Annotated in this window: 108 protein-coding genes, 2 pseudogenes and 1 other annotated feature (2 of these 111 only partly in view); of the genes and pseudogenes, 54 read left to right on the top strand and 56 right to left on the bottom strand. The window is 56.0% G+C overall.

Annotation, left to right across the window (positions count from 1 at the left end; translation table 11 throughout):
* Together AC6I8I_RS10270 and cls are read right to left on the bottom strand one after the other, a co-directional pair.
* Positions 1–298, bottom strand: the 5' portion of a protein-coding gene (locus AC6I8I_RS10270; protein ID WP_031374578.1) for an HI1450 family dsDNA-mimic protein. 26 nt of this gene lie to the left of the window's left edge; only the first 298 of its 324 coding nucleotides appear in the window; its start codon is at positions 296–298; its stop codon lies off the left edge, out of view.
* Between the two features lie 46 nt (positions 299–344).
* Positions 345–1,805, bottom strand: a complete 1,461-nt coding sequence (gene cls, locus AC6I8I_RS10265; protein ID WP_497820209.1) for a cardiolipin synthase — start codon at positions 1,803–1,805, stop codon at positions 345–347.
* 158 nt (positions 1,806–1,963) lie between these two features.
* Between cls and AC6I8I_RS10260 the strand changes: the two genes are divergently transcribed.
* Positions 1,964–2,137, top strand: coding sequence for a YciY family protein (locus tag AC6I8I_RS10260; RefSeq protein ID WP_089561442.1), 174 nt, complete (start codon positions 1,964–1,966; stop codon positions 2,135–2,137).
* A gap of 90 nt (positions 2,138–2,227) precedes the next feature.
* Here AC6I8I_RS10260 and AC6I8I_RS10255 read toward each other — a convergent pair whose 3' ends face one another.
* Entirely contained in the window at positions 2,228–2,548 is a 321-nt protein-coding gene (locus AC6I8I_RS10255) for a hypothetical protein (RefSeq protein WP_497827804.1), read from the bottom strand.
* Positions 2,549–2,915: 367 nt separating this feature from the next.
* Here AC6I8I_RS10255 and ycgZ point away from each other — a divergent pair, with 367 nt between their 5' ends.
* Both ycgZ and AC6I8I_RS10245 read left to right on the top strand, forming a co-directional pair.
* A complete protein-coding gene (gene ycgZ, locus AC6I8I_RS10250; protein ID WP_312057141.1) occupies positions 2,916–3,158 on the top strand; it encodes a regulatory protein YcgZ in 243 nt (80 codons plus the stop codon).
* A gap of 804 nt (positions 3,159–3,962) precedes the next feature.
* The gene (locus AC6I8I_RS10245) at positions 3,963–4,448 is read left to right on the top strand and encodes an anti-virulence regulator CigR family protein (protein ID WP_312757134.1); all 486 of its coding nucleotides are present in this window, start codon (positions 3,963–3,965) and stop codon (positions 4,446–4,448) included.
* Positions 4,449–4,557: 109 nt separating this feature from the next.
* Here the strand turns inward: AC6I8I_RS10245 and AC6I8I_RS10240 are convergent, their stop codons facing one another.
* Positions 4,558–4,746 carry a hypothetical protein gene (locus tag AC6I8I_RS10240; RefSeq protein ID WP_312757133.1) on the bottom strand — a complete coding sequence of 63 codons (189 nt, stop codon included), beginning with the start codon at positions 4,744–4,746 and terminating at the stop codon, positions 4,558–4,560.
* 72 nt (positions 4,747–4,818) lie between these two features.
* A complete protein-coding gene (locus AC6I8I_RS10235) occupies positions 4,819–5,115 on the bottom strand; it encodes a YciI family protein (RefSeq protein WP_031374572.1) in 297 nt (98 codons plus the stop codon).
* Between the two features lie 201 nt (positions 5,116–5,316).
* Between AC6I8I_RS10235 and tonB the strand changes: the two genes are divergently transcribed.
* Positions 5,317–6,072, top strand: coding sequence for a TonB system transport protein TonB (gene tonB, locus AC6I8I_RS10230; protein WP_312057145.1), 756 nt, complete (start codon positions 5,317–5,319; stop codon positions 6,070–6,072).
* Between the two features lie 47 nt (positions 6,073–6,119).
* On the opposite strand, the gene yciA is transcribed toward tonB, so the two are convergent.
* Genes yciA through AC6I8I_RS10210 form a run of 4 tightly spaced genes read right to left on the bottom strand, consistent with a single transcriptional unit; the run spans position 6,120 to position 8,376 of the window.
* Complete coding sequence (gene yciA, locus AC6I8I_RS10225) at positions 6,120–6,542, bottom strand: acyl-CoA thioester hydrolase YciA (RefSeq protein WP_312057146.1); 423 nt, start codon at positions 6,540–6,542, stop codon at positions 6,120–6,122.
* Between the two features lie 59 nt (positions 6,543–6,601).
* Positions 6,602–7,141, bottom strand: a complete 540-nt coding sequence (locus tag AC6I8I_RS10220) for a septation protein A (RefSeq protein ID WP_312057148.1) — start codon at positions 7,139–7,141, stop codon at positions 6,602–6,604.
* A gap of 56 nt (positions 7,142–7,197) precedes the next feature.
* Positions 7,198–7,932: a YciC family protein gene (locus AC6I8I_RS10215; protein WP_031374569.1), complete on the bottom strand. Its 735-nt coding sequence runs from the start codon at positions 7,930–7,932 to the stop codon at positions 7,198–7,200.
* 27 nt (positions 7,933–7,959) lie between these two features.
* Positions 7,960–8,376 carry a YkgJ family cysteine cluster protein gene (locus AC6I8I_RS10210; RefSeq protein ID WP_497827803.1) on the bottom strand — a complete coding sequence of 139 codons (417 nt, stop codon included), beginning with the start codon at positions 8,374–8,376 and terminating at the stop codon, positions 7,960–7,962.
* Positions 8,377–8,629: 253 nt separating this feature from the next.
* On the opposite strand from AC6I8I_RS10210, the gene ompW reads away from it, so the two are divergent.
* Positions 8,630–9,262, top strand: coding sequence for an outer membrane protein OmpW (gene ompW, locus AC6I8I_RS10205; protein ID WP_312057151.1), 633 nt, complete (start codon positions 8,630–8,632; stop codon positions 9,260–9,262).
* 50 nt (positions 9,263–9,312) lie between these two features.
* Here the strand turns inward: ompW and AC6I8I_RS10200 are convergent, their stop codons facing one another.
* The 6 genes and pseudogenes from AC6I8I_RS10200 to AC6I8I_RS10175 form a co-directional block, all read right to left on the bottom strand.
* Complete coding sequence (locus AC6I8I_RS10200; RefSeq protein ID WP_031374566.1) at positions 9,313–9,627, bottom strand: BON domain-containing protein; 315 nt, start codon at positions 9,625–9,627, stop codon at positions 9,313–9,315.
* A gap of 149 nt (positions 9,628–9,776) precedes the next feature.
* Entirely contained in the window at positions 9,777–10,580 is an 804-nt protein-coding gene (gene trpA / locus AC6I8I_RS10195) for a tryptophan synthase subunit alpha (RefSeq protein WP_312054432.1), read from the bottom strand.
* Positions 10,580–11,770, bottom strand: a complete 1,191-nt coding sequence (gene trpB, locus AC6I8I_RS10190) for a tryptophan synthase subunit beta (RefSeq protein WP_312054433.1) — start codon at positions 11,768–11,770, stop codon at positions 10,580–10,582. The genes trpA and trpB overlap by 1 nt, the downstream gene beginning before the upstream one ends.
* Before the next feature lie 45 nt (positions 11,771–11,815).
* On the bottom strand, positions 11,816–13,177 hold the full coding sequence (trpCF, locus tag AC6I8I_RS10185) for a bifunctional indole-3-glycerol-phosphate synthase TrpC/phosphoribosylanthranilate isomerase TrpF (RefSeq protein WP_497820204.1): 1,362 nt from the start codon (positions 13,175–13,177) through the stop codon (positions 11,816–11,818).
* Positions 13,178–13,179: 2 nt separating this feature from the next.
* A pseudogene (gene trpD, locus AC6I8I_RS10180) lies at positions 13,180–14,774 on the bottom strand (bifunctional anthranilate synthase glutamate amidotransferase component TrpG/anthranilate phosphoribosyltransferase TrpD).
* Positions 14,774–16,336, bottom strand: a complete 1,563-nt coding sequence (locus tag AC6I8I_RS10175) for an anthranilate synthase component 1 (RefSeq protein ID WP_312757122.1) — start codon at positions 16,334–16,336, stop codon at positions 14,774–14,776. Before AC6I8I_RS10175 ends, trpD begins: the two are co-directional and overlap by 1 nt.
* Positions 16,337–16,359: 23 nt before the next feature.
* Positions 16,360–16,464: a sequence feature (Trp leader region), on the bottom strand.
* Between the two features lie 154 nt (positions 16,465–16,618).
* Here AC6I8I_RS10175 and rnm point away from each other — a divergent pair.
* Both rnm and AC6I8I_RS10165 read left to right on the top strand, forming a co-directional pair.
* Positions 16,619–17,503: an RNase RNM gene (gene rnm, locus AC6I8I_RS10170; RefSeq protein ID WP_312757120.1), complete on the top strand. Its 885-nt coding sequence runs from the start codon at positions 16,619–16,621 to the stop codon at positions 17,501–17,503.
* A gap of 12 nt (positions 17,504–17,515) precedes the next feature.
* Entirely contained in the window at positions 17,516–18,136 is a 621-nt protein-coding gene (locus AC6I8I_RS10165) for an L-threonylcarbamoyladenylate synthase (RefSeq protein WP_031374560.1), read from the top strand.
* A 10-nt stretch (positions 18,137–18,146) separates the two neighbouring features.
* On the opposite strand, the gene AC6I8I_RS10160 is transcribed toward AC6I8I_RS10165, so the two are convergent.
* The gene (locus AC6I8I_RS10160; RefSeq protein ID WP_312757118.1) at positions 18,147–18,794 is read right to left on the bottom strand and encodes a serine protease; all 648 of its coding nucleotides are present in this window, start codon (positions 18,792–18,794) and stop codon (positions 18,147–18,149) included.
* A gap of 778 nt (positions 18,795–19,572) precedes the next feature.
* Here AC6I8I_RS10160 and rluB point away from each other — a divergent pair.
* On the top strand, positions 19,573–20,454 hold the full coding sequence (gene rluB, locus AC6I8I_RS10155) for a 23S rRNA pseudouridine(2605) synthase RluB (RefSeq protein WP_031374558.1): 882 nt from the start codon (positions 19,573–19,575) through the stop codon (positions 20,452–20,454).
* A gap of 49 nt (positions 20,455–20,503) precedes the next feature.
* On the opposite strand, the gene cobO is transcribed toward rluB, so the two are convergent.
* A complete protein-coding gene (gene cobO / locus AC6I8I_RS10150; protein WP_312054442.1) occupies positions 20,504–21,094 on the bottom strand; it encodes a cob(I)yrinic acid a,c-diamide adenosyltransferase in 591 nt (196 codons plus the stop codon).
* Positions 21,094–21,855: a YciK family oxidoreductase gene (locus AC6I8I_RS10145; protein WP_031374556.1), complete on the bottom strand. Its 762-nt coding sequence runs from the start codon at positions 21,853–21,855 to the stop codon at positions 21,094–21,096. The genes cobO and AC6I8I_RS10145 overlap by 1 nt, the downstream gene beginning before the upstream one ends.
* A gap of 174 nt (positions 21,856–22,029) precedes the next feature.
* Between AC6I8I_RS10145 and sohB the strand changes: the two genes are divergently transcribed.
* Positions 22,030–23,076: a protease SohB gene (sohB, locus tag AC6I8I_RS10140; protein WP_312054444.1), complete on the top strand. Its 1,047-nt coding sequence runs from the start codon at positions 22,030–22,032 to the stop codon at positions 23,074–23,076.
* Between the two features lie 44 nt (positions 23,077–23,120).
* Here the strand turns inward: sohB and AC6I8I_RS10135 are convergent, their stop codons facing one another.
* Entirely contained in the window at positions 23,121–23,369 is a 249-nt protein-coding gene (locus AC6I8I_RS10135; protein WP_031374554.1) for a DUF2498 family protein, read from the bottom strand.
* A gap of 371 nt (positions 23,370–23,740) precedes the next feature.
* On the opposite strand from AC6I8I_RS10135, the gene topA reads away from it, so the two are divergent.
* The 5 genes from topA to acnA all read left to right on the top strand — a co-directional run bounded on the left by topA (position 23,741) and on the right by acnA (position 31,447).
* Positions 23,741–26,338, top strand: coding sequence for a type I DNA topoisomerase (gene topA, locus AC6I8I_RS10130; protein WP_312054447.1), 2,598 nt, complete (start codon positions 23,741–23,743; stop codon positions 26,336–26,338).
* 189 nt (positions 26,339–26,527) lie between these two features.
* On the top strand, positions 26,528–27,502 hold the full coding sequence (gene cysB / locus AC6I8I_RS10125; RefSeq protein ID WP_009089966.1) for an HTH-type transcriptional regulator CysB: 975 nt from the start codon (positions 26,528–26,530) through the stop codon (positions 27,500–27,502).
* Positions 27,503–27,997: 495 nt separating this feature from the next.
* Entirely contained in the window at positions 27,998–28,156 is a 159-nt protein-coding gene (locus AC6I8I_RS10120; protein WP_071778593.1) for a YmiA family putative membrane protein, read from the top strand.
* Between the two features lie 4 nt (positions 28,157–28,160).
* A complete protein-coding gene (locus tag AC6I8I_RS10115; RefSeq protein WP_072050978.1) occupies positions 28,161–28,340 on the top strand; it encodes a YciX family protein in 180 nt (59 codons plus the stop codon).
* Positions 28,341–28,765: 425 nt separating this feature from the next.
* Entirely contained in the window at positions 28,766–31,447 is a 2,682-nt protein-coding gene (gene acnA / locus AC6I8I_RS10110; RefSeq protein ID WP_312757113.1) for an aconitate hydratase AcnA, read from the top strand.
* Between the two features lie 31 nt (positions 31,448–31,478).
* Here the strand turns inward: acnA and ribA are convergent, their stop codons facing one another.
* A complete protein-coding gene (gene ribA, locus AC6I8I_RS10105) occupies positions 31,479–32,072 on the bottom strand; it encodes a GTP cyclohydrolase II (RefSeq protein WP_497827802.1) in 594 nt (197 codons plus the stop codon).
* A 227-nt stretch (positions 32,073–32,299) separates the two neighbouring features.
* On the opposite strand from ribA, the gene pgpB reads away from it, so the two are divergent.
* From pgpB to yciH, 5 genes are all read left to right on the top strand, one after another.
* Positions 32,300–33,058 carry a phosphatidylglycerophosphatase B gene (gene pgpB / locus AC6I8I_RS10100; protein ID WP_312757111.1) on the top strand — a complete coding sequence of 253 codons (759 nt, stop codon included), beginning with the start codon at positions 32,300–32,302 and terminating at the stop codon, positions 33,056–33,058.
* A 134-nt stretch (positions 33,059–33,192) separates the two neighbouring features.
* A complete protein-coding gene (locus AC6I8I_RS10095; protein WP_312054452.1) occupies positions 33,193–33,501 on the top strand; it encodes a LapA family protein in 309 nt (102 codons plus the stop codon).
* Between the two features lie 6 nt (positions 33,502–33,507).
* Positions 33,508–34,677, top strand: a complete 1,170-nt coding sequence (gene lapB / locus AC6I8I_RS10090) for a lipopolysaccharide assembly protein LapB (RefSeq protein WP_312054453.1) — start codon at positions 33,508–33,510, stop codon at positions 34,675–34,677.
* Between the two features lie 198 nt (positions 34,678–34,875).
* Positions 34,876–35,595, top strand: a complete 720-nt coding sequence (gene pyrF / locus AC6I8I_RS10085) for an orotidine-5'-phosphate decarboxylase (protein WP_497827801.1) — start codon at positions 34,876–34,878, stop codon at positions 35,593–35,595.
* Positions 35,595–35,918 carry a stress response translation initiation inhibitor YciH gene (yciH, locus tag AC6I8I_RS10080; RefSeq protein WP_031374547.1) on the top strand — a complete coding sequence of 108 codons (324 nt, stop codon included), beginning with the start codon at positions 35,595–35,597 and terminating at the stop codon, positions 35,916–35,918. The genes pyrF and yciH overlap by 1 nt, the downstream gene beginning before the upstream one ends.
* 78 nt (positions 35,919–35,996) lie before the next feature.
* Here yciH and osmB read toward each other — a convergent pair whose 3' ends face one another.
* Positions 35,997–36,212, bottom strand: a complete 216-nt coding sequence (gene osmB, locus AC6I8I_RS10075; RefSeq protein WP_312054457.1) for an osmotically-inducible lipoprotein OsmB — start codon at positions 36,210–36,212, stop codon at positions 35,997–35,999.
* Positions 36,213–36,562: 350 nt separating this feature from the next.
* On the opposite strand from osmB, the gene araD reads away from it, so the two are divergent.
* The 3 genes from araD (at position 36,563) to AC6I8I_RS10060 (ending at position 39,474) form a co-directional block, all read left to right on the top strand.
* On the top strand, positions 36,563–37,261 hold the full coding sequence (gene araD / locus AC6I8I_RS10070) for an L-ribulose-5-phosphate 4-epimerase (RefSeq protein ID WP_312757108.1): 699 nt from the start codon (positions 36,563–36,565) through the stop codon (positions 37,259–37,261).
* 218 nt (positions 37,262–37,479) lie between these two features.
* Positions 37,480–38,463 carry a 2-keto-3-deoxygluconate transporter gene (kdgT, locus tag AC6I8I_RS10065; RefSeq protein WP_312054460.1) on the top strand — a complete coding sequence of 328 codons (984 nt, stop codon included), beginning with the start codon at positions 37,480–37,482 and terminating at the stop codon, positions 38,461–38,463.
* Between the two features lie 144 nt (positions 38,464–38,607).
* Positions 38,608–39,474 (top strand): crotonase/enoyl-CoA hydratase family protein, encoded by an 867-nt coding sequence (locus tag AC6I8I_RS10060; RefSeq protein WP_031374543.1) that lies wholly within the window; start codon positions 38,608–38,610, stop codon positions 39,472–39,474.
* 12 nt (positions 39,475–39,486) lie between these two features.
* On the opposite strand, the gene pdeR is transcribed toward AC6I8I_RS10060, so the two are convergent.
* The 5 genes from pdeR to AC6I8I_RS10035 form a co-directional block, all read right to left on the bottom strand.
* Positions 39,487–41,472 carry a cyclic di-GMP phosphodiesterase gene (pdeR, locus tag AC6I8I_RS10055; protein ID WP_312054463.1) on the bottom strand — a complete coding sequence of 662 codons (1,986 nt, stop codon included), beginning with the start codon at positions 41,470–41,472 and terminating at the stop codon, positions 39,487–39,489.
* Positions 41,473–41,631: 159 nt separating this feature from the next.
* Positions 41,632–41,922 (bottom strand): YbdD/YjiX family protein, encoded by a 291-nt coding sequence (locus tag AC6I8I_RS10050; protein ID WP_312054464.1) that lies wholly within the window; start codon positions 41,920–41,922, stop codon positions 41,632–41,634.
* The gene (locus AC6I8I_RS10045; RefSeq protein ID WP_069728524.1) at positions 41,915–43,984 is read right to left on the bottom strand and encodes a carbon starvation CstA family protein; all 2,070 of its coding nucleotides are present in this window, start codon (positions 43,982–43,984) and stop codon (positions 41,915–41,917) included. The genes AC6I8I_RS10050 and AC6I8I_RS10045 overlap by 8 nt, the downstream gene beginning before the upstream one ends.
* Before the next feature lie 186 nt (positions 43,985–44,170).
* The gene (locus AC6I8I_RS10040) at positions 44,171–46,105 is read right to left on the bottom strand and encodes an exoribonuclease II (RefSeq protein ID WP_497827800.1); all 1,935 of its coding nucleotides are present in this window, start codon (positions 46,103–46,105) and stop codon (positions 44,171–44,173) included.
* A 113-nt stretch (positions 46,106–46,218) separates the two neighbouring features.
* Positions 46,219–48,522: an FdhF/YdeP family oxidoreductase gene (locus tag AC6I8I_RS10035; RefSeq protein WP_312054466.1), complete on the bottom strand. Its 2,304-nt coding sequence runs from the start codon at positions 48,520–48,522 to the stop codon at positions 46,219–46,221.
* Positions 48,523–48,784: 262 nt separating this feature from the next.
* On the opposite strand from AC6I8I_RS10035, the gene AC6I8I_RS10030 reads away from it, so the two are divergent.
* The 4 genes from AC6I8I_RS10030 (at position 48,785) to AC6I8I_RS10015 (ending at position 54,118) form a co-directional block, all read left to right on the top strand.
* A complete protein-coding gene (locus AC6I8I_RS10030) occupies positions 48,785–50,371 on the top strand; it encodes a PTS transporter subunit EIIC (RefSeq protein ID WP_497827799.1) in 1,587 nt (528 codons plus the stop codon).
* Positions 50,372–50,549: 178 nt separating this feature from the next.
* Positions 50,550–52,094 (top strand): methyl-accepting chemotaxis protein, encoded by a 1,545-nt coding sequence (locus tag AC6I8I_RS10025; RefSeq protein ID WP_312054470.1) that lies wholly within the window; start codon positions 50,550–50,552, stop codon positions 52,092–52,094.
* Between the two features lie 231 nt (positions 52,095–52,325).
* Positions 52,326–53,054, top strand: coding sequence for a YoaK family protein (locus tag AC6I8I_RS10020; protein WP_497827798.1), 729 nt, complete (start codon positions 52,326–52,328; stop codon positions 53,052–53,054).
* 167 nt (positions 53,055–53,221) lie between these two features.
* Complete coding sequence (locus AC6I8I_RS10015) at positions 53,222–54,118, top strand: LysR family transcriptional regulator (RefSeq protein ID WP_497828651.1); 897 nt, start codon at positions 53,222–53,224, stop codon at positions 54,116–54,118.
* Positions 54,119–54,123: 5 nt separating this feature from the next.
* Here the strand turns inward: AC6I8I_RS10015 and AC6I8I_RS10010 are convergent, their stop codons facing one another.
* The 7 genes from AC6I8I_RS10010 to sapA form a co-directional block, all read right to left on the bottom strand.
* On the bottom strand, positions 54,124–55,230 hold the full coding sequence (locus AC6I8I_RS10010) for a CMD domain-containing protein (RefSeq protein ID WP_497828628.1): 1,107 nt from the start codon (positions 55,228–55,230) through the stop codon (positions 54,124–54,126).
* Between the two features lie 217 nt (positions 55,231–55,447).
* Positions 55,448–56,236 (bottom strand): enoyl-ACP reductase FabI, encoded by a 789-nt coding sequence (fabI, locus tag AC6I8I_RS10005; protein ID WP_312054475.1) that lies wholly within the window; start codon positions 56,234–56,236, stop codon positions 55,448–55,450.
* Positions 56,237–56,378: 142 nt separating this feature from the next.
* On the bottom strand, positions 56,379–57,182 hold the full coding sequence (gene sapF, locus AC6I8I_RS10000; RefSeq protein ID WP_031377775.1) for a putrescine export ABC transporter ATP-binding protein SapF: 804 nt from the start codon (positions 57,180–57,182) through the stop codon (positions 56,379–56,381).
* A gap of 1 nt (position 57,183) precedes the next feature.
* Positions 57,184–58,179, bottom strand: coding sequence for a putrescine export ABC transporter ATP-binding protein SapD (sapD, locus tag AC6I8I_RS09995; protein ID WP_031377774.1), 996 nt, complete (start codon positions 58,177–58,179; stop codon positions 57,184–57,186).
* Positions 58,180–59,070 (bottom strand): putrescine export ABC transporter permease SapC, encoded by an 891-nt coding sequence (sapC, locus tag AC6I8I_RS09990; RefSeq protein WP_497828627.1) that lies wholly within the window; start codon positions 59,068–59,070, stop codon positions 58,180–58,182.
* A complete protein-coding gene (gene sapB / locus AC6I8I_RS09985) occupies positions 59,057–60,022 on the bottom strand; it encodes a putrescine export ABC transporter permease SapB (protein ID WP_312054479.1) in 966 nt (321 codons plus the stop codon). Before sapB ends, sapC begins: the two co-directional genes overlap by 14 nt.
* Positions 60,023–61,645 carry an ABC transporter substrate-binding protein SapA gene (gene sapA, locus AC6I8I_RS09980; RefSeq protein WP_312054481.1) on the bottom strand — a complete coding sequence of 541 codons (1,623 nt, stop codon included), beginning with the start codon at positions 61,643–61,645 and terminating at the stop codon, positions 60,023–60,025.
* Between the two features lie 171 nt (positions 61,646–61,816).
* Between sapA and AC6I8I_RS09975 the strand changes: the two genes are divergently transcribed.
* The 3 genes and pseudogenes from AC6I8I_RS09975 to AC6I8I_RS09965 all read left to right on the top strand — a co-directional run bounded on the left by AC6I8I_RS09975 (position 61,817) and on the right by AC6I8I_RS09965 (position 63,228).
* Positions 61,817–61,972, top strand: a complete 156-nt coding sequence (locus AC6I8I_RS09975) for a hypothetical protein (RefSeq protein ID WP_312054483.1) — start codon at positions 61,817–61,819, stop codon at positions 61,970–61,972.
* Between the two features lie 328 nt (positions 61,973–62,300).
* A pseudogene (locus tag AC6I8I_RS09970) lies at positions 62,301–62,456 on the top strand (bacteriophage antitermination protein Q); the annotation flags it as partial.
* 466 nt (positions 62,457–62,922) lie between these two features.
* Positions 62,923–63,228 carry a colicin E1 family microcin immunity protein gene (locus tag AC6I8I_RS09965; protein WP_497828626.1) on the top strand — a complete coding sequence of 102 codons (306 nt, stop codon included), beginning with the start codon at positions 62,923–62,925 and terminating at the stop codon, positions 63,226–63,228.
* A 34-nt stretch (positions 63,229–63,262) separates the two neighbouring features.
* Here the strand turns inward: AC6I8I_RS09965 and AC6I8I_RS09960 are convergent, their stop codons facing one another.
* Both AC6I8I_RS09960 and pspF read right to left on the bottom strand, forming a co-directional pair.
* Positions 63,263–63,598, bottom strand: a complete 336-nt coding sequence (locus AC6I8I_RS09960; protein WP_497828650.1) for a colicin-like pore-forming protein — start codon at positions 63,596–63,598, stop codon at positions 63,263–63,265.
* Between the two features lie 526 nt (positions 63,599–64,124).
* Entirely contained in the window at positions 64,125–65,126 is a 1,002-nt protein-coding gene (gene pspF / locus AC6I8I_RS09955; protein WP_312054487.1) for a phage shock protein operon transcriptional activator, read from the bottom strand.
* Positions 65,127–65,290: 164 nt separating this feature from the next.
* On the opposite strand from pspF, the gene pspA reads away from it, so the two are divergent.
* From pspA to AC6I8I_RS09925, 6 genes are read left to right on the top strand one after another with little or no spacing between them, the layout of a single operon-like run.
* Positions 65,291–65,956, top strand: a complete 666-nt coding sequence (gene pspA / locus AC6I8I_RS09950) for a phage shock protein PspA (protein ID WP_069728377.1) — start codon at positions 65,291–65,293, stop codon at positions 65,954–65,956.
* A gap of 35 nt (positions 65,957–65,991) precedes the next feature.
* Entirely contained in the window at positions 65,992–66,219 is a 228-nt protein-coding gene (gene pspB, locus AC6I8I_RS09945) for an envelope stress response membrane protein PspB (protein ID WP_312054491.1), read from the top strand.
* Entirely contained in the window at positions 66,216–66,566 is a 351-nt protein-coding gene (gene pspC, locus AC6I8I_RS09940) for an envelope stress response membrane protein PspC (protein ID WP_312054493.1), read from the top strand. Before pspB ends, pspC begins: the two co-directional genes overlap by 4 nt.
* Before the next feature lie 54 nt (positions 66,567–66,620).
* Positions 66,621–66,869: a phage shock protein PspD gene (gene pspD / locus AC6I8I_RS09935; protein WP_312054495.1), complete on the top strand. Its 249-nt coding sequence runs from the start codon at positions 66,621–66,623 to the stop codon at positions 66,867–66,869.
* Positions 66,850–68,247, top strand: a complete 1,398-nt coding sequence (locus tag AC6I8I_RS09930) for a YcjX family GTP-binding protein (RefSeq protein WP_312054497.1) — start codon at positions 66,850–66,852, stop codon at positions 68,245–68,247. The genes pspD and AC6I8I_RS09930 overlap by 20 nt, the downstream gene beginning before the upstream one ends.
* Positions 68,244–69,305, top strand: coding sequence for a YcjF family protein (locus AC6I8I_RS09925; protein WP_312054499.1), 1,062 nt, complete (start codon positions 68,244–68,246; stop codon positions 69,303–69,305). Before AC6I8I_RS09930 ends, AC6I8I_RS09925 begins: the two co-directional genes overlap by 4 nt.
* 50 nt (positions 69,306–69,355) lie before the next feature.
* Here the strand turns inward: AC6I8I_RS09925 and AC6I8I_RS09920 are convergent, their stop codons facing one another.
* The 3 genes from AC6I8I_RS09920 to AC6I8I_RS09910 are packed head-to-tail and all read right to left on the bottom strand — an operon-like array spanning position 69,356 to position 72,128.
* Positions 69,356–70,774, bottom strand: a complete 1,419-nt coding sequence (locus AC6I8I_RS09920; protein ID WP_312054501.1) for a glucosyltransferase domain-containing protein — start codon at positions 70,772–70,774, stop codon at positions 69,356–69,358.
* Positions 70,775–70,827: 53 nt separating this feature from the next.
* Entirely contained in the window at positions 70,828–71,772 is a 945-nt protein-coding gene (locus tag AC6I8I_RS09915) for a glycosyltransferase family 2 protein (protein WP_312054503.1), read from the bottom strand.
* A complete protein-coding gene (locus AC6I8I_RS09910; RefSeq protein ID WP_312054505.1) occupies positions 71,769–72,128 on the bottom strand; it encodes a GtrA family protein in 360 nt (119 codons plus the stop codon). Before AC6I8I_RS09910 ends, AC6I8I_RS09915 begins: the two co-directional genes overlap by 4 nt.
* 230 nt (positions 72,129–72,358) lie before the next feature.
* On the opposite strand from AC6I8I_RS09910, the gene tyrR reads away from it, so the two are divergent.
* A complete protein-coding gene (tyrR, locus tag AC6I8I_RS09905; RefSeq protein ID WP_312054506.1) occupies positions 72,359–73,924 on the top strand; it encodes a transcriptional regulator TyrR in 1,566 nt (521 codons plus the stop codon).
* Positions 73,925–73,976: 52 nt separating this feature from the next.
* Here the strand turns inward: tyrR and tpx are convergent, their stop codons facing one another.
* Entirely contained in the window at positions 73,977–74,480 is a 504-nt protein-coding gene (tpx, locus tag AC6I8I_RS09900) for a thiol peroxidase (protein ID WP_312054508.1), read from the bottom strand.
* A gap of 155 nt (positions 74,481–74,635) precedes the next feature.
* Between tpx and ycjG the strand changes: the two genes are divergently transcribed.
* A complete protein-coding gene (gene ycjG / locus AC6I8I_RS09895; RefSeq protein WP_312054510.1) occupies positions 74,636–75,619 on the top strand; it encodes an L-Ala-D/L-Glu epimerase in 984 nt (327 codons plus the stop codon).
* Here the strand turns inward: ycjG and mpaA are convergent.
* Entirely contained in the window at positions 75,594–76,301 is a 708-nt protein-coding gene (mpaA, locus tag AC6I8I_RS09890; protein ID WP_312054511.1) for a murein tripeptide amidase MpaA, read from the bottom strand. The two genes, ycjG and mpaA, sit on opposite strands and share 26 nt — an antisense overlap.
* 155 nt (positions 76,302–76,456) lie before the next feature.
* Between mpaA and AC6I8I_RS09885 the strand changes: the two genes are divergently transcribed.
* From AC6I8I_RS09885 to ynaL, 3 genes are all read left to right on the top strand, one after another.
* On the top strand, positions 76,457–78,076 hold the full coding sequence (locus tag AC6I8I_RS09885) for a peptide ABC transporter substrate-binding protein (RefSeq protein ID WP_312054711.1): 1,620 nt from the start codon (positions 76,457–76,459) through the stop codon (positions 78,074–78,076).
* A 118-nt stretch (positions 78,077–78,194) separates the two neighbouring features.
* Positions 78,195–79,178, top strand: a complete 984-nt coding sequence (gene zntB, locus AC6I8I_RS09880; RefSeq protein ID WP_312054512.1) for a zinc transporter ZntB — start codon at positions 78,195–78,197, stop codon at positions 79,176–79,178.
* 311 nt (positions 79,179–79,489) lie between these two features.
* The gene (ynaL, locus tag AC6I8I_RS09875) at positions 79,490–79,636 is read left to right on the top strand and encodes a proline-rich small protein YnaL (RefSeq protein ID WP_162836816.1); all 147 of its coding nucleotides are present in this window, start codon (positions 79,490–79,492) and stop codon (positions 79,634–79,636) included.
* A 49-nt stretch (positions 79,637–79,685) separates the two neighbouring features.
* On the opposite strand, the gene ttcA is transcribed toward ynaL, so the two are convergent.
* Both ttcA and AC6I8I_RS09865 read right to left on the bottom strand, forming a co-directional pair.
* On the bottom strand, positions 79,686–80,606 hold the full coding sequence (ttcA, locus tag AC6I8I_RS09870; protein ID WP_312054514.1) for a tRNA 2-thiocytidine(32) synthetase TtcA: 921 nt from the start codon (positions 80,604–80,606) through the stop codon (positions 79,686–79,688).
* Positions 80,607–80,755: 149 nt separating this feature from the next.
* Positions 80,756–81,412, bottom strand: a complete 657-nt coding sequence (locus tag AC6I8I_RS09865; RefSeq protein ID WP_312054516.1) for an MgtC/SapB family protein — start codon at positions 81,410–81,412, stop codon at positions 80,756–80,758.
* A 184-nt stretch (positions 81,413–81,596) separates the two neighbouring features.
* Here AC6I8I_RS09865 and AC6I8I_RS09860 point away from each other — a divergent pair, with 184 nt between their 5' ends.
* A complete protein-coding gene (locus AC6I8I_RS09860) occupies positions 81,597–81,872 on the top strand; it encodes a putative hemolysin (RefSeq protein ID WP_312054518.1) in 276 nt (91 codons plus the stop codon).
* Positions 81,873–81,924: 52 nt separating this feature from the next.
* On the opposite strand, the gene AC6I8I_RS09855 is transcribed toward AC6I8I_RS09860, so the two are convergent.
* Positions 81,925–82,917 carry a 2-hydroxyacid dehydrogenase gene (locus AC6I8I_RS09855; RefSeq protein WP_312054520.1) on the bottom strand — a complete coding sequence of 331 codons (993 nt, stop codon included), beginning with the start codon at positions 82,915–82,917 and terminating at the stop codon, positions 81,925–81,927.
* A 147-nt stretch (positions 82,918–83,064) separates the two neighbouring features.
* Between AC6I8I_RS09855 and AC6I8I_RS09850 the strand changes: the two genes are divergently transcribed.
* The 3 genes from AC6I8I_RS09850 to AC6I8I_RS09840 are packed head-to-tail and all read left to right on the top strand — an operon-like array spanning position 83,065 to position 86,215.
* On the top strand, positions 83,065–85,695 hold the full coding sequence (locus AC6I8I_RS09850; RefSeq protein ID WP_312054522.1) for a YdbH family protein: 2,631 nt from the start codon (positions 83,065–83,067) through the stop codon (positions 85,693–85,695).
* The gene (locus AC6I8I_RS09845) at positions 85,692–85,880 is read left to right on the top strand and encodes a YnbE family lipoprotein (RefSeq protein WP_031376780.1); all 189 of its coding nucleotides are present in this window, start codon (positions 85,692–85,694) and stop codon (positions 85,878–85,880) included. Before AC6I8I_RS09850 ends, AC6I8I_RS09845 begins: the two co-directional genes overlap by 4 nt.
* An 11-nt stretch (positions 85,881–85,891) precedes the next feature.
* Entirely contained in the window at positions 85,892–86,215 is a 324-nt protein-coding gene (locus tag AC6I8I_RS09840; RefSeq protein WP_312054524.1) for a YdbL family probable chaperone protein, read from the top strand.
* A gap of 56 nt (positions 86,216–86,271) precedes the next feature.
* Here the strand turns inward: AC6I8I_RS09840 and azoR are convergent, their stop codons facing one another.
* A complete protein-coding gene (gene azoR / locus AC6I8I_RS09835; protein WP_312054526.1) occupies positions 86,272–86,871 on the bottom strand; it encodes an FMN-dependent NADH-azoreductase in 600 nt (199 codons plus the stop codon).
* Positions 86,872–87,127: 256 nt separating this feature from the next.
* Between azoR and hrpA the strand changes: the two genes are divergently transcribed.
* Entirely contained in the window at positions 87,128–91,030 is a 3,903-nt protein-coding gene (gene hrpA, locus AC6I8I_RS09830; protein WP_312054527.1) for an ATP-dependent RNA helicase HrpA, read from the top strand.
* A gap of 61 nt (positions 91,031–91,091) precedes the next feature.
* Here hrpA and AC6I8I_RS09825 read toward each other — a convergent pair whose 3' ends face one another.
* The 6 genes from AC6I8I_RS09825 to rstA form a co-directional block, all read right to left on the bottom strand.
* Positions 91,092–91,901, bottom strand: coding sequence for a trypsin-like serine peptidase (locus AC6I8I_RS09825; RefSeq protein WP_312054528.1), 810 nt, complete (start codon positions 91,899–91,901; stop codon positions 91,092–91,094).
* Between the two features lie 114 nt (positions 91,902–92,015).
* Positions 92,016–92,096 carry a small membrane protein YdgU gene (ydgU, locus tag AC6I8I_RS09820; RefSeq protein WP_456152378.1) on the bottom strand — a complete coding sequence of 27 codons (81 nt, stop codon included), beginning with the start codon at positions 92,094–92,096 and terminating at the stop codon, positions 92,016–92,018.
* A gap of 82 nt (positions 92,097–92,178) precedes the next feature.
* Positions 92,179–92,661, bottom strand: a complete 483-nt coding sequence (asr, locus tag AC6I8I_RS09815) for an acid resistance repetitive basic protein Asr (protein WP_312054530.1) — start codon at positions 92,659–92,661, stop codon at positions 92,179–92,181.
* 157 nt (positions 92,662–92,818) lie between these two features.
* Entirely contained in the window at positions 92,819–94,306 is a 1,488-nt protein-coding gene (locus tag AC6I8I_RS09810; RefSeq protein WP_312054532.1) for a carboxypeptidase M32, read from the bottom strand.
* 19 nt (positions 94,307–94,325) lie between these two features.
* Positions 94,326–95,627 (bottom strand): two-component system sensor histidine kinase RstB, encoded by a 1,302-nt coding sequence (rstB, locus tag AC6I8I_RS09805; RefSeq protein ID WP_312054534.1) that lies wholly within the window; start codon positions 95,625–95,627, stop codon positions 94,326–94,328.
* On the bottom strand, positions 95,624–96,349 hold the full coding sequence (gene rstA / locus AC6I8I_RS09800; protein ID WP_312054535.1) for a two-component system response regulator RstA: 726 nt from the start codon (positions 96,347–96,349) through the stop codon (positions 95,624–95,626). The genes rstB and rstA overlap by 4 nt, the downstream gene beginning before the upstream one ends.
* Positions 96,350–96,526: 177 nt before the next feature.
* Here rstA and AC6I8I_RS09795 point away from each other — a divergent pair, with 177 nt between their 5' ends.
* Positions 96,527–96,940 carry a hypothetical protein gene (locus AC6I8I_RS09795; RefSeq protein ID WP_312757051.1) on the top strand — a complete coding sequence of 138 codons (414 nt, stop codon included), beginning with the start codon at positions 96,527–96,529 and terminating at the stop codon, positions 96,938–96,940.
* Here the strand turns inward: AC6I8I_RS09795 and AC6I8I_RS09790 are convergent.
* Together AC6I8I_RS09790 and ydgH are read right to left on the bottom strand one after the other, a co-directional pair.
* On the bottom strand, positions 96,937–98,328 hold the full coding sequence (locus tag AC6I8I_RS09790) for a basic amino acid/polyamine antiporter (protein WP_497828625.1): 1,392 nt from the start codon (positions 98,326–98,328) through the stop codon (positions 96,937–96,939). The two genes, AC6I8I_RS09795 and AC6I8I_RS09790, sit on opposite strands and share 4 nt — an antisense overlap.
* A gap of 205 nt (positions 98,329–98,533) precedes the next feature.
* The gene (gene ydgH, locus AC6I8I_RS09785) at positions 98,534–99,487 is read right to left on the bottom strand and encodes a DUF1471 family protein YdgH (RefSeq protein WP_312054538.1); all 954 of its coding nucleotides are present in this window, start codon (positions 99,485–99,487) and stop codon (positions 98,534–98,536) included.
* A 542-nt stretch (positions 99,488–100,029) separates the two neighbouring features.
* Between ydgH and pntA the strand changes: the two genes are divergently transcribed.
* Together pntA and pntB are read left to right on the top strand one after the other, a co-directional pair.
* Positions 100,030–101,562, top strand: coding sequence for a Re/Si-specific NAD(P)(+) transhydrogenase subunit alpha (pntA, locus tag AC6I8I_RS09780; protein WP_497828624.1), 1,533 nt, complete (start codon positions 100,030–100,032; stop codon positions 101,560–101,562).
* A 3-nt stretch (positions 101,563–101,565) separates the two neighbouring features.
* Positions 101,566–102,954 (top strand): Re/Si-specific NAD(P)(+) transhydrogenase subunit beta, encoded by a 1,389-nt coding sequence (gene pntB, locus AC6I8I_RS09775; RefSeq protein WP_497828623.1) that lies wholly within the window; start codon positions 101,566–101,568, stop codon positions 102,952–102,954.
* 45 nt (positions 102,955–102,999) lie between these two features.
* Here the strand turns inward: pntB and uspE are convergent, their stop codons facing one another.
* Together uspE and fnr are read right to left on the bottom strand one after the other, a co-directional pair.
* On the bottom strand, positions 103,000–103,956 hold the full coding sequence (gene uspE / locus AC6I8I_RS09770; RefSeq protein ID WP_312054542.1) for a universal stress protein UspE: 957 nt from the start codon (positions 103,954–103,956) through the stop codon (positions 103,000–103,002).
* Between the two features lie 117 nt (positions 103,957–104,073).
* Positions 104,074–104,826 (bottom strand): fumarate/nitrate reduction transcriptional regulator Fnr, encoded by a 753-nt coding sequence (gene fnr / locus AC6I8I_RS09765; protein WP_009090088.1) that lies wholly within the window; start codon positions 104,824–104,826, stop codon positions 104,074–104,076.
* 313 nt (positions 104,827–105,139) lie between these two features.
* Between fnr and smrA the strand changes: the two genes are divergently transcribed.
* Complete coding sequence (gene smrA, locus AC6I8I_RS09760) at positions 105,140–105,706, top strand: DNA endonuclease SmrA (protein WP_312054543.1); 567 nt, start codon at positions 105,140–105,142, stop codon at positions 105,704–105,706.
* On the opposite strand, the gene AC6I8I_RS09755 is transcribed toward smrA, so the two are convergent.
* Positions 105,703–106,623 carry a LysR substrate-binding domain-containing protein gene (locus AC6I8I_RS09755; protein ID WP_312054545.1) on the bottom strand — a complete coding sequence of 307 codons (921 nt, stop codon included), beginning with the start codon at positions 106,621–106,623 and terminating at the stop codon, positions 105,703–105,705. The two genes, smrA and AC6I8I_RS09755, sit on opposite strands and share 4 nt — an antisense overlap.
* A 323-nt stretch (positions 106,624–106,946) precedes the next feature.
* On the opposite strand from AC6I8I_RS09755, the gene AC6I8I_RS09750 reads away from it, so the two are divergent.
* The 4 genes from AC6I8I_RS09750 to AC6I8I_RS09735 all read left to right on the top strand — a co-directional run bounded on the left by AC6I8I_RS09750 (position 106,947) and on the right by AC6I8I_RS09735 (position 113,590).
* Positions 106,947–108,281, top strand: coding sequence for an MFS transporter (locus AC6I8I_RS09750; RefSeq protein ID WP_312054547.1), 1,335 nt, complete (start codon positions 106,947–106,949; stop codon positions 108,279–108,281).
* A gap of 67 nt (positions 108,282–108,348) precedes the next feature.
* Positions 108,349–109,731, top strand: coding sequence for a 2-oxoadipate dioxygenase/decarboxylase HglS (gene hglS / locus AC6I8I_RS09745; protein ID WP_497828622.1), 1,383 nt, complete (start codon positions 108,349–108,351; stop codon positions 109,729–109,731).
* Between the two features lie 467 nt (positions 109,732–110,198).
* Positions 110,199–111,719 (top strand): carboxylesterase/lipase family protein, encoded by a 1,521-nt coding sequence (locus AC6I8I_RS09740; protein ID WP_312757038.1) that lies wholly within the window; start codon positions 110,199–110,201, stop codon positions 111,717–111,719.
* A gap of 203 nt (positions 111,720–111,922) precedes the next feature.
* Positions 111,923–113,590: a methyl-accepting chemotaxis protein gene (locus AC6I8I_RS09735; RefSeq protein ID WP_497828621.1), complete on the top strand. Its 1,668-nt coding sequence runs from the start codon at positions 111,923–111,925 to the stop codon at positions 113,588–113,590.
* Here the strand turns inward: AC6I8I_RS09735 and AC6I8I_RS09730 are convergent.
* The gene (locus AC6I8I_RS09730; protein ID WP_497828620.1) at positions 113,548–114,429 is read right to left on the bottom strand and encodes a LysR family transcriptional regulator; all 882 of its coding nucleotides are present in this window, start codon (positions 114,427–114,429) and stop codon (positions 113,548–113,550) included. The two genes, AC6I8I_RS09735 and AC6I8I_RS09730, sit on opposite strands and share 43 nt — an antisense overlap.
* 125 nt (positions 114,430–114,554) lie before the next feature.
* On the opposite strand from AC6I8I_RS09730, the gene AC6I8I_RS09725 reads away from it, so the two are divergent.
* Positions 114,555–115,343: the 5' portion of a methionine aminotransferase gene (locus AC6I8I_RS09725; RefSeq protein ID WP_312757031.1), read on the top strand. The gene runs 378 nt beyond the window's last position; the window shows 789 of its 1,167 coding nt (coding positions 1–789); its start codon is at positions 114,555–114,557; its stop codon lies off the right edge, out of view.

The following is a 115,343-nucleotide window of genomic DNA, read 5'->3' as shown; positions in this document are numbered from 1 at the left end:
GCTTGTGGTCTTTTTCACGGCACAGCAGGACGCGTGCAAAGACGTCGGTAATCGGTTCACCATCCGCTTCACCCAGCCCAATCACCACTTCCGCGAAAAAGTCAGGATTCAGATCGAAATCAACATGTTCCTGCCAGTCATCAGAAGGATCGAACAGCTCGGCGCCGCCGCGTTCTTCGAACTGCAGATTAAAAAGGATGATGTCTGCCGGATCGAGATTATCGCCTGCCAGCTCAAGAAAAATATCGTAAGCCTGTTCCAGCGTTTCGTCTTCAGTAAGGCGATTATTTAAATCCATGGTCTGTCCTGTCTGCCCTGCGGGCGTTTACACAATTTGGCTCGTTTTACAGTAAAGGGCTAAAGAAGTAAAACAGTCGTTCGACGATGCGTTGCCACCAGGCACGTTTTGACCAGCGCTTACCGTCCAGCAGGCGTGAGCGGGCAATATAGTCATCCTGCACGCAGGCCAGATCGCTGCCAAATCCGGCATCGTCTACCACCAGTGTAATCTCAAAATTGAGCCACAGGCTGCGCATATCAAGATTTACCGTGCCGACCAGGCTGAGCTGTCCATCAACCAGAACGCTTTTGGTATGCAGCAGACCATCTTCAAACTGGTAAATTTTAACGCCCGCCTCCAGCAGCTCACTGAAAAACGCCCGGCTGGCCCAGCCCACCAGCAGGGAGTCGTTATGGCGCGGGACAATAATGCTGACATTCACGCCGCGCTGCGCCGCGGTGCAGATGGCATGCAGCAGATCGTCGCTTGGCACGAAGTAGGGCGTGGTCATGATCAGCTGTTCACGGGCGGAATAGACCGCCGTCAGCAGCGCCTGATGGATCATATCTTCCGGAAAGCCAGGACCCGAGGCGATAACCTGCACCGTGTGGCCGCTCTCCTGCTCAAACGGCATGATATTGCGGTCGGGCGGCGGCGGCAGAATACGTTTACCGGTTTCAATCTCCCAGTCGCAGCTGAAGACAATCCCCATCGCGGTGGCCACCGGACCTTCCATCCGCGCCATCAGATCGATCCATTGTCCGACCCCGGCGTTCTGTTTGAAGAAGCGCGGATCCACCAGATTCATGCTGCCGGTGTAGGCAATATAGTTATCGATTAACACGATTTTTCGGTGCTGACGCAGATCCATCCGGCGCAGGAAAACGCGCAGCAGGCTGACCTGCAACGCTTCCACCACATCAATACCGGCATTGCGCATCATGCCCACCCACTGGCTGCGGAAGAAGGTGACGCTGCCGGCCGAGTCGAGCAGCAAACGGCAATGTACGCCGCGACGTGAGGCCGCCATCAGCGACTCTGCCACTTCATCCGCCAGTCCGCCAGGGTGCCAGATATAGAACACCATCTCGATGTTGTGACGCGCCAGCTGGATGTCGCGGATCAGCGCCTGCATCACATCATCCGAGCTGGTAAGCAGTTGCAGCTGGTTGCCTTTGACGCCGGCAATGCCCTGACGGTGATAACAAAGCTCGAACAGCGAGCGCGCAACGTCGCTGTGTTCAGTGGCAAAGATTTCACGGCACTGCTTCAGGTCGTTCAGCCAGCGCGCCGTTGATGGCCACATGGTGCGGGCGCGTTCGGCACGCCGTTTACCCAGGTGCAGTTCGCCAAAGGAGAGGTAGGCGATAATACCCACCAGCGGCAGAATATAGATAATCAGCAGCCAGGCCATCGCCGAAGTGACGGCGCGGCGCTTCATCAGTATTCGCAAGGTGACACCGGCGATCAGCAGCCAGTAGCCAAACAGCAGCATCCAACTGATCAGGGTGTAAAAAGTGGTCATTAAGTGGACATCCCGTTCGCGCTTTCGTCTGGCAAGTTTACGTGCTGTTGCGGGTCAGCGAAACCCCCTGGCCTGCGCCATCTGTTCAGATCAGATTTGGCATTGGCGATAAGATCTTTATAATACGTGCGCGTGAATTCGATGTCAGAGAGGAAGTAATGAGACGAAGCAGAAATGAAGTGGCGCGCTGGAGAATGTTACGTCAGGTGCACCGCCGCCGTTCACGCTGGCTGGAAGGGCAGTCACGCCGTTATAAGCGTATCCACAGTATTCGCCATCAGCTGGCGCAGCAGCAGCGTCGCTCCATTCTGTTTATTACGCAACAGTTGTAATCGCCGTCGCCGGTGCTGACGGTTCAGGCGGGCAACCGGGCAGCCGGCTGGGGAGAATCCCCGGCACCTTCCCGCCAGTCCGATGCCGGCTCAGGCTTCGAAAAAGCCCATCTCCGCCAGAAAGTGGCGCGCCTGCAGCTGCTCCTGTTGCGTCGCGCCGCGATCCTTCACTTCACACATCAGGCAATCGGCCGGGCTGCCCACGCCCATCGGACGTCGATAACCGGCACGGTCATACCATTCAAAAGACCACTTATCTGTTTTGCGATGATAATAAATGGTCAGCCAGGCAGAGCAATTTGCCGGGTAGCCGCTCAGCACTTCTGTTTTTGGATCGGCAATCGCCTGCATCCGCAATAACAGCTGATTGAACAGAGTTGAGGCGCCCTGAATATTATATGTTTTATGCATAATGAGCCTGCGACTGTGATGTAGCGTCCGTTCTGAACTTCGGAGTGTAATAAAGAAGTCATAAATGTAGACAGTGATGGATAATAATTCCTCTCCAGGATAAAAAAAATCCATCGCGCGTTTTTTACTGTCGGTGTCGCGCCACGCGAAGTCGGTTATGCGCTAACTGCGTGCGGACGACGCCTCTGGCGGACGCAGCCAACTCTGTACAACTTTACAATAACGCAAGTGACTGTTTGATAGTGATTTATTTCATTGGTTGCTGTTGCAGGGCAAATTATACCATAAATATCTGTACAACTTTATTAGAGTTGTATAGCTTTACTGCATCGGTTGAAAAATTAAACGAACTCTATGAGGGTTAACGATGCAAACCAACGTACGAATTCCGGCCTCCATTTCAGATATTTCGGCTTATCTTAGCAGTGCCGCTCTGCCGTCACAGCAGGCGATTCTGGGGTCAGTGGTAACCGAGATTATGCGTTCAGGACGCAGTCTCAATCGTAAGGCGATCTGTACCCGCTTGATTAGCCGCTTACAGGATGTGACCAGTGCGGAAGAAGAGCACCATTACCATGCCCTGATTAGCTTGCTGCTGGAACGCAATTAATGCGCCGGTGATAGCATTTGCGCTGTGGCTGGGGTTGCCCGCACGCTTATAGCACTCTGCACAGCGGACGTTTGCAGGGGAACAGGTGCTAAGAAAAGAGCACCGGAAAGTGCAGAAACAAGTTCAATAGAAAGTTCAGCAGAAAGTTCAGCTCACCACACTCCGATCGCTGGCGGGGAAGATACGCCACAGGCACCGCGCAAGCGGGTCGGCCATATTGACAAGGTGTCAGTGTTTTTGTAGAAATTAGCCATCTTTCGTGATCGTTTTTCGTTGTCCAATCATTCATCTCTCACGGAAGATCGAAGCCCTGCCAGACCGGCAGGGCTTTTGTTTTTCCCGCAACAATCCGCTCATGGTCAATCCAGTAAATAGATGCCCGCAACAATCGCGCTGACAGACATGATATGCAGCAATTCGGTCATGACGGCCTCTCCTGTTGTGTTGAACGGTCCTTTCAGTCAAGAACACGCTGGCTGATTGGTCAAAAAAATTTACATTTATACCGGTCAGGACGCGGTGGAGATGCCAGTCTTATTAAATAACATACTGTAAAATAGTAAAACCTGTCATTTATCGCTGCGGCTATTGTTTAGCAGGACTAAGCGTTGCTGGGTGGTTTACAGGCTACGCCAGCGGATTGTTCAGACGCCTGTCAGCAGGCGCGAAAACTGACGCTGCGCTAAACCGCTGAGAGTCGATGCAGATCGAAGATATTTGCAGCGTGCTTTTTAAGAGCATGCCAGATTGCTGCTTTTCAGATCCGGCTATAAATTGAGAAGAAATACCTTTGGGAGTCAGTCAATGAATAAGAAATCAAACGGTGGCGTCATCGCTTTGGCCTGCTGTCTGCTGTTCACCTCGCCAGTCTTACTGGCCAATCCGGGCAATGGCAATGGCAATGGCAATGGCAATGGTCATGGACATTCCGCCGACCATGGTGGTAAAGGTGAGGGCAAAAACGCTAAAGATCGTTCGTCTCAGGGTAAAAAGAAGCAGGGCGGCGATCCTTATCGGGCGGAATCCGAGATCGGCTATGCGTTCGCCCGCGATCTGGCCAGACAGCATGGGCTGACCGGTTATTCATCGCTGCCACCGGGTATTGCGAAGAATCTTGCGCGAGGTAAACCTTTGCCACCCGGTATTGCCAAACGGTCGGTGCCATCTTCCATGCTGGACAGCCTGCCCTATTATCCGGGTTATCAATGGAAGATTGTCGGGGATAACCTGGTGCTGATCGCGCTCAGTACTGCGGTGGTGACGGCAATTATCAATAACGTCTTCGATTAAGCTTAGCGGGCTTAATGAATTGATAAAAACGGCACCTTACCCGGTTGTGGGGCCGGGTTCAGCGGGCAGTTCAGGAAGGCGGTTTTTTTGAATTCTGCGGGCGAGAGGGCTAACCGGCCAGCCGCGCCTGCGCGGTCAACAGCAGGGTTACGTTCACCAGCTGCAGCGCCGCAGCCAGCACCACGCACATCACAATCAGCTGTTTTTTGTTACGCCAGCCGTGGGCCCGCCATAAATAGAGTGCGGCCCCAATCAGCGCCACGATCGGCACCAGCAGCGCCAGAATCATCACTTGCATCGTTACTTCACCCAAAACAAAAATGGCTTCCGTGCGCCGCACCGAAGCCATTTCTTAACCTGGTACGCGCGATCAGAAAACGCGTTTAAACGGTTTCACGGCGACCTGTTTGTAGACGCCAGCAGCAATATAGGGGTCATCTTCTGCCCACGACTGCGCCGCTTCTAATGACGGGAACTCGGCAATCACGGTAGAACCGGTGAAGCCCGCCACGCCCGGATCGTTGCTGTCGACAGCAGGCATCGGACCCGCAATAATCAGGCGTCCTTCTTCATGCAGTAGTTTCAGCCGAGCCAGATGAGCAGGGCGCACCGCGTTACGTTTTTCCAGTGAATCTGCGTTGTCTTCTGCATAAATGACGTAAAGCACTTGGGAGCTCCCATTAACTCTTCAGAATTTCGCAACACGTTAAGGGATTGCCGATCAGAGTGCAAATGAAACCTCTGACCACTTCGGTGCTCAGCATAATGGGCTAAAAAACGCTTTTCTTTCGGCTGGATGGCGGGAGTTATTGAAACTGATTGCTATTTGCATTTAAAATCGGCTCTTCATTCAATGACCGCGACCGTTATGACCACGCTGACTATGCCATTACCAAAACGCACGCCTGTCTCCATGTTATTGTCTGTCGCTTTACATGGTGCCGTAATTGCCGGAATTCTTTACGCCTCATTCCATCAGGTACTCGAAGTTCCTAAAGCGTCGCAGCCTATCAGCGTAACCATGGTCGCTCCTGAAGTTCAGCCTGAGCCGGCCCCGGCAGTGGTTGAGCCACCCGCCCCACAGCCAGAACCGCAGCCAGAACCTGAACCGGTGCCAGAACCTCAGCCGGCCCCGGAGCCACCGAAGCCCGAGCCGGTGCCCATTCCTAAGCCGGAACCGAAGCCCAAACCTAAGCCGAAGCCGGAACACAAGCGTGAGCAGCCTAAACGCGAAGTCAAACCGCGGCAGGAGAGCAAGCCGCAGGCCAATCCGTTTAAGCAGGAGGCACCGGCCACGCAGAACAAGCCAACCGCCGCGCCGAAGTCGACGCCAGCACCGAGTCAGACGGTGTCAAATGGGCCAAAAGCGCTGAGCGTCAGCAAGCCGGGCTATCCACCGCGAGCATTAGCATTACGCGTCGAAGGACGAGTGCGGGTGAAATTTGATGTGGACAGCGAAGGGCGGGTGGATAACATCCAGATACTCTCCGCCGAGCCGCGCAATATGTTTGAACGTACTGTCAAACAGGCAATGAAGCAGTGGCGTTACCAGAGCGGGCGTCCGGGGCAGGGTCTGACCATGAACGTTGTGTTTAAGCTCAGTGGCGGAGCCAGTATCGAATAGTAAACTGGCGGTCAGGTAACACCCTTGCCTGACCGCCAGTCGACCGGCTAATCGCTGGGTTGCTGATTGGCCCGTCCGGCAGGCAACGGACGTGAATTACCGTCATTGTCGACCGCGACGTAGATAAATACCGCTTCGGTCGCACAGTATGTCTGCCCAATCGGCTCTGACGACACCTTCTTGATCCACACCTCGACATTGATGGTCATGGAACTGTTGCCGGTGCGGATGCAGCGAGCGTGGCAACTGACCACATCACCCACCGCCACCGGTTTCATAAATGACATGCCATCAACCCGCACCGTAACCACCCGGCCTTCGGCAATCTCTTTGGCCAGGATCGCACCGCCCATATCCATCTGAGACATCAACCAGCCGCCAAAAATATCACCGTTGGCGTTGGTATCTGCTGGCATGGCTAACGTACGTAACACCATTTCGCCTTGCGGCAACTTATGTTTTTCGTCCATTGCTTTCATTCTTCTGCAGAGGATCGCTAAAAAATGCCCGGCAGGACCGGGCAGCGTAATTATTTTTGTTGTTGTTGCGGCATCTGTCGCCAGATGTAGAGCCCGCTGATCAGGGTAAACAGTAGGGTGAGGCCGGTCAGACCAAACACCTTAAAGTTAACCCAGAACGCCTGAGATAACCAAAAGGCGACATAGATATTGACCAGACCGCAGACCAGGAAAAACAGCGCCCAGGCGGTGTTCAGCCGACGCCAGATTGGGTCCGGCAGCTGTAACTCTTTGCCCAGCATGCTCTGGATCAGCGTTTGTTTCATAAACCACTGGCTGTAGAGCAGCGCCACGGCAAACAGGCTGTAGATCACCGTCACTTTCCACTTAATAAACTCATCGTTGTGGAAAACCAGCGTCAGCGTGCCAAATACCGCCACCAGCACAAAGGTGAAAATCGTCATCTTCTCCAGTTTACGGTAGAGCACCCAGCTGACGACTAATGCCAGACCGGTTGCGACAATCAACGCGCCAGAGGCAACAAAGATGTCGTACAGCTTGTAGAAAATGAAAAAAACTACCAAAGGGAGAAAGTCGAGTAACTGCTTCATAGTCATTCCAGTCAGAGCTGAATTGGGGACGGATGCGCCCGAAGGCGCATCAGCCATCAACGTAACAGCATATAAAGCCGATACAGATAGATAATTAACATGGCCGAAACCAGATTACCTGCAGCGGTAAAAATCACCGAGGAGACATTCATCGGCAGAACGGTCAGCGAGGAGAAAAACAGCATGACCACTACTTTCGCCAGCAGCCAGAGAATAATGGCTGGCGCGATCAATTTCACGTTCTTCCAGGCCATCCGCATGCTGGCGCGCATCGCAGCGAACACGCCGATCTTCTCGCTAGCCAGCATCACCGGTGCCAGTGACAGCAGGATAGTCAGCAGAATGCCGGGCACCACCAGAATCATAAAGCCGAGCTGCGCCACCAGCGTAATCAGGAAGGTCAGCAGTAACAGCTTCGGCAGTAACGGTGCCGCTGTGCCAATGGCACGCAGCGCACTGACCCGCTGGCCAGAAGAGACCATCGGTATCAGACACAACATCCCGCCGAGCAACAGCGTATTGCCGACCAGCGCGGCGAAGGTGCCCGCTGCAGAAGCGCGCAGCAACACCTGCTGCTGTTCAGGTGACATATTCTGCACCATCTCAAACAACGAACTGGCACTGTCGTCACCCTGCTGCAGGATCGCCATTTGATCGGCGCCTGGGGTCAGCACATGTACCAGCATTACGGTGATGAAAGCGGTCAACAGCGACATCAACAGTAAAGTAACCAGCTGATGGCGGGCAAAATTTCCAGTGTCACGGTATAACGAGCTTGCCGTGATAGACATGTACACTCCTTGGAGGAACCGGGTTAATTAACCCGGCGATTGTACATGTTCTGGCAGCTCGCGGGCACCCGCCGCGGCATAACTTTCTGTCATAACAGGTAAAGATGGGTGAAAAAGGGCGGGAAGACCGTAGCGGGCGCGGGCGCGATCGCAGGCTTCATTGGCGACGCCTTCTTCACCCGACATCGCAAATTCGCGACAGGGCGTCGGACGTTGTTGATAAATTCCACACGAGACGCAGCCACCAATCTCGCCCTGCAGGGCAACACAGCGTGGAGCGCGATCGTTAGTGCCGCGCATATTGCGCATAAGCAGGCTTAGCGGCTCGGTTAATTCAGTCGGCACCGGGCCGTCGGCATCATCGGCTTCAGCCCAGTAGAAAGAGACACGGAAATGGGCGCAGCAGGCGCCACAGCTGACACAAGGATTAGAAGTTTCGCTCATTTGATCACCCGCCACTCCTGAGGCATCGAACCAAAATCAACAATCTGGATCAGCAAAATAAGCCGGGCAAAATATTTCGGCAAGGGGATTTTTTCAGCAACGGCACTGGCTAAAATTGATCTACATCAACCCATTGTTTTTTAATTAATTTAATTCAGCCGGGCAGAGTGCAATTTTATGTAAATCACGTTAAATCTTTGCTAACAAAAAATTGATGACCTGAGAGTTTTTTCCCTTTAGCAAAGGAGTGACGATGAAACTGGCAAAATGCGCAATGTTACTGGCTCTGGCTCTACCCCAACTGGCGATGGCACATCAGGCGGGCGATTTTTTTATGCGCGCCGGCAGCGCCACGGTGCGGCCAACTGAAGGTTCCGACAACGTGCTCGGGATGGGCGAGTTCAGCGCCAGTAACGATACCCAGCTTGGACTAACCTTTACCTATATGGCGACCGATAATATCGGGGTCGAACTGCTGGCCGCCACGCCGTTCCGCCACAAAGTGGGGCTGGGTCCGACCGGTACGCTGGCGACGGTACGTCAGCTGCCGCCAACACTGATGGCACAATACTATTTCTTCGACAGCCAAAGCAAAGCGCGCCCGTATGTCGGGGTCGGTATCAACTACACCACCTTTTATGACGCTGACTTCAACCAGACCGGCCGTGATGCGGGTCTCAGCGATCTGAGCGTGAAAGATTCCTGGGGCGTAGCGGGACAGGTTGGTCTGGATTACCAGATTAACCGCGACTGGATGCTGAATGCGTCAGTGTGGTACATGGATATTGATACTGAAGTGAAGTTCAAGGCAGCGGGCGAGCAGCAGAATATCAATATGCGCATCGATCCCTGGGTTTTCTTTTTTGGCGCGGGTTACCGCTTCTGATGAGAAAAAGGCCGCTGTTAACGCGGCCTTTCTGTTAAGCACAGCAGCAATTATTTGATTTGCATATTGTTAACAACGGATTTCACGCCTGGCACGCTGCGCGTAACCTGCACCGCGCGATTGGCCATCTGTGGTGATGAGACAAAACCGCTCAGCTGAACTTTACCTTTAAAGGTTTCTACGTTGATTTCAGTCGATTTCAGCGAGTCATCTTTCAGCAGTTCACCTTTCACTTTGGTGGTCACCACGGTGTCGTCGATATAGCCACCGGTTCCCTCTTTGGTCGCGGTTGGCGCACAGGCGCTCAGTGTCAGCGCAACCACGCCCGCCATCAACGCACCCGCCAGCAGTTTAAATAATTTCATTGCTTTCTCTCCCTGTCACAAATTGGATGCGACGTTACCGTAACGGCGCTCTGACATTGTGGTGCAGATTTTGCAAAAAGGGCAAATGGCGGGATGTAAAAAATGGAAAGAAATCATGCCTTATCACCTGATAAGGCATGCTGGCAGAATTAACGGCTGGCGGCTTTGAGGCTGCTGACGAAATTTTTCAGTTCGCGCAGCATCACCTCCGGTTCGGCGTGATTTTTTTCAATGATTCGCACAATGGCGGAGCCAGAGATCGCACCGGCCGCGCCGGCCGCGATGGCTTCCTTCACCTGCGACGGTTCAGAGATACCGAATCCCTGCAGCGGCGGGGCCGCATTGTATTCCCGCAGCTTGTCGATCAGATGCTGCAGCGGCAGGCTGGCGCGGTTTTCAGCGCCGGTCACGCCAGCACGGGAGAGCAGGTAGGTATAACCGCGTCCGTGTGAGGCGATCTCCCGCAGCAGGGTATCACTGGCGTTCGGCGGGCAGATGAAAATCGGTGCGATACCATGACGCAGCGCCGCCTGACGGAACGGGGCAGACTCTTCTACCGGCACATCTGCCACCAGCACCGAATCGACACCGGCTTCAGCACAACGTGCGTAAAACGCATCCACGCCGTTGGTGAACACCAGATTGGCATACATCAGTAAACCGATTGGCAGATCCGGGTATTTGCGCCGGATGGTCGCCAGCATTTCAAAGCACTGGCTGGTGTTGGTGCCCGCCGCAAAGGCGCGCAGCGTCGCGTTCTGAATGGTCGGGCCATCGGCCAGCGGATCGGAGAAGGGGATGCCTAATTCCAGCGCATCTGCGCCGCCTTCCACCAGGGCGTCAATCACCTGCAGCGAGAGTTCCGGCGACGGATCGCCCAGCGTCACGAAAGGCACAAATGCGCCTTCGTTGCGGGCAGAGAGGCGTTTAAACAGTTGATCGTAACGTTCCATCAGATTTCTCCCTGCGCGGTCAGAATGTCGTGAACGGTGAAAATATCTTTATCGCCGCGGCCAGAAAGGTTAACCACCACCAGCTGCTCTTTCTCCGGCTCGGCCTGAATCATCTTCAGGGCGTACGCCAGCGCATGGGATGATTCCAGTGCCGGAATGATGCCTTCAGCACGGCACAGCTGTTTGAAGGCGGACAGCGCTTCGTTATCGGTAATCGAAACATATTCGGCGCGGCCAATGCTGTTGAGATGCGCATGCTGCGGTCCGACTGACGGAAAATCGAGGCCGGCAGAGATCGAGTAAGACTCTTCAATCTGCCCATCCTCAGTCTGCATCATCGGAGCTTTCATGCCGAAGTAGATACCAACGCGGCCATGCTTCAGCGGCGCGCCATGCTCGCCAGTTTCAATGCCGTGTCCCGCTGGCTCAACGCCAATCAGCTTAACGCTGCTTTCATCGATAAAGTCCGCGAACATGCCGATGGCGTTAGAGCCTCCGCCAACGCAGGCGATAATCGCGTCCGGCAGGCGACCCTCTTTTTCCAGAATCTGCTTTTTGGTCTCTTCGCCGATCATCCGCTGAAACTCACGCACGATGGTCGGGAACGGATGCGGGCCAGCCGCGGTGCCCAGCATATAGTGTGCAGTTTCATAGCTGCCAGACCAGTCGCGCAGCGCCTCGTTACAGGCATCCTTCAGCGTGGCTGATCCACTGTGTACCGGGATCACTTCGGCACCCATCAGACGCATACGGAATACGTTGGGAGACTGACGTTCAACGTCTTTGGCACCCATATAGATGCGGCACTTCATTCCCAGCAGCGCGCAGGCCAGCGCAGAGGCGACACCGTGCTGTCCGGCACCGGTTTCTGCGATAATTTCGTTCTTGCCCATGCGTTTAGCCAGCAGCGCCTGGCCCAGCACCTGATTGGTTTTGTGCGCGCCGCCGTGCAGCAGATCTTCGCGCTTCAGGTAGAGTCGGGTTTTGGTGCCTTTGGTCAGGTTCTTACACAGCGTCAGGGCGGTAGGACGACCGGCATAGTTCTTCAGCAGGTCCATGAATTCCGCCTGAAACTCAGGATCTTTCTGCGCGTCGACAAACGCCTCTTCCAGCTGGCGCAGCGCTGGCATCAGGATCTGCGGAACATACATTCCGCCAAATTCGCCAAAGTAGGGGTTCAGTAACGTCATTTTTAGCTTCCTTTTTCGGGCCCGCCGTAGAGCAGGCCAGGCAAATCAGTAGGCGCGCAGTGTCTGGAACACCGCCGCGATTTTACGGGCATCTTTGATACCGGGCGCGCTTTCCACCCCAGAGTTGAAATCGAGACCGGCACAGCCCAGCTGCGCCGCTTCAACACAGTTATCCGCGCTCAGGCCACCGGCCAGCAGCACGTCGTTCAGCGTCTGGCCCTGTAACAGTGACCAGTCAAAGCGCTGACCGGTTCCGCCGTCGCCATTATCAAACACGTAACGATCGATGTGCGGCCAGTTGCGCGCCGGTAACGCGCCTTCAACGCGCAGCGCTTTCCAGATCTCAACGCTGGCAGGCAGGGCCGCGCGCAGTTCGCTAACATAATCCGGGTTTTCATTGCCGTGCAGCTGAACGGCGGCGAGCGAAAGCGCGGTGGCTTTGGTGACAACGTCACTAACGGCGTTATTGCGGAACACGCCAACGTAACGCAACGGCGCGGCGGCCATCAGCGTACGGGCGGCTTCAGTTTCGATGTAACGCGGCGAACCTTCGGCAAAGATCAGCCCGCCGTAGAGGGCACCGGCTTCATAGGCGGCACGCGCGTCTTCCGCCCGGGTCAGGCCACAGACTTTATTGGCCCCCAGCGTCACCCGGCGCACCGCTGCGGTCAGGTCGGGTTCTTCCATCAGGGCGGAGCCGATCAGGAAGCCGTTGGCAAAGTGGCTCAGCTCTCGAATGTCTGCATAGCTGTTGATGCCCGATTCGCTGATCACCGTGACGCCGTGCGACAGGCGTGGGGCCAGCTGGCGGGTGCGGTTCAGATCGATCGACAGATCGCGCAGGTCGCGGTTATTGATCCCGACCACTCTGGCCTGCAGCGCAATGGCGCGCTCCAGCTCCTGCTCATTACTGACTTCGGTCAGGATGCCCATTTTCAGGCTGTGGGCGACGGCGGCCAGCTGACGATACTGCTCATCATCCAGCACCGACAGCATCAGCAGAATGGCGTCTGCCTGATAGTAACGTGCCAGATAGATCTGATACGGGTCGATGATAAAGTCTTTGCACAACACTGGCTGGGTGATAGCGGCACTGACGATCGGCAGAAAAGCAAAGTCGCCCTGAAAGTATTTTTCATCGGTCAGCACCGACACTGCCGAAGCGTAGTGACGATAAACCCCGGCAATCGCCGCCGGATCAAAATCGGCGCGGATAATCCCTTTCGAGGGCGATGCTTTCTTACACTCGAGGATAAACGCGGTGCGCGCACCCTGGAGCGCATCATAAAAATGACGGCTGGCAGGCTCAATGCTGTTCTGAAAGGTAGAAAGAGGCTGCTGCTGCTGACGCGCTGCAACCCAAATCGCTTTGTCCTGCACAATTTTTTCTAACACGGTACCTTGCATGGTTATCCTCTTGCTGCCAGAGCGACCACGCGCTCGTAAGCCTGTCCACTACGGATAGCGTTGAGCGCACGCTGTGCGTTTTCACGCAGATCTTCATGACCGAATACTTTAAGCAGCATCGCCACATTGACGGCGACCGCTTCCTCATGGGCCTGCTGGCCATTACCCTGGAGTAAAGCCGTGAGAATGTCACGATTTTCTTCCGGCGTGCCGCCAGCCAGCGCTTCCTTCGGATGGAAGCCAAAACCGAAGTCTTCCGGCGACAGCTGATAGCGGGTGATTTCCCCGTCACGCAGCTCTGCCACATGGGTCACGTCGTGCAGCGCCACTTCATCCATCCCGCCGCCATGTACTACCGCTGCACGCTGATAGCCCAGTACTTTCAGGGTCTGTGCAATCGGCATCACCAGCTCCGGGCTGTACACGCCAATCACCGCCAGCGGTGGTCGGGCCGGATTAATCAGCGGGCCAAGGACATTAAACAGCGTCCGGGTTTTTAGCTGCTGGCGCACCGGCATCGCGTGGCGGAATCCGGTGTGGTACTGCGGCGCAAACAGGAAGCAGACGTTGAGATCGTCCAGTGCCTGACGTGCCTGCGGAGCCGGCATATCCAGATTAATGCCAAACGCCGCCAGCAGATCGGAAGAACCGGACTTGCTGGAGACGCTGCGGTTACCGTGCTTGGCCACTTTCAGGCCGCAGGTTGCTGCGACAAACGCACTGGCAGTTGAAATGTTAATGCTGTTGCTGCCGTCACCGCCGGTTCCGACGATATCGGCAAAAGCATAGTCGGGACGCGGGAAGGGTTTGGCATCTTCCAGCAGTGCGGTAGCCGCACCGGCGATCTCTTCCGGCGTTTCGCCCCGGACTTTCATCGCAATCAGGGCTGCCGCCAGTTGGGTCGGCTCCAGCTGACCGGTAATAATCGCGCTGAACAGCTGATGACTCTCAGCCTGATTCAGCGTCTGCGCCTGGTAAAGTTTTTCCAGTGTCTGTTGCATAGTCATTCTCCCTGTTACTTCGCCAGCGCCCAGGCCAGCGTCTGCTCAAGCAGTCGCGCGCCCTGAGTGGTCAGAATGGATTCAGGATGGAACTGGAATCCGCATACCCGGTCAGTTTCGTGGCGAACCGCCATCACCATGCCGTTGTAGCTGGCATTGACGGTAAGTTCATCCGGCGTATTGCTGCCAACCAGTGAGTGATAGCGCGCTACCGGTAGCGGGTTGCTCAGGCCGGCAAACATCGCCTCGCCATCATGAACCACCGCGGAGGCTTTCCCGTGCAGGATCTCGCCAGCCTGACCGACGTGGCCGCCATATTCTTCCACAATCGCCTGATGGCCGAGGCAGATACCGATAATCGGTAACCGGCCGCGCATCGTACGCAGCAGTTCAGGCATGCAGCCGGCATCTTTCGGCGCGCCCGGGCCTGGCGACAGCATCAGCACCGGGTTCTCCATCTGCTGCAGCTGCTCAATTAACAGTGCCGCCGGCAGGTTATTGCGGTAGATCACCACGTTGTGACCAAAGGTCCGCAGTTGATCGACCAGGTTATAGGTAAATGAGTCGATGTTATCGAGCAGCAGAATATCGGCCATCAGAAGATCTCCTTGCAGTGATGGGCAGTTGCAATGGCGCGCAGCACCGCGCGGGCTTTATTGCGGCTCTCGTCGGCTTCCGCCTGCGGATTCGAGTCCAGAACCACACCGGCACCCGCCTGTACGGTTGCTACCCCGTCTTCTACATACGCAGAGCGGATAACGATGCAGGTATCCAGGTCGCCATTGGCGGTGAAATAGCCGACCGCACCACCGTAGCTGCCGCGGCGGGTGCCTTCAGCACCGGCGATCAGCTGCATGGCGCGTACTTTCGGCGCACCGCTCAGGGTGCCCATGTTCATGCAGGCGCGATAGGCGTGCAGCACATCAAGATCGGCGCGCAGGGTGCCGACCACGCGTGACACCAGATGCATCACAAACGAGTAGCGATCAACCTTGGTCAGATCGGCGACGTAGCGGCTGCCCGGCACGCAGATGCGCGCCAGATCGTTACGCGCCAGATCGACCAGCATCAGATGCTCTGCCAGCTCTTTATGGTCGGTGCGCATCTCCAGTTCAATCCGGCTGTCCAGGTCGCGATCCAGCGAACCGTCCGCTTGACGTCCGCGTGGACGGGTACCGGCAATCGGGTAGATCTCAATCTGACGTGAGCTGGCGTCATACTTCAGCGAACTTTCCGGTGAGGCACCAAACAGTGCGAAATCCTGGTCCTGCATAAAAAACATATACGGGCTGGGATTGCTGTTTTTCAGCGTGTCGTAGGCTGCCAGCGGCGAAGGGCATGGCAGTGAGAAGCGTCGTGAAGGCACCACCTGGAAGATTTCGCCGATGCGAATCGCCTGCTGCATGGTGCGCACCACCTCGCAATACTCTTCATCGCTCTGGCTGGTGGTCAGGGACATCTGCTCTACCGTCTGGACCGGCAGCGCCGGAGCCGGCTGCAGCATCTGGCCATGCAGTTGCTCAATCCGGCGTTGCAGACGCTGGAATTCATTGGTCGACGGGCAGAACAGGCTGGCCTGCAGTCGCGCGCTGCGGGTCTGGTGATCGATCACCAGCAGCGTTTCAGCCAGATAAAAACAGTAGTCCGGGCAGCGCTGCTGATTTTCCAGCGGCGGCAGGGTTTCGAAGCCCGCCACCAGATCGTAGGCAAACAGTCCGCCTAACAGCACGGCTTCACGCTCATCGGCAGGCGAATTGACCAGCTGGGGAATCAGACGCAGCGCGTCAAATACCGACAGCGCCTGCAGACGTGAATCCTCATCCTGCTGGCCGCTGTTCGGCGGGAAAGTCAGTTCGCGGCCATCGGGACGTACCTGATTTTCGACGGTGCCGGGCAGCGCGGCGTCCAGCAGCGGCAGCAGCGCACGGCCATTTTCTGACAGCGCCTGAATAGTCACCTGGTTGTCCAGCGCGCTGATACGCAGTGCGCTGTCGACAATCAACAGGCTTTTAAGATTCTTTTTGCTGTCGATATCGGCAGATTCGAGCAGCAGGGTTGCCGGACGTGCGCCGCATAACTGATGAAACACCGCGGCCGGATCTTCGCGATAAGGCGCGTTGCCGGTAATCAACTTCACTGTAGGTTTCGCAATTGGCATGATGATTTCTCTGAATTTCGCTCAAAAAAAAGCCCGCTCGGTGGCGGGCTCAGGTATCTGCACAGCGTTTACGCAAAATGTGCACGACCACGTCGCCCGTGTTCGGGAACATCGCGCCACCAACCGTTAAAATGCGTGATTACAACAGCCATGATTGAATACCCGTTACGTGTGAACTTGTGTACTAGTTAACGGGTTCAGGGCGGAAATGTCAATACACTTTTTCACCGACGGTTAAAATCGTTATCATGCTGGCCGGTTTAGTTTCCAGCAGGAGTTCTCTTGAGCGATATCGCCCGTTTCCCGGTTTATGATTTACACAGCCACACGCGGGCCTCGGATGGCTTGCTGACGCCGGCCGCGCTGGTACAGCGTGCGGTTGAGATGCGCGTAGGCGTACTGGCGATTACCGATCACGATAGCGTCGCGGGGGTGGATGAAGCCCGTCAAACGGTCATCGATCAGGCTTTACCGATCAAGGTGCTGGCGGGCGTTGAGGTTTCCACCCTGTGGGAAAATCACGAAATTCATATCGTGGGATTAAATATCGATATCCATCATCCGACGCTGGTCAGTTTTCTCGCCGGACAGCATGCCTGTCGGCAGGCGCGGGCGGAACAGATTGCCGAGCGGCTGGAGAAAGCCCGCATTCCGGGCGCGCTGGCTGGTGCACTGCGGCTGGCCGATGGCGGGGTGATCACCCGCGGCCACTTCGCGCGCTTCCTGATGGAGCAGGGCAAGGCGGATAATATGGCGCAGGTGTTCAAAAATTATCTGGCGCGTGGCAAAACCGGCTACGTGCCGCCACAATGGTGTACAATTGAACAAGCTATTGATGCGATTCATCATTCTGGCGGTTGCGCGGTGCTGGCGCACCCCGGGCGCTATGGCTTATCGGCGAAGTGGCTCAAGCGGCTGGTCGCTCATTTCCGCGAAGTCGGTGGTGATGCCATGGAGGTCGCCCAGTGTCAGCAGGCGCCGAATGAGCGTACGCAGCTGGCGCAATACGCCAGAGACAATGCGCTGGCCGCATCACAAGGTTCTGATTTTCATCAACCCTGCCCGTGGATTGAGCTGGGCCGCAAATTGTGGCTGCCCGCGGCGGTTGAGCCGGTCTGGGAACGCTTCCCGCAGCTGGCTCCCGGCGATTTATGCACGGAAAGGTGACACGAGGTTTCTATGAGTCAATTGTTTCACATCCACCCGGATAACCCGCAACCCCGTCTGATTAACCAGGCGGTGGATTACCTTAATAAAGGCAGCGTGATCGTCTATCCGACCGATTCCGGCTATGCGCTGGGCTGTCGGCTGGAAGAGAAGGGCGCGATGGAGCGTATCTGCCGCATTCGTCAGCTGGATGGGCACCATAATTTCACCCTGATGTGCCGGGATCTCTCTGAGCTTTCTGTTTATTCTCAGGTAGGAAATTCAGCCTTCCGTTTGCTGAAAAACAACACCCCGGGTAACTACACCTTTATTCTCAAGGCGACCAAAGAGGTTCCGCGTCGTCTGATGAATGACAAGCGGAAAACCATCGGGCTGCGCGTGCCGTCTAATCCGGTGGCGCTGGCGCTGCTGGAGGCGCTGAACCAGCCGATGATGTCGACCTCATTGATTCTGCCGGGGAACGACTTCACCGAGTCCGACCCGGAAGAGATCCAGCATAGCATCGGCAAGCTGGTTGATCTGATTATTGACGGCGGCACGCTGGGACAACAGCCAACCACGGTGGTCGATTTGACCACCGATTCGCCGGAAATTGTGCGCGAAGGCGTGGGCGATACCCGCCCGTTCCTGTAACCAGAGCGGTTCAGGCACCGCGTGTCGGTGTCTGGGCCAGATTGGCCTGCAACCAGTTCTTAAACTGGCCGTAAGGAATATAGAGTGAAACATCTTTCAGGATCACTTTTCCATTACGGCCATTTTTTATTGCATCAGAATAACCAACAATTACGCCACCCAGGGTTTCATCGTTGTTATACACTCCGCCGCCCGACATACCCTGAACCACGCCAGCATTAGATGCCATGGCTATGCACGGGCTTTTATTCCAGCCGTTACGAATAGCGGTACGGGCTAAATTAACTCCTGAGGATTCGACCGGCAGTGCGGAAATAAAACTGTAGCCGTACATTTTAACCGGATCGCCAATATCGCTGCTGCGGAATTGGGCTAATGTTTTGGCGTCATTTTTGTGGTAGATAATCGCCAGATCGCAATAGGGATGATAAGACTTCACGCGTTGGACGGCGGTTTTCGCGACGTGGGCAGCGGTCAGACTGTATTCTGGCGTCAGGGGGATACTGGTTCCAAGGGTACCAAGACCGAGGATCGTCGGAATGCCGGTCACGCTCATATCAACGTGCTGCATTGCGGTACGACTGTACTCGGTATGGCCCACGGAACACCCGGTCAACGCCAGCGCGGCAAGCGCTGGGCACAGAAAGAGGTTTCTCATGTTGGTATTCTTTTTCAGGCATGTCGTGAAAATCCCTGGTGAAGGCTTCTGACATGCAATCAAGGTTCATCACTGAACCGTATTAACGCAACAACTCCGGATGCGCCGGTTTATTGGATTAATGTAAAAACACTATTTTTGTTAATGAATCTTTAAAGTTTTATTTTTGTACGCGCGCCAATTATAACTGCGGGCACTGCGTTTATTGGTGCTTCAGCGTCAGAGTTTACACCGCCTATTGTTATGCACAATTAATTAAAACTAATATTAAGAAAATACCCCGAAAAATAAGGTGATAAACAAATCTGCAACAGAGTTACGCTGCAAATTTTTATTTAACACCGGGGTTGTGACGAATAAAAGCAACTAAACAGTATTTTATACTGCCTTGTTGAGAAAGGGTAGATGAAATACAGCAGGATGAAAGTGGTGGAAGTGTAAGATAGCGTGAATATTTTTATGGCTGACAGATTGCATCGGTGCAGGTCACAGTTCAGAAAATTTAAATGCCAGGCACTATAAAGTTTTTGGAAATCGCGTTTTATTCAGCATCTTTATTAATTATATCGCCCACGATGCACTGGCCGGTTTGTCTGGCTGAACGGCGGAAAAAGTCAGCCGGACCGGCTATCCTTAAATTGACTCCGAAAACCACAAAGCGCGTTACATCAGGGGTAAATGTCTGTATAATGGGCCAAACTTTTTAAGTTAACCTATTGATTTAAAAAGATTTTCCACCCTACCGTGACGCCTGGGAAGGCGACAAAGAGGAAGCTCAATGAGCGAGAAGTTACAGAAAGTTTTAGCGCGTGCCGGTCATGGCTCGCGTCGTGAAATCGAATCTATGATTGCCGCCGGCCGTGTCAGCGTCGATGGCAAAATTGCCACCCTCGGCGACCGCGTCGAAAGCAGCAAATCCCTGAAAATCCGTATTGATGGCCATCTGGTTTCCATCGCCGAGTCGGCGGCGGAAGTCTGCCGGGTGCTGGCCTATTACAAACCGGAAGGTGAGCTGTGTACGCGTAGCGACCCGGAAGGACGCCCGACGGTATTTGACCGACTGCCGCGCCTGCGTGGATCGCGCTGGATTGCAGTAGGTCGTCTGGATGTAAATACCTGCGGCCTGATGCTGTTCACCACCGACGGTGAACTGGCGAACCGTTTAATGCATCCGAGCCGTGAAGTAGAACGTGAATATGCAGTGCGGGTGTTTGGTCAGGTTGACGATGATAAAATTCGTCAGCTGAGTAAGGGCGTGCAGCTGGAAGATGGCCCGGCCGCCTTTAAAACCCTGCGTTTCGGCGGCGGTGAAGGGATCAACCAGTGGTACAACGTGACCCTGACCGAAGGCCGTAACCGTGAAGTGCGTCGTTTATGGGAAGCGGTCGGTGTGCAGGTGAGTCGTCTGATGCGCGTGCGCTACGGTGATATTACCCTGCCGAAAGGGCTGCCTCGCGGCGGCTGGACCGAACTGGACCTGCCGGCGGTTAACTACCTGCGCAACCTGGTCGGTATGGATGACGAGACGGTGACCAAGCTGGTGGTGGAGAAAGATCGCCGCCGTACCAAAGCGAACCAGATCCGCCGTGCGGTGAAGCGGCACAGTAAAGTGAGCAGCACCCCACGTCGTAATCCGGGTAGCAAACGCAACTCCGGCTAACCACGTCAATATCGCTAAAAACGCAGCCCCGGGCTGCGTTTTTTTTTGCCTACCAGTCGATTCCCTGCTGTGCCTGAATGCCGGCATCAAACGCATGCTTTACCGGCCGCATCTCGGTAACGGTATCAGCCATCTCCAGCAAGCTGCGGTGACAACCACGACCAGTGACGATCACGCTTTGCCGGGCCGGACGCTGACGCAGAGCATCAACCAGCTCCTCCAGCGGCAGATAATCCATGCTGATCATGTAAGTGATCTCATCCAGCACCACCAAATCCAGCGTCTCATCGGCCAGCATCCGTCTGGCGTGCTGCCAGACCGCCAGACAGGCCGCGGTGTCGGTTTCCCGATTCTGGGTTTCCCAGGTGAAACCGGTGGCCATCACCTGAAACTCAACGCCGTGCTGCTCGAGCAGGTTACGCTCACCGTTCGGCCAGTCGCCTTTAATAAACTGAATAGCGCCCGCTCGTTTACCGTGACCACAAGCGCGCAGGACGGTGCCAAAGGCGGCGGTGGTTTTGCCTTTGCCGTTGCCGGTAAACACCATCAGAATGCCGCGTACCTCATTGGCCGCGGCGATGCGTGCATCGACCTGCTCTTTTAACCGTTGCTGGCGTTGCTGATGGCGATCGTCGGCCATTATTCTGCTGCTCCCGGTTTCCTGCCTGGCTGAGCATCGAAACTGATACCGGTTTTACGACGGCTGTCGTCGCCCATTAAATAGAGGTAGAGCGGCATCAAATCAGCGGGAGTTTTCAGTTTATTCGCATCTTCCTGCGGAAACGCGCTGGCACGCATTTTTGTACGGGTGCCGCCAGGATTAATGCAGTTAACCCGCAGCGCATGATTTTTATACTCGTCAGCCAGCACCTGCATCATCCCTTCCGTGGCAAACTTGGAGACCGCATAGGCTCCCCAGCCGGCCCGGCCGGTGCGGCCGACGCTCGAGGTGGTAAACACCAGTGAACCGGATTCCGACTTCAGCAGCAGCGGTAACAGCGCCTGCGTCAGATAAAAGGTGGCATCGAGATTGATTTTCATTACCTGCTGCCAGATCTGCGGATCCAGTTCGGCCAGCGGCACAATCTCACCGAGAATCCCGGCGTTGTGCAGCACACCATCCAGGTGAGAAAACTGCTGCGCCAGTTGGTGTGCCAGCTGCTGGCAGCGTTCAGGTGTGGCTTCGGCCAGGTCAAACACCAGCGGGTGGGCGGGGCGTTTATTAAGTTGATTAATGGTCTGCCCGACCTGTTGCAGCTTGTCAGCATTGCGTCCCAGCAGGATCACTTCGGCGCCATAGCGGGCATAAGTCAGCGCCGCTTCACGACCAATCCCCTCTGATGCGCCGGTGACCAGGATGATGCGATGATTAAGCAGGTCGCTTTTCGGTTGATAATGCACGGTGGGATCCTCCAGCGAAAACAGCATGATTCCGCTTTATGCCTGAAATTACGAATTGGCGCAATCGTCAACCGGCACATTCTGTGCCAGCTGCCGGCATTTCAGGCGACGCATAGGGGCAAAACGGCTAAACTAGCCCATTGTCTCTAATTCTCTGTTTACTAAGGCGACACAATGGATCTTCTTTCGAGTTATGGACTGTTTTTAGCAAAAGTAGTGACGCTGGTGGTGGCGATCGCTGCAATTGTGCTGATTGTGATGAATGCCGCGTTGCGCAAACGGGGTCAGAGCGGTCAGCTGCGACTGACGCATCTGGGTGATGACTATCAACAGATGAAAGAGGACCTGCAGCTGGCGAAGATGAAACCGCAGGCGCAAAAAGTGTGGCTGAAAAATCATAAAAAATCGGAGAAGCTCAAAGCGAAGGCGGAAAAGCGGGCCGCGAAGCAGGGCGAAAACGAGGTGAATAAACCGACGCTTTACGTGCTGGACTTCAAAGGCAGTATGGATGCCAGTGAGGTCACCTCGCTGCGCGAAGAAGTGTCGGCGGTGCTGGCCGTCACCCAGCCGGGCGATGAAGTGCTGTTACGGCTTGAAAGTCCTGGCGGCGTGGTGCACGGCTATGGCCTGGCCGCATCCCAGCTGCAGCGCCTGCGCGATCGCGGGCTGCAGATTACCGCTGCGGTGGATAAAGTGGCGGCCAGTGGCGGCTATATGATGGCGTGTGTGGCCGATCGTATCGTGGCGGCACCGTTTTCAATTATCGGTTCAATTGGGGTGGTGGCGCAGGTCCCTAACTTCAATCGTCTGCTGAAGCGCAACGATATCGACGTGGAATTACATACTGCCGGACAGTACAAGCGCACCCTGACCCTGTTTGGCGAAAACACCGATGAGGGACGTGAAAAATTTCAGGAAGACCTGAACGAAACCCACCTGCTGTTTAAGCAGTTCGTTCATCAGATGCGTCCTTCACTCGACATCGATAAAGTGGCGACCGGCGAACACTGGTATGGCCGGCAGGCGCTGGATCTCGGTCTGATTGACGAAGTCGGCACCAGTGACGATCTGATTATCCGTCAGATGGATCGGTTCAACGTGCTGGGCGTGCATTACGCCCGTCGTCGTAAGATGATTGACCGTATGACACACAGTGCCGGATCGGTTGCCGAGCGCCTGCTGCTTAAGCTCTGGCAGCGTGGCGAAAAGCCGCTGCTTTAAGCGCTGACACGACATAACACAACCCGGCCTGTGCCGGGTTTTTTTTATTCCAGGTGGTAAAGCGGTGACAACACCACGGCAAGATGTTTGAACACGTTGAACACCGTGGTGGTTCTGGCGGTGGGCAACTCATCTGCATCAAGGAAAAACGGGCCGCGAAACACCAGCACGTCGCCTTGCTGAATCACCTCATCCGCCTGCATACCGGCAAAATAATCGTCATGCTGTTTGATTAACGCATTGGCTTTTTCCAGCAATTCCTGGCGTGAAATAGGTTGGGTTAATGTCTTCATTGTTTGCTCCTTTTTTGACAGCACCATAATCCTTTCTATATTACTTGCGTGTCGCATTGTGTGACAAATCGGCGTAACGGCGGAAAAATTGGCGGAAATTTAACCTGAGTGCTAATTAAGTTGCGTAACAGATTTTATCAGGTAGAGTGTGGGCGATTCCGATTTCAGGGATTTTGCACCGGGATGTGTGATTATTTCAGATGGAAAAAGCGCTTTTTATCATGCAGTTGCATATCGCCACGTCGTCTGATCTGAGATTGACCCCTCCGCCTTGAAATGTTAAACAGGCGCAGCAATATTGAACCCGATGGGTTTTTGGGCATCCAATCCTCTCCCGTTAAGCAGGATGTTTTCATTAGGTAAAGGTAAATATGGGTAAAGCACTCGTTATTGTTGAGTCCCCGGCAAAGGCCAAAACAATCAATAAATACCTCGGCAGTGACTACGTGGTTAAATCCAGCGTCGGTCATATCCGGGATCTGCCGACCAGTGGTTCAACCGCCAAGAAAAGTGCTGACGCCTCGACAGATAAAAAAGTCAAAAAAGTCAAAAAAGATGAGAAAGCAGCACTTGTCAGCCGGATGGGCGTTGACCCTTATCACGGTTGGGAAGCGGACTATCAAATCCTGCCTGGCAAAGAAAAAGTGGTTGCCGAGCTTAAGGCGCTAGCCGCCAGCGCTGACCACATCTATCTCGCAACCGACCTTGACCGCGAAGGGGAAGCTATTGCCTGGCACCTGCGGGAAGTGATCGGTGGCGACGATAAGCGTTTCAGCCGGGTGGTGTTTAACGAAATCACCAAAAATGCGATTCGTCAGGCGTTTGAAAAGCCAGGCGAACTGAACATTGACCGGGTTAACGCTCAGCAGGCGCGCCGCTTTATGGACCGCGTGGTGGGCTATATGGTGTCACCGCTGCTGTGGAAGAAAATCGCTCGTGGCCTCTCCGCCGGACGCGTGCAGTCGGTTGCGGTGCGGCTGGTGGTGGAGCGTGAGCGTGAAATTAAAGCGTTCGTGCCGGAAGAGTACTGGGAAGTTAACGCCGCGCTGACCACGCCGAAGGGCGACGAACTGTCGATGGACGTCACCCACAAAGGGGACAAGGCGTTCCGGCCGGTCAATCGCGACGAAACCTATGCCGCCGTTGCACTGCTGGAAAAAGCGCGCTACGAGATTGTCGATCGTGAAGATAAGCCGACCAGCAGCAAGCCGGGCGCGCCTTATATCACCTCGACGCTACAGCAGGCCGCCAGTACTCGCCTCGGCTTTGGCGTGAAGAAAACCATGATGATGGCGCAGCGCTTGTACGAAGCCGGTCACATTACCTATATGCGTACCGACTCGACCAACCTGAGTCAGGATGCGGTCGCTATGGCACGTGGTTACATTGAAAGCCAATTCGGCAAGAAATATCTGCCTGAAGCCGCCAACACTTACGCCAGCAAAGAGAATTCGCAGGAAGCGCACGAAGCGATTCGTCCTTCTGATGTGGAAGTGGTGGCGGAACAGTTAAAAGATATGGAAGCGGATGCGCAGAAACTTTATCAGCTGATCTGGCGTCAGTTTGTCGCCTGTCAGATGGTGCCAGCGCAGTACGACTCCAGCACCATTACCGCCACCGCCGGTGATTTTAAGCTTAAAGCCAAAGGCCGTACGCTGCGCTTCGACGGCTGGACTAAAGTGATGCCGGCGCTGCGTAAGAATGATGAAGATCGTACCTTGCCTGCGGTCAGCGTAGGTGATGTGCTGGATCTGCAACAGCTGCTGCCTGGCCAGCACTTCACCAAGCCACCGGCGCGCTTCAGCGAAGCTTCACTGGTGCGTGAGCTGGAAAAACGCGGTATTGGCCGTCCATCGACCTACGCTGCGATTACCTCGACCATTCAGGATCGCGGTTATGTGCGGGTTGAGAACCGCCGCTTCTATGCGGAAAAAATGGGTGAAATTGTCACCGATCGGCTGGAAGAGAATTTCCGTGAGCTGATGAACTACGATTTTACCGCGCATATGGAAAACAGCCTCGATCAGGTGGCTAACAACCAGGCGCAGTGGAAAGCGGTGCTGGATAACTTCTTCAGCGACTTTACTCAGCAGCTTGAGCGGGCAGAGAAAGACCCTGAAGAGGGCGGTATGCAGCCTAACCAGATGGTGCTGACCTCGATTGACTGCCCGACCTGTGGCCGCAAAATGGGGATTCGTACCGCCAGTACCGGGGTATTCCTCGGCTGTTCAGGCTATGCGTTACCGCCGAAAGAGCGTTGTAAGCAGACCATCAACCTGATTCCGGAAAACGAAGTTCTGAATATTCTGGAAGGGGATGATGCTGAAACCAACGCCCTGCGCGCCCGTCGTCGTTGCCAGAAGTGTGGCACCGCGATGGACAGCTATCTGATCGATAACGAACGTAAGCTGCACGTCTGTGGTAACAACCCGGAATGCGACGGCTACGAAATCGAACAGGGTGAGTTCCGCATTAAAGGTTATGATGGCCCGGTGGTTGAGTGCGAGAAGTGTGGTTCCGAGATGCACCTGAAAATGGGGCGCTTCGGCAAGTACATGGCCTGTACCAACGAAGAGTGTAAAAACACCCGTAAGATTCTGCGTAACGGTGAAGTAGCACCGCCGAAAGAAGATCCGGTCCCGCTGCCTGAACTGGCGTGCGAAAAGTCGGATGCCTACTTCGTGCTGCGCGACGGCGCTGCCGGGGTCTTTCTGGCGGCTAATACCTTCCCGAAATCGCGCGAAACCCGGGCGCCACTGGTTGAAGAGTTACAGCGCTTCAGCGACCGTCTGCCAGAGAAGCTGAAGTACCTGGCCGAGGCACCGGCTGCCGATCCGGAAGGCAATAAAACGCTGGTCCGTTTCAGCCGCAAAACCAAACAGCAGTACGTCTCCTCTGAAAAAGAGGGCAAAGCGACCGGCTGGTCCGCCTTCTATATTGATGGCAAATGGCAGGAAGCGAAGAAGTAATCCTATCAGGCCAGCGCTCGCTGGCCTTTTTCTGAGCCTTATATCAATCCGTTCTACATTCACCCTTAAAATGATATAGTTGTTATAGCATTTCCGACCTTTCCTGATGCATGGCTTTTCTTCACCCTGTTAAGGCGACAATACGTCAACCGGGGATGCGACTCTGTAACTTACCGGGATGGAACAGATATGAAATTACAGCAGTTGCGCTATATCGTCGAAGTGGTTAATCACAACCTTAATGTCTCTTCGACGGCGGAAGGACTCTACACCTCGCAGCCTGGCATCAGTAAACAGGTCCGGATGCTGGAAGATGAGCTGGGGGTACAGATTTTTGCCCGCAGCGGTAAACACCTGACTCAGGTGACGCCAGCCGGTGAAGAGATTATCCGCATTGCGCGTGAGGTGCTTTCCAAAGTAGATGCGATTAAATCGGTAGCCGGTGAACATACCTGGCCAGACAAAGGGTCGCTGTATGTGGCAACCACCCATACTCAGGCGCGCTATGCACTGCCAGGCGTAATTAAAGGCTTCATTGAGCGCTATCCGCGGGTATCGCTGCATATGCATCAGGGGTCGCCGACGCAAATTGCCGAAGCGGTGTCCAAGGGCAATGCGGACTTCGCCATTGCTACCGAAGCACTGCATCTGTACGACGATTTGATTATGTTGCCGTGCTATCACTGGAACCGGGCGATTGTGGTGACGGCCGACCATCCGCTGGCCGGAAAAGGGCAGGTGACGATTGAAGAGCTGGCTGAATACCCGCTGGTGACCTACACCTTTGGCTTTACCGGGCGGTCAGAGCTTGATACCGCGTTTAACCGTGCCGGATTAACGCCGCGCATTGTTTTCACCGCCACCGACGCTGACGTTATCAAAACTTACGTAAGATTAGGTCTTGGCGTTGGGGTGATTGCCAGCATGGCGGTCGATCCGGTCTCCGATCCTGACCTGATTCGTATCGAAGCGGCGGACATTTTCACCAACAGCACCACCAAAATAGGCTTCCGCCGCAGCACCTTCCTGCGCAGCTATATGTATGATTTTATCCAACGTTTTGCGCCGCACCTGACACGTGACGTGGTTGATACTGCGGTGGCGTTGCGTTCGAACGAAGATATTGAAGCCATGTTTAAGGACATTAAACTGCCGTTTAAATGAGCCTGATACGCATTAATGATGATAAAGGCTGCTCTGGGCGGCCTTTTTTTATTGCCAGATGTTAGCGCCAGATGAGAATCAAAAGTTTTTATTATTTTTTTGTAAATGAAACATCGATCACATGTTTTCGGTTTGGTCTTTCTTAAATGCGAATTACTACACATTTTTTGCCTTGCCGCTTTGCGGGACGCCAGGAATATTCCCATACTCCAGTTAAGACCTGATGAGAAGCCAGTTGAAATCAGGTTCTTTAATCTGCTCTTTAGTTTTGAATGGTCCTGAATGTAAATTAAGTCAAATTTATAATGTGATCGTTTAATTAAAAGTTTGTTCCACGGTTAATGATTTCTGACGTGATTAGGCCTTATTGATTAATAGCGTTAATCGTTTTACTCAATAAAAATAACTGGATTTTTGGCCTTAACGCGTTTAGGATTCGTCCTAAATCTTAATCGTTGTTATCAATCATTTTGTTGAGAGTGATTATCAAAAACTATGAATACACGACTGACTGTACAACCGGGTTTCCCGGCAAAAAGCACCAAGGTTGAGCGCACTGGCAACACCCGCCGCAAAGCCTGGCTGACCGTATTCGCTGCCTCAGCGCTGTTCTGGGTAGTTGTTGCTTTGATGATCTGGCGTATCTGGGGCTAAAGCCATGTGGGCAAATACACTCAGCCATAAACGTTCTTTGACTGCGCGTCAGCACAAGCCCGCTTCCTGTAAAGGGAAAGAGCCGCTTGCAAAGGACGAAAAAGTGTCTATCCCTGATTCCTGGGATTTGAGTGATAACCAGCGACACTTTATCGAGTCGTTCCTGGACCCTAAAACTAAATAACGCTGTTCGCTGTACCGTTTATTATTTTTACTGCTCTTTGCTCTTCTTTCCGGTTTCTCCGGCGGGCAGGTTAAAAGCCCAACTCCACACTCAGTAACACAAACGGGATTGATCCTTAACGGATGATCGCAGGCCTTTGTACGCCCAATTCAGGCGAAGGAGTGAACGCAATGAATATCATAAAAATGTCCTGGCTTAGCGCTTATGCCTTTAGCTTTGCGTTCTGGTCTGCGGCGGTGTGGATCACGCTCTGATTTGAATTAAATCACCTCTTTCTGATGCCTCGTCTCCGGACGGGGCATTTTCGTTTCGGCCGATTGTAGCAATTTGTGTTGTAATCAAAACGTTAACGAATTTGTGGTCTATCTTTAACATAAACCTTTAACTCTCTGAGGTTTAAAGACCACGATTATAAAGGAGGAGCTATGTCGTCTACCCTACGCGAGCAGAGTCAGGAAATACTGCAGGTCGACAATCAAAACTATCACATCTTCAGTCTTCCCCGCGCTGCTCAACACCTCGGTAACATTGATCGCTTACCCAAATCCCTGAAGGTTTTGCTGGAGAACCTGTTGCGCTGGCAGGATGGCGACTCCGTGACCGCGGAAGATATCCAGGCGCTGGTTGACTGGCAAAAAGATGCCCATGCCGATCGGGAAATCGCTTACCGTCCTGCGCGGGTACTCATGCAGGACTTTACCGGCGTGCCAGCGGTGGTTGACCTGGCGGCAATGCGCGAAGCCGTCAACCGGCTGGGCGGTGATGTCGCGAAGGTAAATCCCCTGTCGCCGGTTGATCTGGTGATTGACCACTCGGTCACCGTAGACCATTTCGGTGATGACGACGCGTTCGAAGAGAACGTCCGGCTGGAGATGGAGCGCAATCACGAACGTTACGTCTTTTTACGCTGGGGCCAGAAAGCCTTTGATAAATTCCGCGTGGTTCCGCCCGGCACCGGTATCTGCCACCAGGTTAACCTGGAGTACCTTGGCAAAGCGATCTGGCACGAAACCCTGAACGGCGAAGAGTATGCCTGGCCCGACACGCTGGTCGGGACTGATTCGCATACCACGATGATTAATGCGCTCGGCGTGCTGGGGTGGGGCGTTGGCGGCATTGAAGCGGAAGCGGCGATGCTCGGCCAGCCGGTCTCGATGCTGATTCCGGATGTAGTGGGCTTTAAACTCACTGGCAAATTACGTCCGGGGATCACCGCTACCGATCTGGTGCTGACGGTTACCCAGATGCTGCGTAAGCACGGCGTGGTAGGTAAATTCGTTGAGTTCTATGGCGACGGGCTGGCCGATTTGCCGCTGGCTGACCGCGCAACTATTGCGAATATGGCACCCGAATATGGTGCAACCTGTGGTTTCTTCCCGGTCGATGAAGTGACCCTGAGTTATATGACGCTGACCGGGCGTGATGCTGAACAGGTGGAGCTGGTTGAGGCTTATGCCAAAGCGCAAGGCCTGTGGCGCAACCCGGGCGATGAGCCACGCTTCACCAGTACCCTGGCGCTGGATATGAATGAAGTGGAATCGAGCCTCGCCGGACCTAAGCGCCCGCAGGACCGCGTTTCACTCGGTGACGTTCCCGCCGCCTTTGACGCTAGTAATGAACTGGAGGTCAACCACGCTCAGAAACCGCATAAAGCGGTCGACTATACCGACAGTGATACCGGACTGACCCACACCCTGACCGATGGCGCAGTGGTGATCAGCGCGATTACCTCTTGTACTAATACCTCCAACCCCAGCGTACTGATGGCCGCCGGACTGCTGGCGAAAAAAGCGGTTGAGCGGGGCCTGAAACGACAACCCTGGGTGAAAGCCTCGCTGGCTCCGGGTTCGAAGGTGGTATCCGACTATCTGGCGGTGGCGCAGCTCACCTCTTATCTGGATCAGCTCGGCTTTAATCTGGTCGGCTACGGCTGCACCACCTGTATCGGCAACTCCGGGCCGCTGAAAGATGAGATTGAATCGGCGATTAAGCAGGGCGATCTGACGGTTGGAGCGGTGCTTTCAGGTAACCGAAATTTTGAAGGCCGTATCCATCCGCTGATCAAAACCAACTGGCTGGCATCACCGCCGCTGGTGGTGGCTTACGCGCTGGCGGGCAACATGAAGATCAACCTGCAAACCGATCCGCTCGGCCACGATCGAAACGGCCAGCCGGTTTATCTGAAGGATATCTGGCCATCGCCAGAGGAGATCTCTACTGCGGTGCAGCAGGTCACCAGCGACATGTTCCACAAAGAGTACGCTGAGGTGTTTGACGGCACGCCAGAATGGCAGCAGATCAAGGTGAGCGAAGCCGCGACCTACGACTGGGACGAAGGCTCAACCTACATTCGCCTGTCGCCGTTCTTTGATGACATGGAGAAAGAGCCTAAGCCGGTGCAGGATATTCGCGGCGCGCGGGTGCTGGCGATACTGGGCGACTCGGTTACCACCGACCACATCTCCCCGGCCGGCAGTATCAAGGCTGAAAGTCCGGCGGGGCGTTATCTGCTGGCGCATGGGGTAGAGCGCAACGACTTCAACTCTTACGGTTCCCGTCGCGGTAACCACGAAGTGATGATGCGCGGTACCTTCGCCAATATCCGTATTCGCAATGAGATGGTGCCGGGCGTCGAGGGCGGCTACACCTGTCACTATCCGAGCGGCGAGCAATTGGCTATTTACGACGCAGCGATGAAGTATCAGGCGGAAGGTGTGCCGCTGGCGGTGATCGCCGGTAAAGAGTATGGATCGGGATCGAGTCGCGACTGGGCGGCGAAAGGTCCGCGCCTGCAGGGCGTGCGGGTGGTGATCGCCGAATCATTTGAACGTATTCACCGTTCGAATCTGATTGGTATGGGGATACTGCCGCTGGAATTCCCGCAGGGCGTAAGCCGTAAAACGCTGGGACTGACCGGGGAAGAGCAGATTGACGTCGAGAACCTGAGCGCGCTGACGCCGGGCTGTACGGTTAAAGTCACGCTGACCCGCGCCGATGGCAGTAAAGAGGAGCTGGATACGCGTTGCCGCATCGATACCGGCAACGAGCTGACCTATTACCGTAACGACGGCATCCTGCATTACGTGATCCGTAATATGCTGGACTAACAAAAAAGCCGGGGAAACCCGGCTTTTTCAATTATGGCTTCGGCAGTATGTGCCCCATCTTTTCCGCTTTGGTGTCCAGATAGTGCGCATTCTTAGGATTGCGACCCACTACCAGCGGCACCCGTTCAACAATGTTAATGCCGGCTTCGCTGAGGATTTCAACTTTGCGCGGATTGTTAGTCAGCAGCCGCACTTCATTGACGCCGAGCAATTTAAACATATCAGCGCACAGCGTGAAGTCGCGTTCATCGGCGGCAAAACCGAGTTGATGGTTCGCTTCTACTGTGTCGTAACCTTTATCCTGCAACGCGTAGGCGCGGATCTTATTCAGCAGGCCGATGTTGCGTCCTTCCTGACGATGATAGAGCAACGCGCCGCGACCCTCTTCAGCGATGGCATTCAACGCCGCTTCCAGCTGGAAGCCACAGTCGCAGCGCAGGCTGAATAGCGCATCGCCGGTCAGGCATTCGGAATGAACGCGCGCCAGTACCGGCTCGTTGTCATTAATATCGCCAAAGACCAGAGCAACATGGTCATGTCCGGTTGCCAATTCTTCGAAACCGACCATCAGGAAATCTCCCCATGGCGTGGGCAGTTTGGCTTCTGCCACCCGTTTAAGCTGCATGTGACTCTCCAGAACCTTCAGAGGATGCACTATCATCATGATAGCGCACAGGCCAGTGTGGCCTGACAAACGTGCAATATTGTGCCACAACCCAGCGGCGCGCTGGTAATCTGTCAGAACAATTGGTGTGATAAAGCACAATTATCTAATCTAAAGCGCTTATGTTATTCTTTTTTAAGCTAAAGTTATGCTGGTTTCGCTGTTTGTCACCGATATAAGGGAAAAGGATGTATAAAATTTCGCGTCGTACCACCTTCGGGATGTTACTGCTGTTAATTATGCCGATCGGCGTCTGGTTATCGGGCTGGCAATGGCAACCGGGTGAAAGCAACGCGATGCTGAAAGGCCTGTTCTGGATGACCGAAACGGTGACCAATCCATGGGGGATTGTGACCAGCGTGCTGCTGAGTGCCTGGGTATTATGGTGCCTGCGTTTTCGTCTCAAGCCGGCCATCCTGCTGTTGCTGATCATGAATGCCACTATTCTGGCCGGTCAGTACACCAAATCGTTCATTAAAGAGCAGGTGCAGGAGCCGCGTCCGTATGTGATCTGGCTTGAACAGCATCATGGACTGGACGACAAAGCGTTCTACCAACTGAAGCGCAAACAGCGTGGCGAAATGGTCACCGCGTTAATTGCCGATGAGAACCAGATTCCCGGCTGGCTGAAACGCCACTGGGCCTTCGAAACCGGTTTCGCCTTTCCGTCGGGCCACACCATGTTTGCCGCCAGCTGGGCCCTGCTGGCGATCGGTTTGCTGTGGCCACGTCGCCACTACAAAACGGTGGTTATCATCTTTCTCTGGGCGATGGGCGTCATGGGCAGTCGTCTGCTGCTGGGGATGCACTGGCCGCGCGATCTGGCCATGGCAACCGTGCTGTCGTGGCTGCTGGTCACCGTCGCGACCTGGCTGGCCCAGCGCGTCTGTGGTCCGCTAAGCCTGCCGCCAGCCGAGCAAAAAGAGGTGGCGCAGCGGGAACCCTGATTGTAATTCGCCATAAAGTCCCCATATTATTGATCGGGCTGGCGTAAAAGCGGGCCGTACGATGCTGCTGGGAGCAGCATTTTTGCCGGAGTTTTGGCATAATTCTACCTGACAACCTCACAACAGGATGCACTGTGAAATATTTGCTGATTTTTTTAGTGGTATTGGTCATTTTCATTATCTCCGTCACGTTAGGCGCGCACAACGACCAGGTTATTACCTTCAACTACCTGCTGGCGCAGGGTGAGTTCAGCATTTCGACCTTACTGGCAACCTTGTTTGGTGCGGGTTTCGTGCTCGGCTGGGTAATCTGCGGTCTGTTCTGGTTACGCACCCGCGTTTCGCTGGCCAATGCCAATCGAAAAATTAAGCGTATGCAGGCGCAGATTGAGCAGAGCACCGTGGTAGCGACAGCGCCATCCTCACCGGCTGGCCGGGAATAAACATCGATGCTTGAGCTGCTGTTTCTGTTACTGCCGGTTGCGGCTGCGTATGGCTGGTACATGGGCCGCCGCAGTGCGCAACAGGACAAGCAACAGGAAGCCAACCGTCTGTCACGCGAATATGTCGCTGGCGTCAACTTCCTGCTCTCCAATCAGCAGGATAAAGCGGTCGACCTGTTCCTCGATATGCTGAAAGAGGACAGTGGCACCGTTGAAGCTCACCTGACGCTGGGTAACCTGTTTCGCTCGCGCGGTGAAGTCGATCGCGCCATCCGCATCCATCAGGCGTTAATGGAAAGTGCCTCCCTCAGTTATGAACAGCGTCTGTTGGCGATCCAGCAGCTGGGCCGTGACTACATGGCGGCCGGGCTGTATGACCGCGCAGAGGATATGTTTAAGCAGCTGACGGATGAAACCGATTTCCGCATCGGTGCGCTGCAGCAGCTGTTGCTGATCCATCAGGCGACCAGCGACTGGCAGCAGGCGATTGACGTAGCTGAGCGGCTGGTCAAACTGGGCAAGGATAAGCAGAAAGGTGAAATCGCCCATTTCTACTGCGAACTGGCGCTTCAGGCGATGAGCAGTGACGACCTCGATCGCGCCATGAGCCTGCTGAAGAAAGGGGAGGCGGCCGATCGTCAGAGCGCACGCGTCTCGATTATGATGGGGCGTATTCTGATGGAAAAAGGCGACTACGCCAAAGCCGTCGGCCACCTGCAGCGGGTGCTGGATCAGGACAAAGAGCTGGTAAGCGAAACGCTGTCGATGCTCGAAACCTGCTTCCAGCGGCTCAATCAACCGGAAGCCTGGGCTGAATTCCTGCAACGCTGCGTTGAAGAGAATACCGGTGCTGCTGCCGAACTCTATCTGTCAGATATCCTTGAACAGCAGCAGGGGCCGGAAGCGGCGCAGAACTACATCAACCGCCAGCTTCAGCGCCATCCCACTATGCGGGTCTTCCATCGCCTGATGGATTTCCACCTGCACGAAGCGGAGGACGGCCGCGCCAAAGAGAGCCTGATGGTGCTGCGCGACATGGTCGGCGAGCAGATTCGCACCAAACCGCGCTATCGCTGCCAGAAGTGTGGCTTCACGGCTCATGCGCTTTACTGGCATTGCCCGTCGTGCCGCACCTGGTCATCAGTTAAGCCGATTCGGGGTCTTGACGGCCAGTAATGAGCGCGCCTTGCAGTGAGTTGCCAGCTCGGTTAATAGTTACAACATACTAAAGAGAGTTTACTACAATCCAGCACGGAGACAGTGCGCGCGAAGTCAGGCAGGGCGAGAATGGCGATTGTGATGACCCGAGGCCGCAGGTAGAATGCTTGCCGTTTGTCTATCGCGCCCGCGGGTGCCCACTGCAGAGGAAATGACATGTCTTCACCCCACACCGTGACCGCTTCGCCGATTCTGGTGGCACTTGATTATCATGACATCAACAGCGCGCTGCGCTTTGTCGATCAGATCGATCCGCGCAGCTGCCGGCTGAAAGTGGGCAAAGAGATGTTTACGCTGTTTGGCCCCTCGCTGGTCACCACGTTGCAGCAGCGCGGATTTGAGGTGTTTCTCGATCTTAAATTCCACGACATCCCCAACACCACCGCGCATGCGGTGGCCGCTGCTGCCGATTTAGGGGTATGGATGGTCAATGTCCACGCCAGCGGTGGGGCGCGCATGATGAACGCCGCCCGTGAAGCGCTGCTACCCTATGGTAAAGAGGCACCGCTGTTGATAGCCGTCACCGTGCTGACCAGTATGGATGAAGAGGATCTGAGAGGCCTCGGCATCACCCTCTCGCCGGCCGAACAGGCTGAACGACTGGCAAAGCTGACCCGCGAATGCGCCCTTGATGGGGTGGTCTGTTCGGCGCAGGAGGCGGTCCGCTTCAAACAGGTGATCGGTCAGGATTTTGCGCTGGTTACGCCGGGTATTCGTCCGGCGGGCAGTGATGCCGGCGATCAGCGTCGCATTATGACGCCGCTGCAGGCGAAACAGGCGGGGGTCGATTATATGGTTATCGGCCGTCCGATTACCCAATCTGCCGATCCGGCAGCGGCACTGCAGGCCATTCTGCACAGCCTGGAGGAGAAGTAATGGCAAATGATAATCCACTGGTGTATTCAACCGACAGCGGCCGCATCACGCAGCCTGAGCAAAAGGCTGAACGGCCAAAAGGTGATGGTATTGTCCGCATTCAGCGCCAGACCAGCGGGCGTAAAGGCAAAGGCGTCTGCCTGATTAGCGGTATCGATATGGATGATGCCGGGTTAACGCAGCTGGCGGCTGAGCTGAAAAAGAAATGCGGCTGTGGCGGCTCGCTGAAAGAGGGCGTGATTGAAATTCAGGGCGACAAACGCGACCTGCTGAAAACGCTGCTGGAAGCCAAAGGCATGAAGGTCAAACTGGCAGGCGGCTGAATAAAAAATCGGGCTACAGAAGTAGCCCGATTGACAGGTAGATGCTTAGCGTAGCCGATTATTATTTTAATACGGTCATTAATGGACCTGATGACCGATAATACCACCTACCGCAGCGCCGCCGACCGTGCCGAGCGCGCTACCGTTAGTCAGTACTGAACCCCCAATCGCACCCGCACCCGCGCCAATCGCGGTATTACGGTCGCGTTTAGACCAGTTAGAACAGCCGCTTAATGCGACAACTAATGTGGTAGCCAGTACAACTGCGGTGATTCGTTTCATTTTAATTGTCATAAACTTCTCCTTTAATGTGCTCACAGAGGCAACACCTTAAGTATAGCTCCGATATTTCCTCAACCCGCTTGTGCGCCCATTATTGCCGCTTCCCTGTCGGCATCGAAACAGGATTCACCATCGACACACTGTCTGTAGCGGGTGAGTGACAACGCCGGACCATCAGGACCACGCATTGCCTGAGGGAATTCTATGCATTCTGCGCCAATTACGAAGATAGACAATTCTGAAATTACGACACATTTTTGCATTCACAGCCATTTCCCTCTGCGTTTATAGCCATTTGCTCCATAACCTTTTTGCGTCGTAATCCGCAGAATTTAAGGACAATTGTCGGCAGGAGAAAAGGCATGCTGGAACAGCTTAAACAACAGGTTCTGGACGCGAATCTGGATCTACCTAAATACAACCTGGTGACTTTCACCTGGGGAAATGTCAGCGCGGTAGACCGCGAGCGGGGCTTACTGGTGATTAAACCCTCGGGCGTGCGTTATGAAGAGATGACGCGCGACGATATGGTGGTGGTTGAACTGGCGAGCGGCAAGGTGGTGGAAGGCGATAAACGTCCTTCGTCCGACACCGCCACCCATCGAGCACTCTATCTGGCCTGGCCTGAGGTCGGCGGTATCGTCCATACCCATTCCCGCCACGCGACCATCTGGGCGCAGGCAGGGCGAGCGATTCCCGCCTGGGGCACCACTCATGCCGATGATTTCTACGGCGAGATCCCCTGTACCCGGGCGATGCGCGATGACGAGATCCAGCAGCAGTATGAATGGAATACCGGTGAAGTGATTATTGAAACCTTTGCCCGGCGCGGCCTGTCACCTTCAGCGATACCGGCGGTGCTGGTTAATTCACACGGACCCTTTGCCTGGGGTAAAGATGCCCATGCGGCGGTGCACAGCGCGGTGGTGCTGGAAGAGGTAGCCTACATGGGGCTGTTCAGCCAGCAGCTGACGGCAAATCTGCCGCCGATTCAGCAAACCCTGCTTGACCTGCACTACCTGCGCAAGCATGGCGACAACGCCTGGTACGGGCAGAAATAATCGTCGGGACGCCTGCTGCGTCCCGTTTTTTTTAGCTCGGCTGCGACTGGTATGGCGATCGTGATCATACTTATCAAAACAATCAATCAATAAAAATAAAACACTGTTTCATTTTATCGAGGAGATCACTGTTTTCGTTACGCTCAGTCACTATTTTGCTTGCATCGCCTTCGGGCACTTTTCGCAGCTCCCACTGGCATAGCAAAGGTGACATCAATATGCATATCAAACGTGCAATAGACAAAATTCCTGGCGGCATGATGTTGATTCCGCTGTTTATCGGCGCGCTCTGTCATACCTTCTCTCCTGGTGCCGGAAAGTACTTTGGCTCTTTCACCAACGGCTTAATGACCGGCACCGTGCCGATTCTGGCAGTGTGGTTTTTCTGTATGGGGGCGTCGATCAAGCTAAGCGCCACCGGCACGGTGTTACGCAAGTCCGGCACGCTGGTGCTGACCAAAATTGCAGTGGCCTGGGTGGTGGCGGCTATTGCGTCGCGCGTAATGCCGGAGAACGGGGTTGAGGTCGGCATGTTTGCCGGTTTATCCACCCTGGCGCTGGTGGCGGCGATGGATATGACCAACGGCGGACTTTATGCCTCGATCATGCAGCAATACGGTTCCAAAGAGGAAGCGGGCGCATTTGTGCTGATGTCGCTTGAATCCGGTCCGCTGATGACCATGGTGATTCTCGGGACGGCAGGAATTGCGTCATTCGAGCCGCATGTGTTTGTCGGGGCGGTGCTGCCGTTTGTGGTGGGATTTGCATTAGGGAACCTTGATCCTGAACTGCGGGAATTCTTCGGCAAAGCGGTGCACACCCTGATCCCGTTCTTCGCATTTGCGCTGGGTAACACTATCAATCTGGCGGTGATCGTCGAAACCGGCCTGCTGGGCATCATGCTGGGCGTCGCGGTGATCATCATTACCGGCATCCCGCTGATTCTCACCGATCGACTGATTGGCGGCGGTGACGGCACGGCGGGCGTGGCCGCGTCCAGTACTGCCGGGGCTGCAGTAGCAACGCCGGTGTTGATTGCTGAAATGCTGCCGCAGTTTAAAGCGGTTGCGCCGGCGGCAACCGCGCTGGTGGCGACCTCGGTGATTGTCACCTCGGTGCTGGTGCCGATCATCACCGCCATTTATTCAAAACGCGTTAAGCGTATGCATGTCGCCATCGATCAACGCGCTGCCATCAAGTAACCCGCCTAATCAATCCCCGACAGGCCTGTCGGGGATCACTCTGGATTTTGTGTTGTAAATCAATCTCTCATTTGGTCTGGACTCACTCTGCATTACGCTGATGTGGCGTGTTAAGCGCATCAAATATAAACAGAGGATGAGACAATGACAGTTATTAACCAAGCAACGTGCAGATTATTTACCGAAGTCGGCAACACCACCCAGTTAGTCGCCTATTACGAGGAAGGACGACGCACCATGTGGATGATGTTGCGTGCTCAGCCGCGTCCCAGCTTCAACCACGAACTGATTGAGGAGATCATGAACCTGAGCTATGCCGCGCAGCGTTCCGGTTTGCCAATCGACTTCTGGGTGACGGGTTCGCTGGTGCCGCAGATGTTTAACGCCGGAGGTGACCTGCGCTTCTTTGTTGAGTGCATTCGCAATAACCGGCGCGAAGCGCTGCGGGCTTATGCCCGGGCCTGCGTTGACTGCATCCATTCAGCAGCTCGCGGCTTTGACACCGGCGCGGTCACGCTGGCGATGATTGAGGGCAGTGCTTTAGGCGGTGGCTTTGAAGCCGCGCTGGCGCACCACTTCATTCTGGCGCAGAACAACGCGCGGATGGGCTTCCCGGAAATTGCCTTTAACCTGTTCCCGGGCATGGGCGGCTATTCGCTGGTGGCACGTCGTGCCGGCATGAAGCTGGCCGAAGAGCTGATCTGTGAAGGGGAGTCGCACAGCGCGGAATGGTACGAAACACGCGGTCTGGTGGATAAAGTGTTTCAGCCAGGTGACAGCTATCGCGCCACCCGAACCTTTATCGATACCTTACGTCCGAAACTCAACGGCGTGCGGGCAATGCTGAAAGCGCGTCAGCGCGTGCTGCAATTGTCACGCGCTGAGCTGATGGACATTACCGAAGACTGGGTGGATTACGCCTTTACCATCGAACCCAAAGACATTGCTTATATGGAACGTCTGGTACAGTTACAAAACCGCCACAGCGCATCACTGCGTAAAGCGGGCTAGTAATTATCAGCGTTAAACGCGGGCAGGATGCTTAGCCAGCCAATGCCCAAATTGCTCCGCGGGCATTGGTTTTGCGTAGAGATAGCCCTGACGCCCGTCAACGCCACTTTTAAGGATAAACTTCTCTTCATCCCGGGTTTCAATACCCTCGGCAATCACCAGCAGGTCAAGCGCCTTGGCGACGGCGACGATGGCACGCACCAGCGATTGTGAAACCGGCTGCTTATTGATATTACGGATAAAACTTTGATCGAGCTTGATGGCGTTAATCGGGACCCGCGCCAGTTGTGACAGCGAAGAATAGCCGGTACCAAAGTCATCGAGATGCACCTGAGCCCCCAAATCCTGAAATTGTTTCATCAGCTTCAGCGCTTCGGTCTCATTTTCGATCAGGCAACTTTCGGTCAGCTCAATGTCGATTGGGCAATCGGTCAGACCGGCCTCGGTCAGCGCCTGTTTCAAATCGCTGTAGATACTTTGATCGATCAGCTGGCGGGCAGAGACGTTGACGGCCACCCGCAGATACACGCCGTCCTGACGCCAGGCGATAATTTGCTTCAGCACGTTAAGCATCACCCAGCGACCCAGCGGCACAATCAGACCAGACTCTTCGGCGTAGGGAATAAAGTCGCCCGGCGAGACCAGCCCGCGCTCCGGGGAAATCCAGCGAACCAGCGCTTCGGCGCTGCGCACTTTACCGTCGCTGTCGATCTTCGGCTGATAGTGAACAATCAGGTGATCCAGCTCGAGCGCTTTACGCAGGTTGGTGTCGAGCCACAGATACTCAAACACCCGCTGATTCATCTCAGCCGCAAACACGCAAAACTTGCCGCGGCCGTTCTCTTTCGCATGGTACATGGCGGTATCGGCGTTGCGGATCAGGCTTTCGCGATCTTCGCCATGCATCGGGGCGAGGGCGATACCGATCGAGCAGCCGCTGTAGACTTCAATCAGTCCGATGCGGAACGGCTGACGCAGCCGCTCGAGGATGCGGGAAGACATCGCCTCCAGTGCCGCCTGGCTGGTATGTTCGGCCAGCACTACAAATTCATCGCCGCCTAAACGACCCAGGGTCTGATCTTTGCCGAGACAGCTCAGGATCGCCAGCGACACCGCCTGCAGTAGCTGATCGCCAAACATATGACCGTAGGCGTCATTCACTTTCTTGAAATTGTCGAGATCGAGATAGACCACGCCGGTCTGATCGTCACCGGCCTGCTCCAGCGCCTGGCTCATTTGCTGATGAATCGCGTTGCGATTGGGTAATCCGGTCACCGTATCGGTGTTGGCCAGCACCCGCAGGCGTTCCTGGGCGCGGCGCTCCTCGGTTATGTCCGTGCCTGAACAGATGAGGAAAATTTCATTTTTGCCACTGCCGCTGTGAACGAACTTATTACGAAACAAGAACAGTCGCTGGCCTTTTCTGGTTTTCACCCAGCGCTCGACCTCATAGGAGTTACCATCCCGGAAGAAGCCGGCAATGTTACGTCGCGAGGCTGCGGCTTCCTGTTTGGTCATAAACAGCTGAAAGACATTCCGGCCTATCACCTCATGTTCATTCAGACCGGTATATTCTTCACTCAGGCGGTTAAAACGCTGGATGTTGCCACGCTGGTCGAGAATGACGATCACCGAATTGGCTTCGGAAACCACCTGTTCAGCGAATGAAAGGCCCAATGTCAAATCGCGCGCGACCGCGGCGGTATCGCCCCAGGCGGAGGCGGTTCCGGCCCATGAAGATTGGTTAACTTTGCGACCGACCAGATGCAGCGGAACCGCAACACCCTGTAACGGCAGCGTCAGATTAATACTTGAGGTAATGACCGGCATGGCCCGTATCATCGCAGCCTGGCCGGGGGTTAGCGGCAGGGCTATGTTGGTTAGTGACGACTCATCTTCGGCAAAATTCAGCGCATCGCTGTCCGCGGTCAGACGCCAATGAGGGCTGGTTGTACCAAACAAGGTGTACAACAACGTTTGCCCTTGTTCATCGGTCATGGAAACTTCCTCCGGGGAGTGCTCTGCAGGCGTTATCTCATTATTTTAGCAACAGTATTCATCATCCGACCTTAGTACAAGGCACAAACCAAATATATTTTGCTATCAAGATAAGAATGGCACAAAAAAGCCCCACTTCTGTGGGGCTTATTACGCTCATCAGCAGGGACATTTCCCCAGCTTACCGGCCTGGCTTGGGAAGCGGGCATCCAGGCAGTAACGGTGAAAATCGCGCTCATTCATTGGCGGCTGTTCAGGGTGATGCAGTCGCATATGCTGCAGGTATGTTTGATAATCCTGCACCCCGACCATTAAGCGAAAGCACTGTTGCAGGCCGCGCCACAGGGTCCGCCAGCGAAAGGGGGCCGCCTCGCGGGCCGCGACAAACTGGCAGTGATGAATCTGCCACTTGCCCTGCGGACGACGCACCGGATGAATCGCATCAGACATGACGCACCTCCTTATTACGCAGCGCGACCGTCGACTCATGCGTGGTCGGCAGGTTACTGCGCAGTGCCTTACGGATGACAAAGAAGGCGGCAATCAGCATTGTCACCGCCACCAGCATGAAGAAGCCGCACAGCGCCGCATTGATCTGGTTGCTGAAGACGATGGTCTGCATATCGGCCACGGTTTTCGCCGGGGCAATCAATACGCCTTCATCCAGCCCTTTACGGAACTTGCTGGCCTGAGCCAGAAAGCCGATTGACGGTTTTTCATGGAAAATTTTCTGCCATCCGGCGGTCATTGAGGTAATGAACAGCCAGATAGTTGGCAGGATGGTGACCCAGGCGTAGCGCTGCTTTTTCATTTTGAACAGCACCACGGTACCGAGGATCAGTGCCATTGACGCCAGCATCTGGTTGCCGATGCCAAACAGCGGCCACAGGGTGTTAATGCCGCCCAGCGGATCGACCACGCCCTGATAGACAAAGAAGCCCCAGCCCGCCACCGCGACTGTGGTACCGGCCATGTTACCGAGCCACGAGCGGTTATTTGCCAGCGAAGGCACCACGGTGCCGACCAGATCCTGCACCATAAAACGGCAGGCGCGGGTACCCGCATCCACCGCGGTCAGGATAAACAGCGCTTCAAACAGAATGGCGAAGTGATACCAGAACGCCATCATCGCCCGGCTGTTAAAAATGTCGGTAATGATGTGCGCCATCCCGACGGCAAAGGTTGGTGCGCCACCGGCACGCGACAGGATAGAGCCTTCACCCACATCGCGGGCAATGCCGCTCAGCATCTCTGGCGTCACCACAAAGCCCCAGCCGTTGATCACCTGTGAGGCGCTCTCAACGGTGGTGCCGATCAGCGCAGCCGGTGAGTTCATGGCGAAATAGACGCCTGGGTCCAGCACCGAGGCGCAAATCAGCGCCATGATCGCCACGAAAGACTCCATCAGCATCGCCCCGTAACCAATGAAGCGAATATGGCTTTCACGCTCCACCAGTTTCGGTGTGGTGCCGCTCGACACCAGCGCATGGAAGCCGGAGATGGCACCACAGGCAATAGTGATAAACAGGAATGGGAACATTGCGCCGGAGAAGACCGGGCCGCTGCCGTCGATAAATTTGGTCACCGCCGGCATTTTCATCTCAGGCATGGCAAACACGATGCCAATCGCCAGCCCGACAATCACGCCAATTTTGAGGAAGGTAGACAGGTAATCACGCGGAGCCAGCAGCAGCCAGACCGGCAGGACCGAGGCAATGAAGCCGTAAATCACCAGAACCCAGGTGAGCGAAGTACCTTTCAGGGTGAAAAACGGCCCCCAGTAAGGATGCTGCGCTACGTCGCCGCCATAGATAATCGCCGCCATCATCAGCACAAAGCCAATCAGCGACACTTCAGCGATTTTTCCGGGGCGGATAAAGCGCATGTAAACGCCCATAAACAGCGCGATAGGAATGGTGGCGGCGATGGTAAACAGTCCCCACGGGCTGTTGGCTAGCGCCTTAACCACCACCAGCGCCAGCGCCGACAGAATGATGATCATCACGCCAAGCGCGCCGAGCATGGTGACCACACCGGCAAAGGCACCCAGTTCCTGCCGTGCCATCTCGCCCAGCGAGCGGCCATCGCGGCGGGTAGAGATAAACAGGATCAGAAAGTCCTGTACCGCACCGGCCAGCATCACCCCGACCAGAATCCATATGGTGCCGGGCAGGAAGCCCATTTGTGCCGCCAGGATCGGCCCGACCAGCGGACCGGCACCGGCAATGGCCGCGAAGTGGTGACCAAACAGCACCCACTTGTTGGTTGGCACATAATCGAGACCGTCATTCAGCCGCTCGGCGGGTGTCAGGCGGCGATCATCCAGTTCAAAAATATTGCGGGCAATAAACAGGCTGTAGAAGCGATAGGCGATGCTGTAGCAGGCCACCGCCGCAATCACCAGCCAGACTGCGTTGACGTGTTCGCCGCGGCTGAGTGCCAGCATAGCGAAAGCGCCCGCGCCGATTAACGCCACCACTAACCAGATCGCGCCGGTTTTGACGTTTTTCATGACTAACTCCTTGTGAGGATCGAGAGAGATGCGATCGAAAACAACGAGTCAAACTTAATGTAATGGAATGTAAGTGAAAGTTAATCGAGGAAGAAGTGTGAAGCGGGGTACAAATTTAACATTTTTGCAAAGCAGAGGCGGTGGGAATGGACGGGATAACCAGGGTTATCCCGTCAGATTTCAGACTTAAACGGCGGGGCGAGCCACCACGCTACGGGTTTCCATCCGGACTTCCGCAATGGTGACATCGATAACGTCAGTGACACGGTAAACCACTTCGCCTTTGATCTGCACGGTGCCATTTTCCTGGCTGCAGACCAGTTCATCACGCACCGCGTGGATGAACGGGGCCGGGATAAACGCGACCGCACCGAACTCCAGCAGGCGCACCCGCATGCCGCCGCGCGACACGTCGATGATCTCCGCGCTAAAGCGACGGTCGGTTGCCGCGAACGGTGCCAGGTAGCGGGCATAGAGCCAGTCACCGACATCGCGCTCCGCCATGCGGTTGAGGCGACGACGTTCACTCATGGTGACGGTCAGCGCTTCATCCGGACGGGCGATCTGATCGCCACGAATGATCGCTTTCAGCAGGCGATGGTTGATCATATCGCCAAACTTACGGATCGGTGAGGTCCAGGTGGCGTAGGCTTCAAGGCCGAGACCAAAGTGCGGACCCGGCTCGGTGCTGATCTCAGCAAAGGTCTGGAAGCGACGGATGCGGCTGTCAAGGAACTGGGTCGGCTGGGCATCCAGCTCACGGCGCAGCACGCGGAAACCTTCCAGCGTGGTAATCGCCTGAGCATCGACGCTGATACCGTGGTTAGCCAGCACGGCGGCAGCCTGTTCGGCGTTGGTGCTATCGAAACCGGCATGCACGTTATAGATACCGAAACCGAGCGTATCACGCAGCACTTTAGCCGCGCAGACGTTAGCCAGAATCATCGACTCTTCAACGATACGATTGGCGATGCGGCGAGGCTCAGCCACGATCTCCAGTACTTCGCCTTTCTCACCCAGCAGGAAGCGGTAGTCAGGGCGATCTTTGAACACCAGCGCATGGGTCTGACGCCATTCGCTGCGTGCCAGACAGAGACGGTGCAGCAGACGGATTTGCTCAGCAATTGCCTCGCTTTCCGGCTGCCACTCACCGCTGTTTTCCAGCCAGTCAGACACCTCGTCATATGCCAGTTTGGCTTTGGACTCGATCCAGGCAGCAAAGAACTGTGGATCATCAGCCAGGCTGCCATCCGGGCTGACGGTGACGCGGCAGGCCAGCGCGGGACGACGCACATGCGGACGCAGCGAGCAGACGTCATCGGAAAGCTGACGCGGCAGCATCGGAATATTAAAGCCCGGCAGATAGTTGGTGAAGGCACGCTGCGCCGCCAGTTTATCCAGCTGACTACCTTCCGGCACGTAGGCGGTAGGATCGGCGATAGCCACGGTCAGGCGCAACGCGCCATCTTCCAGCGCTTCAACGTAGAGCGCATCATCCATATCTTCGGTGCTGGCACTGTCGATGGTGACAAAATCCAGCGCGGTCAGATCTTCACGCGTCAGATCTTCATCCAGCATTTCGCCAAAGCTGACATCAGGCGCTTCACGCTCAAGGTTATGACGCGACAGCGTCACCCACCATGGCGCGAGGTGATCGTCAGCTTTAACAATGAAATCGGTCAGTTCGGCATAAAAACCGCGATCGCCTTTCAGCGGATGGCGGCGCATCTCAGCGACGGCCCAGTCACCATTCTCAAACTCATGCGTCAGTCCACGCACCGGACGGCACTGAATGGCGTCCTTCAGCAGCGGATGATCCGGCACGATGGACAGGCGATCGTCTTTTTTCTGTACCCGGCCAACAAAGCGGCTCAGGAACGGCTCAACCAGCGTTTCTGGCTCAGCGCTTTCACGATCTTTATCGCTGTGGATCACGGCAACGATACGGTCACCGTGCATCACTTTCTTCATCTGCGGGGGCGGGATGAAGTAGCTTTTTTGTGCATCGACTTCCAGGAAGCCGAAGCCTTTTTCGGTGCCTTTAACGACGCCTTCAGCGCGAGGCGTTTGCGAGTGGAGCTTCTCTTTCAGCTGCGCGAGCAGCGGGTTATCCTGGAACATAATTTTTACGTTTCGTGGCCTATTAGCGGCTGACAGTTTTACGCGAATCGACGCCGCGCGGCAAGGCAAAAAGCCGGGCAAGCCGGCTTTTAAGGGGGCAGAACTGACCGCGATCAGGCAATGCGTTGGTCGGCCAGCGCCGATGACAGTTCAAGTTTAACCGGCACCGATTTCGAGGTCGGCGTACCGCTGCCATCGCCAAAGCTGTTCAGCGGCACCAGCGGGTTAGTTTCCGGATAATAGGCCGCCAGATTGCCGCGTGGAATATTGTACGGCACCAGCTTAAATCCGCTGACGCGGCGGGTGATGCCATCATTCCACAGGGTTTCAATATCGACATTCTGGCCTTCCGTGAAGCCTAAATCCGCCATGTCGTCCGGGTTGATAAACACCACTTCACGCTGACCAAACACCCCGCGATAACGGTCATCAAGGCCGTAAATGGTGGTGTTGTACTGGTCGTGTGAACGCAGGGTCTGCAGGGTGAATGGCACTTCCTGATCCAGATTCGGGAACAGCGAGGCCGGCAGCGCCGCAGCGCTGAACTCGGCTTTGCCACTGGCGGTATTGAAGCGCAGTTCCGCCGCTGCGTTACCAAGGTAAAAGCCGCCCGGGATATCGCATTTAGCGTTAAAGTCAGCAAAGCCTGGAATAGTGGCGGCGATGTGCTCGCGGATCAGGTTGTAATCGCCTGCCAGCGCCAGCCACTTCACTTTCTCATCACCCAGCACCGCATGGGCGATACCGGCCACAATCGCGGTTTCAGAACGCTGAGTCTCTGCCAGCGGAATACCAATCCCCTCAGAGGCGTGCACCATACTGAATGAATCTTCCACCGTGATGAACTGGTTGCCGGTGGCCTGACGGTCACGCTCGGTACGGCCCAGCGTCGGCAGGATTAACCCTTCGTGACCCGGCACCAGATGGCTGCGGTTCAGTTTGGTGCTGATGTGAACCGTCAGTCCACAGCGTGACAAGGCTTCCTCGGTGCGCGGCGAGTCCGGCGCAGCGGCGGCCAGGTTACCTCCCAGCGCGATCAGCACTTTCACTTCGTCACGCAGCATCGCATTCAGCGCTTCCACGGTGTTGTGACCGTGGGCGCGTGGCGGTTCAAAGTTGAAGTGGTTACCCAGCGCATCAAGAAACGCCGGCGACGGTTTTTCATCAATGCCCATGGTGCGGTTGCCCTGCACGTTACTGTGACCACGCACCGGGCACAGGCCTGCGCCTTTTTTGCCCAGCTGGCCGAACAGCAGCTGCAGGTTAGTGATTTCACGCACCGTATCAACCGAATGCTTATGCTGGGTAATGCCCATCGCCCAGGTGCAGATCACCCGGTCGGCACTCTGGTAAATCGCTGCGGCTTCGCGGATTTGCGCCTGGGTCAGCCCCGACTGCGCCACAATCTGCATCCAGTCGGTGTTATCAACCGCCTCAATATAGGCTTCAATGCCGTTGGTTTTGGCATTAATAAAGGTCTGATCGAACAGGCCGCTTTCACCGGCGGCCAGCCGGGCGCGATGCGTTTCCAGCAGGCATTTCACCATACCGCGCACCGCCGCCATATCGCCGCCGAGGTTAGGCTGGTAATAGGAGGAGCTGATGGTGCCCGCCATCGAGGTCACCACTTCCAGCGGTTTTTGCGGATCGGCAAAACGTTCCAGGCCGCGCTCACGCAGGGTATTAAACGTGACGATTTTCGCGCCGTGGTCGGCAGCATGACGCAGGCTGTGCAGCATGCGCGGATGGTTAGTGCCGGGGTTCTGACCGAAGACGAAAATGGCATCCGCATGGTCAAAGTCATCCAGACGAATGGTGCCTTTACCGACGCCGATACTGCGCTTCAGGCCGGTCCCGCTCGCTTCATGACACATGTTGGAGCAGTCAGGGAAGTTGTTGGTGCCCATCAGGCGGCCAAACAGTTGATAGAGCCACGACGCTTCATTACTGGCACGACCGGAAGTGTAGAGCTCCATCTGATCCGGGTTGTCCATCGCCTTAATGTGGCGGGCGATCAATGCAAACGCATCATCCCAGCTGATTGGCTCATAGTGGTCGGTTTCGGCGTTGTAGCGCAGCGGATGGGTCAGACGACCCTGATATTCGAGAAAATAGTCGCTCTGGGTATAGAGCGTAGTCACGCTGTGACGGGCAAAGAATTCACTGTCAACCACCCGGCGGGTCGCTTCCCAGGTCACCGCTTTGGCGCCGTTTTCGCAGAAGCTGAAGGTACTCTTATTGTCATCGCCCCAGGCACAGCCCGGACAGTCAAAACCGCGAGCTTTATTCATGCGCATCAGGTTGCGCATATTTTTCAGGGCCGCTTTGCTGTCAAGAACGAAACGCGTGGTGGCTTCCAGTGAACCCCAGCCGCCCGCAGCCGCGCGATAGGGTTTGATTTGGCGTTTAAATTTCATATTGAGTGCAGGCTTTTTTATAGTAGGAAGTATTGTAGATAGTTTGTTATCAGGTTATGGCCTGATGGTGAAGGGGAGTGTGCAATTATCATCAAATCTTGTCTAATTGATTGACTTAATGGTGCGATAGCTGGCGTTTATCATGCATCGGCCAGAATTGTGATGCTGCTCAAATTTTACCCGCCTGTAACCAGCCGATAACGGGAGTTCTTTTCACAACGCGCTAATACTTGCTGTTCACAACAGAAGAGGGCGCGACACGATGAAACAGCTGACCAGCCAGATTCATGCGTTCGGCAAAGCGTTAATGATGCCAATCTCGGTGATCGCCGCGGCGGGGATCTTTCTCGGTCTGGCGGCGGCAATGCAAAACCCGGCTGTCACCGGCGATGCCTTTGCACAGATGCAGGTGCCGCAGTTAATTATCGGCTTTATTCGCAAGGTGGCGGGGGCGCTGTTCGCGAACCTGCCGGTGTTCTTTGCGGTTGCTAGCGCCATCGGACTGGCAAAGGCGGAAAAACCGACCGCCGCCTTTGCCGCCGTTATCGGCTATATCGCTATGAACGTCGGCATTAACGCCACGCTGGCGGTCAAAGGCATCACGGCGGCCACCACCACGCCGCAGGCGTTACAGCAGGCCGGTCTGGATCAGACCAGCGCGATGATGACCTCCGCGGAATATATTGAGATGCTGGGTGTGTTCACCTACAACATGAGCGTGCTGGGCGGGGTGATTGCCGGGCTGGCGACGGTGGCGCTGCATAATCGCTTCTACACCCAGCAGTTGCCGACGGCGATCAGTTTCTTCGGCGGACGACGCTTTGTGCCGATCGTCACCGTGGTCTGTCTGCCACTGATTGGGGTGCTGCTGGCGATGATCTGGCCGACCATCGGCAACGGCATTGCGTGGATTGGCCAGATGATCGGCAAAAGCGGCCAGTACGGCGCTTTTCTGCTCGGAGCGTTTGAACGCATCCTGATCCCCACCGGTCTGCACCATATCCTCAATGAAACGGTGCGCTTTACGCCGATTGGCGGTATGGCAATAGTTGACGGCCAGACCATCGTCGGCGCGCTGAATATCTTCAACACCTCACTGACCCATCCGGGGCTGATCCCGGACGAAACGCTGCGCACCGCTACCCAGTTTCTGGCGCAGGGCAAAATTCCGGTAATGATGTTCGGCCTGCCAGCGGCCGCGCTGGCGATCTACCATACTGCGCGGCCCGAACATAAGCAGCGGGTCAAAGCGCTGGTGCTGGCCGGGGCGTTAACCTCATTCACCACCGGCATCACCGAGCCGCTGGAGTTCTGTTTTATCTTCGTTTCACCGGTGCTCTACCTGCTGCACGCGTTTCTCACCGGGCTGTCATTTATGCTGATGTCGATGCTGCATCTGATGATCGGCAACGTGCAGGGCGGGATTATCGATCTGGTGGTATTCGGCGTGCTGGGCGGCGCAAAAACCCACTGGTGGTGGACGCTGGTGCTGGGTGTGATTTATGCGCCTGTCTACTATTACGCCTTCCGCCTGGTGATCACCCGGATGAACGTTGAAACGCCGGGACGGGAAACGGATGATGAGAAACCGCAGCAGGTGTCGGGTGACGAACGCACCCAGGTGATCATCAGCGGGCTGGGCGGACAGGCCAATATCGAGGATGTCGATTGCTGCTTTACCCGGCTGCGGGTGCGGGTAAAAGATATGAAAGAGGTGGTCGATCAAACCCTGATGAGCACCGGTGCCAACGGCGTAAATCGGGTCAGCGACAACGACGTGCAGGTGATTTATGGCCCGCAGGTGGAGAAAATCGCCAATCAGGTGAAGATGGCGCTCGGCGTGGCGTAGCAGCCGCTGCGCCAATTACCGGTTTACAGCCCGATCTTATCGGGCTGTAACACGCTGTTTGTTCAGCTATTTACCCGACAGCCGTCTGACTTATTGTCACTATAAAAAGTCGTACCCTAATGGGGTTACTTTTCAGGCCGATATAGCTATTAATCCTTTTACACTTTGGAACGTTGCTATGTCGTTAAAAAAATCTTCTCTGCTGATCTTCTCTTTTCTGCTGGCGCTGTTTCTCACCAGCGTAGCCATCAGTACCTGGCTACTGATTCAGAGCAATCAGTCGTTAAATGCGGTTAACAAAGAGATCCGCGTGGTGTTGTCAGTTATCGACCCGATTAACCACAGCCGCACGCTGCGCGTGCGTCTGATGGAATACATGAAAGAGATTGAGGGCAGCGAGGCAAATAATCCGGCTGCCTTAGAGAGCGTAAGGACCGTTGCCGGCAAAGCTGATGCTGCCTTTAACGCCTACATGAACGCGCCACGCCTGCCGGGTGAAGACGCAGAGGCCGATGCTTATCGCCAGGCTTATCAGGCATACCGCCAGCAGGGGCTTCAGCCGCTGATTGAGGCCGCTGAAGCGCACGATCAGCAGCGGTTCAAAAACCAGATCGCTAACGTGGTGCGGCTGGATCGCCAGTATGAAATTATCCTCGATCGGGTACTGGCCCAGCATGAAGCCTATGCGAAAAAGCTCAACACCGATGCGCAAAGCCACTTCACCTCAGGCATCACGCTGCTGGCTATCTTTGGCATTCTGTTTTTTGCCATCATCATGGCGATCTATCTGTTCATGAAACGCTATGTGCTGTCACCGCTTAACGATGCGCAGGCGCACTGTAAGCTGATTGCTGCCGGTGTGCTTGATAGCGCGGTGCCGGTGAAAGCCGGTTCCCGTAGCGAAATCCAGCAGCTGATGGCCTCGCTGGAGCAGATGCGCAGCGCCCTGACCGCGATTATTCTGCAGGTGCGTGACTCCACCCGCTCGGTCTCTGGCGCGTCACAGGAGATCGCCGCCGGTAATATCGATCTCGCCTCGCGCACTGAACAACAGGCAGCGGCGCTGACTGAGACTGCCGCCAGCATGGAGCAGCTGGGCGCCACGGTAAAACAGAATACCGAAAACGTGTTTGAAGCCTGCCGCCTGACCAGTGAAGCGGTCAAAAATGCCGAAAGCGGTGAGAAAGTGTCGCAGGAAGTGGTGGTATCAATGGAGCTGATTAACGCCAGCTCGAAGAAGATTGAAGAGATCACTACCGTGATCGACAGCATCGCTTTCCAGACCAACATTCTGGCGCTGAATGCGGCGGTTGAAGCGGCCAGAGCCGGAGAACAGGGGCGCGGTTTTGCGGTGGTGGCAGGTGAGGTGCGTAATCTGGCCCAGCGCAGCGCCGTGGCGGCGAAAGAGATAGAAACGCTGATCGCTGAATCGGTGGCGATTATTCATGCCGGTTCCGATCAGGTCAGCCGCACCGGTGATGCCATGAACGCCATCATCTCCTCGGTCAGCCGGGTTAATCAGCTGATGGAGCATATCTCCACCGCATCAGACGAACAGAGTCGCGGCATCGGACAGATCGAACAGGCGGTGACTGAGATGGACAGCGTGACGCAGCAGAACGCCGCGCTGGTGCAGGAATCGGCCGCTGCCTCGGCTTCGCTTGAAGAGCAGGTGCGCTATCTGACGCAGTCGGTTTCCACCTTCCGCCTGTCAGCCAGCTAACCGGCAGAGCCGTGCTGGATGCAGGGCGGCACTGGCGCGGCGATACTCTCGCGGAGGTACTTTAGCAGCGGTAGTATGGCGGCGGTAATCGGACGGCGGCAAGCGAACGACAGATTCTGGCGGTTGGCTGAAGCGGCGCAGGGTAAATCTGTTTTGTCCGAACCGGTAACTTGTTTGCGATAAAAAATCGGCGGATTATACCCGCAATAATGACCCGGATTCGTAGGTTCCATGCTGATTACCACTGAGGATGCACGCAGCCACAGCGCCGATAGCCGACTGGCCTGCACCCTGGCCGCCGCCGCAGGCGCGCTAAATGCCGCCGCATTTGAGATTGTCGGCTTTTTCTCCGCTAACATGACCGGCAACGTCTCATCACTGTCCGATCATCTGGCAAAAGCCAATCTCGGCGCGGGGCTGTTTTTCCTGTCGGTCGTTTGTCTGTTCATTACCGGTTCGCTGATCTCAACGCTGGTGATTAATTCAGGCCGCCGCCGCAATATTCGCAGCATCTATGCGTTCGTCATTCTGGCCGAAGGCTTAGCGCTGGTTTTTCTCGGCGTGGCCGAACGCTTTTTCACTCCGGACTCGCCGGGGGTGGTGCTGATCATGAGCCTGAGTTTTTTGATGGGTTTGCAAAATGCGGTGGTGACGCGGATCTCAAATGCCCGGGTGCGCACCACGCACGTCTCCGGTACCGCCACCGATATCGGTATTGAGCTGGCGATGCTGTATGAGGTGTTACGGCGCAAAGTCTCACCTAAAGAGGCACCGCTTTATCTGGATCGTCTGCGGCTGCATGGCCTGACGCTGCTCTCATTTCTCGCTGGCGGCGTAGCGGGCATATGGCTGTATAAAGGGCTGGGATATGGTTTTTTGCTGCCGGTCGGGGTCGGGTTAATCGCGCTGGCGCTGAAGGCGATATTCAGGCCAGCGGCGGATCGAAAAGGCGCGGTGTAACCCGCTGATGGCTCGCCGACGCCGATGATAAATGCAATGCCAGAATGCACATTGCGGTTAACAATAAAACGCCGGATGGCGCTAAAATTAACCGTCATAAACGGGCTTAAGCCCGCAATCAAAAAAACATCGTTGATTCAACTTCAACCTGCTAACGGGTCATTAACATCGACATCAAACAATTAATTTACCTGTGTAATCTCGAACGCGAACGCCATTTTGGCCGGGCCGCCGAAGCCAGTTTTGTCACCCAGCCGACCCTGTCGATGCGCCTGAAAAATCTGGAGCGTGAGCTGGGCCTGTCGCTGATTAATCGCAGCAATAACTTTGCCGGTTTTACCCCGGAAGGCGATCGGGTGCTGGCGTGGGCGCGGGAAATCGTCTCGGTTTACCAGGGACTGAAGCTGGAAGTAGAGTCGCTGAAGCATGGGGTCAATGGCACCCTGCGACTCGGGGTGGTGCCACAGTGCAGCGTGGCGTTGCCGCTGCTGCTAAAGGCGGTGCAGGCGCGTTATCCGCAGCTTGATTACCGGATCGCGGTGCTGAGCGCCGACCAGCTGCTGGAGGCGCTTAACAGCCACACCGTGGATGTTGGCATCGGCTTTTTTGAGATGGCTACGCTGCGCGAACTCCATTTTCAGACGGCAATGCTGGCCGATCGTGGGGTCGAGGCGATCTTCCATCCCGATCATTTTCCCGATCTGGTCTCTGCTGTGCCGCTCACGCTCAGTGAACTGGCGCAGCAGCCGCTCTGCCTGGCCGAACAGACGCGTTACTTTCGCCGCTATCTCGACATGGCGTTTCGCGAAGCGTCGCTGGTGCCGCGGGTAATTGTCGAAAGTGCCTCGGTGATGCAGCTAATGCAGTGCGCGCAGGTCGGGCTGGGATTACTGGTCTCACCGGTCGGCCATTTGCTGCCTGCTTCCCTGCAGGGATTACAGCAGCGGCCGATTACGCTGCCGCCGATGGCGCGCGAAGCGGCGCTGGTGATTGCCGAACCGGGACGCGCGACGCCTCTGGCGCAGCATTTTTTCGACGAAGCGCGCGGGCAGTTACCGGTTTAACCGGCTTACTGCGCCTCGCCCAGCGCATAACAGAGACGGCTGTTCCAGTTACCGATCGCCACCGACTGAATCAGATCAAACAGGGCATCGGCTGACCAGCCTGCCTCCGCCAGCGGTTGCAGATGTGCGGCACTGAACCGCTCCGGCGCACGAGTCAGCTGGGCAGCCAGGGCGATAATTTGCCGCTGAATCTCAGGCGCTTCCGCCTCATCCACGCCCGCTATTAACGCCTCGACGCCTGACAGTTGCTGGAAAGCCCAGCGACTGCCAAGGATACGCGCAGCGGTCGCTTCGGCCAGCGGCTGACCAGCAGACAGCTGCTGACGCAGCATTACCCAGCCATACAATACCGGGGCATCATGCGCCAGCAACCACACCGCATCCTGCATGCCGGCCAGCGCCTGACTGCGGGTCACCGCCGCCAGCTGTTCGGCACTGGCGTAGCGCAGCTCCAGCGGTTTCAGCGCCGGACGCCAGACGGTTGGTTTGCCAAAGCCCGCCGCATCCGCATCTGGCGGCGGCGTAGTGCCGGGCAGCCAGCGTACCGGCTGGGCCTGCAGCGCCTGCAGTCCGGCGACCACTCGTGCCTGATAGCTGACAAAGCCGATCAGCTGATTGAGCGTCACGATGTCCGGCTCGGTCAGTCCCACCGCATCAAGCGCGGTAATGGCACTGGCGGTAATCAGCTCCGGCTGCATCGCCAGCTGACGAGCATACTGGGTAATCTGGGTCAGGCGGTTATTGCTCTCACGGGATGAATCCGGCCCCGGCAGGGGATTGAGGCGCGCCGAGTAGTGATTACACAGGCGCTGGACGCCCGCCACCTGGGCGACGGTCAGGGCGGTACTCAGGCGATCGTAAAGGGTCAGCGTGTGGGTCAGCGAGGTCACAACGCGGTCGGGGAACAGCAGCTGTGCCAGATCGCGCGCCGCCAGCAAGGCGGGCTGGTTAGCGCGTAACAGTGACGGCAGCTGATCGTTAACACATCCCAGCAGAAAACGGTCATCGATATCGGCGGCTTCAGGGACCAGCGGCGCGGCCTGCGAAGTACGTGGACTGGTCTGGCTCTCGTAAAACCAGTGGTTATGGCCCGGATAGCGGCGTTGTTCCATGATCAATCCTTTTGCAAAATTCTGGTTCGGCATGCAGGCGGCAGAATCTGAAAAAATGCATAAACCGAAGGGCAGACGTATCGTCGCCGAAGGCCAGGCCTGGGCAAAAGAATGATCGGTGATAATTAATAGCGTTACGGTATAACGAGAGGAAAATCAGGCAGGAAGGGGCGAGAGGCAGTAAAGAAGAGGGCGAGTCAGACTCGCCCTTGAGAACTTATTTCAGTTCCAGTTCATTCATTGCGGCGATGCTGAAGCCGCCATCAACGTGAACGATTTCACCGGTGATGCCGCCCGCCAGATCGGAGCAAAGGAAGGCGGCTGAGTTGCCGACATCTTCAATGGTGACGGTACGACGAATCGGGGTAACCGCTTCGCAGTGCGCCAGCATCTTACGGAAATCTTTAATGCCTGATGCCGCCAGTGTACGGATTGGACCAGCAGAAACGGCGTTCACACGGACGCCTTCCGGACCCATCGCATTGGCCATATAACGCACGTTAGCTTCCAGCGACGCTTTCGCCAGGCCCATCACGTTATAGTTCGGAATGGCGCGCTCAGCACCCAGGTAAGAGAGGGTCAGCAGCGCAGAGTGTGGATTCAGCATCGCACGGCACTCTTTGGCCATCGCAACGAAGCTGTAGGCACTGATGTCATGGGCGATTTTAAAGCCTTCGCGGGTTACGGCATTCACATAATCACCATCCAGCTGGTCGCCAGGGGCGAAGCCGATGGAGTGAACGAAACCGTCAAATTTCGGCCAGGTTTTTGCCAGTTCAGTGAACAGGGATTTGATGCTCTCATCTTCGGCTACGTCACACGGCAGAACGATGTCTGAACCCAAATCTTTAGCAAACTCTTCCACACGACCTTTTAATTTGTCGTTCTGGTAGGTGAAAGCCAGTTCTGCGCCCTGTTTGTGCATCGCCTGTGCAATACCGTAGGCGATGGAAAGTTTACTGGCAACGCCAGTAATCAGAATGCGCTTACCGGAAAGAAAACCCATAGCTGTAATCCTTATGGTCATTGTAGTTGGCGGTCGCAGTGTTTAAAAAGTAGGCGACCGACGTTGATCGACGTGCGGATTCTAGCACGTCTGTCAGAGATCAGGTAAATCAGCCCGCAATTTCCGGGATATGCAGCAATAATCAGTGCTCACGCCGCCAGGCTTCGGCGGTTAACGCCTCACCAAAGTGGCTGCTGATCAGCCGTCGGGTCAGATCGTGCAGCGGCGAGGCCAGCACATCGGCGGTGCCGCCGCGCTCCACCACTTCGCCCTGATGCATCACCAGCACCTGATCGCTGATGTGCTTCATCATACCCAGATGCTGGGTGACATATATGTAGGCGATGCCGTGTTTCTCCTGCAGCTCCAGCATCAGATTAACCAGCTGGGAGCGCATGGTCATGTCGAGCGAGGCCAGCGCCTCATCCGCCACAATCACTTTCGGTTGCAGGATCAGCGCACGCGCCAGACCCAGACGCTGTTTCTGGCCGGGTGCCAGCATATGCGGATAATAGCCGGCGTGATCGCGTAACAGCCCGACCTGACGCAGCGTGGCGATAATGCGCTTTTCGCGCGCCTCTGCCGTCAGATCGGTATTGAGCCGCAGCGGAAAATCAAGGATCTGACTGACCCGCTGACGCGGATTAAGCGAGGTCGAAGGGTCCTGAAAAATCATCCGGATGCGCTGACTGCGATAGCCGTAATCACCAAAGCTAAGCGGATGATCGTCAATCAGGATCTCGCCTTCGGTCGGCGCGACCATGCCGCTGAGCATTTTTGCCAGCGTCGACTTGCCGGAGCCGTTTTCGCCGATAATCGCCAGCGTTTGCCGTTCGCGCAGGGTAAAGCTGACCGATTTCACCGCTTCAACGTGCTGACGACGAAACAGGCCGGTGCGATAGCGGAAGGTTTTACTCAGGTTGCGCACTTCCAGCAGGGTTTCCATCTTACTGGCTCTCCATGTTCAGCGGGAAATGGCAGGCATACAGGTGCGATTTGCCGCCCGCCAGCCGTGGCGTTTCAACGCATTTGCGCTGCGCATAGGGACAGCGTGGCCCCAGCCGGCAGCCGATCGGCAAACTCTCCAGTGACGGAATTGCGCCCGACAGCGTATTCAGCCGGCTTTTATGCGGCAGGGCGCGGCCAAAGTCGGGCATGGCGCGGATCAGCGCCTGGGTATAAGGGTGATGCGGGGTGCTCATCAGATCGTCACTCTGGGCGGTCTCAACCGTCTGCCCGCAGTACATCACGTTAATCCGATTGGCCCATTGGCTCATGGTACGCAGGTCGTGACTGATCAGCAGAATCGTGGTGTTGTTATTCTGATTGAGACGACTCAGCAGACGGAAAATTTGCGCCTGAGTGGTCGGCTCCATGGCGTTAGTCGGCTCATCAGCAATCAGCAGGCGCGGCTGATTCGCCAGCGCGATGGCGATCATCACTTTCTGGCATTCACCTTCGGTCAGCTCATAAGGAAAGCTGCGCATGATATCTTTGTGATCTTTAATGCCGACGCGATGCAGCAGCTCTATGGCGCGGGTTTTGCGCCAGAACCAGAAGCGCTTCAGCCACGGGCCTTTATAGGTCCAGCGCGGGATCGCCTGCATCAGCTGACGGCCAATACTTTCTGACGGATCGAGACAGGACTGCGGCTCCTGAAAAATCATCGAGACGTTATGGCCAATGATGCGGCGGCGCTCGCGGGGTGACAGGCGCAGCAGATCGACATCATCAAAAACCATCCGGTCGGCGGTCACGCGCCAGTTATCTTTGGTCACGCCGCAGATCGCTTTTGCCACCAGGCTCTTGCCCGAACCTGACTCACCTACCAGGCCGCGAACTTCACCTTCGCTCAGGGTCAGATTAACGCGATCGACCGCTTTGACCGGCCCGTCGGCAGTCATAAATTCAATGGTGAGATTACGAATATCGAGTAACGGCATCTATTCCACTCCCGCTTCGACGGCGCGACGGAGGCCGTCACCGAGCAGGTTAACAATTAATACGCTGACCATCAGCGCCACGCCAGGCAGCATCACCGTCCACGGCGCGACATAGATCAGTTCAAGCGAATCACCCAGCATCGCACCCCATTCCGGCGAGGGCAGCTGTGCGCCCAGGTCGAGAAAGCCCAGCGCGGCAATGTCCAGAATCGCCATCGACAGGGCGCGGGTAATTTCACTGATTAATAATGGCAGAACGTTGGGCAGGATGGCGTAGCGCAGGATATTGCGGCTGCTGGCACCGTCCAGCCGCGCCGCGACCACATACTCTTTTTCCAGCTCATCATGCACCGCGCTGTAAATTTCGCGCACCAGTCGCGGCATCAGTGCCAGCCAGACCGCCAGCAACGCGTGCTCCAGCCTGGGTCCGAGAAACGCCACCACGATGATTGCCAGCAGCAGTGACGGAATCGAGAGCAGCGTATCCAGCACGTGACTCATCACCGCCGATCGCACGCCGTGGGTCATGCCGGCCAGAATACCCAGCACCAGCGCCCAGAATGTGGCAAACAGCGTCACCAGAATCGCTGAACCAACGGTCGGACCGGCACCGCTCAACAGGCGGCTCAGCACATCGCGGCCTAAATCGTCGGTGCCGAGGAAGAAAGAGACATCGCCATAGCGCGACCACGACGGCGGTAGCAACTGATAGCCGAGGAACTGCTGATCAATGCCGTAAGGCGCCATCAGCCCGCCAAAAATGCACAGCAACAGCAGCGCGCCGAAGCCGTACAGACCGACCATCGCCGGAGTATCGCCATAAAAATGGTGCCAGCTCTGACGAAAGGTGCTCGGCAGGCGTTTTTCGGCGTAGATATTATCGGAGGGCATACCATTCCTTATGTTTCAACGGATTCATCGCTGCGCCAATCACATCGGAGACGACGTTGACCAGAATCACCAGCCCGCCAATCACCATCACGCCGGCTGAGATCGCCGCATAATCCTGCTGGCGAATCGCATTGATCAACCAGCGGCCAAGGCCGGGCCAGTTGAAGACCATTTCAGTGATCATCGCCAGCGTCAGCATGGTTGAAAATTGCAGGCCAAGACGCGGGATCACCGGCGGTAAGGCGTTATGCAGCACGTGACGTCGGATCACCGTCAGTTGTGACAGTCCACGGGTGGCGGCGGCTTTAACATAATTTTTTTCCATCACCTCGCTGGTGCTGTTGCGCAGCAGGCGGATCACTTCGGTAGTCGGTGCCATCGCCAGTACCAGCACCGGCAAAATCAGGTGGGTCAGGGCGCTGATGATCATCTCGTGCCGCCACGGTGAGCGGCTAAGCCAGGCATCAATCAGCGCAAAGCCTGACACGTTTTGCACCGGATAGAGCAGATCGTGCCGTCCCGACACGGGCAGCCAGCCAAGCGTCAGCGAGAAAAACAGCGTGAGCAGCAGGGCCAGCCAGAAAATCGGCGCTGAAAAGCCGAGCAGCGCCAGCGCACTGATAGTCTTATCCTGCCACTTGTTGCGCATCACTCCGGCGCAGATGCCGAGCGGAATACCCACCAGCAGGGCAAACACAAAGGCCAGAATGCACAGCTCCATGGTGGCGGGAAAAACTTCGCGCAGCTGCAGGCCAATTTCCTGACCGTTGGTGCTGGAGACGCCGAAATCAAACTGCAGCATCCCTTTAAACCAGAACCACCAGGCGTCAGACAGGGCCGCGCCTTCCAGCGGCGCGTTGGGAGTAAAGTAACTGAGGCTGAAGCTAACCAGCGACAGCAAAAACAGCGTAATCAGCAGCAGCAGCAGGCGGCGCAAAATATAGATGATCACTTACTTTTCCTCAGCCTCTTCACGATAAACCCCGGCAAACGAGGCGTTGCCAAACGGACTCAGCACCAGCCCTTTAATGTCATGGCGAAACGCCTGCAGACGCAGCGACGATGCCAGCGGCAAGACCGGCAGCTCCTGAGCCAGAATTTGCTGCGCTTTGTCATAACTGTCGATGCGCCCCGACAGCTGCTGTGTCAGCAGAGCATTCTGCAACGTTTCATCAAAGGCCGGCGAGCACCAGTGCGCATAGTTAGTCTGAGAACGGATTGCCGCACAGCTGAGCAGCGGACGGAAGAAGCTGTCCGGATCGTTGCTGTCGGTCGCCCAGCCCGCCAGAGTCAGGTCGTGATTCATCGACATCAGCTGCGCCTCCTGAAAACGTCCCTCGACCGGCACAATGGTCAGGCGAACGCCCACCTGCGCCAGATCGGCCTGCAATAACTCGGCGGTTTTAAGCGGGCTGGGGTTCCACGACTGTGAGGCCGACGGCACCACCAGCCGCAGATGCAGGTCAGTCAGGCCCAGCGCTGCCAGCGCGGCACGAGACTTTTCAGGATCGTATTCGGTCACCCTGGCATCACTGTCATAAGCCCACGAGGCGCGCGGTAATATAGAGGCCGCGGTTTCAGCGGTGCCGTAATAAATCGACTCCATCAGCCGCTCGTTATTGATTGCCAGCGCCAGCGCATGCCGGACTTCGGGGCGATCGAGCGGCGGCTTGCGGGTATTAAACGCCAGATAGGCGATATTCATCCCGGGCCGCAGCGTCATTCGCAGGCGCGGATCATCGCGCAAAATACTGAGCTGACTGGCAGCCGGATAAGCCAGCACGTCGCACTCGCCGGTCAGCAGTTTCGACAAACGGCCGGTGCCGCCGGCGCCTAAATCGATCACCGCCTGCTGCAGACGCGGCACGCCTTTCCAGTAATGCGGATTGCGCGCCAGGCGAATGTACTGGCCGGTGCGATATTCACTCAGCTGGTAAGGGCCGGTGCCCACCGGCTGCCGATCCAGCTCTTCCTGGCGGCCCTCAGCCGTCAGTTGATCGGCGTACTCTTTAGACAGCACCGGCGCATAGTGGGTCGCCATGTGCCAGAGGAAGGAAGCGTCCGGACTGTTCAGCCGGAACTCAACCGTATTGTGATCCAGCTTTTTCACGCTCTGCACTGAATCGGCAAACTGCAGGCTATCGAAGTAGGGATAGTTTCCGCCGTTGACGTTATGCCACGGATGATGGCGATCGAACATCCGGGCGAAGCTGAACACCACATCATCTGCGTTCAGAGCGCGTGTCGGTTTGAACTGATTAGTCTGCTGGAACTGCACGCCGCTGCGCAGGTGAAAACGATAGGTCGCGCCATTGTCACGCACTTCCCAACTGGCGGCCAGATCGGGCTTCAGACGGTAGGTGTAGGGATCGACATCCAGCAGGCGATCGTACAGTTGTGCCGCCAGGGTATCGACGGTTAACCCGCTGCTGACCATTTGAGGATTGAAGGTGGTCAGCGTGCCGCTGACGCAATAGACAAAGCCGGTCTGGCGAATATCACCGGCGGGGGCCGACCACGCAGGCGAACTCAACACGCTGAGGCTGAACAACAGCGAACATATTAGTTTTGACATAGAACTCAACGATTTTGAGGCATTAGACAGAGTGTATCGCAAAGCGGGCGTTGTCCCAAAATCTGCGACGCTGCCCGGCCTGATATTCATTCAGCCTGCGGCAGAAAAAACGTACAGAGAGTGTGGTAATGAGAAATATTCTCAATTAGCACTTTACAGATGATAATAAGAATGATTATTATTCATCTGCACTTCGACGGTGGCTCTACCGAAGAAGAGCACGACATTGCTCACATTGCTTCCAGTATTGTTGCCCGCCTGATGGCGGGCTTTTTTTTGCCTGAAATGGTCAACGCGAAGCGGACGGCTGGCCGGATAAGCGCCTGAGACGGCAGGAATACACCCATGATGAATGACACCTGATAGATGCTGAGGGCGTACGATGCACGCTCAATGGCTGGGAACGTGAGGAAATTATTTCATGAGGGCGCAGGATCTGGAGTAAGCAGCCACCGAAATCAGTCGTGTGCTGTTTGATTACTCAGGGAAGACTAAACGGTAACTGGAGGCATTAAACAAGAATCCGCCGGCTGATAAAAAAACGGCTGTTATGCAATCCTCTCCATAGCGTTGAGCTGGACGATGGTAAGGGCGGCAAAGCAAGGTTAAGGCGGAGAATACCGCTGTTTACGCTTTAGAGACTCACAGTAGTTGCAAACCAATGTCGCCTGTAAGTAATGAGGTTTTCGCTGCGTTAACGTGGCGGCGCGCTGTTAATCAGTTTCCAGAGCATAAACAGGCCTGGCTACGAAATTGCCAGGGATATGATCTGGATTGTCGCCATCAGATCACCCTGTGTGAATACGTTTGAAGTAAATTTCAATCCGTTTACCTCCAGCATTAATCAGTAAAAAGCAGAATCGGCTTTAAACGCTGGTTTGGGTCGAAGTGCAGGAGGTTGCATGTTCGTAACGCGCTGCGCATTTTAGAAGTATGCCGATGTGTTACTGGCGTCAAGGCTGGGCGTATCGCGTTCAGGCGGGTCCCGAAATTATTTCCGTACTGGGATGCGTTGAAAGTGTTAGTTCGGAGGTGGGATGAAAGGGCGTTCAATGATGCCCAGGAAAATACATCATCGCCTGGATGACTGACTAAGAGGTTACAGTAAAATCAAATTACTGGCCGGATAAAAGTTAACGCTCATGATATTAATGAAAAGCTGAGGTTACTTTAACCTACATATGTATAATGGGAGCAGTACCTGAATTTAGGCGTGCACATCCATACGTAAAAATATTGCTTTCATGGAGCTAAAGACGATGAGAGTTAAATACTACATGATCAATTTACTTTTTGGAGTGGTTGGTGTTTTAGCGCTCGGAACAGGATGGTATGAAAACCCCGGTGACCCAAAAAACCAGCTCTGGATGATTTATACCGTAGTTTCCTGGTTGGCTTTTCCCTTTGCAAAGTTTGCTGTTGAGAGCATTGCCTTAAAGTTTACTGAAGAAGGTTTCTGGCATCGAGGTTTTTTTAAGGATGACATCGGGAAGAATGGTTTGGTAGCAATCTATTGGGTATTTTGCTTCTTTTTTGCGATACCTCTCTCATTGATATCAATCCCGTTTTTAAAAAAAGGCTGAAGGATCCCCAGCCTTTTACAACACCTTCGGGAATTTATATTCCTAAACGCCCATTGATTTTTTCCATAAGTTTCTCATTAACCAGCGACCCAACTAATGCCATGATCAAAGCAAAACCTATGATACCTAATGGCAAACCAAACATAGCTGAGAAGGCAAATGCAGTAACCGCGGTGGCAACCCTTCCAGCAGTAAGCGCTTCGATTTTGACTAATGCAGGACGCCAGTTATCGGTCTCAAAACTTTTTTTAACTTCCTGGAAAACACCATATGCGTCAGTTGCTTTACCGTAATACCCAAAAGCCTTGCTCATTTTAGAAAGCTGAGAGGCCATTCGAGCCATATCTACTGAATTTAATGCATTAACGATTGCAGCTCTATCTGCAGCACTGAATTTCGCCCCTGAATATGAACGATAGCGTTCATATCAACCGATACTGATGTAAACGAAATCGTATAGGGTGAAGTGGCCGCTTTTAAAGCAGCAGGGTATTCCTTGTCTGACTATTCGATAGATGAGACCGACTTTATAAAAGTCTCCACTGAGGGTGCCAGGAGCTTCAGAACTATGCTGAGTGAAATGACCACTCCCTATGATGAAGCCAGAAGCTTTTTTAAAGAGATAATGACACCGATTTGCATCAAAAATGTTTTAAAAACCCTGATTAAAGACCACTGAAATTTAGAGAGCTGGGTGACGTGGTGGTATTCGGGCGAGTTACCGCTACGGTGCTGTCAGTATATGAGTCGTAAACTCCTGCTATCTGACGTTAAAACCGGCCAAATCTGTTCTCCAAAATGCAATGGTATCTGGTGAGAAAACAATGCGTTATGAAGTATCTTAAAGATGCGAGCTCTGACCGGCCTTCCTCTGATAAGTCTTTGATTGTTAAGTTTTAATGTTCGTTTGTGATACCGTGCTTTTTCATCATGGCGCGGAGCTGGTGGTAGGTAACGCCCAATAACCCCGCGGCGCGGCGCTGATTGTATCGTGCCTGTTGCAGGCTGGTTTCCACCAGCTCTCGTTCCTGCTGATTTTGCCACTGACGCAGATCGAGCGGCAGCGCCGGCAGGTCGCCCTCGGGCGCGGGACGGCTCACCGGCAGGGTATCGACCGGCTCAGGCCGGCGAGCGAACGGATTAATAATCACGTTATCCAGCGGCTGCTCGCTGCTGTTGTGGCGATAAACCGACCGTTCCACCACATTCTTCAGCTCACGAACGTTGCCGGGCCAGTGGTAACTCAACAGCGTCTGCTGCGCCTGCGCGGTAAAGCCAGGGAACAACAGCAGGCCAAGTTCACGGCACATCTGGATAGCAAAATGCTCAGCCATCACCAGAATGTCGCTACGTCGTTCACGCAGTGGCGGCAGCTGAACCACGTCAAACGCCAGACGATCAAGCAGGTCGGCGCGGAATTTTCCGGCGGCCGCCAGGGCAGGCAGGTCTTCGTTGGTGGCGCAGACCAGCCGCACATTAACCTGCAATGAGTGATTACCGCCGACGCGCTCCAGCTGCCCATATTCGATTACCCGCAGCAGTTTTTCCTGAACCAGCATCGGTGCCGTCGCCAGCTCATCAAGAAACAGCGTGCCGCCATCCGCCCGTTCAAAGCGGCCCAGATGTCGCTTCTGAGCGCCGGTAAAGGCCCCGGCTTCATGGCCGAACAGCTCAGAATCGAGCAGGTTTTCATTCAGCGCGGCGCAGTTCAGCGAGATAAACGGCCCCTGCCAGCGGTCAGAAAGATAGTGTAAGCGGCTGGCGATCAGCTCTTTACCGGTACCGCGCTCGCCAATCACTAATACCGGTTTTTCCAGCGGAGCCAGCTTCGACACCTGCTCCAGCACCTCTAAAAAATTGTTGGACTCACCGAGAAGGTTGTCGTTGTTTCCTGCCATGATGAATTTCGCCACCCCTTAATCATTTTGACTATATTAGAACAAGCTAAAAGGGCTGTAAAATTTTAAATTTGCTTTAAATCAATGATTTATAAAATTGGCACGCATCTTGTATTAGCTATACAGCGCAACACGCCATGACACATTTAAAGAGGAACATCATTATGGGTATTTTTTCTCGTTTCGCCGACATCGTAAATGCCAACATCAATTCGCTGCTGGAGCGTGCGGAAGATCCGCAGAAACTGGTCCGTTTGATGATTCAGGAAATGGAAGACACCTTAGTTGAAGTCCGCTCAACCTCTGCACGGGCGCTGGCAGAAAAGAAACAGCTGACACGCCGGATTGAGCAGGCAGAGATTCAGCAGGCCGAATGGCAGGAAAAAGCCGAGCTGGCACTGCGTAAAGATAAAGACGATTTAGCCCGTTCAGCACTGATCGAAAAACAGAAACTGACTGACCTGATCGCCGCCCTGAAACAGGAAGTGAGCCAGGTAGAAGAGACGCTGGAACGCATGAAAGGCGAAATCAGCGAGCTGGAGAAAAAACTGAGCGAAACGCGGGCGCGTCAGCAGGCGTTAACCCTGCGTCATCAGGCGGCTTCCTCTTCACGTGACGTTCGTCGTCAGCTGGACAGCGGTAAAATTGATGAAGCGATGGCGCGTTTTGAATCGTTTGAACGCCGCATCGATCACATGGAAGCGGAAGCGGAAAGTCACGGTTTTGGCAAACCTAAAACGCTGGATCAGCAGTTCACCGATCTGAAAGCGGATGATGAAATCAGCCAGCAACTGAATGCGCTGAAAGCCAAAATGAACCGCAGTGAATAATTATCGACGTTGCGATGAGTGATTAAGGAGAGTCAATGAGCGCACTTTTTCTTGCCATACCGCTAACGATCTTCGTGTTGTTTGTGGCACCGATCTGGTTATGGCTGCATTACAGCAACAAACGCAACGGCGGCGCGGACCTGTCGCAAAGCGAAATCCAGCGCCTGCAGCGTGTTGCTCAGGATGCGCAGCGGATGCGCGAACGCATTGATGCGCTGGAGGCGATTCTGGACGCGGAACACCCTAACTGGAGGCAACCATGATGAAGGGCCGTAAGTTATGGCGTAAACCTGACGAAGGAAAATTGATGGGCGTCTGCGCAGGTCTGGCGGAGTATCTCGATATTCCGGTGCGGTTACTGCGCGTCATCATGGTGCTGTCACTGTTTTTCGGCCTGTTTATGTTTACCGTGGTCGCCTATTTCGTGCTCGGCTTTGTACTGGATGTCAAACCGGCCGATGCCGCTGAAACCCCGCGTCAGCCCAGCGCCAGTGAACTGCTGGACCAGTTAGAAAACGCACTGCAGCGCGATGAACGCAGCGTGCGCGATGTGGAACGCTACGTCACGTCTGAAACTTTTAGCGTGCGCAGCCGCTTCCGCCAGCTTTAATTCTGCTTATCCGGGCCTGTTACAGGCCCTTTCGCTGACCCTTCGGAGGTGTCGATGTCCTTCTCGCGATCCACTGCTTTTCGCCACCGCGCGGCACCCGCGTTGAAGTCGGCGGCTAAATTCATCATTATTAATGCTGTCACTTACGGTCCTGCTGGCGTCACCGGCTGGGCAGTGAAATCGGTAGCACGCCGTCCGTTACGTCTTTTACTGGCGATGGCGCTGGAGCCATTGCTGAAACGCGTAATGAATCGCGCGGTGTCGCGCTTCATCAGGGAGAAAGATGAAAAGACTGCAAACTGAATTTGCCGCGTTAATGAACCGCGGCGTCGACCGGCACCTGCGCCTGGCGGTTACCGGCTTAAGCCGCAGCGGAAAAACCGCGTTTATCACCTCGCTGGTTAATCAACTTCTGACGGTCCACAGCGGCGCACGATTGCCGCTGTTTTCCGTGGTGCGGGATGAGCGCCTGCTCGGGGTAAAGCGGGTACCGCAGCGCGATATGGGAACGGCGCGCTTTACGTACGATGAAGGGCTGGCGCAGCTTTACAGTACGCCACCCGCCTGGCCGACACCAACCCGCGGCGTCAGTGAAATGCGGCTGGCTCTGCGCTACCGGCCCAATGAATCATTGCTGCGGCATCTGAAAGAGACCGCCACGCTCTATCTGGAGATCGTGGATTATCCCGGTGAATGGCTGCTCGATCTGCCGATGCTGGCGCAGGATTACCTTGCCTGGTCACGGCAGATGAACGGGCTGCTGCAGGGCGATCGCGCAGAGTGGGCGACGCCGTGGCGCACCCTCTGTCAGCAACTCGACCCGCTCGCGCCCGCCGATGAAAACCGGTTGGCGGAAATTGCCGCAGCCTGGACCGATTATCTGCACCGCTGTAAGGCTGAAGGATTGCATTTCATCCAGCCGGGCCGGTTTGTCCTGCCTGGCGACATGGCGGGCGCACCGGCGCTGCAGTTTTTCCCGTGGCCGGTTACCGACGATCTGCAGCTCAGCAAACTCGCTCAGGCCGACAAAGGCAGCAACTTCAGCATGCTGCAGCAGCGGTTTAACTACTACTGCCAGCACGTGGTGAAAGGCTTCTATAAAAATCATTTCCTGCGCTTCGATCGCCAGATTGTACTGGTCGATTGCCTGCAGCCGCTCAACAGCGGACCACAAGCCTTCAATGATATGCGGCTGGCGCTGACGCAGCTGATGCAAAGCTTTCATTATGGTCAGCGGACGCTGTTCCGCCGGCTGTTTTCACCGGTTATCGATAAATTACTGTTTGCCGCCACCAAAGCGGACCATATCACCAGCGATCAGCACGGTAATATGGTGTCACTGTTGCAGCAGCTGGTGCAGGATGCCTGGCAGAACGCCGCATTTGAGGGGATCAGCATGGACTGCATCGGCCTGGCCTCGGTGCAGGCGACGCAGAGCGGGCTGGTGGATCACCGGGGTGAGAAGATCCCGGCGCTGCGTGGCAATCGGCTGAGTGATGGCGAACCGCTGACCGTCTATCCCGGTGAAGTGCCGCCGCGGCTGCCGGGCAATGCTTTCTGGCAGCAGCAGGGTTTCCAGTTTGAACAATTCCGCCCACAGCAGCTGGACGTTGATCGGCCGCTGCCGCATATCCGCATGGATGCTGCGCTGGAATTTTTGTTAGGAGATAAATTGCGATGAGTGATCCGCTGAAGCCCCGTATCGATTTTTCCCGTCCGCTGGATGAGGCGACAGAGGTGCCGTTACGGCCCGCGCAGACTTTTGACGCCCAGGCGCAGGCGGCGTTTCTGGCGGTGCAGGATGATGAAGCCGTCGTCGAGGAGGAGGGCGCAGGTGAGCGCGCAGTGGAAGCGGCGCTGAAACCGAAGCGCAGCCTGTGGCGCAAACTGGTGATGGCTGGCGTGGCACTGTTCGGCGTCAGCGTCGTCGCGCAGGGCGTGCAGTGGACCCATGATGCCTGGCTGGCCCGCGACTGGTTTTCACTCGGCAGCGGCGTAGCGGGCGGCCTGATTGTGCTGGCGGGCGTCGGCGCGCTGGCCGGTGAATGGCGTCGCCTTTACCAGCTTCGCCAGCGTGCCGAAGAACGCGACATTGGCCGCGAACTGCTGCACAGTCACAGCATGGGTAAAGGCCGGGCATTTTGCGAAAAGCTGGCGCAGCAGGCCGAGCTTGATCAGGCGCATCCGGCGTTACAGCGCTGGCACGCCTCGCTTCATGAAACCCATAACGACAGCGAAGTTGTTCGCTTATATGCTCAGCTGGTGCAGCCGGTGCTGGATCGTCAGGCGCGACGTGAAATCAGCCGTCACGCGGCAGAAGCCACGCTGATGATCGCCGTCAGTCCGCTGGCGCTGGTTGATATGGCTTTTATTGCCTGGCGTAACCTGCGGCTGGTCAATCGCATCGCCGCGATTTACGGCATTGAGCTGGGCTACTTCAGTCGTATCCGCCTGTTCCGGCTGGTGCTGCTCAATATGGCGTTTGCCGGTGCCTCAGAACTGGTGCGTGAAGTGGGAATGGACTGGATGTCGCAGGATATCGCCGCGCGCCTCTCCACCCGGGCCGCGCAGGGTATTGGTGCCGGTTTGCTGACCGCGCGACTGGGCATAAAGGCGATGGAACTGTGTCGCCCGTTGCCGTGGCTGGAGCAGGATAAGCCGCGACTGGGTGATTTCCGTCGCGAGCTGTTAGGACAGATAAAAGAGGCGTTGCAGAAGGGCGGCAATAAGTCTGCCTAGCGGTGCTGCGACACCATCATCCAGGGCGGCCTTGCCGCCTTTTCTTTTGTTTAATGAGGCTGGCGCAGCACCGCGCGCGAATCAATAACCAGACAGTCACCCGGACAACCGGCTTCGTCGGTAATAACCGGATTCGCCGGCAGCGTAAATGCCATGCCGTTTTGTTGCCGGATAAAGTGCGCCATGCCGGCAAAGGTCCATGACATGCTTAATCCCAGCCCGCCAAAATCATCATATTTCCGCAATGTCGCCACTTTCGGCAGATATTCTCCGGTCAGACGATAATAGAGCGCGCCCTGAAAATCTTTTGGCACCTGAGTAGTAATAGCCTGATTAAGCAGCGCAAACTCTTTGCGCGCCGGAACCGAATAGCCGTTGTTCAGATGACTAATGGCCAGTGCCGCCGCCGCCAGCACCAGCGCGGCATATAAGGTTTTTTTCCACTTAAATTTTTGGCCGATCTCAAACAGACCCAGAATAAAAACGCTGGTTGAGATCAGGGAGCCAGCAATCAGGGTACGGTAAGCTGCCATGCTTTCACTGACAATAAGATTGGGCAGCGCGGCGATCAGCAGTAAGAAAAAGACCAGGTAAAACTTATCATTGCCGGCGGCTTTAATTTTCTTCAGCCCAAAGCCAATGACGATTAAAGAGAGAATCACCGAGACGGTTTTAGCCCCGAGATCAAAATGGCAGATGATGTTTTTAAGATACTCTGAAAAGAACCATTTCACCTTATTCAGCAGATCGTAGCTAAAAGCCGAACGCGGCAGCGCATGGCCATAAAGCTGGACTGGCAGCACCTTCGACGCAATCAAAGCGGCAAACATGCCTGCGCCCAGTACCATCAGCGAAATCACCGCCCGTTTTTTATCGATTCTGCGCGCTGAGAGGCACAAATCCAGCATGGCAAAAAAGGTAAAGCTCATCGCGGCTGGCTGATAAATACAGAAAGCGATGGTCAGCAGAACAATCGCCAATAGTGGCCCAGCCAGGCCTGGCTTCACTGACCATCGATAGCTCGCACCAGCCAGCAGAATCGCGGTGATATAGGGAAAGCAGGAAGCCCAGGCGATATAAACCTGGAAAGAGGGCAGCAGGCAGAGCAACAGTGAAAAGGTTATGCGCTGCGCCTGGCTTTCCATCAGCGCGTATTTCTGAGTCAGGGTATAAATATAATAGCCGGTAAAAATAAGCAGAATAATTGCCACTGAACGCAGCAGCGCCAGTTTTGCTACGCTATCGACCATAAAAGAGGCGGCATACTGGATGATTCCGTACACCGGCCGGCCTGATAATGTATCCCAGTTTAAAATACTCAGCTGATCAAAGTTGGCCCAGTAGAGGTTGGTCCAGTCATCGGTATAGGCATAATGGGTTAAATACGCCGGATAATATGCAAAAAGAAACACTACTATAAACAGCGCAAGCACTTTGCCACGGCTCAGGCCCGGTTTACCGATCATCATCTTTCATCCTTTGTTATTGGCACGCTGCTGTAGCCACGCAGTGGCATAATTCATCATCTTTCAGTGCGGGTATTTTTTAACTTATCGCTGTTTCGCAAAATATAACGAGGCCGGTTTTTGGTCTCGATATAAATGCGGCCGATATATTCGCCGAGCACGCCAATGCCGATAAGCTGGACGCCGCCCAGAAACAGCACTGAAACCAGGATCGAGGGATAGCCCGGCACCGGATTGCCAAACAGCAGTTTGTCGACAATCAGCCACAGGCCATAAAGAAAGGCTAATGAGGCGACCAGAAATCCAATATACGACCAGATACGAAGCGGGACGGTCGAGAATGAGGTCACTCCCTCCAGCGCCAGATTCCACAGCTTCCAGCCGCTGAATTTACTGTTGCCCGCTATTCGTTCAGTACGGACATATTCCACAATCTCTGTCTGCCCGCCAACCCAGCTAAGAATACCTTTCATGAATAAATTTTTTTCAGGCAGCAGCTTAATATTTTCCACCACTTCCCGTGACATTAGCCGGAAATCACCCACGTTCTCTTCTATCCGGGGATGGCTGATGCAGTTATGCAGCTTATAAAACCAGTGCGCGGTCTTACGTTTCAGATGGCCATCGGCGCTGCGGTCAATACGCTTGGCTAAGACGATATCAGCACCCGCCTGCCACTTGCTGACCATTTGCGGAATCAGCGTAATCGGGTCCTGCAAATCAACGTCAATCGGGATGATGGCCTCCCCTGTGGCGGCTTCCAGCCCGGCGAACAGCGCCGCCTCTTTGCCAAAATTACGGATAAAGGAGAGGGTGCGCACCAGCGGATCGCGCTGGCTAAGCTGGGTGACCACTGCCCGTGTGGCATCTGTACTGCCATCATCAATAAAAACAATTTCAACCTGCCACTCGGCAAATGCGGCATATTTCCTGACGGCATCGTAAAAAAGAGGAATCACCTGCTCCTCATTGAAAACCGGCACCACCAGAGAAATCTTCATTTCTTTCCTTTAAACACAATAAAGTGGGAAAAGATAAAGCCACAGGCTAGGCTCAGGGCCGAAGAGGTTATCAGCGTAACGATCGGGTAAAGGCCGATCCGGTCCGCCAGGTAGCCAACACCAAAGGCCATCGCCCCCATAAAAATCACAAACAGAATATAGCGAAAGGGAGTGGCTTGCTGATTAAAGGTCCAGCGTGCATTGACAAAGAATGAAAAAGTCACCGCCAGACCAAAGGCAATAACATTCGCGGTGGATTGCAGAAAGCCCTGACTGATACAGATAAAAAATGTGATCCAGTGGATCAGAGTATTCAACACGCCAACGGTCAGGTATTTAGCAAAGAAAATAAGCATTTTATAATCGTTATTAATGGGTTGAGTGAAATATACAGCAAGTCAGCAACGATCAAAAGTTTCATACTGACAAAGACTGACAGTCCCAGCTTCCTGCACAAATCGGCGGCAGGCAGTATAAAAGGCAGCCAAACGCCGGGTGAGTGTCAACTTTTCCTGACAGAGCCCTTTCTGCGGCCGCATCTCTTAGCGTATCATCGGCCCATCTGAACCTGATTAAGGCCATCGCAATGCGTCTGGAAGTGTTCTGTCAGGACCGAATCGGTCTGACGCGCGAACTGCTCGACCTGTTGGTTGCGCGCAATATCGATCTGCGCGGTATCGAAATCGCGGCATTAGGCCGCATCTATCTCAACTTCTCCGCGCTGGAATTTGATGCTTTCAGCAGTCTGATGGCAGAAATCCGGCGTACACCGGGCGTAACAGATGTGCGCACCGTGGCGTACATGCCGTCGGAACGTGAGCATCGTGCGTTGAGTGCGCTGCTGGTGGCGATGCCGGAACCGGTCTTCTCCATCGATCTGAAAAGTAAAGTGGAACTGGCGAACCCAGCGGCGCAGAACCTGTTCAATCTCGACGAACAGAAGATGCGTAATTTCAGTGCCGGAAACCTGATTAACGGTTTCAATTTCATGCGCTGGCTGGAAAGCGAGCGGGTGGAAGCGCAGGCGCAGCACGTGGTGATTGAAGGGCGAGATTTCCTGATGGAAGCGCGCCCGATCTATCTCTCGGGTGAAGAGGGCCAGAACGATCAGCCGGTCGGTGCCATGGTGATGCTGAAATCGACCGCGCGCATGGGCCAGCAGTTACAGAACCTGGTGGTAACCGACGAATCGGAGTTTGATCACATCGTCGCGGTGACGCCAAAAATGCGTCAGGTGGTAGAACAGGCGCGCAAGCTGGCGATGCACGATGCGCCGTTGCTGATCATTGGTGACACCGGCACCGGTAAAGATATGCTGGCCCGCGCCTGTCATCTGCGCAGTGCGCGCGGTAAAAAGCCGTTCCTGGCGCTGAACTGCGCCTCGCTGCCGGATGACGTTGCCGAGAGCGAACTGTTTGGTCATGCCGCCGGTGCCTACCCGAATGCGTTAGAAGGCAAGAAAGGCTTCTTTGAACAGGCCAATGGCGGCTCAGTCTTGCTGGATGAGATCGGCGAGATGTCGCCAAGAATGCAGACCAAACTGCTGCGTTTCCTCAATGATGGGACCTTCCGCCGGGTCGGCGAAGAGCATGAAGTGCATGTCAATGTGCGCGTCATCTGCGCCACCCAGAAGAACCTGATTGAGCTGGTGCAGCGCGGCGAATTCCGTGAGGATCTGTTTTACCGGCTGAACGTCCTGACTCTGCATCTGCCACCGCTGCGCGATCGTCCGCAGGATATCCTGCCGCTGACCGAGATGTTTGTCGCCCGCTTCGCCGACGAACAGGGCATGCCTCGTCCACGCCTGTCGCCGCAGCTTAATGCCTTTTTAACCCGCTATGCCTGGCCAGGTAACGTGCGTCAGTTGAAAAATGCACTCTACCGCGCGCTGACCCAGCTGGAAGGCTATGAACTGCGTCCCCAGGATATTGTGTTACCGGAGCAGGCGCTGGATGTGTCGTTAGGCGATGAGGCACTGGAAGGCACGCTGGATCAGATTACCAGCCGTTTTGAGCGCTCGATTCTGACCCGGCTCTATCTCTCTTATCCCAGCACCCGCAAGCTGGCTAAACGGCTCGGCGTATCGCACACCGCGATTGCCAATAAGCTGCGTGAGTATGGTCTGGGGCAGAAGCGGACCGAAAGCGAGTAGGTGAGCTGCGAAGGTGATAATAAAGCGGATAACCGGGTTATCCGCTTTTTTTTTACTTCAGCGCTGCCAGCGCCGCGTCATAATCCGGCTCAGTGGTAATTTCATCCACCAGCTGGCTGTAGATCACCTTGTCGTCTTCATCCAGCACGATCACCGCGCGGGCCGTCAGGCCTTCCAGCGCGCCATCGGCAATTTCCACCCCGTAGTCATACTTAAACTCTGAACCGCGCAGGGTCGACAGCGTCACCACGTTGCTGAGGTTCTCTGCGCCACAAAAGCGCGACTGGGCAAACGGCAAATCAGCAGAGATGCACAGCACAACCGTGTTACTCAGTTCACCCGCCGCCTGATTAAACTTGCGAACTGAAGTTGCACAGACGCCGGTATCAATGCTGGGGAAAATGTTCAGAATTTTACGTTTTCCTGCATACTCAGAGAGCGCCACGTTGACCAGGTTTTTTGCCACCAGCGTGAATGCTTTGGCTTTATCGCCAGCCTGAGGAAACTGACCCGCAACCGGTACTGCGTTACCCTGAAAATGAACAGTCTGAGACATACTGATTCCTTTTTGATGGTGAAGAGATCTGACTTATAAACGGCTAAAAACGCACTATAGTGGTTGTTTATGACATAAAATTTAAGGGTTTACGAGTTCAATTATTGAGTTTAGCGCAGGCAGCCTGCCATTGCGTTGCAGATTCTGGAGAGTAAATGAGAACGGTAAAAAGTTATCCCGAAGCCTGGCCGCTACATACGCCGTTTGTCATTGCCCGTGGAACACGCACTGAAGTAAAAGTGGTGGTGGTTGAAATTGAAGAGGCGGGCGTGAAAGGCGTCGGTGAAGCGACGCCTTATGCACGCTACGGTGAAACCGAAGCCTCGGTACTGGCACAAATCGCCTCGCTGCTGCCTGCCTTACAGCAGGGAATGACGCGCGCAGCGCTGCAACAGGCACTGCCCGCCGGCGCGGCGCGCAACGCCATCGATAGCGCGTTATGGGATCTGGCGGCCCGCCAGCAACGGAGCAGCCTGTGGCAGCTCAGCGGTGTGGTGGCACCCGAGGGTGTGGTTACCGCCCAGACCGTCAGCATTGATACGCCGGAAGCGATGGCCAGCAGCGCCCAGGCGCTGTGGCAGCACGGGGCGACGCTGCTGAAAATTAAGCTGGATAACAATTTTATTACCGAACGACTGATGGCGATCCGCGCCGCGGTGCCGCAGGCGACGTTAATCGTCGACGCTAACGAATCGTGGCATGCGGAGGGACTGGCGGCGCGCTGTCAGCTGCTGGCCGATATCGGGGTGGCGATGCTGGAGCAGCCGCTGCCGGCCGGAGAAGATGCGGCGCTGGAGAACTTTATTCATCCGTTGCCGATCTGCGCCGATGAAAGCTGCCACACCCGTGACAGCCTGGCCGCGCTGCGCGGTCGCTACGAGATGGTCAATATCAAGCTGGATAAAGCCGGCGGCCTGACCGAGGCGCTGGCGCTGGCGGCCGCCGCCCGGCAGCAAGGCTTTGCGCTGATGCTTGGCTGCATGCTCTGTACCTCACGCGCCATTCGCGCCGCGTTGCCGCTGGTGCCGCAAACCCGCTTTGCTGACTTAGACGGGCCGACCTGGCTGGCGGTCGACGCTGAACCGGCCATTAAGGTGCAGAACGGTCAGCTGATCATTGCTGCCAGCGCAGCAGATTAATCATCATCTCCAGATAGGTTTCCGTGGCTTCATCGACTGAAATCACCGGCATTTCTGCCGTGACGCACGGCAGGCTGAGATCCTTACACCAGCTACCAAACGAGCCTGGCGTGTCATAACCGACGCTGCTGACGCGCGGCAGGCCGGTCTGTTGCGCCAGCCAGCCGCCGATCTCCGCCTGATGCGGATCGTCAATGCAGCCGAGCGGCTCGTGCCACGAAACAATCCAGCGCGGCTTGAGCTGATGAATCAGGGCGCACAGCGCCTGGGTTTCCGGTTCAGAAGCCGGATGGCTGCCGGTGGATAAGGCGACGTCACGCGCATCCGCCACGCTGTTCCAGCGATAGACCGTGTCGCCTGATTGCCAGTTCGCCGCCGGGAAATTGCGGTTGAGATCGACGCCGTTGGCGTTAGCGCGCAATCCCAGCTGACAGCCATCCGGGTTGACCGCCAGCACCACGTGATGGCGGCGCAGCGCATCCGGCAAGCTGCGAAGCGCGGCAGAAAGCGTGGCGATCGCCGCATTTTCGTCGCCGTGGGTGCCCGCCAGGATCAGTCCGCTGTCGGCATCGCCCAGCGGAGCCGGAAACCACAGCAGCGGCGCGCCCAGCACTGAGCGGCCATACTGCTGATACGGAACGTCCAGTTTGCCGCGCAGCGGTCGTGGGTGTAATGACGACATGGTGATTTCCTTTGAAAGGGTTTTCCTAAAAGTAGCGGAAAAGCGGCGCGCGGAAAATAGCTATTTATCAATCAGCAATTTGCGATAAAGTGCCGCAAGACAAGCTGCGTCGGCATCGGACCGGGGCAGCGCTTCTTTGGGGTAAAGGAGTGATGATGGTTAAGACCTTTCGCATGACGCTGGCGGCGCTCAGCCTGAGCAGCGTACTCACACCCGCGATGGCGGCGACGCTGCCCGCCGGCGCGCAACTCGCTGACCAGCAACAGATTGTCCGTCATATCAAAGATGAGCCCGCCTCGCTCGATCCGCTCAAAGCGGTCGGGCTGCCGGAAATTCAGGTTATCCGCGATCTGTTTGAAGGACTGACTAATCAGGATGCGCACGGCAAAATCGTCCCCGGCGTGGCGCAAAGCTGGAGCAGCAGCGATAACAAAACCTGGATCTTTACCCTGCGCAACAACGCCCGCTGGTCCAACGGCGAGCCGGTCACTGCACAGGATTTCGTCTACAGCTGGCAGCGTCTGGTTGATCCTAAAAACAGTTCGGCCTTTGCCTGGTTTGCCGGCTTAAGCGGCATTGAAAATGCAGCAGCGATCACCAAAGGCGAGATGACGCCCGACAAGCTGGGCGTGGTGGCCCAGGACAACAGCCGGCTGAAGGTCACCCTTGACCGCCCGGTGCCGTGGTTCCCGGCGCTGGTCGCCAACGTGGCGCTGTTTCCGGTTCCGCAGCAGGTGATCGCACAGCAGGGCGACAGCTGGACTGCGCCAGGCAAGCTGGTGGGTAACGGCGCTTATCAGTTGAGTGAGCGAGTGGTGAATGAAAAGATAGTGCTGACGCGCAACCCGCACTACTGGGACGACGCCCACTCGGTGCTGACCAAAGTCACCTTCGTACCAATCAACGAAGAGTCGAGCGCCACCAAACGCTATCGCTCAAACGATATCGACATTACCGAATCCTTCCCTAAAAACATGTATGCGCTGCTGAAGAAAACCCTGCCGGGACAGGTGTTTACCCCGGACCAGCTCGGCACCTATTACTACGCGTTCAATACCCAAAAAGGCCCGACTGCGGATGTGCGGGTGCGTAAAGCGCTGTCATGGTCGATTGACCGCCAGATTATTGCCGATAAGGTGCTGGGAACCGGCGAAAAGCCCGCGTGGCACTTTACGCCAGACGTTACCGCCGGCTTTAAGCCGCTGCCGTCTTTCCTGCAACAGCATGACCAGAACAGTCTGAATGCCCAGGCCAAAGCGCTGCTGGCCTCTGCCGGCTATGGACCGGGCAAGCCGCTGCGCCTCAAGCTGCTGTACAACACCTCTGAGAGCCATCAGAAAATCGCGATTGCGGTGGCCTCGATGTGGAAAAAGAACCTTGGCGTTGATGTCACACTGGAGAATCAGGAGTGGAAAACCTACATCGACAGCCGCAACAGCGGCAATTTCGATGTGATCCGCGCTTCCTGGGTTGGCGATTACAACGAGCCTTCCACCTTTCTCAATCTGCTGACCTCGGGTAACAGCAGCAATATCGCGCGCTTCAGCAATGCGGACTATGACGCGGTGCTTGCCAAGGCCAGCAAAGAGACCAGCGACCAGGCACGCAACAGCGATTACAACCGTGCCGAGCAGATTCTGGCTGAGCAGGCACCAATCGCGCCGATTTATCAGTACACTAACGGTCGTCTGATCAAACCCTGGGTCAAAGGCTATCCGATCACTAACCCGGAAGATGTGGCCTACAGCCGCGAACTGTGGATTGAAAAGCACTAAGCCGTTTGCGGCCTGCTGTCAGGCCGCAGAGTGACATCTTTCCACCCAGCCCGGTGATTGCAACTCAACGCCGCCACGCTAGACTGTATCGTATTGATTTTGATAGTGAGGCAAGGTTGTGGATGTAATAGACGGAAAAGCATTGCAGGTTTCAGACGCCATCATTTCCTGCCAGCTGGATGGAAAGGGCGGGTTAATCCCGATTGCAGAAGATGAAGTGATCCACTGCGAGCGGCCCTGCTGGCTGCACCTGAATTATACCCATCGTCAGAGTGCGGAATGGCTGCAATCGACGCCGCAAATCCCTGATGCGGTGCGTGACGCGTTAGCCGGCGACAGCATGCGTCCGCGCGTCAGCCGGCTGGGGGACGGGTTTATGATTGTGCTGCGCAGCGTTAACCATAACAGCGATGCGCGTCCCGACCAGCTGGTGGCGATGCGGGTGTTCATCAACGATAAACTGATTGTCTCGACCCGGCGGCGCAAAGTGTTCGCGGTGGATGAGGTGCTGACCGATCTGCAAAACGGTAACGGGCCGATCGACTGTGGCAGCTGGCTGGTGGACGTTTGCGATGCGCTGACCGATCACACCAGCGAATTTATCGAACAGCTGCACGACAAAATCATCGAAATGGAAGATGCGCTGCTGGACCAGCGGATGCCGGCGCGCGGCGAACTGGGCTTACTGCGCAAGCAGCTGATCGTCATGCGGCGTTATATGGCACCGCAGCGCGACGTCTATGCCCGGCTGGCCAGCGAGAAGCTGGCGTGGATGGACGACAGCGAACGGCGACGGATGCAGGAGATTGCCGATCGCCTCGGACGCGGGCTGGATGACCTCGACGCTGGCGTGGCGCGGACCGCCATTCTGGCCGATGAAGTCGCCTCGCAGATGGCGGAGTCGATGAATCGCCGCACCTATACCATGTCACTGATGGCGATGATTTTCCTGCCCGCTACCTTTCTGACCGGTTTATTCGGCGTCAATCTGGGCGGCATCCCGGGCGGGGAGTGGCGGTACGGATTTTCGATCTTCTGTCTGCTGCTGGTGGTGCTGGCGCTCAGCGTGGCGGGCTATCTGCGCAGGCGGCGCTGGCTGTAGTGCATCACCAGCAGCGCAGTCCGGTGTGAAAAGCGGCGCTGAATACCCGCTGAACGCGTTAAGCGAAAAAAAGCTGATCGATATCAATAACCCTTAAGCGCGACTGACGCAAACTCTCTCCCGCAGGTGAATGCAACGTCAAGCGATGGGCGTTGCGCTCCATATTGTCTTACTTCCTGATTTAGAATTAATGCATAGCACATTTAATTCGAAACACGCCGGCCACTGTGCCGGCTTTTTTTTTTGCCGCCTGGCTGTGATGCGTTTCCTTTCCTATGCTTAAACTTCATTCGCAAGAAAAGGAGTACGGCATGAACGCGATTCTTAACAGCGAGCCGATCCCCACGGATCCGACCCCGATTCCTGACCCGATTCCCCAGCCACAACCGCAACCCGATCCGCCACCGGACCCGGAGTTTCCGCCGGTAATGGATCCGCCACCGCACCGAAACATATAAAAAAAGGGCGTGCTGACAGCAGCACGCCCTTAATCATGGTGAAGTGGCGTTATTTAATCTGCACCACATCCAGCCGCGCGCTGACATCCGGCGCGTCTTCTTCCTCTACCCGCCAGCCCGCTGGCTGCAGCGGCAGGGTTTCACGGTCAAACGCCAGATCGCCACCATCCACCACCGCATCGCCGTGCTTGATCCCTTTAAAATCGAACAGGTTAATGTCCGCCAGGTGTGAAGGCACCACGTTCTGCACTGCGCTGAACATGGTTTCAATACGGCCCGGATAACGCTTGTCCCAGTCACGCAGCATATCGGCCACCACCTGACGCTGCAGGTTCGGCTGCGAGCCACACAGGTTGCAGGGAATAATCGGGAACTGACGGGCTTCAGAGAAGCGGATGATATCTTTCTCGCGGCAGTAGGCCAGCGGGCGAATCACAATGTGCTTGCCATCATCGCTCATCAGTTTTGGTGGCATGCCTTTCATTTTGCCGCCGTAGAACATGTTCAGGAACAGGGTTTGCAGGATGTCATCACGGTGGTGGCCCAGCGCAATTTTGGTGCAACCCAGCTCGCTGGCGACACGATAAAGAATACCGCGGCGCAGACGAGAACAGAGTGAGCAGGTGGTTTTGCCTTCCGGGATCTTATCTTTAACAATCGAGTAGGTATCTTCTTCGATGATGCGGTAGTCGACACCTTGCGACGCCAGATATTCTGGCAGAATGTGCTCCGGGAAGCCCGGCTGCTTCTGATCGAGGTTAACCGCAATCAGGCTGAAATTGACCGGCGCGCTCTTTTGCAGGCTGCGCAGGATTTCCAGCATGGTGTAACTGTCTTTACCGCCTGACAGGCAGACCATGATGCGGTCGCCTTCTTCGATCATATTAAAATCAGCAATCGCTTCGCCGACATGGCGACGCAGGCGTTTCTGTAATTTGTTGAAATTATACTGTTCTTTTGAACTGGTCACGTGATTCCTGGCCTGTAAACAGAGACGTCAGCGTCACGGCTGACAATAGAAATAACTTTTGCTGCGTATGGTACTTAATGTGCGCTGAAATACCAGTGCCAATTGGCGGCGGGCAGGGGCAAAAGCTGGCCTGCCTGCAATAAAGCTGATTACATCATCTCCAGCGATTGCACGCCTTTGATTTCCATCACCTTATCGTACAGATGTGCATCATTTGATTTGCGTGACAACGTCACCTGAACGCTGAGTTCGCACAGGCCGCTCTCTTCATCGCGATTGATCACCGTCACGTTGCCGTAGCGTATTCTTTCCCGCTGCATCACCAGCAGCACCAGCGGGACGCTTTTGGGTTTGAGAAACACCAGCAGGGTATGATGTTTGCCAATCAAAAAATGGCTGAGACGGCGAAACACTTCCAGCACCACCAGCGCCAGCACCGTGCCGTAGATACCGATCTCGTACATCCCGCTGCCGATCACCAGGCCAATCGCTGCGGTAACCCACAGACCCGCGGCGGTGGTTAATCCTTTCACCACCTGTTTCTGAATCATAATGGTGCCCGCGCCGAGGAAGCCCATACCGCTGACCACCTGGGCCGCTACGCGACTCGGGTCCAGCGCGACGTGCTCATTACTCAGCATATCGGCAAAACCATATTTCGACACCAGCATAAACATCGCGCTGCCAATTGCCACCAGAATGTGGGTGCGCAGTCCCGCCTCTTTGGCCCGCATCTGACGTTCCATTCCGATCAGACCGCCCAGCACGCCCGCCAGCGCGATGCGAATTAACATGTCCATTAACATGGCATTACTCCGATTTAATAAACGCCGGGAAAGTCTGAAGATTCCCTGATACCAGGTAAACAAGATAATTCTGCTTGCAAATGTCGCTGGAGAATTTTGTAAAAAGCTGTTTCACCCCTCGACCCCTTGCGCTGCCTGACATATGCTGGCTCAGCCTTTAACCCCAACCCCCGGAGTCTGACTGATGAAAGCAGCCACCTTTTTGCTGGCCGGTGCCGCGCTGATCCTCTCTGCCTGTAGCAGCAACAGTGATGACAACGAGCCACCGCAACAGGCGACAGCCGCCCATATTCAGCCACGGGTGGTGATGTCCTCGCTGGCCGAAAGCACCTGTTCGAATGCAGGCGGCACGCTGGCTTTTTCCCATCAGCTTGACGGTTCCCGGGTTGGCATGTGTCAGTTAGTGAACGGTCGTCGTTGTGATGAACAGGCATTGATTGGCGGACGCTGCGCCCGTTAAGTCAGACGCTACGCCCGTTACGTGACAGGCCGGAGAGTTCCGGCCCGCATGTTCAGGCAGAGATACGATTCGGGCAATTTTCGCCGCGATCGAGCTGGCTGAGATTATTCAGAGTCGTTTCAGAGATGGCGGTCAGCGCTTCGGCGGTTAAGAACGCCTGATGACCGGTAAACAGCACGTTGTGGCAGGCAGAAAGCCGGCGGAACACATCGTCCTGAATCACATCATTCGACTTATCTTCAAAGAACAGATCGCGTTCATTCTCATACACGTCCATGCCGAGCGACCCAATCTTCTGCTGCTTCAGCGCGTCAATCGCCGCCTGTGAATCAATCAGGCTACCGCGGCTGGTGTTGATGATCATCACGCCATCACGCATCTGGCTGAACGCATCGGCGTTAAGCAGATGATGGTTTTCCGGCGTCAGTGGGCAGTGCAGGGTAATCACGTGCGATTCTGCAAACAGCGTTTTCAGGTCGACATATTCAGCCCCCAACGCCAGCGCCGCATCGCTGGGATAGGGATCAAACGCCAGCAGGCGCATGCCTAATCCCTTGAGGATCCGCATTGTCGCGATACCAATTTTGCCGGTGCCAATGACGCCAGCGGTTTTACCGTGCATATTAAATCCGGTCAGGCCGTCGAGTGAGAAGTTGGCGTCACGGGTGCGTTGATAGGCGCGATGGATGCGGCGGTTCAGGGTGAGCATCAGACCGACCGTATGTTCTGCCACCGCTTCCGGCGAATAGGCGGGCACTCTGACAACCGGCAGACCCAGCTCCTTCGCGGCGTCCAGATCGACATTGTTAAATCCGGCACAGCGCAGGGCGATGTACTTCACGCCCAGCGACGCCAGCTCTTCCAGTACCGGGCGGCTGCCATCATCATTGACAAAGATACAGACGGCATCACAGCCGACGGCGTTTTTCGCCGTGCTCTCGGTCAGCAAAAAGTCAAAAAAGACCAGCTCAAAACCGAACTGCTGATTAACCTGTTCGAGGTATTTCTGATCGTAATGTTTGGTGCTGTAAACCGCGATCTTCATCGTTGTACTCCTGCATACGGGTGTGGATCAAGAATAACGTTTTCTGACTGACTTTGCTCTAACCGCTGATTTACGCGCTGGCCGGACCTTCACCTTCCGGGCGTTCCATGCCATCATCGTTGTCAGGATACTGTAAGGAAAAGGATTATGGCTGTGATGCCACGGATTTTCCGGCGACGGCTGGCGGCCCTTCTGGCGCTGATTCTGCTGCTGCTGGGCGTGCTGCTGACGATCACCCAATGGCTGCCACGGTTAGTCGGTATCTGGCTGCCGGCAGAAACCCGCATTGCGCTCGCCGGTTCGCCGCGCTGGCGGGATGGCGGCCTGTGGTTCCCCGGCATTCGCTATCTGGCCCAGGATTGTCCGCTGGCGGAGATCCAGTCGGCCTCGCTCGGCTGGCATGATTCGCGCTGGAAGCTGAATGCCGCCCGGCTGACGCTGAACAGCGAATGCCTGCAAAAATTGCCTGCCGGTGACGGCCCGTCGCCAGCGCCCAAAACGCTGGCTGAGTGGCAGGCGATGCTGCCGGGGGCCGACATTCATCTGGCGAAGCTGGTCGTCACGCCGTGGCAGACTTACGCCGGCGCGCTGGATCTGACGCTGGAAAAACAGCGTCAGCAACTCGGTTATCAGGGGGAGAATCTGCAGCTGGCGGCAACGCTGACCGGCCAGCAGCTTGCCATCAGTCGCCTGACGCTTAATCATGCCGCGTTACCTGAGCCGGTCACGCTGAGCGGTCACCTCGAACTTCCGACCTTCGCTAACGGGCTGCCGGTCAACGGTGAGGTGGCCGGGCAACTGGCGCTGTCCGCGCTGCCGCATCCGCTGCAACTGACTCTTAACTGGCAGCAGCAGCAGGGCGTGCTGAGCGTGGCGATGCCGGATACCGCACAGCCGTTGCTGCGACTGCCGTGGCAGGCGAGCCACGATCAGATTCACATCCGGCAGGGTCAGTACTTCTGGCCGCTGGCTGGCCAGCCGCTGTCAGGTTTCATTAATCTGACGCTGGACAACTGGCAGGCGGGCCTCGACGCCAGCCAGATTAGCGGCCGGGTTAACCTGCTGACCCAGGGACGCGGCGGCAAAGGCAACGTGGTGCTGGGTATCGGTCCGGGTCATCTGAGTTTGACCGACAGCCACCTGCCGTTTCAGCTAACGGGCGAAAGCAAGCTCTCTGACCTGCAGCTTTACGGCTCGATTCCGGGCCTCCTTAGCGGCTCATTGCTCGACCCACAACTTCTGCTGCAACCTAAATCGCTGCTGCGACTGCGCGGCCGTCTGCTCTCGACGCTGGAGGTGGATGAGGCGCGCTGGCCGCTGGCCGGCGTCCGGATCTCCACCCAGGGGATTGATGGCCGGCTGCAGGCGATCCTCAATGCGCACGACGCCAGTTTTGGCCGTTTCCGGCTGCACCTGGACGGGCGCGCCACGGATTTCTGGCCGGATAAAGGCGAATGGAACTGGCGCTACTGGGGCGGAGGTGAGATGCGGCCGCTGCAGGCGCGCTGGGATGTTAAAGGCACCGGCGGCTGGCGGGACACGCTGATTCATCTCGATACGCTCTCCACCGGCTTCAACCACCTCGCTTACGGTAGCGTTCAGGTGGAAAAGCCGCGTCTGACGTTGACCGCGCCGGTCAACTGGCAGCGCGCTGAGGCGCATCCGGCGTTTAATGGCGGCTTCAGGCTGCAGGCGGGGCCAACCCGTTTCAGCTATGGCGGCAGGCTGGCGGACGCGACGCTCGACTTCGACGCCACCGGCCGCGACCCGGGGAATTTCATCTGGCGTGGCGCGCTTAACGCCGGTGAGGTGGGGCCGCTGCGGGTCCACGGTCGCTGGGATGGTGAACGGCTGCGGGGCGAAGCCTGGTGGCCAACTCAATCACTAACCGTATTCCAGCCGCTTCTCAGTCCGGATCTGAAAATGCAGATCCGCAGCGGCGAGCTGCAGGCGCAGGTGGCATTTTCAGCGGCGCGCGATCAGGGATTCCAGGCCGGCGGGCACTGGACGGTCAAAGCGGGCAGTCTCTGGACTCCGGACAGCCAGATTAACGGCGTTGATTTCTCGCTGCCGTTCCGGCTGAAAGATCAGCAGTGGCAGTTTGGACAGCACGGTCCGGTTTCGCTGCGCATCGCCGAGGTCAAAAATCAGTTTGCGATGCAGAACATCCGTGCCGATCTGCAAGGGGCCTGGCCGTGGAGCGAACAGGCACCGCTGACCCTGCAGGATGTCAGCCTCGATCTGCTGGGCGGACAGATCAGCTTACCATCCTTACAGATGCCGCAGCATCAGCCGGCGCGGGTGTCACTGCGTAATATCAGCCTGAGCGAGCTGGTGACGGCGATCAAACCGAAACAGTTTGCCATGTCCGGCCGGGTAAACGGCGAGCTGCCGCTGTGGCTGAATAATCCGCGCTGGCTGATTGAGAAAGGGTGGATCGCCAACAGTGGGCCGCTGACCTTCCGGCTCGATAAAGATATGGCGGATGCGATCACCCGCAATAACGTGGCGACCGGCGCGGCGCTGGACTGGCTGCGCTACATGGAGATCTCCCGCTCGTGGGCCATTATCAACCTGAATAATCTCGGCGATCTCACCATGGAGGCGCAGGTGCAGGGCGTTAGCCGCTTCAGCAACCGTCGGCAGACCGTCAACCTCAACTATCATCATCAGGAAAATTTGTTTCAGCTGTGGCGCAGCCTGCGCTTTGGCGATAATTTGCAATCCTGGGTGGAGCAACATGCCACTCTGCCATCGAACAAGGACACCTCACCATGAGCCTCAGGGCATTACTGGTTCTGGCAGCCGGGCTGCCGCTGATCGGCTGTGTGCCGCGCATTGAAGTGACGGCACCTAAAGATCCGATCACCATCAATATGAACGTGAAAATCGAGCATGAGATTCACATCAAAGTGGATAAAGACGTGGAAGCGTTATTGAAAAACCAGAGCGATCTGTTCTGAGGAGAGCGAGTATGAAACGCATCAGCGTAGCCCTGTTACTCGCCCTGGTGATGGCCCAGCCTGCCTGGGCGCTGACGCTGGACGAGGCCCGCCAGTCGGGCCGGGTGGGCGAGACCCTATCGGGCTATCTGGCCGCCCGGGCGCAGGACAGCGAAACCCGGGCGCTGACAGAACGCATTAACGCGGGACGACAGCAGCAGTATCAGCGGGTGGCAGAGCAGAACCATTTAACCACCGATGAGGTCGCCAGCATCGCCGGACAGAAGCTGGTCAACCGGGCCGCAGCGGGGGAGTATGTGCGCGGCATCAACGGTCAGTGGCTGAAAAAAGAGTAACGGCAGGCGAAAAAAAGCCGGGCACAAGGCCCGGCAAGTACAACGGCATCAAAAGATTATGCAGTGACGATCTGCTGGATAGCGTCTTTAGCTTCAGCGGTCGCTTTGTTAGCCACTTCCGGACCGTAAGCGATACCTTCAGCGAACACGAACTCAACATCGGTGATACCGATAAAGCCCAGGAACAGCTTCACGTATGGCGTCAGCAGATCGGACGCGGTGTCTTTGTGAATGCCGCCGCGGCTGGAGATCACCACCGCACGTTTGCCTTTCACCAGACCTTCCGGACCTGCTTCGGTGTAGCGGAACGTCACGCCAGCACGGGCGACCAGATCGAAGTAGTTCTTCAGCTGAGTCGGGATGTTGAAGTTATACATTGGCGCAGCAATCACGATTTCATCATGTGCCTGCAGTTCTGCAATCAGTTCATCCGACAGCGCCAGCGCTTCCTGCTGACGTGGCGACAGTGGCGCATCAGACGGACGCAGCGCACCGACCAGCTCACCATCCAGTACCGGAATCGGGTTAGCCGCCAGATCGCGTACCGTCACTTCTTTGCCCTGAGATTTTGCCTGTTCAACATAGAAGTCAGCCAGTTGGCTGGATTGTGAATAGCCTGCGAGGATGCTTGATTTCAGAACTAAAACTTTGCTCATGGTGATTTCCTGTCTGTAACGCGGAAGGCTTTCCGCTCAATGGTTTACACTCTACGGTTATCAATGGCGCGGTGATAGCGCAATATTTCGAGGTCAATGTTCGAATTTATTGAATAAGCGTAACGTGCGCCGCCCTCCGGCACAGGTCGAAATGTGCTATGATGCGCACAATTATTTTATTGAATCAGCCGGTTAACCCGGCTTGCAGCGCGCTGCTACCGGCAGCGACAGCGTCTGAGTAAGGTACGTCATTATTATGTCATCTCCCGATACCTCCCCACTGGCTTCGCTCTGGTCACGACTTGACGGGTTAATGCTGCGCGACCGCCAGCGCCTGCAACGTCGCTTACAGGGTGCCAGGAAAGTGAAAAACCCGGCCGCTCAGCAGGGCATCGCCAGCGAACTGGAGCAGGATTTTAGCGCCGCCGAGCAGAAGGTGGCCCAGCGTCGCGCCGCCACGCCGGCCATCACCTTCCCGGAAAATCTGCCGGTCAGCCAGAAACAGCAGGATATTGCTGCGGCGATTCGCGATCATCAGGTGGTGATTGTGGCGGGCGAAACCGGCTCCGGTAAAACCACCCAGCTGCCGAAGATCTGTCTGGCGCTGGGGCGTGGCGTGACCGGGCTGATTGGCCATACCCAGCCGCGTCGCCTGGCGGCGCGCACCGTGGCGAACCGCATCGCCGACGAACTGGATACCTCGCTCGGCGGCTGCGTCGGTTACAAAGTGCGATTCAACGATCAGGTCAGCGATCTGACCCAGATCAAATTGATGACCGACGGGATTTTGCTGGCGGAAATTCAACAGGACCGCCTGCTGATGCAGTATGACACCATCATTATCGATGAGGCGCATGAGCGCAGCCTGAACATCGACTTCCTGCTGGGCTACCTGCGTGAACTGCTGCCGCGTCGGCCCGATCTGAAAGTGATCATTACCTCAGCCACCATCGATCCGCAGCGGTTTTCGCGGCATTTTAATAATGCGCCGGTGATTGAGGTCTCGGGTCGCACCTATCCGGTGGAAGTGCGTTACCGGCCGGTAGTGGAAGAGGCGGATGACGGCGATCGCGATCAGCTGCAGGCGATCTTTGACGCGGTGGATGAACTGAGTCATGAGAGCCGCGGCGACATCCTGATATTCATGAGCGGTGAACGTGAAATCCGTGATACCGCAGACGCGCTGATCAAACGCGATCTGCCGCATACCGAGATTCTGCCGCTCTACGCCCGGCTGTCAAATGCCGAGCAGAACCGGGTATTCCAGTCACACAGCGGCCGGCGGATTGTGCTGGCCACCAACGTGGCGGAAACCTCGCTAACGGTGCCCGGCATCAAATATGTTATCGATCCCGGAACCGCGCGCATCAGCCGCTACAGCTTCCGCACCAAAGTGCAGCGGCTGCCGATTGAGCCGATTTCACAGGCGTCGGCCAATCAGCGTAAAGGGCGCTGTGGACGTGTGTCAGAAGGGATCTGTATCCGGCTCTATTCCGAAGATGACTTCCTCAGTCGTCCGGCGTTTACCGATCCTGAAATCCTGCGCACCAACCTGGCGTCGGTGATTCTGCAGATGACCGCGCTGGGGCTGGGCGATATCGCCGCGTTCCCGTTTGTTGAAGCGCCGGATAAGCGCAACATTCAGGATGGGGTACGCCTGCTGGAAGAGCTGGGCGCGCTGACCCTGAACGAAGAGGACGGCCATTATCGGCTGACCGGTTCCGGCCGTCAGCTGGCGCAGTTGCCGGTCGATCCAAGACTGGCGCGAATGGTGCTGGAAGCGCAGAAATTCGGCTGCGTGCGTGAAGTGATGATCATCACCGCCGGCTTATCAATTCAGGACCCGCGCGAGCGTCCGGCCGAGAAAAAGCAGGCGTCTGACGAAAAACATCGGCGATTTGCTGATAAAGATTCCGACTTCCTCGCCTTCGTTAACCTGTGGAATTACCTGGCGGAGCAGCAGAAAGCGCTGTCGGGTAACCTGTTCCGCCGCCAGTGCAAAAGCGATTTCCTCAACTATCTGCGGGTGCGTGAATGGCAGGATATCTACACCCAGCTGCGGCAGGTGGTGCGCGAGCTGGGCATTCCGGTCAACAGTGAGCCGGCAGGCATGCGCGAAGTTCACTGCGCGCTGTTAAGCGGCCTGCTGTCGCATATCGGCCAGAAAGATGCGGATAAGCAGGAGTTTACCGGCGCGCGCAATACCCGCTTCGCCATCTTCCCCGGCTCCGGGCTGTTTAAGAAGCCGCCGAAGTGGACCATGGTAGCGGAACTGGTGGAGACCAGCCGGCTGTGGGGCCGCACCGCCGGGCGCATCGAACCGGAGTGGATTGAGCCGCTGGCCCAGCACCTGATCAAGCGCAGCTACAGCGAACCGCACTGGGAGAAATCGCAGGGCGCGGTGATGGCCACCGAGAAAGTAACGCTATATGGCCTGCCGATTGTGGCGGCGCGCAAAGTTAATTATGGCGGCATTGATCCGACCCTGAGCCGTGAGCTGTTTATCCGTCATGCGCTGGTAGAGGGCGACTGGCAGACGCGTCACGCCTTCTTCCGCACCAATCAGAAGCTGCGCAGCGAAGTCGAAGATCTGGAGCATAAATCGCGTCGTCGCGACATTCTGGTCGATGACGAAACCCTGTTCGCCTTTTACGATCAGCGTATCGGTAAAGAGGTGGTGTCGGCGAAGCACTTTGATAGCTGGTGGAAACAGGCCAGCCGCGACAACCCGGAATTGCTTAACTTTGATAAGCAGATGCTGATCAAGGAGGGTGCGGACAAGGTCAGCCAGCTCGACTATCCCAACTTCTGGCATCAGGGCAACCTCAAGCTGAAGCTCAGCTACCAGTTTGAACCGGGTGCTGATGCCGACGGCGTGACGGTGCATATCCCGCTGCCGCTGCTTAACCAGGTGGAAGAGAGTGGCTTTGAGTGGCAGATTCCGGGCGTGCGGCGCGAACTGATTATTGCGCTGATTAAGTCGCTGCCTAAGCCGCTGCGGCGCAATCTGGTGCCGGCACCGAACTACGCCGAAGCGTTTCTGGGTCGGGTCACGGCAATGGAGATGCCGCTGCTGGATGCGCTGTCACGGGAGTTTCGCCGCATGACCGGCGTCACGCTGGAGCGGGAAAACTGGCAGTGGGATCAGGTGCCCGATCATCTGAAAATGACCTTCCGGGTGGTGGATGAACACAACCGCAAACTGCTGGAAGGCAAAGATCTGACCGCCCTCAAGGCGCAGCTGAAAGGCAAAGTGCAGGAAACCCTGTCAAAAGTGGCGGACGACGGGCTGGAACAGAGTGGCTTGCATATCTGGAGCTTCGGCGACCTGCCGCGCAGCTACGAGCAGAAGCGCGGCAGCTATCAGGTGAAAGCCTGGCCGGCGCTGGTTGATGAGAAAGAGAGCGTCGCGATTCGGCTGTTCGACAGCGAGCAGGAGCAGCAGAAGATGATGTGGCGCGGACAGCGCCGTCTGCTGCTGCTCAACGTGCCGTCGCCAGTGAAGTACCTGCACGAAAAACTGCCGAACAAAGCCAAACTCGGGCTCTACTTCAACCCGTATGGCAAAGTGCTGGAGTTGATCGATGACTGTATCGCCTGTGGTATTGATAAGCTGATTGCCGAAGCGGGCGGACCGGCCTGGGATCAGGCCGGGTTTGAGGCGCTGCGGGACAAGGTGCGCGCTGAACTGAACGAGACCGTGGTGACCATTGCTAAGCAGGTCGAGCAGATCCTGACGGCAGTGTTCAACATCAATAAGCGCCTGAAAGGACGGGTCGACATGACGATGGCGCTGGCGTTATCCGATATCAAAGCGCAGCTCAGTGGCCTGGTCTATCGCGGTTTTGTCACCGGCAACGGCTGGCAGCGGCTCGGCGACAGTCTGCGCTATCTGCATGGCATCGAACGGCGGCTGGAAAAACTGCCCGCCGATCCGCACAGCGATCGGGCGCGGATGCTGAAAGTGCAGGCGGTGGAGCAGGCGTATCAGGCGTGGCGCAATAAATTGCCGCCGCAGCGTCAGGACGATGAAGAAGTGCAGGCGATTCGCTGGATGATCGAAGAGCTGCGGATCAGCTACTTTGCTCAGCAGCTCGGCACGCCTTATCCCATCTCTGATAAGCGCATTCTGCAAACCATGGAGCAGATTGCGGGCTGATAAAAAATCGGGGCGCGTCAGTGATGACGCGCCCCGGCTTCTGTTTGCAGCACCTGGCCGATTACTGTGCTAACGCTTCCAGCTCGTCTCTGAACGAGGTAACGGCAATCGCCCGGTTGTCGGCCAGATAACGATCTTTCGCGGCGGGCGCTGAGCTTTGCACCGCAATCAACTGCCAGCCTTTATCACTGTTCAGCAGCAGCGGCGAACCACTGTCGCCGGGCAGCGTATCACACTGATGCGACAGCACGGCGCGTTGCGCCCAGCCGGTAATCAGACAGTCACTGTGAGAATACAGCGTATCAAGATGATCGGCCGGATAACCCGCCTGGGTCACTTTACGACCGGTCTGTTTCAGCGCCGCCGTTAACTCACTGCGTGAGCCATCAAACAGCGGAATCGGCGTAATGGCAGAAGGGGGATTACGCAAAATTACGATGCCATAATCAAACGGCGCGGCGTTGCTCGGCACGATCCAGCCTTCACCGTCCGCTTTCAGCTTTGAGGCCAGCGACGGTTCGACGCGGGCATCAATGTCGTGGATTTCATAACGCCAGCCTTTATCACTGGCCATAAAGCGCAGCGCAACCGGCTTATCAAAATTACCCGGTGGCGCAAGTAAGCAGTGTCCGGCCGTCAGGGCCAGATGCGGTGAGATCAGCGTGGCGGTGCAGAGATTACCGCTTTCGGTTTCCAGCTGGCCAATGGCATCCCAGGGGGCCGCGGTAATATCGGTGATCGCTTTGCGTTGGTCTTTGCCGAAAAACAGCATTTTGATTTCGTCAGGCGTTGGCGTGTCGTCATCATCATCGGCGTGAGCAAAGGAGGTAAAGCTGAAAAGTCCAACCATTAACAAGATAGCCAGGCGCATAGAACTCTCAATGACGAGAAAAATTGACGTTATTGTTATCAAGCAACTGCGATAACTATAGTCTGTGAGCGCTAAAAAAGGGAGTTTTATTGGTTAATCAGTACGCTACAACCGTTAAATAAAAAAGCTGGCTGCCACAATGCCACACAGGATCATAATCAGCAGAATAATTTCGAAGCGATAGCGACGCACCATTTCATCCACTCCAGTAAAGAAACACCCGGCATAACCGGGTGTTTTTATTCATTAACGCGTGGTCGGGCGCGCTTCGGCGACCTTAGTTCTTAGCCGCTGGTTTAACGACTTTTTTGTGGTGAACTTTTTTAGCAGCCTGGGCTTTCTGTGCCGCTGGCTTGGTTACTTTCTTGTGGTGAACTTTTTTAGCGGCCTGGGCTTTCTGTGCCGCTGGCTTAGTTACTTTTTTGTGGTGCACTTTTTTAGCAGCCTGGGCTTTCTGTGCCGCTGGCTTGGCTGCTTTCTTGTGGTGCACTTTCTTAGCCGCCTGCGCTTTCTGCGCAGCCGGTTTCACTGCTTTCTTGTGGTGAACTTTTTTAGCCGCCTGCGCTTTCTGGGCTGCGTCTTTCTTCATCACTTTTTTGTGTTTCTTGTGTTCAGTTTTGTGTGCAGTTTTCGCTGGTGCTGCTGCGGTAGTTGAAGTCGCAGCTGGCGCAGCGGCAGGAGCAGCCGTGGTTTCAGCAGCGAAGGCAACAGAAGAGATACCCATAGCAGCGGCGACAACCAGTGCAAATAATTTTTTCATTGCAAATTCCTCGGACATTTTTTTCATGTGTAGCCCACTGCGGGGCCGGTGAAGAAACTATAGGGAAATCGCTGCAGGGTGTCCGTGGGTGTTTGGTATCGGCGTGTAACCGATTGTACAACGCGGGAAAAGGGCGGTCAGATGACCGCCGCGCAGTTTAGTTATTCAGATAGCGTTGTTCAAGATGCTGACGGAAAAAGGCCGGATTCAGCGATTCGCCGGTGGCATTGATCAGCAGCTGGTCGGTAGAGAAGCGGCTGCCATGCTGCCAGATATTTTGTTGCAGCCAGTCAAACACCGGTTGCAGCTCGCCGTGCTGGATCAGCTCGCTGAGCTGCGGAATCGCCTTCTTCACCGCCTGGAACAGCTGAGCCGCGTACATGGCACCCAGCGTGTAGGTCGGGAAGTAGCCGAAGGCACCGTCGGTCCAGTGAATATCCTGCATACAGCCGTCACGGTAGTTGCCACGCGTATCGAGACCCAGCGACTGCTGCATCTTCTCATCCCACAGCGCCGGAATATCATCAACCTCAATCTCGCCTTCGATCAGCGCCTGTTCAATCTCATAACGCAGGATCACATGCGCCGGGTAGCTCAGTTCATCTGCGTCGACCCGAATCAGTCCCGGTTTAACCTGCTGCGCCAGCCGGACGAAATTATCCGCCTGCAGCGCGGGCTGGTCGCCGAAGCGGGCGATGATTTGCGGCAGAATACGCTGCAGGAATTCGCGGCTGCGTCCCAGCTGCATCTCCATAAACAGGCTCTGCGACTCGTGAATCGCCGTTGATCGGGCCAGCGCCACCGGCTGTCCCCGCCACTGTTGCGGCAGATTTTGCTCATAGCGCGCATGGCCGGTTTCGTGGATCACCCCCATCAGGGCGCTGAGAAACTCCTGCTCATTGTAGCGGGTGGTGATCCGCACATCTTCCGGCACGCCGCCGCAGAACGGATGCGCACTGACATCCAGCCGGCCGTGGTTAAAGTCGAAACCCAGCGTTTCCATAATGCTGAGGCCAAGCTGGCGCTGTGCGGGCAGGGCAAAAGGCCCCTGCGGCGGCGCAACCGGCTGCTGCGCCTGCTTTTCGACCACCTGCTGCAACAGCTGCGGCAGCCAGCTTTTCAGGTCGCCAAAGGTTTTATCCAGTCGGGCGCGGGTCATGCCAGGCTCATACAGGTCCAGCAACGCATCGTAGCGGGAGCTGCCGGTCGCATCAGCGCGCAGTTGCGCTTCTTCACGACTCAGGCGCACCACCTCTTTCAGGTTGGCGGCAAAGCCCTGCCAGTCATTGGCCGGACGCTGGCTGCGCCAGGCGTGTTCACACACCGAACCGGCCAGTGATTTGGCCTCAACGAAGGCGTCAGGCAGCAGGCTGGCCTGCTGATAAGCACGCTTCATTTCATTGAGGTTGGCGCGCTCGACATCATTCAGGTCCTGCTGTTCTGCCTGTTGCAGCAGTTCGCCGATCTGCGGTGCGGTCAGAATCTGGTGCTGCAACACGCTCATCTCAGCCAGCGCCTCACCGCGAGCGCGGCTGCCACCGGGTGGCATGGTGGTTTGCATATCGCAGCCGGCGATGGCGGTAACGTGATTAAAACGCGACAGGCGCTGGAAAGTCGCGCTAAGTTGTTGATACGCTGAGGTCACGCAAGACTCCTTGTAATAGTTAACGTAGCGGAATTTCCCGCAAGGGTAGATCAACCGGCCAGCAAAAGCGAACGCTGGCCCCGCCGAGCGGGCTGGCCTCAATCGTCACCTGGCCGCTGAGCGCCTGGGCAATAGAGTGAACAATCGCCAGCCCCAGTCCGCATCCACCGGTTGCCCGATCGCGACTGGGATCGAGCCGGACAAAGGGTTCAAACACCCGTTGCCGCTCTTCGGCCGGAATACCCGGACCGTCATCTTCAACCTGCAGGCATCCAACCGGGCCATCGAACCACAGGCTGATACGCAGCCGCTGATTGGCGTAGCGCAGCGCGTTATTCACCAGATTATCCAACACCCGTTCCATCAGCCGGGTATCCGAAACGCCGGTGTTTTCCCGCTGTGGCAGGTCAAGATCGAGCTGAACCTGCGGATTGATGGCGCGAAAGTCGTCGAGCCGCTCACGCAGCCAGTTGGCCAGATCGAGCGAGCGCAGATTAAGGTCAACACGCGGTCGATCGAGCCGGGCATAGGTCAGCAGCTCTTCAATCAGGCTTTCCAGCTGGCCGATATCGCGGTTAAGCGCCAGTCGCTCGCTATCGGTCAGGTTATCGCTCATCTCCAGCCGGTATCGCAGGCGGACCAGCGGCGTACGTAACTCATGGGCGATGCCATCAATTAACTGCTTCTTACTGGCGACCAGCGTGTTGATATTTTCCGCCATCTGATTAAAGGCGATGCCGAGCCGGAACAGGCTGGAGGTGCTGTCAAAATGAGTACGCACGTCGAGTTCGCCCCGGCCAAAGCGCTGCGCCGCTTTTTCCAGCCGCTGCATCTCTTTCCAGTGCGGACGCATCCAGATAAACACCGGCAGCGCCAGCGACATGCCGATAAACACCAGCAGCGCAATATCCAGCAGCCGCATCTGATGCAGGTAGAACAGGTAGGGGATCGGTCCGACCGACAGCACATAATGGCTGCGCGGAATATGCTGCAAAAAGGTGTACTGATCGTCGAGCGCCACGATTTCACCGGCGCGTAACCGGCGCATATTGCCGTCATCGAGCTGATACTTGCTCATTGGCTCAATGTGCAGATCAAACGACAGCCCGAGATCGAGGCTCTTGATGGTTTTATTCCAGTCGCGCGGTGGGATTTCGCGCAGTTCACTGCGAATCAGATAGAGTGAACTGGCCATCAGGTCGTTCATCGACTGGCGGCCGGCCCGTTCAGCGGTGAACTTGTAGACCAGGCCGACCAGCAGCGTCATCACCAGAAAGCAGACAAACAGCAGCAGGTAGAACTGTATAAAAAGCTTTCTCATATCACGCGGGTGTCCCAGGCCTGTGGCGCAAACAGATAGCCTTTGTTACGAATCGTTTTGATACGGAACGGCTCGGTGGCGCTGTCGTGCAGTTTTTTGCGCAGGCGGGAAATCGCCACGTCAATGCTGCGGTCGAGGCCGTCATAGCTGACGCCGCGCAGCGTTTTGAGCAGCGCATCGCGGTTAAGGATCTGTCCGGCGTGGCTGGCCAGCTCCCACAGCAGATCGAAATCGGCGGTGGAGAGGGCGATCTGCTCGTCAAACAGCGTGACCTGACGGTTGAGCGCATCGATGGTCAGCGAGCCGAAACGCAGCATCCGGTTGGCCGCCGCTGCGGGCGCAGCATCTTCCGGCTGTCCCTGCTGCGACTGGCGCAGATGCAGGCGCAGACGCGCCAGCAGCACCGCCGGCGGCGTGGTTTTCAGGATGTAATCCTGCGCGCCCATCTCCAGCGCCAGAATATGGTTCATGTCGCTGTCGAGTGAGGTCAGCAGCACAATCGGACCCTGCCAGTTGGCCCGCAGGTCACGGCAAATCGTCATGCCATCTTTGCCCGGCAACATGATATCCAGCATTACCAGGTCCGGCTGTTGTTCAGCAATTACCGCTTCGGCACGATCGCCGCGGGTCTCAACAATCACTTCAATATCATGACGTCCCAGATAAGCGGCAATCAGTTCGCCCACTTCCGGTTCGTCTTCCACATAAACGATTTTGTTCATAGTTCACTGCGCAGAATAAGGATGAACGAAAGCATATCTTTTCCTGGTCCTGAGCTCTACGCTATCGCACGAAATATCCCTATCTCACTGGTATATAACCGGCAAAATGTGCCATCATAACCGCGGCCTTTTTGCGCCAGGTTCGGAACCGTAATGATTACTATGAGGAGCGTGAGTGTGTCTGATAAAGAGCTGGCATCAGCCATATACAGTGACCGCATCTGCTTCAATTACAGTGCTTTTCTTTCCGCTTCCTGTAAAAAACGCTGGAGCTTCGTTGATGCGATCTATGGTGTGATGCCGATTTTTGGCATGGTGACACGCAAATCTGCGCACCGCTTACAAGCCAGCGGCGACCCGCTTAAAGAATTAGCATTACAAATCATTTCTACTCAGGTCAGCGACGAAATCAACATCGCCCGCCTGATCACGCTTGCTGAACAGCAACAGATCGGCCGCTTTGATATCCAGCTGCCATATCCGCTCTCGCCCGAGCAGCTGGACGCCATTCATCAGGAATACCGTAAGCCGCTGAATCTGACACAGCAGGATGACCTGCTGTGCGTCTCCATCCCGCTGCAGTCACATTAAGTCGTCAGCTGCCATACCGCAGGCAGCGTCGCCGCAATCAGCACCCCCATCGCAATCCGCTCCAGTGAGGTCAGCGCAATATCCGCGCGGCCGCCGCGGCGGGCAAACATAAACAGCAGCAGCCCCGGTGCATACAGCACTACTGAGGTCATCAGGTGTAACGGACCTGACGCGTAGAGCAGCCAGATACCGTACAGGCTGGCACCGATGCCCACCGCCATCGCCAGCGGTTTGCGCTGACCGCGAACCACTTTGATCAGATAAAGCCCGACCAGCAGATAGGGCACCAGAATCATCTCTGAGGCGATAGTCAGCAGGTTGTTGTAGTTGGCCCCGGTAAGCGCAATCAGGATCAGACAGAGCTGAATGCTGCCGTTGGTCAGCCACAGTGAGGCGGCTGGCGCATTGTGCACGTTTTGCCGGGCAATGCTGCGCGGGAAGGCACCGAGCTGTGCGGCGATCAGCGGCACCTCAGCCGCCATAATGGTCCAGCTGAGATAGGCGCCACACACCGAAATGATCAGGCCAACGGCGATTACTGCATCGCCCCAGTGCCCCATCAGGCGAGTCATGAGTCCGGCCATGGAGGGATTGCGCATCTCTGCCAGCTCAGCACGCGGCACCACACCCAGCGACAGTAGCGTCACCAGCAGATAGACCAGCAGTGCCGCCAGCACCGCCAGCAGCGTGGCGCGACCGACATCCTTTTTCTGACGGGCGCGCGCTGATACCACCACTGCGCCTTCCACCCCGATAAACACCCACAGGGTGATCAGCATGGTCTGCTTAATCTGTTCCCATAGCGGTTGTCCCAGCGTGACGCCGGAGAAATCGAAGCGGAACCGATCGTAGTTAAACGCCAGCACCGCCAGCACGATAAACAGCAGAAGCGGCACCAGTTTGCCCAGCGTCGCCATCAGGTTGATGCTGGCGGCGGTTTGCACCCCACGCAGCACCAGCCAGTGCACCAGCCACAGCAGCACCGATGCACCGAGCATCGCCTGCCAGGTATTGCCGTCGCCAAACACAACATGGCCCGGGCTGTCAGTGAAAAAGCTCAGCGCGGAGAAGACGATCACCAGATAGGAGACATTGGCGATCACCGCGCACAGCCAGTAGCCCCAAGCCGAACAGAAGCCCATCAGCTCGCCGAAGCCGGCGCGCGCGTAGGTAAAGATGCCGCCGTCCAGATCGGGTTTGAGACGGGTCAGCAGCAGCATCGCCAGCGACAGAAAGATAATCCCTACGCCGGTAATCAGCCAGCCAATCAGCAAAGCGGCCGGACCGGCTACGGCGGCCATATTTTGCGGCAGGCTAAACACGCCTGCGCCGAGCATTGAGCTCAGCACCAGCGCTGTCAGGGCACCGAGACCTAATTTTTTCTCCAAAACAACCTTCCCGCTAGCATATATGGCTGGGTAAACCGGATTTCATCACAGGTATATGGTAGCCGTGAGGCAAATAACGATGAGAATGTCCGGTGAAACAGGCGCAAGATTTTACGGAGTGCGGCGGGAGATGGCAATGCGTGAATATGCAAAACAGCACAGGAATTATGCAAATAGCAGGGCGGCGGGCGCCGCCCTGAGGGGATTACTTAAAGATGTCTGCGGTCACGGTCAGGTTACCGCCGCTCTGGTTCTGCCACTGACGGGTTACGTGGTAGTACTTAGCACCTTTATCCGCAGCACGCTTGGCCACTTCTTCAGAGATTTCGGTCGGAGTACCGAAGTGTCCGGTGAAGGTCACAGTGTCGAACGGCTGCATCTGGGCGGCAGTAATCGCGTTGACTTCCTGTACGGACTTGCCGTTTGGCAGATTGACCGTATAGCGTTTGCCGGTTGAGCTTTGCGTCTCATAGAAACGGCCTACACTTTTACTTGGGGTCTCAGAAGAGGCCACGCCCGGGATTTCAACGTTGGCTGCGGCTGCACCGCCCGCGGCGAGAGCAGCTTTACCGGCTTCTGAATCAGCCGGAATGGCGTTTGGTGTCTGGACCTTACGCTCTTTCGCGTCAGCCTTATAGACGTAGGCGGTCACGTACTGATTGCCGCCGTTGTTGGCATCAATCTGGCGAACAATAAAGAATGAGGCTGCGCCTTTCTCTTTTGCCGCTTTGGCGATCGCATCGTTAACGTCCGGCTGACTGGCAAAGAAGCCGCTCACCGATACCGTATCGAAAGGTTCGAGTTTATAGGCTTCCGCTTTAGGAAGCTCGTTGATACCGTTGAAGCGACGGTAGCTGGTGGAGGAGGTCGCTTCAGGCGCATCGGCTTTATAAAGGTCGGCGGTGACGCGCCAGTTGCCGCTGTTGCCATTGGTGTCGTTAATGCCCTGGATGTAGTAAGAGTCGGCACCCATTTCATCAGCACGCTTAGACACCGCATCGGCGGCGTCGCCAATTGCGTTGAAACGGCCGGTGATATTAATACGTTCGAATGGCTTCAACGCGGCCGCTTTTTCTGGCGTCAACTCCTGCGCAGCGAATGCGTTAGCTGCCAGCAGGGATAACAAGGTGGATGCCAGAATAGTGTTCTTCAGCTTCATAAAAATAATCCTTCGCCTTACGCAAAAATGAGTACGAAAACGTGCTGGACTCTTGATGTATAACAGATTAGCCGCTGATTATTGCATGTTATAAACAGACTGTCGCAGCGATTTTTTGCGTCAACTCGCGTTATTCAACCGGGCTTACTTCATCTGATTGTCATGAAGCGGGTTTATAGCCCGTTTTTGCGGCGGGTTATCGTTAAAGCCGGTAAGACTTATTACCATAACAGTTAATGCATTGTTAAATAAAGGTTTTTATTAATCATATCTGCGCCCTGACACGATTAGTCATAGCAGATTATCTGCTGATGACCGGCTTTAGTAGTGGGATAACACGGGTTTTTATCTTTAACACTGAATAATTGGGTGAATGTCTCTACTCAGCCAGGCTGAACTGGATCGCCCGTCACATTTTCAGTAGGTTATAAACACTTTGAAATAAGTGCATTTCGTTCATAAGCAGCTGAAACACTGTTTCAGTTGCGCTGTCGTCGTGCAGACTTCTTGCCATCATCCTTTAACCGATGAAAGGAAACACTATGTTAATTGGAATACCCAAAGAACGATTGCCTGGCGAGTCACGTGTGGCCGCCACGCCACAGACCGTTGGGCAACTGATCAAGCTGGGGTTTAGCGTCACACTGGAGCATGACGCGGGCCTCAACGCCAGTTTTGATGACGACAGCTACCTTGCGGCAGGGGCCACCCTGAGTGACGCCCGGCAGGTCTGGCAATCCGATATCGTGCTGAAAGTGAATGCGCCGCTCGATGAAGAGATTGCGCTGACGCGGGCCGGCAGCACCCTGGTCAGTTTCATCTGGCCGGCGCAGAACCCCGCGCTGCTGGAGAAACTGGCGGCGCGTCAGGTGACGGTGATGGCGATGGATTCTGTTCCGCGTATCTCACGGGCGCAATCACTGGATGCCCTGAGTTCGATGGCCAACATTGCCGGTTATCGGGCGATTGTCGAAGCGGCTCACCAGTTTGGCCGCTTCTTTACCGGTCAGATTACCGCAGCCGGTAAAGTTCCACCGGCCAAAGTGATGGTGATTGGTGCCGGCGTAGCCGGACTGGCGGCAATCGGCGCGGCGGGCAGCCTCGGCGCGATCGTCCGGGCGTTCGATACCCGGCCGGAAGTGAAAGAGCAGGTGCAGAGTATGGGCGCCGAATTCCTCGAACTCGATTTTGAAGAGGAAGCGGGCAGCGGCGATGGCTACGCCAAAGTGATGTCTGAAGCCTTCATCAAAGCCGAGATGGCACTGTTTGCCGGCCAGGCGCAGGAAGTGGACATCATCGTCACCACCGCGCTGATCCCCGGTAAACCGGCTCCGACGCTGATTACCGAAGAGATGGTTGCCAGCATGAAACCGGGCAGCGTGATTGTCGATCTGGCGGCGCAAAATGGCGGCAACTGCGCCCTGACGGTCGCCGATCAGGTTACCGTTACCCCGAACGGGGTGAAGATTATCGGTTATACCGACTTGCCCAGCCGGTTACCGACCCAGTCATCGCAGCTCTATGGAACCAATCTGGTCAACCTGATGAAGCTGTTATGCAAACAGAAAAACGGCGAAATTACCCTTGATTTCGACGATGTGGTGGTGCGCGGCGTGACGGTGATCCGTGAGGGCGAAGTGACCTGGCCTGCGCCGCCGATTCAGGTCTCCGCTGCGCCGCAGGCCGCACCGGCTGCGGCAAAAGCGGTGCAGCCGGTCGAGAAAAAACCGGTTGCGGTATGGCGTAAGTATTTGCTGATCGCGCTGGCGATAGTGCTGTTTGCCTGCCTGGCCAACGTGGCGCCGGCGGATTTCCTGTCGCACTTTACCGTCTTCGCGCTCTCCTGCGTGGTCGGCTACTACGTGGTGTGGAACGTCAGCCATGCACTGCATACGCCGCTGATGTCGGTCACCAATGCCATTTCCGGCATCATCGTCATCGGCGCGGTGTTGCAGATGGGGCACGGTGGCTGGGTGACGTTTATCTCCTTTATTGCCGTGCTGATTGCCAGCATCAATATCTTTGGTGGCTTTACCGTCACCCAGCGCATGCTAAAAATGTTTCGTAAGGGGTAATTCATGTCTGGCGGATTAGTAACTGCAGCCTATATTGTCGCTGCCATTTTGTTTATTTGTAGCCTCGCCGGTCTCTCGCGACATGAGACCTCTAAGCAGGGCAATATTTTTGGTATCAGCGGCATGGCGATCGCGCTGGTGGCCACCATTTTTGGACCCGACAGCGGCAACGTGGTGTGGATCCTGGTGGCGATGGTGATCGGCGGGGCAATTGGCGTGCGTCTGGCGAAGAAGGTCGAAATGACCGAAATGCCGGAGCTGGTGGCGATTCTGCACAGCTTTGTTGGTCTGGCGGCGGTGCTGGTCGGCATCAACAGCTATATCGATCATGCGCCTGGCCTGCCGGCGGTGATGGAGAATATCCATCTGAGCGAAGTGTTTATCGGCATCTTCATTGGCGCGGTGACCTTTACCGGTTCGCTGGTGGCGTTTGGCAAGCTGTGCGGCAAGATCTCCTCGCGGCCGCTGGCGTTGCCGCATCGCCATAAGCTTAACCTGCTGGCGCTGGTGGTGTCGTTCCTGCTGTTGCTGTGGTTCGTTAACACCAGCAGCACCGCGGCGCAGGTATTTGCACTGCTGCTGATGACCCTGATTGCGCTGGCGTTTGGCTGGCATCTGGTGGCGTCGATCGGCGGGGCAGACATGCCGGTGGTGGTGTCGATGCTCAACTCTTACTCCGGCTGGGCAGCCGCTGCAGCCGGCTTTATGCTGAGCAACGACCTGCTGATTGTCACCGGGGCGCTGGTCGGCTCCTCCGGTGCGATCCTCTCTTACATTATGTGTAAGGCGATGAACCGTTCGTTTATCAGCGTGATCGCTGGCGGTTTTGGCAGTGAGACCAGCAGCGGTGAAGACAGTGACGCGGCCGGTGAACACCGTGAAATCAGCGCAGAAGAGACCGCAGAGATGCTGAAAGCCTCTTCGTCGGTGATCATCACTCCCGGCTACGGTATGGCGGTGGCCCAGGCACAGTATCCGGTGGCGGAAATCACCGCCAGGCTGCGTGCGCTGGGTATCAAGGTACGTTTTGGCATTCATCCGGTTGCCGGTCGCTTGCCCGGCCACATGAACGTACTGCTGGCCGAAGCTAAAGTGCCGTATGACGTGGTGCTGGAGATGGATGAGATCAACGATGACTTCAGCGAAACCGACACGGTGCTGGTGATTGGCGCTAACGATACCGTCAACCCGGCAGCGCAGGAGGATCCGCGCAGTCCGATTGCCGGCATGCCGGTACTGGAAGTGTGGAAAGCGCACAACGTCATTGTGTTTAAACGCTCAATGAACACCGGCTATGCCGGGGTGCAGAATCCGCTGTTCTTTAAAGAGAATACCCAGATGCTGTTTGGCGATGCCAAAGCCAGCGTCGAAGCGATTCTGAAAGCGTTGTAATAAAAAAGGGCGGCTGATGAGCCGCCCTTTTTTTTCTGAGCAGGATTAATCCTCCTCATCCTCTTCATCATCCAGATCGATTGGCGATTTGAAATCATCAGGTTTGATTGCCAGCAGATCGCAACGCAGATGATCAATCACCTGTTCTGCCGTATTGCCGAGAAACGCGGCCGACAAACCCGTACGTCCGATGGTGCCCAGCACCACCACGCCCGCGCCGAGGTGTACCGCCAGGTCAGGAATCACCTCTTCAGGCAAACCTTTAGCAACATGGGTGAACTCTTCACCAATGGAAAACTTCTGTCGCAGCGCCTTCATCGCCACCAGATGCTGGCCGCGAATGGCGTCGTTGTAGACGCTGGGGTCAAAATCGGGCAGCTCGATAGCAATATTGATCGGGGTGATAGGGTAGGCACCCACCAGATGGACTTCAGTATGATTGACGGTTTCGGCCAGCTTAACCGTTTCACGGATCAGCTTCTGATTCAGGCCATCATGATGCGGCTCTTCACTGGCGAGGTTCACCGCCACAATCGCTTTACCGCCTTCCGGCCACGGCTGATCTTTCACCATCCACACCGCGCACGGGCATTTACGCAGCAGATGCCAGTCGGTCGGGGTGAAAATCACCGACTCAAGCCGGTCGTGCTGGTGTGCCATTTTCAGTACTAAATCATGCTGGTGAGCTAACACTTCCTGAATGATGGCTTCATACGGACGGTTGTGCCAGATCACCTTGATTTCGATTTCGACACCGGCATCCAGATAAGCGTGTGCCTGTTCGCGGATCCACTCAGTGCGCTGGCTGATCACCCCCTGACGCATTGAGGCGCGTTCATCAGGTGACAGCAGGGTGGTCATCTCATAGGAGAAATCATAGATAGGCAGAAAAGCTTTGATTTTGCCGCCGATGAATTGATTGAGATAGACCGCACGCCGCAGCGCAGGCTGGTCGTCTTGCTGGGCATCGATTGCGACCAGAATATTTTGGTACTGGGACATGAGGAACTCTCCTTAAACCAAAGCGACTGGATTAAAGATAGCCTATGTTGCACAGCGGAAGAAGTGAAAAAGTTGCTGCCGGATCAATAAAATAACAATTATTAATCCGGCTGGCGATCAGGCAGCCTGATGGCTCTGACCCGCTAACTCTTCCAGTAAGGCGTGGTTCTCAATGGTAATATATTTACCTTTCACCGCCAGCATGCCCGATTTCTGGAAACGGCCCAGCAGACGGCTGATGGTTTCGACCGTTAAGCCGAGGTAATTACCGATATCGCCACGGGTCATGGTGAGGCGGAATTCGCGCTGAGAGAAACCACGCTGGCCAAAGCGGCGTGACAGATTCCAGATAAAGGCGGCCAGGCGCTCTTCGGCATTTTTCTTCGACAGCAGTAAAATCATGTCCTGATCGCCTTTGATCTCACCGCTCATCAGACGCATCATCTGCTGACGCAGGGCCGGCATTTTGCCTGACAGATCGTCCAGCGTTTCGAACGGAATTTCACAGACCATGGCCGTTTCCAGCGCCTGAGCAAAGCTCGGATGGCTGGCACCCATGATCGCATCAAAGCCGACCAGGTCACCGGCCAGATGGAAACCGGTAATCTGCTCATCACCCTGTTCGGTGATGGTATAGCTTTTAATGGTACCGGAACGGATGGCATAAAGTGACTTAAGCTCGTCACCCGCTTTGAAAAGGGTTTGCCCTTTCTGAATAGGTTTTTTACGCTCAATGATATTGTCGAGCTGGTCCAGCTCATGTTCATTTAGCGTAAACGGGATGCAGAGCTGACTGATGCTGCAATCCTGGCAGTGAATGGCACAACCGCCCGACTGAATACGACGAATGCTGCGTTTTTCAGGGATCATAATGGTTTGCTCGACGATAATTGACTGGTGTCAATTTTAACATTTTTTGTGCTGAAGGGAACTCATCCGAGCAGTTTTAGGCGCACAAAAAGTACGGATGTCAGACCGGGCAGCAAACATAGCTGTGACGCGGTTCTCAGAATGCCAAAACATCAGCTGTCACGAAAAGTTTCCGCTTTTTGATCTAAAACCTGAATTGTCTGATACAAAAAATCACCAAAAACAGGGTTAGCGCAAGGCCGTCACCCTTTGCTACGCTTTCACCCTAAGCCTGTTTTGCCCTCCATCAATTTTAATCAGGTGTGAGAAAACCATGAACCTTGATGATAACGATCTTTTTCGAGACGCCATGGGAGATGTCACTCCGTTAAAAGACACCACCAGCACCTTATGGCTCAAATCGCCCTCAACCAAAGCGCCGCGCCATCCGCCGCACGATCCTGAACAGGAGAATTTTCTGACCCGGGGTTATCTGGATATTGTGCCGCTGAACACGCCGCTGGAATACAAAGCCGACGGCATTCAGCAGGGCGTGCTGGATAAACTACGCAAAGGGGAGTACCGGCTGGATGCCAGCCTGAATCTGCTGCGGCAGCCGGTGGAAACCTGTCGCCAGGCGCTGTTCAATTTTATGGTGCAGGCGCACAAGCAGGGACTGCGCAATCTGCTGATCATTCATGGCAAAGGCCGTGACGACGAGTCACATGCCAATATTGTACGCAGCTATCTGGCGCGCTGGCTGACCCAGTTTGACGATGTTCAGACCTTCTGCGTCGCCCAGGCTCAGCATGGCGGCGCGGGGGCGCTATACGTCGGGCTGCGTAAAACCGATAAAGCGCGGCTGGATAACCGTGAGCGGCATGCAAAACGCAGCCGCTAGCTGTGAAATTTTCGCATCGTTGACATCAGTACTTCGGCGCTCAGGCTAAGCTGACTGCCGGTGCGGGTAATAATACCCACCGGCTCGCCCGGACCGGATGAGTTAATCGGCAGGGCACAGACCGCATTGTGGTTCAGGTCTTCCTTGATCGCGCCGGAAGGCACAAACCAGATGTAGTCGTAACGCAACGCCAGCTGTCGCGCCAGTGAGGTCGAAGAGGTCTCGATACAGTGCGGCGGCAGCGAGCAGCCCTGTTCGTCGAGCATCTGCTGCGCAATACGGCGCGGGGCGGTGCCTTCAGGTGAAATCACCACCGGCCACTGCATCGCGCGCGACAGGGTGACGTTGTCACTTAATAGCGGGTGTTCCGGCCGGACCACCAGCTTGAGTGATTCGAGAAACAGCAGTTCATAAGTCAGCCCGGTCATCATTTCACTGTCGGCCATCCGGCCAACGCCAATGTCGAACTCACCGGCCCGTAAACCCGCCAGCAGCACATTGTTATGTAAGGTCGCCACCTGAATGGTGGTATTAGGTTGCAGCTGATGAAAGCGGTCCAGGATCTGCGGCAACATGCCCATTGCGGCGGTGGTTAACGCCCCCAGCCGGATAATGGCGGGCTGATCGGCAGGCTGCTCATTAAAACTCTGTCCGGCATGGTTGAGTGCATCAAGCACCCGCACCGCATGCGTCAGAAACTGTTCACCCATGGTGGTGAGTTGCGCACCGAGCCGGCCACGCTCAAACAGCCTGACGCCGGTCAGCTCTTCCAGCTCGTTCAGGGTTTTTGACAGTGCAGGCTGGCTCAGGCTAAGCGTTTCGGCCGCCCGGCCCAGCGTGCCTTGCTGCGCAACCGCAACAAAGGTATGTAAGTGGCGCAAGCGAATGCGCTGATTGAAAAGGATATTTTTTTCCATCCGTTAAACTTAATGAGGATCACCGGTATCAGGCAACCATTTAAAATGGATTTTGTTAACTTAGCTGCAAAATTATTTTAACAAACGTCGCCATCTAACCGCCTCAACGATTAAGCCGCTGAAAATAAACGTGTCATATGACAATGCGGTCAGCAGGCAGCAGAACAGGGCAACCACAGATCAATGGTTTAGCGATTGAAAGTTGAATAATTCTCAATATCATATAAAAATTTGACGTCTTAACGTTAACGATCGGCTATTATTGGCGCCGTTTTTTTTACTAATTCTGATGTCCGATACCGGGTGCCCGAAAGGAGTTTTCATTGACCAGCGTAGAGGCGGTAGATGTACGCCAGCTCATTAACCAGCAGGCGCTGAGTCGCTGGCAAAAGCGGTTAATCGCGCTCTGCTTTATTGTGGTGGCGCTGGATGGTATGGATATCGCAATTATGGGCTTTATTGCCCCGACCCTCAAAACTGCGTGGGGCGTCAGCAACCATCAGCTGGGGATGGTGATCAGCGCGGCACTGATTGGTCTGGCGCTCGGCGCAATGGTGGCTGGACCGCTGGCCGACCGCTACGGTCGCCGGATGATGATTATTCTTAGCGTTTTCTTTTTTGGCCTCTGGACGCTGGCAACCGCGCTGTCACAAAACGTCGAACAGATGATGCTGTTCCGCTTCCTCACCGGACTGGGTCTGGGCGCAGCGATGCCAAATGTGGGTACGCTGGTGGCTGAGTACGCGCCAGAGCGGCGGCGTGCATTCATCATCACCGTGGTGTTTTGCGGTTTCACCTTTGGTGCGGCCAGCGGGGGATTTGCCGCCTCGTGGCTGTTACCGCGCTACGACTGGCACTCGGTGCTGCTGCTCGGCGGGATCCTGCCGCTGCTGGTGCTGCCTTTTCTGATCCGTGGGCTGCCGGAATCGGTGCGCTTCCTGATTAGCCGCGGCGCGCCTGCGGCCCGCATTCACGCCATCGTTGACCGGATGATGCCGGGCGTCACGCAGCCAGATAGCGCGTTTCATGCGCCTGAAGCCAGCGTTGCCACGCGCGGGGCGATCGCCACCGTGCTCTCGCGCCGCTACCTGTTTGGCAGCACCATGCTGTGGGGCGGTTACTTTATGGGGCTGTTCCTGGTCTACCTGATTGGCAGCTGGCTGCCGTCGCTGGTCAATACGCTGGGAATGTCGGTCACTGAAGCGGCAATTATCACCGCGATGTATCAGGCCGGCGGAACGCTGGGCTCGCTGTTTGCCGGCTGGCTGATGGATCGCTTCAATGCCAACCTGGCACTGGCGGCGATCTACTTTTGTGGTGGGCTATTTATCGTGGCGCTGGGGTATTCACCCGCAGAAGTGGGCATCATGAGCGGCATCGCCTTCTGTAGCGGCTTCTGTTTCAACGGTGCCAATACCGGGATGAATGCGCTGTCTGCCAGCTATTATCCGACACATGCCCGCGCCACCGGCTCCAGCTGGATGCACGGCGTCGGCCGCGTCGGCGCGATTCTCAGCGCCTTTGTCGGTGCAGAAATGCTGTCGCTCGGTTGGTCATTCAGCGTTATCTTCCTGCTGCTGGCGATCCCGGCGGTGATCACCACCCTGATGCTGCTGCTCAAAAACCGCTACGGCTTTAAGCCGATCACAAATTCGTGATTTTTTCCGCTGGCGCCAATCCGTTGCATTACAGTAGCAGCAACGCTCACGGTGTCAGGTGGAACAGATGGACAACTTTCTCACTGCGGATGCCATCCGCACCCGCTTCTCTCAGGCGATGTCCGCCATGTATCAGCTGGAAGTGCCGCAATACGGCACGCTGATGCAGCTGGTGATGGCGGTTAACGACCGCACGCTGGAATCCGAACCCGCATTAAAAGATCGTCTGGCCGCGGCGGATGAACTCAGCCGGCTCAATATTGAACGTCACGGTGCCATCCGGGTCGGCAGCGCCAGCGAACTTGCCACGCTGCGGCAGATGTTTGCGGTGATGGGGATGTATCCGGTCGGCTACTACGATCTCTCCCAGGCCGGCGTGCCGGTGCATTCCACCGCGTTCCGTCCGGTCGACGAGGCGGCCCTGCGACGTAATCCTTTCCGCGTCTTTACCTCACTGTTACGGCTTGAGCTGATTGAAGAGGCTGAGCTGCGTGAAAAGGCGGCGGCGATTCTGGCGGCGCGCGACATCTTCACGCCGCGCTGTCGGCAACTGCTGCAACTGCATCAGCAGCAGGGCGGATTCACCGCCCCGCAGGCGGCGGAGTTTGTCACCGAAGCACTGGAAACCTTCCGCTGGCACGCCCACAGCAGCGTCGATAGTCAGACCTATCAGGCATTGAATCAGCAACACCGGCTGATTGCTGACGTGGTCTGTTTCCCCGGCTGTCACATTAACCACCTGACGCCCCGCACGCTGGATATCGACCGGGTGCAGCAGCTGATGCCGTCGCGCGGCATCGAACCGAAAACTCTGATTGAAGGACCGCCGCGTCGTCAGGTGCCGATTCTGTTACGCCAGACCAGTTTCAAGGCGCTGGAGGAAGCGATCGTTTTCCGCGATGGACATCAGGGAACTCATACCGCCCGCTTTGGTGAAATCGAGCAGCGTGGTGCGGCGCTGACGCCGAAGGGCCGGGCGCTGTATGACCGTTTGCTGCAGCAGGCGGGCAGCGGTCAGGATAACCAGCAGCATCAGCAGCATCTGGCCGGGGTGTTCCGGGACTTCCCGGACGATGAGCAGACGCTGCGTCAGCAGGCGCTGGCGTGGTTCGATTATCGGCTCAGCGAAAAGGGGATGGCGTCACCGCCAGCCCGTGGTGAGACGCTCGACAGCCTGATTGCTGACGGACGGATCATTGCCGAACCGATTATCTATGAGGATTTTTTGCCGGTCAGCGCTGCGGGCATCTTTCAGTCAAACCTGGGCGATCACGCGCAGGTCCGGTCGGCAGGCCAGGCCAGTCGGGAAGCGTTTGAAACTGCACTGGGCTGTGCGGTGATTGATGAGATGGCACTGTATGCGGAACGTCAGCAACGATCGCTGGCACGCTGTGGCGTAGAGACGTTATCGCCCATGCAGTCGCAACTGGGCAACTATCCCGCCAGATAATAGCCTCCTTCAGCGGCGATTATATTATCGCCACTGAAGGGTGTTAGTGCGAAACGGGATAGAATTATGTGCGCGCCGGGCTTAATAAGCTGAGCCGGACTGGCGCGCAGTAATCGGAGAGGTGTTCCCTGATGCTGGTGCGAAACTAATAAATTTAAATTAACGATACGGTCGATGAGCAGCAGAAGAGGATCTGCGCTACGCCGTTATGATTTGTTGTAATTGTCTGTGTGCAGTCTTCTTTTTTGCTGTCCGTCCTGATCTTAATAGAACCGGCAGGCTCTGGTGCTGGCTGTAAAGCGTTAACAAATATAATCAAAAAAACCTCTGCTGCCTATTCAAACCTTTTGATGAAGTTGTTCAGTGCTTTGCTGCAACCTTCGGCATAATCTGCAAATCCGCCTCAGACATAGACTTTGTCTCAAGGCCTGCAAATAATGGAGTGTCGTAAGAACAGGGATACAGGAATGAAAAACGAAACAGGTCTGCGGATTATGACTGCAGAGGGTGAGTTGCGTGGATGCATGGATGACGACCTTTTCGTATTCAAAGGCATACCTTATGCCGCTGCCCCGCAAGGCGCACTGCGCTGGCGTCCGCCGCAGCCGGTCACGCCGTGGAGCGATCTGCGTGATGCCACCCAATTTTCGGCTTCAGCCTGGCAAAACCGTGATTATTGCCGGGCAGTTGGCGGTGGCGATCCCGGCGAATTCAGTGAAGATTGTCTTTACCTTAACGTCTGGACGCCGGACGTCGAACCGACTAAACCGCTGCCGGTGATGGTCTGGTTACACGGCGGTGGCTACACCATCGGCGCAGGCGGCCTGGCCCCTTACAGCGGTAAATCGCTGGCCTCGCGTGGCGCGGTGGTGGTCACCATTAACTACCGACTCGGCCATCTCGGTTTCTTCTCCCATCCGGCTTTAGATGCGCAATATCCGGTTGCCAGCACCATAAATAATTTTGGTCTGCTCGATCAGATCGCGGCCCTGCAGTGGGTTCAGCGCAACATTCCGGCGTTTGGCGGCGATCGCCGTAATGTCACTCTGTTTGGTGAATCCTCTGGCGCACGTAGCGTACTGTCGCTCTGCTGTTCGCCGCTGGCCGAAGGGCTGTTTCACAAGGGGATTGTGCAGAGCGCCTACAGCTTACCGGATACCCCGCTGAAGAAAGCGCGTCAGCAGGGCATGGCGGTCGCAAAGCATCTGGGGCTGCCGCCCGATGCCAGTGCTGAGGCGCTGCGGGCCTTACCCGCCGACGCCTTCTGGTCGCTGGACGGCCCGCTGGCGATCCAGCCGGTGCCGATTTCTGGCGATGTGGTGCTACCGGAACCGATGCTAAAAACCTTCTTCGCGGCCCGACAGCACCGCCTGCCGTTAATGGCGGGCAGCAATAGCGATGAAGCCAGCGTGCTGGACTATTTTGGTGTGGATGCCACCGCGATGCTGCACCAGCTGCGCGACAAAAATCGGGTGATCTACCGAATGCTGAAGTGGATGTATGACATCCATGACGATCGGCGCCTCGGTCGTGCGGTGGCGCGCGATATGGCTTTCAGCGTGGTGCCGTGGCTGGTGATGCGCGCCCAGCATAATGTTGGCATGCCGGGCTGGCGCTACTGGTTTGATTATGTCTCTGAGAATGCGCGCGACCTCTATCCGGACGGCACCTGGCATGGCAATGAAGTACCCTATGTGCTTAACAGCCTGAGCCAGATGCCGGATCCCAATGAAAATCGGCCTTTCAGCGATGGCGATCGGGCATTTGCCTCACGCGTCAGCGACTACTGGTTCAGATTCGCCCGCGATGCCAGCGAATACAAGCAGCAGCTGGACGGTGAAGTGGTGTGGCCCGCGTGGCATCCAGCTGACGATGTGACAATGTCACTCGGAGAAAATCACCTGAGTGGTTTAGTCCTGAAACGGAACTTTATGCGTGCCAGGATGCGCCTGTTCCGCCTGCTGATGAGTAAAATGGTGCGTCTTTAATTAGTCCGCTAACCATTAAATTGCGCGAATGGAATTATTGCGGCCATTCGCGCATATTTCATTGAAAAATAGCATTATTATCACCAGTCCCCGCTATCGACGCTGTAAAACTATAGCTAACAAAAGTGTTACATCTTCACTATCCACTGCCGATAGATCTCCTATGCCCGACACTTACGGGTCAACGTGTATAGGATTTTTGTATGGGAATGCTCAAAAATTTCACCATCCGCGCTGTGATGCTCACCATTCTGGGCCTGTTCTGCTTACTCTGGAGCGGAGTCGGGCTGTTCAGCATTCATTCTCTCGGCGCGCTGAGCGAAGGGAATAATGTTGACCGCCATCTGGTCGAGCAAATGACGGTGCTCAGTAAAGGCAACGATCAATATTTCCGCGTCATCACTCGTCTGTCACGCGTAATAGACAGCAAAGCGGCGGGCAAAACGCTGACTGACGACGCCTATGCGCCGGTTCAGCAGGCGCTGGATAACATGACCCGGCAGCTGGCGACGTTTAAACAGCTGGCGCCGGGTCCGATGAACCCGGATACGGTAGACAGCGTGATTCAAAGCTGGCAGAAACTGCTGGATGAGGGCGTCACGCCGCAGCTGCGGCTGGCCCGGCAGGATTCAGCCGACGCCTATCGGCAGCAGGCTAATAATATCACGCCACAGCTCAGCCGGGCGTTTGGTGCCAGCGCTGAAAAATTTAATCAGAATGCCGCACAGATCCTCGATCATACCCGGGTTGAAGTTGACCGCTTAACCGCCCTGACCAAAATGATCATTACCGTAACGGTGATTATTGGCCTGTTTATTCTGCTGTTTACCGATCGCTACCTGGTGGCGATGCTGGTGCGGCCGCTGGAAACCATCCGCAACCATTTCGCCACCATCGCTACCGGCGATCTGAGCCAGCCGGTGGCGGACTTTGGCCGCAACTGCGTCGGTAAGCTGGTGCCGTTGCTGAGTGCGATGCAGGAAAGCTTGCGTGAAGCGGTGAGTGCAATCCGCAGCGGCACCGAGAATATCTCGCGCGGCGCAGCAGAGATTTCGGCCGGCAACAACGATCTCTCTTCGCGAACTGAAGAGCAGGCCGCCGCGCTGGAACAGACCGCTGCCAGTATGGAGCAGCTGACCGCCACGGTGAAATTCAACGCCGACAATGCGCGTCAGGCCAGCCTGCTGGCTGAAACCGCCACCACCACCGCGCAACAGGGCGGCCAGCTGGTGAGCGAAGTGGTCAGCACCATGAACGGAATTTCCGGCAGTTCGAAGAAAATTGCTGAGATCACCAACGTGATTAACGGCATCGCCTTCCAGACCAACATCCTGGCGCTGAACGCGGCGGTTGAAGCCGCCCGCGCCGGGGAACAGGGACGCGGTTTTGCCGTGGTGGCGTCAGAAGTGCGTAATCTGGCCCAGCGCAGCGCCAACGCCGCCAAAGAGATCGCCACCCTGATTGAAGATTCGGTTCAGCGGGTCGGAAAAGGGGCGGAGCTGGTGGGCACCACCGGCGGCACCATGAATAATATTCTGAAATCGGTGCAGGATGTCGACGCGATCATGAAGCAGATTGCTGCCGCCTCGGAAGAGCAGAGTAAAGGCATCTCTCAGGTCGGCGCCGCGGTGACCGAAATGGATAGCGTGACCCAGCAAAACGCCTCCCTGGTCGAAGAAGTCTCCGCCGCCGCCAGCGCGCTGGCTTTACAAACCGAAGCGTTACAGGCCTCGGTGGCGAAGTTCCGCCTCTCCGACAACGGCACACAAATTCCGTCTGCCGCACCTCTCAAGCCGAACGCTCCGAAAGCGCCTGGCCGGACGTCCGGTCAGGCTACGCCAGCCGAAAACGGTGACTGGGTGACGTTCTGATCCTGACTTAACCACGCCACCAGCGCCGCCAGCAGCGGTGGCGCATCCGCGGGCGAGCGCTGCAGTAAGCTGTAAGCCGCCCCGGTTTTTACCTCGCCAGCGAACGGTTTAATCAGCCGGCCGCTGGCAATATCACTTTCCAGCAGATTGCTGTCAGCAATCGCCACGCCAAATCCCTGAATCGCTGCGCTAATCGCTAAGTCCATGGTGGCAAAATGCTGGTTGCGTTGCATCGTAACCGCCACGCCCTGGCCTTTCAGCCAGCATTGCCAGTCACGCATATCGTCGGTGGGATGCAGAAAAGTCATGCCCGCCAGGTTTTGCGGCGAATCGGGAATCGGCTGCCCGGCGGCGATTACCGGCGTCAGCGACTCTTCAAACAGCGTCAGTGCGTCAGCACGCGGTTTGCCATAGACGATGGCGGCGTCAAAATTATCGAGCTGTGAGGCGTGATCCAGCGTGGTGGTGAGTGCCACATGCAGTTCTGGCCGCAGCTGCTCCAGCGCCACCAGGCGCGGCACCAGCCAGCGCATTGCACAGGTCGGTGCTTTCAGGCGGACACTGACCTGGCTGCGACGCGCTTTTTCGCTGGCCTGCACCATCAGTTCATAGCCCTGACGCAGTTCCGGCAGCAGCGCCGCGCCCTGCGGCGTCAGACGTAAACCACGAGCATGCCGATCAAACAACGTCAGGCCGAGCCAGTGCTCCAGCGCAGCAATTTTGCGGCTGACTGCGCCCTGGGTAATGCACAGTTCCCGGGCCGCATGGGTCAGGTTAAGGTGGCGGGCGGTCACCAGAAAAGCGTGAATCGCATTGAGCGGCAGGGTTGAACGTGACACAGAGCACCTCAGCTATGCATTTTAATCATGGCTATTATGACGACATTTCGCTTGCCGACTCAAGTCACAGCCCGTTGAATAGCGCTTAATTGCATTCCGCACGCTATGTCACTGACGGAGAGAACATGTCCCTGAAAACGCCTGTCGCAGTCACCTCAAAGTTGCCCGATGTCGGCACCACCATTTTCAGCGTTATCGGTCAGCTTTCGGCGCAGCATCAGGCGATCAACCTGTCGCAGGGCGCACCGAATTTCCCCTGCGATCCGCTGCTGGTTGAAAGTGTCAGCCAGGCGATGCGCGACGGCCATAACCAGTACGCGTCGATGACCGGCTTGCCGGCACTGCGGGACGTTTTAGCCAGCAAGGTCGAATCGCTCTACGGCCAGAAATACGATCCGGCCAGTGAAGTGCTGATCACCGGCAGCGCCAGTCAGGGCATTTATATGGCGATTTCCGCGCTGGTGCATCCGGGGGATGAGGTGATTTTCTTTGAACCGGCATTCGACAGCTATGCTCCGGTGGTCCGGTTGCAGGGCGGCAAGCCGATTGGCCTGAAGCTGCAGGTGCCGGCTTTCGCCATCGACTGGCAGCAGTTGCGCGCCGCCATTACGCCGCGTACCCGGATGATCATCATTAATACCCCGCATAATCCCAGCGCCCAGGTGCTGACGCCGGAGGACCTTAATCAGCTGGCGGCCCTGATCCGCAACACTGACATCGTGGTGTTATCCGACGAGGTGTATGAACATATTCTGTTTGATGGTCGTCCGCACTGCGGCATGGCGACCCATCCGGAGCTGGCGGCGCGCAGCGTCATCGTCTCTTCGTTTGGCAAAACCTTCCACGTCACCGGCTGGCGGGTGGGCTACTGCCTGGCACCGGCCGAGCTGATGACCGAGCTGGTGAAAGTGCAT

The sequence above is a fragment of the Pantoea sp. X-Soil-YNGN-775 genome, assembly GCF_059730575.1.
This window is presented reverse-complemented; position numbering and strand designations above follow the sequence as displayed.

Coding starts and splice junctions, on each gene's coding strand:
- AC6I8I_RS10175 (WP_312757122.1), bottom strand. CDS start 16,336: ATGCCAATTGCGAAACCTACAGTGAAGTTGATTACCGGCAACGCGCCT.
- azoR (WP_312054526.1), bottom strand. CDS start 86,871: ATGAGCAAAGTTTTAGTTCTGAAATCAAGCATCCTCGCAGGCTATTCA.
- uspE (WP_312054542.1), bottom strand. CDS start 103,956: ATGTCCCAGTACCAAAATATTCTGGTCGCAATCGATGCCCAGCAAGAC.
- AC6I8I_RS10030 (WP_497827799.1), top strand. CDS start 48,785: ATGAAACAGCTGACCAGCCAGATTCATGCGTTCGGCAAAGCGTTAATG.
- sapD (WP_031377774.1), bottom strand. CDS start 58,179: ATGCCGTTACTCGATATTCGTAATCTCACCATTGAATTTATGACTGCC.
- AC6I8I_RS09855 (WP_312054520.1), bottom strand. CDS start 82,917: ATGAAGATCGCGGTTTACAGCACCAAACATTACGATCAGAAATACCTC.
- AC6I8I_RS10215 (WP_031374569.1), bottom strand. CDS start 7,932: ATGTCTATCACGGCAAGCTCGTTATACCGTGACACTGGAAATTTTGCC.
- sapA (WP_312054481.1), bottom strand. CDS start 61,645: ATGTCAAAACTAATATGTTCGCTGTTGTTCAGCCTCAGCGTGTTGAGT.
- ydgH (WP_312054538.1), bottom strand. CDS start 99,487: ATGAAGCTGAAGAACACTATTCTGGCATCCACCTTGTTATCCCTGCTG.
- AC6I8I_RS10255 (WP_497827804.1), bottom strand. CDS start 2,548: ATGCATAAAACATATAATATTCAGGGCGCCTCAACTCTGTTCAATCAG.
- AC6I8I_RS09910 (WP_312054505.1), bottom strand. CDS start 72,128: ATGCTTATTTTCTTTGCTAAATACCTGACCGTTGGCGTGTTGAATACT.
- ribA (WP_497827802.1), bottom strand. CDS start 32,072: ATGCAGCTTAAACGGGTGGCAGAAGCCAAACTGCCCACGCCATGGGGA.
- fabI (WP_312054475.1), bottom strand. CDS start 56,236: ATGGGTTTTCTTTCCGGTAAGCGCATTCTGATTACTGGCGTTGCCAGT.
- araD (WP_312757108.1), top strand. CDS start 36,563: ATGCTGGAACAGCTTAAACAACAGGTTCTGGACGCGAATCTGGATCTA.
- AC6I8I_RS09755 (WP_312054545.1), bottom strand. CDS start 106,623: ATGGAAAAAAATATCCTTTTCAATCAGCGCATTCGCTTGCGCCACTTA.
- cls (WP_497820209.1), bottom strand. CDS start 1,805: ATGACCACTTTTTACACCCTGATCAGTTGGATGCTGCTGTTTGGCTAC.
- cobO (WP_312054442.1), bottom strand. CDS start 21,094: ATGGCCGACGATCGCCATCAGCAACGCCAGCAACGGTTAAAAGAGCAG.
- AC6I8I_RS09845 (WP_031376780.1), top strand. CDS start 85,692: ATGAGCCTCAGGGCATTACTGGTTCTGGCAGCCGGGCTGCCGCTGATC.
- pspC (WP_312054493.1), top strand. CDS start 66,216: ATGATGAAGGGCCGTAAGTTATGGCGTAAACCTGACGAAGGAAAATTG.
- AC6I8I_RS09840 (WP_312054524.1), top strand. CDS start 85,892: ATGAAACGCATCAGCGTAGCCCTGTTACTCGCCCTGGTGATGGCCCAG.
- smrA (WP_312054543.1), top strand. CDS start 105,140: ATGAACCTTGATGATAACGATCTTTTTCGAGACGCCATGGGAGATGTC.
- ydgU (WP_456152378.1), bottom strand. CDS start 92,096: ATGGTGCGTCGCTATCGCTTCGAAATTATTCTGCTGATTATGATCCTG.
- AC6I8I_RS10240 (WP_312757133.1), bottom strand. CDS start 4,746: ATGCAAGTGATGATTCTGGCGCTGCTGGTGCCGATCGTGGCGCTGATT.
- tyrR (WP_312054506.1), top strand. CDS start 72,359: ATGCGTCTGGAAGTGTTCTGTCAGGACCGAATCGGTCTGACGCGCGAA.
- AC6I8I_RS10210 (WP_497827803.1), bottom strand. CDS start 8,376: ATGAGCGAAACTTCTAATCCTTGTGTCAGCTGTGGCGCCTGCTGCGCC.
- AC6I8I_RS10260 (WP_089561442.1), top strand. CDS start 1,964: ATGAGACGAAGCAGAAATGAAGTGGCGCGCTGGAGAATGTTACGTCAG.
- yciA (WP_312057146.1), bottom strand. CDS start 6,542: ATGGACGAAAAACATAAGTTGCCGCAAGGCGAAATGGTGTTACGTACG.
- AC6I8I_RS10120 (WP_071778593.1), top strand. CDS start 27,998: ATGAATACACGACTGACTGTACAACCGGGTTTCCCGGCAAAAAGCACC.
- AC6I8I_RS10245 (WP_312757134.1), top strand. CDS start 3,963: ATGAATAAGAAATCAAACGGTGGCGTCATCGCTTTGGCCTGCTGTCTG.
- AC6I8I_RS10200 (WP_031374566.1), bottom strand. CDS start 9,627: ATGAAATTATTTAAACTGCTGGCGGGTGCGTTGATGGCGGGCGTGGTT.
- AC6I8I_RS09930 (WP_312054497.1), top strand. CDS start 66,850: ATGAAAAGACTGCAAACTGAATTTGCCGCGTTAATGAACCGCGGCGTC.
- pgpB (WP_312757111.1), top strand. CDS start 32,300: ATGTATAAAATTTCGCGTCGTACCACCTTCGGGATGTTACTGCTGTTA.
- topA (WP_312054447.1), top strand. CDS start 23,741: ATGGGTAAAGCACTCGTTATTGTTGAGTCCCCGGCAAAGGCCAAAACA.
- hrpA (WP_312054527.1), top strand. CDS start 87,128: ATGTCATCTCCCGATACCTCCCCACTGGCTTCGCTCTGGTCACGACTT.
- AC6I8I_RS10010 (WP_497828628.1), bottom strand. CDS start 55,230: ATGGAACAACGCCGCTATCCGGGCCATAACCACTGGTTTTACGAGAGC.
- AC6I8I_RS09885 (WP_312054711.1), top strand. CDS start 76,457: ATGGTTAAGACCTTTCGCATGACGCTGGCGGCGCTCAGCCTGAGCAGC.
- lapB (WP_312054453.1), top strand. CDS start 33,508: ATGCTTGAGCTGCTGTTTCTGTTACTGCCGGTTGCGGCTGCGTATGGC.
- mpaA (WP_312054511.1), bottom strand. CDS start 76,301: ATGTCGTCATTACACCCACGACCGCTGCGCGGCAAACTGGACGTTCCG.
- sapF (WP_031377775.1), bottom strand. CDS start 57,182: ATGGAAACCCTGCTGGAAGTGCGCAACCTGAGTAAAACCTTCCGCTAT.
- AC6I8I_RS09915 (WP_312054503.1), bottom strand. CDS start 71,772: ATGAAGATTTCTCTGGTGGTGCCGGTTTTCAATGAGGAGCAGGTGATT.
- AC6I8I_RS09925 (WP_312054499.1), top strand. CDS start 68,244: ATGAGTGATCCGCTGAAGCCCCGTATCGATTTTTCCCGTCCGCTGGAT.
- AC6I8I_RS10040 (WP_497827800.1), bottom strand. CDS start 46,105: ATGTTCCAGGATAACCCGCTGCTCGCGCAGCTGAAAGAGAAGCTCCAC.
- AC6I8I_RS10060 (WP_031374543.1), top strand. CDS start 38,608: ATGACAGTTATTAACCAAGCAACGTGCAGATTATTTACCGAAGTCGGC.
- pspF (WP_312054487.1), bottom strand. CDS start 65,126: ATGGCAGGAAACAACGACAACCTTCTCGGTGAGTCCAACAATTTTTTA.
- rstB (WP_312054534.1), bottom strand. CDS start 95,627: ATGAGAAAGCTTTTTATACAGTTCTACCTGCTGCTGTTTGTCTGCTTT.
- trpCF (WP_497820204.1), bottom strand. CDS start 13,177: ATGCAAGGTACCGTGTTAGAAAAAATTGTGCAGGACAAAGCGATTTGG.
- pntA (WP_497828624.1), top strand. CDS start 100,030: ATGTTAATTGGAATACCCAAAGAACGATTGCCTGGCGAGTCACGTGTG.
- hglS (WP_497828622.1), top strand. CDS start 108,349: ATGGACAACTTTCTCACTGCGGATGCCATCCGCACCCGCTTCTCTCAG.
- AC6I8I_RS09975 (WP_312054483.1), top strand. CDS start 61,817: ATGATTATTATTCATCTGCACTTCGACGGTGGCTCTACCGAAGAAGAG.
- AC6I8I_RS10115 (WP_072050978.1), top strand. CDS start 28,161: ATGTGGGCAAATACACTCAGCCATAAACGTTCTTTGACTGCGCGTCAG.
- AC6I8I_RS09850 (WP_312054522.1), top strand. CDS start 83,065: ATGGCTGTGATGCCACGGATTTTCCGGCGACGGCTGGCGGCCCTTCTG.
- AC6I8I_RS10135 (WP_031374554.1), bottom strand. CDS start 23,369: ATGAAGACATTAACCCAACCTATTTCACGCCAGGAATTGCTGGAAAAA.
- AC6I8I_RS10165 (WP_031374560.1), top strand. CDS start 17,516: ATGAGTCAATTGTTTCACATCCACCCGGATAACCCGCAACCCCGTCTG.
- AC6I8I_RS09865 (WP_312054516.1), bottom strand. CDS start 81,412: ATGTTAATGGACATGTTAATTCGCATCGCGCTGGCGGGCGTGCTGGGC.
- AC6I8I_RS09735 (WP_497828621.1), top strand. CDS start 111,923: ATGGGAATGCTCAAAAATTTCACCATCCGCGCTGTGATGCTCACCATT.
- trpB (WP_312054433.1), bottom strand. CDS start 11,770: ATGACGTTACTGAACCCCTACTTTGGCGAATTTGGCGGAATGTATGTT.
- sapC (WP_497828627.1), bottom strand. CDS start 59,070: ATGCCCTCCGATAATATCTACGCCGAAAAACGCCTGCCGAGCACCTTT.
- pspA (WP_069728377.1), top strand. CDS start 65,291: ATGGGTATTTTTTCTCGTTTCGCCGACATCGTAAATGCCAACATCAAT.
- rluB (WP_031374558.1), top strand. CDS start 19,573: ATGAGCGAGAAGTTACAGAAAGTTTTAGCGCGTGCCGGTCATGGCTCG.
- acnA (WP_312757113.1), top strand. CDS start 28,766: ATGTCGTCTACCCTACGCGAGCAGAGTCAGGAAATACTGCAGGTCGAC.
- AC6I8I_RS10220 (WP_312057148.1), bottom strand. CDS start 7,141: ATGAAGCAGTTACTCGACTTTCTCCCTTTGGTAGTTTTTTTCATTTTC.
- ycjG (WP_312054510.1), top strand. CDS start 74,636: ATGAGAACGGTAAAAAGTTATCCCGAAGCCTGGCCGCTACATACGCCG.
- pntB (WP_497828623.1), top strand. CDS start 101,566: ATGTCTGGCGGATTAGTAACTGCAGCCTATATTGTCGCTGCCATTTTG.
- tonB (WP_312057145.1), top strand. CDS start 5,317: ATGACCACGCTGACTATGCCATTACCAAAACGCACGCCTGTCTCCATG.
- AC6I8I_RS09860 (WP_312054518.1), top strand. CDS start 81,597: ATGAAAGCAGCCACCTTTTTGCTGGCCGGTGCCGCGCTGATCCTCTCT.
- AC6I8I_RS10050 (WP_312054464.1), bottom strand. CDS start 41,922: ATGTCTGATGCGATTCATCCGGTGCGTCGTCCGCAGGGCAAGTGGCAG.
- AC6I8I_RS09740 (WP_312757038.1), top strand. CDS start 110,199: ATGAAAAACGAAACAGGTCTGCGGATTATGACTGCAGAGGGTGAGTTG.
- yciH (WP_031374547.1), top strand. CDS start 35,595: ATGGCAAATGATAATCCACTGGTGTATTCAACCGACAGCGGCCGCATC.
- ompW (WP_312057151.1), top strand. CDS start 8,630: ATGAAACTGGCAAAATGCGCAATGTTACTGGCTCTGGCTCTACCCCAA.
- ynaL (WP_162836816.1), top strand. CDS start 79,490: ATGAACGCGATTCTTAACAGCGAGCCGATCCCCACGGATCCGACCCCG.
- asr (WP_312054530.1), bottom strand. CDS start 92,661: ATGAAAAAATTATTTGCACTGGTTGTCGCCGCTGCTATGGGTATCTCT.
- AC6I8I_RS10045 (WP_069728524.1), bottom strand. CDS start 43,984: ATGAAAAACGTCAAAACCGGCGCGATCTGGTTAGTGGTGGCGTTAATC.
- AC6I8I_RS09920 (WP_312054501.1), bottom strand. CDS start 70,774: ATGATGATCGGTAAACCGGGCCTGAGCCGTGGCAAAGTGCTTGCGCTG.
- AC6I8I_RS10020 (WP_497827798.1), top strand. CDS start 52,326: ATGCTGATTACCACTGAGGATGCACGCAGCCACAGCGCCGATAGCCGA.
- pspD (WP_312054495.1), top strand. CDS start 66,621: ATGTCCTTCTCGCGATCCACTGCTTTTCGCCACCGCGCGGCACCCGCG.
- ycgZ (WP_312057141.1), top strand. CDS start 2,916: ATGCAAACCAACGTACGAATTCCGGCCTCCATTTCAGATATTTCGGCT.
- tpx (WP_312054508.1), bottom strand. CDS start 74,480: ATGTCTCAGACTGTTCATTTTCAGGGTAACGCAGTACCGGTTGCGGGT.
- AC6I8I_RS09825 (WP_312054528.1), bottom strand. CDS start 91,901: ATGCGCCTGGCTATCTTGTTAATGGTTGGACTTTTCAGCTTTACCTCC.
- pdeR (WP_312054463.1), bottom strand. CDS start 41,472: ATGACCGATGAACAAGGGCAAACGTTGTTGTACACCTTGTTTGGTACA.
- sohB (WP_312054444.1), top strand. CDS start 22,030: ATGGATCTTCTTTCGAGTTATGGACTGTTTTTAGCAAAAGTAGTGACG.
- AC6I8I_RS10035 (WP_312054466.1), bottom strand. CDS start 48,522: ATGAAATTTAAACGCCAAATCAAACCCTATCGCGCGGCTGCGGGCGGC.
- pyrF (WP_497827801.1), top strand. CDS start 34,876: ATGTCTTCACCCCACACCGTGACCGCTTCGCCGATTCTGGTGGCACTT.
- AC6I8I_RS10025 (WP_312054470.1), top strand. CDS start 50,550: ATGTCGTTAAAAAAATCTTCTCTGCTGATCTTCTCTTTTCTGCTGGCG.
- cysB (WP_009089966.1), top strand. CDS start 26,528: ATGAAATTACAGCAGTTGCGCTATATCGTCGAAGTGGTTAATCACAAC.
- osmB (WP_312054457.1), bottom strand. CDS start 36,212: ATGACAATTAAAATGAAACGAATCACCGCAGTTGTACTGGCTACCACA.
- rstA (WP_312054535.1), bottom strand. CDS start 96,349: ATGAACAAAATCGTTTATGTGGAAGACGAACCGGAAGTGGGCGAACTG.
- kdgT (WP_312054460.1), top strand. CDS start 37,480: ATGCATATCAAACGTGCAATAGACAAAATTCCTGGCGGCATGATGTTG.
- AC6I8I_RS09965 (WP_497828626.1), top strand. CDS start 62,923: ATGATCAATTTACTTTTTGGAGTGGTTGGTGTTTTAGCGCTCGGAACA.
- trpA (WP_312054432.1), bottom strand. CDS start 10,580: ATGGAACGTTACGATCAACTGTTTAAACGCCTCTCTGCCCGCAACGAA.
- pspB (WP_312054491.1), top strand. CDS start 65,992: ATGAGCGCACTTTTTCTTGCCATACCGCTAACGATCTTCGTGTTGTTT.
- AC6I8I_RS10160 (WP_312757118.1), bottom strand. CDS start 18,794: ATGAGAAACCTCTTTCTGTGCCCAGCGCTTGCCGCGCTGGCGTTGACC.
- fnr (WP_009090088.1), bottom strand. CDS start 104,826: ATGATCCCTGAAAAACGCAGCATTCGTCGTATTCAGTCGGGCGGTTGT.